Annotated in this window: 115 protein-coding genes, 2 tRNA genes, 1 pseudogene and 1 riboswitch (1 of these 119 cut by a window edge); of the genes and pseudogenes, 54 read left to right on the top strand and 64 right to left on the bottom strand. The window is 70.1% G+C overall.

What is annotated here, in order from left to right; all coding sequences use genetic code 11:
• Positions 1-70: 70 nt before the first annotated feature.
• The 4 genes from FPT20_RS11170 to FPT20_RS11185 form a co-directional block, all read right to left on the bottom strand.
• On the bottom strand, positions 71-790 hold the full coding sequence (locus FPT20_RS11170; RefSeq protein ID WP_158865273.1) for an NADPH-dependent F420 reductase: 720 nt from the start codon (positions 788-790) through the stop codon (positions 71-73).
• A 35-nt stretch (positions 791-825) separates the two neighbouring features.
• Positions 826-1,323, bottom strand: coding sequence for an HNH endonuclease (locus FPT20_RS11175; protein ID WP_158865275.1), 498 nt, complete (start codon positions 1,321-1,323; stop codon positions 826-828).
• Positions 1,324-1,882: 559 nt separating this feature from the next.
• Positions 1,883-2,725 carry a C40 family peptidase gene (locus FPT20_RS11180; protein ID WP_158865277.1) on the bottom strand — a complete coding sequence of 281 codons (843 nt, stop codon included), beginning with the start codon at positions 2,723-2,725 and terminating at the stop codon, positions 1,883-1,885.
• A 225-nt stretch (positions 2,726-2,950) separates the two neighbouring features.
• Positions 2,951-3,643, bottom strand: coding sequence for a metal-dependent transcriptional regulator (locus tag FPT20_RS11185; RefSeq protein ID WP_158865279.1), 693 nt, complete (start codon positions 3,641-3,643; stop codon positions 2,951-2,953).
• 132 nt (positions 3,644-3,775) lie between these two features.
• On the opposite strand from FPT20_RS11185, the gene serC reads away from it, so the two are divergent.
• Together serC and FPT20_RS18000 are read left to right on the top strand one after the other, a co-directional pair.
• Complete coding sequence (gene serC / locus FPT20_RS11190; RefSeq protein WP_158865281.1) at positions 3,776-4,891, top strand: phosphoserine transaminase; 1,116 nt, start codon at positions 3,776-3,778, stop codon at positions 4,889-4,891.
• 57 nt (positions 4,892-4,948) lie between these two features.
• Positions 4,949-5,188, top strand: coding sequence for a DUF2530 domain-containing protein (locus tag FPT20_RS18000; protein WP_233265486.1), 240 nt, complete (start codon positions 4,949-4,951; stop codon positions 5,186-5,188).
• A 354-nt stretch (positions 5,189-5,542) separates the two neighbouring features.
• Here the strand turns inward: FPT20_RS18000 and FPT20_RS18005 are convergent.
• Together FPT20_RS18005 and FPT20_RS11200 are read right to left on the bottom strand one after the other, a co-directional pair.
• Positions 5,543-5,860: pseudogene (locus tag FPT20_RS18005) on the bottom strand (DUF3027 domain-containing protein); the annotation flags it as partial.
• Positions 5,853-6,233, bottom strand: a complete 381-nt coding sequence (locus tag FPT20_RS11200; RefSeq protein ID WP_158865286.1) for a cold-shock protein — start codon at positions 6,231-6,233, stop codon at positions 5,853-5,855. The gene FPT20_RS11200 and the pseudogene FPT20_RS18005, both read right to left, overlap by 8 nt.
• Before the next feature lie 55 nt (positions 6,234-6,288).
• On the opposite strand from FPT20_RS11200, the gene FPT20_RS11205 reads away from it, so the two are divergent.
• The 3 genes from FPT20_RS11205 to FPT20_RS11215 all read left to right on the top strand — a co-directional run bounded on the left by FPT20_RS11205 (position 6,289) and on the right by FPT20_RS11215 (position 10,357).
• Positions 6,289-6,627, top strand: a complete 339-nt coding sequence (locus FPT20_RS11205) for a hypothetical protein (RefSeq protein ID WP_233265487.1) — start codon at positions 6,289-6,291, stop codon at positions 6,625-6,627.
• A gap of 19 nt (positions 6,628-6,646) precedes the next feature.
• Positions 6,647-8,557: a helicase-associated domain-containing protein gene (locus FPT20_RS11210; protein WP_158865288.1), complete on the top strand. Its 1,911-nt coding sequence runs from the start codon at positions 6,647-6,649 to the stop codon at positions 8,555-8,557.
• Positions 8,558-8,716: 159 nt separating this feature from the next.
• A complete protein-coding gene (locus FPT20_RS11215; protein ID WP_158865290.1) occupies positions 8,717-10,357 on the top strand; it encodes a DNA repair helicase XPB in 1,641 nt (546 codons plus the stop codon).
• A 273-nt stretch (positions 10,358-10,630) separates the two neighbouring features.
• On the opposite strand, the gene FPT20_RS11220 is transcribed toward FPT20_RS11215, so the two are convergent.
• Genes FPT20_RS11220 through FPT20_RS11230 form a run of 3 tightly spaced genes read right to left on the bottom strand, consistent with a single transcriptional unit; the run spans position 10,631 to position 13,503 of the window.
• Positions 10,631-11,392: a pyrimidine reductase family protein gene (locus FPT20_RS11220; protein ID WP_158865292.1), complete on the bottom strand. Its 762-nt coding sequence runs from the start codon at positions 11,390-11,392 to the stop codon at positions 10,631-10,633.
• On the bottom strand, positions 11,385-12,296 hold the full coding sequence (gene folP, locus FPT20_RS11225; RefSeq protein ID WP_158865294.1) for a dihydropteroate synthase: 912 nt from the start codon (positions 12,294-12,296) through the stop codon (positions 11,385-11,387). Before folP ends, FPT20_RS11220 begins: the two co-directional genes overlap by 8 nt.
• Complete coding sequence (locus FPT20_RS11230) at positions 12,283-13,503, bottom strand: NAD(P)/FAD-dependent oxidoreductase (RefSeq protein WP_158865297.1); 1,221 nt, start codon at positions 13,501-13,503, stop codon at positions 12,283-12,285. Before FPT20_RS11230 ends, folP begins: the two co-directional genes overlap by 14 nt.
• A 104-nt stretch (positions 13,504-13,607) precedes the next feature.
• Here FPT20_RS11230 and FPT20_RS11235 point away from each other — a divergent pair, with 104 nt between their 5' ends.
• Positions 13,608-14,300, top strand: a complete 693-nt coding sequence (locus FPT20_RS11235) for a response regulator transcription factor (RefSeq protein ID WP_158865299.1) — start codon at positions 13,608-13,610, stop codon at positions 14,298-14,300.
• A gap of 51 nt (positions 14,301-14,351) precedes the next feature.
• Entirely contained in the window at positions 14,352-16,073 is a 1,722-nt protein-coding gene (locus tag FPT20_RS11240) for a sensor histidine kinase (protein ID WP_158865301.1), read from the top strand.
• A 31-nt stretch (positions 16,074-16,104) separates the two neighbouring features.
• Here the strand turns inward: FPT20_RS11240 and FPT20_RS18115 are convergent, their stop codons facing one another.
• The 5 genes from FPT20_RS18115 to FPT20_RS11265 form a co-directional block, all read right to left on the bottom strand.
• Positions 16,105-17,280, bottom strand: a complete 1,176-nt coding sequence (locus FPT20_RS18115; protein ID WP_158865303.1) for a hypothetical protein — start codon at positions 17,278-17,280, stop codon at positions 16,105-16,107.
• A 193-nt stretch (positions 17,281-17,473) separates the two neighbouring features.
• The gene (gene groL, locus FPT20_RS11250) at positions 17,474-19,093 is read right to left on the bottom strand and encodes a chaperonin GroEL (protein ID WP_158865305.1); all 1,620 of its coding nucleotides are present in this window, start codon (positions 19,091-19,093) and stop codon (positions 17,474-17,476) included.
• 182 nt (positions 19,094-19,275) lie between these two features.
• The gene (locus FPT20_RS11255; protein ID WP_158865307.1) at positions 19,276-19,479 is read right to left on the bottom strand and encodes a cold-shock protein; all 204 of its coding nucleotides are present in this window, start codon (positions 19,477-19,479) and stop codon (positions 19,276-19,278) included.
• 158 nt (positions 19,480-19,637) lie between these two features.
• Complete coding sequence (locus tag FPT20_RS11260) at positions 19,638-20,195, bottom strand: LytR C-terminal domain-containing protein (protein ID WP_158865309.1); 558 nt, start codon at positions 20,193-20,195, stop codon at positions 19,638-19,640.
• 23 nt (positions 20,196-20,218) lie between these two features.
• Positions 20,219-20,518: a DUF3263 domain-containing protein gene (locus FPT20_RS11265; protein WP_158865311.1), complete on the bottom strand. Its 300-nt coding sequence runs from the start codon at positions 20,516-20,518 to the stop codon at positions 20,219-20,221.
• 182 nt (positions 20,519-20,700) lie between these two features.
• On the opposite strand from FPT20_RS11265, the gene msrB reads away from it, so the two are divergent.
• Together msrB and FPT20_RS11275 are read left to right on the top strand one after the other, a co-directional pair.
• Positions 20,701-21,102, top strand: coding sequence for a peptide-methionine (R)-S-oxide reductase MsrB (gene msrB / locus FPT20_RS11270; RefSeq protein ID WP_158868090.1), 402 nt, complete (start codon positions 20,701-20,703; stop codon positions 21,100-21,102).
• A complete protein-coding gene (locus FPT20_RS11275) occupies positions 21,099-21,650 on the top strand; it encodes a nitroreductase family protein (protein WP_158865313.1) in 552 nt (183 codons plus the stop codon). Before msrB ends, FPT20_RS11275 begins: the two co-directional genes overlap by 4 nt.
• On the opposite strand, the gene FPT20_RS11280 is transcribed toward FPT20_RS11275, so the two are convergent.
• Genes FPT20_RS11280 through FPT20_RS11295 form a run of 5 tightly spaced genes read right to left on the bottom strand, consistent with a single transcriptional unit; the run spans position 21,634 to position 26,277 of the window.
• Positions 21,634-22,590, bottom strand: coding sequence for a DMT family transporter (locus FPT20_RS11280; RefSeq protein WP_158865315.1), 957 nt, complete (start codon positions 22,588-22,590; stop codon positions 21,634-21,636). The genes FPT20_RS11275 and FPT20_RS11280 overlap by 17 nt on opposite strands.
• Before the next feature lie 37 nt (positions 22,591-22,627).
• Entirely contained in the window at positions 22,628-22,750 is a 123-nt protein-coding gene (locus FPT20_RS18120; RefSeq protein ID WP_267902721.1) for a hypothetical protein, read from the bottom strand.
• 46 nt (positions 22,751-22,796) lie between these two features.
• Positions 22,797-24,167 (bottom strand): dihydrolipoamide acetyltransferase family protein, encoded by a 1,371-nt coding sequence (locus FPT20_RS11285; RefSeq protein ID WP_158865317.1) that lies wholly within the window; start codon positions 24,165-24,167, stop codon positions 22,797-22,799.
• Positions 24,164-25,189, bottom strand: coding sequence for an alpha-ketoacid dehydrogenase subunit beta (locus tag FPT20_RS11290; RefSeq protein ID WP_158865319.1), 1,026 nt, complete (start codon positions 25,187-25,189; stop codon positions 24,164-24,166). Before FPT20_RS11290 ends, FPT20_RS11285 begins: the two co-directional genes overlap by 4 nt.
• Positions 25,186-26,277 carry a thiamine pyrophosphate-dependent dehydrogenase E1 component subunit alpha gene (locus FPT20_RS11295; RefSeq protein ID WP_158865321.1) on the bottom strand — a complete coding sequence of 364 codons (1,092 nt, stop codon included), beginning with the start codon at positions 26,275-26,277 and terminating at the stop codon, positions 25,186-25,188. The genes FPT20_RS11290 and FPT20_RS11295 overlap by 4 nt, the downstream gene beginning before the upstream one ends.
• A 128-nt stretch (positions 26,278-26,405) precedes the next feature.
• On the opposite strand from FPT20_RS11295, the gene FPT20_RS11300 reads away from it, so the two are divergent.
• The 4 genes from FPT20_RS11300 (at position 26,406) to FPT20_RS11315 (ending at position 29,891) form a co-directional block, all read left to right on the top strand.
• Positions 26,406-26,834, top strand: coding sequence for an Lrp/AsnC family transcriptional regulator (locus FPT20_RS11300; protein ID WP_158865323.1), 429 nt, complete (start codon positions 26,406-26,408; stop codon positions 26,832-26,834).
• Positions 26,835-27,040: 206 nt separating this feature from the next.
• Complete coding sequence (locus FPT20_RS11305; protein WP_158865325.1) at positions 27,041-28,234, top strand: thiolase family protein; 1,194 nt, start codon at positions 27,041-27,043, stop codon at positions 28,232-28,234.
• Positions 28,231-28,974, top strand: coding sequence for an enoyl-CoA hydratase/isomerase family protein (locus FPT20_RS11310; RefSeq protein ID WP_158865327.1), 744 nt, complete (start codon positions 28,231-28,233; stop codon positions 28,972-28,974). Before FPT20_RS11305 ends, FPT20_RS11310 begins: the two co-directional genes overlap by 4 nt.
• A complete protein-coding gene (locus tag FPT20_RS11315) occupies positions 28,971-29,891 on the top strand; it encodes a 3-hydroxyacyl-CoA dehydrogenase family protein (RefSeq protein WP_158865329.1) in 921 nt (306 codons plus the stop codon). Before FPT20_RS11310 ends, FPT20_RS11315 begins: the two co-directional genes overlap by 4 nt.
• On the opposite strand, the gene FPT20_RS11320 is transcribed toward FPT20_RS11315, so the two are convergent.
• Positions 29,869-30,285, bottom strand: a complete 417-nt coding sequence (locus tag FPT20_RS11320) for a PaaI family thioesterase (RefSeq protein WP_158865331.1) — start codon at positions 30,283-30,285, stop codon at positions 29,869-29,871. The genes FPT20_RS11315 and FPT20_RS11320 overlap by 23 nt on opposite strands.
• Before the next feature lie 27 nt (positions 30,286-30,312).
• Here FPT20_RS11320 and paaZ point away from each other — a divergent pair, with 27 nt between their 5' ends.
• A complete protein-coding gene (gene paaZ, locus FPT20_RS11325; protein ID WP_158865333.1) occupies positions 30,313-32,361 on the top strand; it encodes a phenylacetic acid degradation bifunctional protein PaaZ in 2,049 nt (682 codons plus the stop codon).
• A 97-nt stretch (positions 32,362-32,458) separates the two neighbouring features.
• Here the strand turns inward: paaZ and FPT20_RS11330 are convergent, their stop codons facing one another.
• Positions 32,459-33,037 (bottom strand): TetR/AcrR family transcriptional regulator, encoded by a 579-nt coding sequence (locus FPT20_RS11330; protein ID WP_158865335.1) that lies wholly within the window; start codon positions 33,035-33,037, stop codon positions 32,459-32,461.
• Between the two features lie 74 nt (positions 33,038-33,111).
• On the opposite strand from FPT20_RS11330, the gene paaA reads away from it, so the two are divergent.
• Genes paaA through FPT20_RS11360 form a run of 6 tightly spaced genes read left to right on the top strand, consistent with a single transcriptional unit; the run spans position 33,112 to position 37,779 of the window.
• Positions 33,112-34,191, top strand: coding sequence for a 1,2-phenylacetyl-CoA epoxidase subunit PaaA (gene paaA, locus FPT20_RS11335; protein ID WP_158865337.1), 1,080 nt, complete (start codon positions 33,112-33,114; stop codon positions 34,189-34,191).
• Positions 34,188-34,529 (top strand): 1,2-phenylacetyl-CoA epoxidase subunit PaaB, encoded by a 342-nt coding sequence (gene paaB, locus FPT20_RS11340; protein WP_158865339.1) that lies wholly within the window; start codon positions 34,188-34,190, stop codon positions 34,527-34,529. The genes paaA and paaB overlap by 4 nt, the downstream gene beginning before the upstream one ends.
• On the top strand, positions 34,526-35,386 hold the full coding sequence (gene paaC / locus FPT20_RS11345; protein WP_158865341.1) for a 1,2-phenylacetyl-CoA epoxidase subunit PaaC: 861 nt from the start codon (positions 34,526-34,528) through the stop codon (positions 35,384-35,386). Before paaB ends, paaC begins: the two co-directional genes overlap by 4 nt.
• A complete protein-coding gene (paaD, locus tag FPT20_RS11350; protein WP_158865343.1) occupies positions 35,380-35,874 on the top strand; it encodes a 1,2-phenylacetyl-CoA epoxidase subunit PaaD in 495 nt (164 codons plus the stop codon). The genes paaC and paaD overlap by 7 nt, the downstream gene beginning before the upstream one ends.
• Before the next feature lie 11 nt (positions 35,875-35,885).
• A complete protein-coding gene (paaE, locus tag FPT20_RS11355) occupies positions 35,886-36,992 on the top strand; it encodes a 1,2-phenylacetyl-CoA epoxidase subunit PaaE (protein WP_158865345.1) in 1,107 nt (368 codons plus the stop codon).
• Between the two features lie 16 nt (positions 36,993-37,008).
• Positions 37,009-37,779 carry an enoyl-CoA hydratase/isomerase family protein gene (locus FPT20_RS11360; RefSeq protein ID WP_158865347.1) on the top strand — a complete coding sequence of 257 codons (771 nt, stop codon included), beginning with the start codon at positions 37,009-37,011 and terminating at the stop codon, positions 37,777-37,779.
• Between the two features lie 137 nt (positions 37,780-37,916).
• On the opposite strand, the gene FPT20_RS11365 is transcribed toward FPT20_RS11360, so the two are convergent.
• From FPT20_RS11365 to FPT20_RS18015, 3 genes are all read right to left on the bottom strand, one after another.
• Entirely contained in the window at positions 37,917-39,251 is a 1,335-nt protein-coding gene (locus FPT20_RS11365; RefSeq protein ID WP_158865349.1) for a maltokinase N-terminal cap-like domain-containing protein, read from the bottom strand.
• Positions 39,252-39,361: 110 nt separating this feature from the next.
• Entirely contained in the window at positions 39,362-40,345 is a 984-nt protein-coding gene (locus FPT20_RS11370) for a M23 family metallopeptidase (RefSeq protein WP_233265488.1), read from the bottom strand.
• A 55-nt stretch (positions 40,346-40,400) separates the two neighbouring features.
• Positions 40,401-40,697: a hypothetical protein gene (locus FPT20_RS18015; RefSeq protein ID WP_158865351.1), complete on the bottom strand. Its 297-nt coding sequence runs from the start codon at positions 40,695-40,697 to the stop codon at positions 40,401-40,403.
• Positions 40,698-40,969: 272 nt separating this feature from the next.
• Between FPT20_RS18015 and lepB the strand changes: the two genes are divergently transcribed.
• Positions 40,970-41,704: a signal peptidase I gene (gene lepB, locus FPT20_RS11380; RefSeq protein ID WP_158865353.1), complete on the top strand. Its 735-nt coding sequence runs from the start codon at positions 40,970-40,972 to the stop codon at positions 41,702-41,704.
• A 9-nt stretch (positions 41,705-41,713) separates the two neighbouring features.
• Entirely contained in the window at positions 41,714-43,252 is a 1,539-nt protein-coding gene (locus tag FPT20_RS11385; protein ID WP_158865355.1) for a carboxylesterase/lipase family protein, read from the top strand.
• A 25-nt stretch (positions 43,253-43,277) separates the two neighbouring features.
• Here the strand turns inward: FPT20_RS11385 and FPT20_RS11390 are convergent, their stop codons facing one another.
• The 3 genes from FPT20_RS11390 to FPT20_RS11400 all read right to left on the bottom strand — a co-directional run bounded on the left by FPT20_RS11390 (position 43,278) and on the right by FPT20_RS11400 (position 45,422).
• The gene (locus FPT20_RS11390) at positions 43,278-44,327 is read right to left on the bottom strand and encodes a YdcF family protein (RefSeq protein ID WP_158865357.1); all 1,050 of its coding nucleotides are present in this window, start codon (positions 44,325-44,327) and stop codon (positions 43,278-43,280) included.
• Between the two features lie 41 nt (positions 44,328-44,368).
• Positions 44,369-44,441: transfer RNA gene (locus tag FPT20_RS11395), tRNA-Thr, on the bottom strand.
• A gap of 72 nt (positions 44,442-44,513) precedes the next feature.
• Positions 44,514-45,422 (bottom strand): DsbA family protein, encoded by a 909-nt coding sequence (locus tag FPT20_RS11400; protein ID WP_158865359.1) that lies wholly within the window; start codon positions 45,420-45,422, stop codon positions 44,514-44,516.
• Between the two features lie 296 nt (positions 45,423-45,718).
• Between FPT20_RS11400 and FPT20_RS11405 the strand changes: the two genes are divergently transcribed.
• Both FPT20_RS11405 and FPT20_RS11410 read left to right on the top strand, forming a co-directional pair.
• Complete coding sequence (locus FPT20_RS11405) at positions 45,719-46,813, top strand: ABC transporter ATP-binding protein (protein ID WP_158865361.1); 1,095 nt, start codon at positions 45,719-45,721, stop codon at positions 46,811-46,813.
• Between the two features lie 118 nt (positions 46,814-46,931).
• The gene (locus FPT20_RS11410) at positions 46,932-48,224 is read left to right on the top strand and encodes a DUF4032 domain-containing protein (protein ID WP_158865363.1); all 1,293 of its coding nucleotides are present in this window, start codon (positions 46,932-46,934) and stop codon (positions 48,222-48,224) included.
• A 24-nt stretch (positions 48,225-48,248) separates the two neighbouring features.
• Here FPT20_RS11410 and FPT20_RS11415 read toward each other — a convergent pair whose 3' ends face one another.
• From FPT20_RS11415 to FPT20_RS11445, 7 genes are all read right to left on the bottom strand, one after another.
• Positions 48,249-48,602, bottom strand: a complete 354-nt coding sequence (locus FPT20_RS11415; RefSeq protein ID WP_158865365.1) for a hypothetical protein — start codon at positions 48,600-48,602, stop codon at positions 48,249-48,251.
• A complete protein-coding gene (locus FPT20_RS11420; protein WP_158865367.1) occupies positions 48,599-48,937 on the bottom strand; it encodes a hypothetical protein in 339 nt (112 codons plus the stop codon). The genes FPT20_RS11415 and FPT20_RS11420 overlap by 4 nt, the downstream gene beginning before the upstream one ends.
• Positions 48,937-50,181: a hypothetical protein gene (locus tag FPT20_RS11425; protein WP_158865369.1), complete on the bottom strand. Its 1,245-nt coding sequence runs from the start codon at positions 50,179-50,181 to the stop codon at positions 48,937-48,939. The genes FPT20_RS11420 and FPT20_RS11425 overlap by 1 nt, the downstream gene beginning before the upstream one ends.
• Positions 50,182-50,912: 731 nt before the next feature.
• A complete protein-coding gene (gene rlmB, locus FPT20_RS11430; RefSeq protein WP_158865371.1) occupies positions 50,913-51,926 on the bottom strand; it encodes a 23S rRNA (guanosine(2251)-2'-O)-methyltransferase RlmB in 1,014 nt (337 codons plus the stop codon).
• Positions 51,923-53,356, bottom strand: coding sequence for a cysteine--tRNA ligase (gene cysS, locus FPT20_RS11435; protein WP_158865373.1), 1,434 nt, complete (start codon positions 53,354-53,356; stop codon positions 51,923-51,925). Before cysS ends, rlmB begins: the two co-directional genes overlap by 4 nt.
• Before the next feature lie 43 nt (positions 53,357-53,399).
• On the bottom strand, positions 53,400-54,554 hold the full coding sequence (gene ispD / locus FPT20_RS11440; protein ID WP_158865375.1) for a 2-C-methyl-D-erythritol 4-phosphate cytidylyltransferase: 1,155 nt from the start codon (positions 54,552-54,554) through the stop codon (positions 53,400-53,402).
• 85 nt (positions 54,555-54,639) lie between these two features.
• Positions 54,640-55,122: a CarD family transcriptional regulator gene (locus tag FPT20_RS11445; RefSeq protein WP_055914438.1), complete on the bottom strand. Its 483-nt coding sequence runs from the start codon at positions 55,120-55,122 to the stop codon at positions 54,640-54,642.
• A gap of 177 nt (positions 55,123-55,299) precedes the next feature.
• Between FPT20_RS11445 and FPT20_RS11450 the strand changes: the two genes are divergently transcribed.
• Entirely contained in the window at positions 55,300-55,806 is a 507-nt protein-coding gene (locus FPT20_RS11450) for a hypothetical protein (protein WP_158865377.1), read from the top strand.
• A 313-nt stretch (positions 55,807-56,119) separates the two neighbouring features.
• Here the strand turns inward: FPT20_RS11450 and FPT20_RS11455 are convergent, their stop codons facing one another.
• Together FPT20_RS11455 and FPT20_RS11460 are read right to left on the bottom strand one after the other, a co-directional pair.
• Positions 56,120-56,803, bottom strand: a complete 684-nt coding sequence (locus tag FPT20_RS11455) for a response regulator transcription factor (protein ID WP_158865379.1) — start codon at positions 56,801-56,803, stop codon at positions 56,120-56,122.
• Positions 56,800-57,951: a sensor histidine kinase gene (locus FPT20_RS11460; protein WP_158865381.1), complete on the bottom strand. Its 1,152-nt coding sequence runs from the start codon at positions 57,949-57,951 to the stop codon at positions 56,800-56,802. The genes FPT20_RS11455 and FPT20_RS11460 overlap by 4 nt, the downstream gene beginning before the upstream one ends.
• A gap of 197 nt (positions 57,952-58,148) precedes the next feature.
• Here FPT20_RS11460 and phoU point away from each other — a divergent pair, with 197 nt between their 5' ends.
• Positions 58,149-58,808 (top strand): phosphate signaling complex protein PhoU, encoded by a 660-nt coding sequence (gene phoU, locus FPT20_RS11465; RefSeq protein WP_158865383.1) that lies wholly within the window; start codon positions 58,149-58,151, stop codon positions 58,806-58,808.
• A gap of 7 nt (positions 58,809-58,815) precedes the next feature.
• Here the strand turns inward: phoU and FPT20_RS11470 are convergent, their stop codons facing one another.
• Positions 58,816-59,256 (bottom strand): 2'-5' RNA ligase family protein, encoded by a 441-nt coding sequence (locus tag FPT20_RS11470; protein ID WP_158868094.1) that lies wholly within the window; start codon positions 59,254-59,256, stop codon positions 58,816-58,818.
• A gap of 20 nt (positions 59,257-59,276) precedes the next feature.
• A complete protein-coding gene (locus tag FPT20_RS11475; RefSeq protein ID WP_158865385.1) occupies positions 59,277-60,026 on the bottom strand; it encodes a phosphoglyceromutase in 750 nt (249 codons plus the stop codon).
• A gap of 56 nt (positions 60,027-60,082) precedes the next feature.
• Here FPT20_RS11475 and FPT20_RS11480 point away from each other — a divergent pair, with 56 nt between their 5' ends.
• On the top strand, positions 60,083-60,904 hold the full coding sequence (locus FPT20_RS11480; protein ID WP_158865388.1) for a class I SAM-dependent methyltransferase: 822 nt from the start codon (positions 60,083-60,085) through the stop codon (positions 60,902-60,904).
• 22 nt (positions 60,905-60,926) lie between these two features.
• Here the strand turns inward: FPT20_RS11480 and ygfZ are convergent, their stop codons facing one another.
• The 3 genes from ygfZ to FPT20_RS11495 all read right to left on the bottom strand — a co-directional run bounded on the left by ygfZ (position 60,927) and on the right by FPT20_RS11495 (position 63,158).
• Entirely contained in the window at positions 60,927-62,036 is a 1,110-nt protein-coding gene (ygfZ, locus tag FPT20_RS11485; protein WP_158868096.1) for a CAF17-like 4Fe-4S cluster assembly/insertion protein YgfZ, read from the bottom strand.
• A gap of 13 nt (positions 62,037-62,049) precedes the next feature.
• On the bottom strand, positions 62,050-62,646 hold the full coding sequence (locus FPT20_RS11490) for an FABP family protein (RefSeq protein WP_158865390.1): 597 nt from the start codon (positions 62,644-62,646) through the stop codon (positions 62,050-62,052).
• A 155-nt stretch (positions 62,647-62,801) separates the two neighbouring features.
• A complete protein-coding gene (locus FPT20_RS11495; protein ID WP_158865392.1) occupies positions 62,802-63,158 on the bottom strand; it encodes a hypothetical protein in 357 nt (118 codons plus the stop codon).
• A 90-nt stretch (positions 63,159-63,248) separates the two neighbouring features.
• Between FPT20_RS11495 and FPT20_RS11500 the strand changes: the two genes are divergently transcribed.
• The 7 genes from FPT20_RS11500 to pstB all read left to right on the top strand — a co-directional run bounded on the left by FPT20_RS11500 (position 63,249) and on the right by pstB (position 71,360).
• Positions 63,249-63,941, top strand: a complete 693-nt coding sequence (locus FPT20_RS11500) for a response regulator transcription factor (RefSeq protein ID WP_158865394.1) — start codon at positions 63,249-63,251, stop codon at positions 63,939-63,941.
• A gap of 63 nt (positions 63,942-64,004) precedes the next feature.
• On the top strand, positions 64,005-66,215 hold the full coding sequence (locus FPT20_RS11505) for an RNA degradosome polyphosphate kinase (protein WP_158865395.1): 2,211 nt from the start codon (positions 64,005-64,007) through the stop codon (positions 66,213-66,215).
• A complete protein-coding gene (locus FPT20_RS11510; protein ID WP_158865397.1) occupies positions 66,212-67,150 on the top strand; it encodes an NUDIX hydrolase in 939 nt (312 codons plus the stop codon). The genes FPT20_RS11505 and FPT20_RS11510 overlap by 4 nt, the downstream gene beginning before the upstream one ends.
• A gap of 152 nt (positions 67,151-67,302) precedes the next feature.
• Positions 67,303-68,397, top strand: coding sequence for a phosphate ABC transporter substrate-binding protein PstS (gene pstS / locus FPT20_RS11515; protein WP_158865399.1), 1,095 nt, complete (start codon positions 67,303-67,305; stop codon positions 68,395-68,397).
• A gap of 98 nt (positions 68,398-68,495) precedes the next feature.
• Entirely contained in the window at positions 68,496-69,443 is a 948-nt protein-coding gene (gene pstC, locus FPT20_RS11520) for a phosphate ABC transporter permease subunit PstC (protein ID WP_158865401.1), read from the top strand.
• Positions 69,443-70,534, top strand: coding sequence for a phosphate ABC transporter permease PstA (gene pstA, locus FPT20_RS11525; protein ID WP_158865403.1), 1,092 nt, complete (start codon positions 69,443-69,445; stop codon positions 70,532-70,534). The genes pstC and pstA overlap by 1 nt, the downstream gene beginning before the upstream one ends.
• Before the next feature lie 46 nt (positions 70,535-70,580).
• Positions 70,581-71,360 (top strand): phosphate ABC transporter ATP-binding protein PstB, encoded by a 780-nt coding sequence (gene pstB / locus FPT20_RS11530; RefSeq protein WP_158865405.1) that lies wholly within the window; start codon positions 70,581-70,583, stop codon positions 71,358-71,360.
• Positions 71,361-71,554: 194 nt separating this feature from the next.
• Here pstB and FPT20_RS11535 read toward each other — a convergent pair whose 3' ends face one another.
• From FPT20_RS11535 to FPT20_RS11545, 3 genes are all read right to left on the bottom strand, one after another.
• Positions 71,555-72,340 (bottom strand): anti-sigma factor, encoded by a 786-nt coding sequence (locus FPT20_RS11535; protein ID WP_158865407.1) that lies wholly within the window; start codon positions 72,338-72,340, stop codon positions 71,555-71,557.
• Positions 72,337-72,897 carry an ECF RNA polymerase sigma factor SigK gene (gene sigK / locus FPT20_RS11540; protein ID WP_158865409.1) on the bottom strand — a complete coding sequence of 187 codons (561 nt, stop codon included), beginning with the start codon at positions 72,895-72,897 and terminating at the stop codon, positions 72,337-72,339. The genes FPT20_RS11535 and sigK overlap by 4 nt, the downstream gene beginning before the upstream one ends.
• Positions 72,898-73,157: 260 nt before the next feature.
• On the bottom strand, positions 73,158-73,790 hold the full coding sequence (locus tag FPT20_RS11545) for a DNA-directed RNA polymerase subunit beta (RefSeq protein ID WP_158865411.1): 633 nt from the start codon (positions 73,788-73,790) through the stop codon (positions 73,158-73,160).
• A 172-nt stretch (positions 73,791-73,962) separates the two neighbouring features.
• On the opposite strand from FPT20_RS11545, the gene FPT20_RS11550 reads away from it, so the two are divergent.
• Positions 73,963-74,035, top strand: a tRNA-Lys gene (locus FPT20_RS11550).
• A 9-nt stretch (positions 74,036-74,044) separates the two neighbouring features.
• Here FPT20_RS11550 and FPT20_RS11555 read toward each other — a convergent pair.
• A complete protein-coding gene (locus FPT20_RS11555; RefSeq protein ID WP_158865413.1) occupies positions 74,045-75,205 on the bottom strand; it encodes a tyrosine-type recombinase/integrase in 1,161 nt (386 codons plus the stop codon).
• 228 nt (positions 75,206-75,433) lie between these two features.
• Between FPT20_RS11555 and FPT20_RS11560 the strand changes: the two genes are divergently transcribed.
• Complete coding sequence (locus FPT20_RS11560) at positions 75,434-76,084, top strand: hypothetical protein (protein WP_158865415.1); 651 nt, start codon at positions 75,434-75,436, stop codon at positions 76,082-76,084.
• Between the two features lie 485 nt (positions 76,085-76,569).
• Here FPT20_RS11560 and FPT20_RS11565 read toward each other — a convergent pair whose 3' ends face one another.
• Positions 76,570-76,845: a hypothetical protein gene (locus FPT20_RS11565; protein ID WP_158865417.1), complete on the bottom strand. Its 276-nt coding sequence runs from the start codon at positions 76,843-76,845 to the stop codon at positions 76,570-76,572.
• A gap of 1,269 nt (positions 76,846-78,114) precedes the next feature.
• On the opposite strand from FPT20_RS11565, the gene FPT20_RS11570 reads away from it, so the two are divergent.
• The 4 genes from FPT20_RS11570 (at position 78,115) to FPT20_RS11585 (ending at position 79,807) form a co-directional block, all read left to right on the top strand.
• On the top strand, positions 78,115-78,540 hold the full coding sequence (locus tag FPT20_RS11570; RefSeq protein WP_158865419.1) for a DUF2510 domain-containing protein: 426 nt from the start codon (positions 78,115-78,117) through the stop codon (positions 78,538-78,540).
• A gap of 279 nt (positions 78,541-78,819) precedes the next feature.
• Positions 78,820-79,068 carry a type II toxin-antitoxin system Phd/YefM family antitoxin gene (locus FPT20_RS11575; RefSeq protein ID WP_158865421.1) on the top strand — a complete coding sequence of 83 codons (249 nt, stop codon included), beginning with the start codon at positions 78,820-78,822 and terminating at the stop codon, positions 79,066-79,068.
• On the top strand, positions 79,061-79,327 hold the full coding sequence (locus FPT20_RS11580; protein ID WP_158865423.1) for a Txe/YoeB family addiction module toxin: 267 nt from the start codon (positions 79,061-79,063) through the stop codon (positions 79,325-79,327). The genes FPT20_RS11575 and FPT20_RS11580 overlap by 8 nt, the downstream gene beginning before the upstream one ends.
• Before the next feature lie 36 nt (positions 79,328-79,363).
• A complete protein-coding gene (locus FPT20_RS11585) occupies positions 79,364-79,807 on the top strand; it encodes a hypothetical protein (RefSeq protein WP_158865425.1) in 444 nt (147 codons plus the stop codon).
• Between the two features lie 164 nt (positions 79,808-79,971).
• Here FPT20_RS11585 and FPT20_RS11590 read toward each other — a convergent pair whose 3' ends face one another.
• Positions 79,972-80,322 carry a hypothetical protein gene (locus FPT20_RS11590; RefSeq protein ID WP_158865427.1) on the bottom strand — a complete coding sequence of 117 codons (351 nt, stop codon included), beginning with the start codon at positions 80,320-80,322 and terminating at the stop codon, positions 79,972-79,974.
• 86 nt (positions 80,323-80,408) lie between these two features.
• On the opposite strand from FPT20_RS11590, the gene FPT20_RS11595 reads away from it, so the two are divergent.
• The 3 genes from FPT20_RS11595 to FPT20_RS11605 all read left to right on the top strand — a co-directional run bounded on the left by FPT20_RS11595 (position 80,409) and on the right by FPT20_RS11605 (position 82,933).
• A complete protein-coding gene (locus tag FPT20_RS11595) occupies positions 80,409-80,834 on the top strand; it encodes a hypothetical protein (RefSeq protein ID WP_158865429.1) in 426 nt (141 codons plus the stop codon).
• A 32-nt stretch (positions 80,835-80,866) separates the two neighbouring features.
• Entirely contained in the window at positions 80,867-81,820 is a 954-nt protein-coding gene (locus FPT20_RS11600) for an IS481 family transposase (protein ID WP_158865431.1), read from the top strand.
• A gap of 783 nt (positions 81,821-82,603) precedes the next feature.
• Complete coding sequence (locus FPT20_RS11605) at positions 82,604-82,933, top strand: type II toxin-antitoxin system Phd/YefM family antitoxin (protein ID WP_233265491.1); 330 nt, start codon at positions 82,604-82,606, stop codon at positions 82,931-82,933.
• A gap of 11 nt (positions 82,934-82,944) precedes the next feature.
• Here FPT20_RS11605 and FPT20_RS11610 read toward each other — a convergent pair whose 3' ends face one another.
• Positions 82,945-83,706 (bottom strand): DUF2071 domain-containing protein, encoded by a 762-nt coding sequence (locus FPT20_RS11610; RefSeq protein WP_158865433.1) that lies wholly within the window; start codon positions 83,704-83,706, stop codon positions 82,945-82,947.
• A complete protein-coding gene (locus tag FPT20_RS11615) occupies positions 83,703-84,044 on the bottom strand; it encodes a metalloregulator ArsR/SmtB family transcription factor (protein WP_158865435.1) in 342 nt (113 codons plus the stop codon). The genes FPT20_RS11610 and FPT20_RS11615 overlap by 4 nt, the downstream gene beginning before the upstream one ends.
• An 83-nt stretch (positions 84,045-84,127) precedes the next feature.
• Here FPT20_RS11615 and FPT20_RS11620 point away from each other — a divergent pair, with 83 nt between their 5' ends.
• A complete protein-coding gene (locus FPT20_RS11620; protein WP_158865437.1) occupies positions 84,128-85,054 on the top strand; it encodes an NAD(P)H-binding protein in 927 nt (308 codons plus the stop codon).
• Here the strand turns inward: FPT20_RS11620 and FPT20_RS11625 are convergent.
• The 5 genes from FPT20_RS11625 to FPT20_RS11645 form a co-directional block, all read right to left on the bottom strand.
• Entirely contained in the window at positions 85,044-85,412 is a 369-nt protein-coding gene (locus tag FPT20_RS11625) for a hypothetical protein (RefSeq protein WP_158865439.1), read from the bottom strand. The genes FPT20_RS11620 and FPT20_RS11625 overlap by 11 nt on opposite strands.
• A gap of 255 nt (positions 85,413-85,667) precedes the next feature.
• The gene (locus tag FPT20_RS11630; RefSeq protein WP_158865441.1) at positions 85,668-85,934 is read right to left on the bottom strand and encodes a hypothetical protein; all 267 of its coding nucleotides are present in this window, start codon (positions 85,932-85,934) and stop codon (positions 85,668-85,670) included.
• A 136-nt stretch (positions 85,935-86,070) separates the two neighbouring features.
• Entirely contained in the window at positions 86,071-87,399 is a 1,329-nt protein-coding gene (locus FPT20_RS11635; protein WP_158865443.1) for a S1C family serine protease, read from the bottom strand.
• A gap of 160 nt (positions 87,400-87,559) precedes the next feature.
• Positions 87,560-88,837 carry a chloride channel protein gene (locus tag FPT20_RS11640; protein WP_233265492.1) on the bottom strand — a complete coding sequence of 426 codons (1,278 nt, stop codon included), beginning with the start codon at positions 88,835-88,837 and terminating at the stop codon, positions 87,560-87,562.
• A 44-nt stretch (positions 88,838-88,881) separates the two neighbouring features.
• A complete protein-coding gene (locus FPT20_RS11645) occupies positions 88,882-89,526 on the bottom strand; it encodes a DUF4232 domain-containing protein (protein ID WP_158865445.1) in 645 nt (214 codons plus the stop codon).
• A 100-nt stretch (positions 89,527-89,626) separates the two neighbouring features.
• On the opposite strand from FPT20_RS11645, the gene FPT20_RS11650 reads away from it, so the two are divergent.
• Positions 89,627-90,721, top strand: coding sequence for a calcium:proton antiporter (locus tag FPT20_RS11650; protein ID WP_158865447.1), 1,095 nt, complete (start codon positions 89,627-89,629; stop codon positions 90,719-90,721).
• 6 nt (positions 90,722-90,727) lie between these two features.
• Here the strand turns inward: FPT20_RS11650 and FPT20_RS11655 are convergent, their stop codons facing one another.
• Both FPT20_RS11655 and FPT20_RS11660 read right to left on the bottom strand, forming a co-directional pair.
• Positions 90,728-91,666 carry an aldose 1-epimerase family protein gene (locus FPT20_RS11655; protein ID WP_158865449.1) on the bottom strand — a complete coding sequence of 313 codons (939 nt, stop codon included), beginning with the start codon at positions 91,664-91,666 and terminating at the stop codon, positions 90,728-90,730.
• Between the two features lie 16 nt (positions 91,667-91,682).
• Complete coding sequence (locus FPT20_RS11660) at positions 91,683-92,468, bottom strand: DeoR/GlpR family DNA-binding transcription regulator (protein ID WP_158865451.1); 786 nt, start codon at positions 92,466-92,468, stop codon at positions 91,683-91,685.
• Between the two features lie 81 nt (positions 92,469-92,549).
• Between FPT20_RS11660 and galT the strand changes: the two genes are divergently transcribed.
• The 4 genes from galT to FPT20_RS11680 all read left to right on the top strand — a co-directional run bounded on the left by galT (position 92,550) and on the right by FPT20_RS11680 (position 96,301).
• Positions 92,550-93,755 (top strand): galactose-1-phosphate uridylyltransferase, encoded by a 1,206-nt coding sequence (gene galT / locus FPT20_RS11665; protein ID WP_158865453.1) that lies wholly within the window; start codon positions 92,550-92,552, stop codon positions 93,753-93,755.
• Positions 93,752-94,912: a galactokinase gene (gene galK, locus FPT20_RS11670; protein ID WP_158865455.1), complete on the top strand. Its 1,161-nt coding sequence runs from the start codon at positions 93,752-93,754 to the stop codon at positions 94,910-94,912. The genes galT and galK overlap by 4 nt, the downstream gene beginning before the upstream one ends.
• A 68-nt stretch (positions 94,913-94,980) precedes the next feature.
• Positions 94,981-95,772: an MBL fold metallo-hydrolase gene (locus FPT20_RS11675; RefSeq protein WP_158865457.1), complete on the top strand. Its 792-nt coding sequence runs from the start codon at positions 94,981-94,983 to the stop codon at positions 95,770-95,772.
• Between the two features lie 10 nt (positions 95,773-95,782).
• Complete coding sequence (locus tag FPT20_RS11680) at positions 95,783-96,301, top strand: gamma carbonic anhydrase family protein (RefSeq protein WP_158865459.1); 519 nt, start codon at positions 95,783-95,785, stop codon at positions 96,299-96,301.
• A gap of 765 nt (positions 96,302-97,066) precedes the next feature.
• Here the strand turns inward: FPT20_RS11680 and FPT20_RS11685 are convergent.
• The 3 genes from FPT20_RS11685 to glyA are packed head-to-tail and all read right to left on the bottom strand — an operon-like array spanning position 97,067 to position 99,784.
• Complete coding sequence (locus FPT20_RS11685; RefSeq protein ID WP_442786489.1) at positions 97,067-97,579, bottom strand: YbaK/EbsC family protein; 513 nt, start codon at positions 97,577-97,579, stop codon at positions 97,067-97,069.
• The gene (locus FPT20_RS11690) at positions 97,576-98,457 is read right to left on the bottom strand and encodes a bifunctional methylenetetrahydrofolate dehydrogenase/methenyltetrahydrofolate cyclohydrolase (protein ID WP_158865461.1); all 882 of its coding nucleotides are present in this window, start codon (positions 98,455-98,457) and stop codon (positions 97,576-97,578) included. Before FPT20_RS11690 ends, FPT20_RS11685 begins: the two co-directional genes overlap by 4 nt.
• Before the next feature lies 1 nt (position 98,458).
• Positions 98,459-99,784 (bottom strand): serine hydroxymethyltransferase, encoded by a 1,326-nt coding sequence (gene glyA, locus FPT20_RS11695; RefSeq protein WP_158865463.1) that lies wholly within the window; start codon positions 99,782-99,784, stop codon positions 98,459-98,461.
• Positions 99,785-99,816: 32 nt separating this feature from the next.
• Positions 99,817-99,916: riboswitch (ZMP/ZTP riboswitch) on the bottom strand.
• A gap of 137 nt (positions 99,917-100,053) precedes the next feature.
• Here glyA and FPT20_RS11700 point away from each other — a divergent pair.
• Positions 100,054-101,568 (top strand): beta-N-acetylhexosaminidase, encoded by a 1,515-nt coding sequence (locus FPT20_RS11700; protein WP_158865465.1) that lies wholly within the window; start codon positions 100,054-100,056, stop codon positions 101,566-101,568.
• A 16-nt stretch (positions 101,569-101,584) separates the two neighbouring features.
• On the opposite strand, the gene FPT20_RS11705 is transcribed toward FPT20_RS11700, so the two are convergent.
• Positions 101,585-102,826 (bottom strand): hypothetical protein, encoded by a 1,242-nt coding sequence (locus FPT20_RS11705; RefSeq protein ID WP_233265493.1) that lies wholly within the window; start codon positions 102,824-102,826, stop codon positions 101,585-101,587.
• Positions 102,827-103,008: 182 nt separating this feature from the next.
• On the opposite strand from FPT20_RS11705, the gene FPT20_RS11710 reads away from it, so the two are divergent.
• Positions 103,009-103,875, top strand: a complete 867-nt coding sequence (locus FPT20_RS11710) for a class II fructose-bisphosphate aldolase (protein ID WP_158865467.1) — start codon at positions 103,009-103,011, stop codon at positions 103,873-103,875.
• Positions 103,876-104,055: 180 nt separating this feature from the next.
• Here FPT20_RS11710 and FPT20_RS11715 read toward each other — a convergent pair whose 3' ends face one another.
• The 3 genes from FPT20_RS11715 to FPT20_RS11725 all read right to left on the bottom strand — a co-directional run bounded on the left by FPT20_RS11715 (position 104,056) and on the right by FPT20_RS11725 (position 107,521).
• Entirely contained in the window at positions 104,056-105,378 is a 1,323-nt protein-coding gene (locus tag FPT20_RS11715) for an MFS transporter (protein WP_158865469.1), read from the bottom strand.
• Positions 105,379-105,509: 131 nt separating this feature from the next.
• Positions 105,510-106,058: a cysteine hydrolase family protein gene (locus FPT20_RS11720; RefSeq protein ID WP_158865471.1), complete on the bottom strand. Its 549-nt coding sequence runs from the start codon at positions 106,056-106,058 to the stop codon at positions 105,510-105,512.
• Entirely contained in the window at positions 106,055-107,521 is a 1,467-nt protein-coding gene (locus FPT20_RS11725) for a purine-cytosine permease family protein (protein ID WP_158865473.1), read from the bottom strand. Before FPT20_RS11725 ends, FPT20_RS11720 begins: the two co-directional genes overlap by 4 nt.
• A gap of 68 nt (positions 107,522-107,589) precedes the next feature.
• Here FPT20_RS11725 and purU point away from each other — a divergent pair, with 68 nt between their 5' ends.
• From purU to nagA, 3 genes are read left to right on the top strand one after another with little or no spacing between them, the layout of a single operon-like run.
• Positions 107,590-108,447, top strand: a complete 858-nt coding sequence (gene purU, locus FPT20_RS11730) for a formyltetrahydrofolate deformylase (RefSeq protein ID WP_442786490.1) — start codon at positions 107,590-107,592, stop codon at positions 108,445-108,447.
• A 21-nt stretch (positions 108,448-108,468) separates the two neighbouring features.
• Positions 108,469-108,831 carry a YrdB family protein gene (locus FPT20_RS11735; RefSeq protein WP_158865476.1) on the top strand — a complete coding sequence of 121 codons (363 nt, stop codon included), beginning with the start codon at positions 108,469-108,471 and terminating at the stop codon, positions 108,829-108,831.
• Positions 108,828-109,982, top strand: a complete 1,155-nt coding sequence (nagA, locus tag FPT20_RS11740) for an N-acetylglucosamine-6-phosphate deacetylase (RefSeq protein ID WP_158865478.1) — start codon at positions 108,828-108,830, stop codon at positions 109,980-109,982. Before FPT20_RS11735 ends, nagA begins: the two co-directional genes overlap by 4 nt.
• 56 nt (positions 109,983-110,038) lie before the next feature.
• Here nagA and nagB read toward each other — a convergent pair whose 3' ends face one another.
• On the bottom strand, positions 110,039-110,768 hold the 3' portion of the coding sequence (gene nagB, locus FPT20_RS11745) for a glucosamine-6-phosphate deaminase (RefSeq protein ID WP_158865480.1). 56 nt of this gene lie beyond the right edge of the window; the window shows 730 of its 786 coding nt (coding positions 57-786); its start codon lies off the right edge, out of view; the stop codon is at positions 110,039-110,041.

Genomic DNA, 110,768 nt, shown 5'->3' on the forward strand with positions numbered 1-110,768 from the left:
CGCTAGGGCAGTGGAGGTACCTTGGCCTCCGCGTGCAACGACGCCGCATGCAACTACGCCGCGCGACAACTCACCCCTGGAACAGAGCCCACCTCAAGTGCGGGTCCGCCCCTCCTGCCCGGACCATGCGCACCCATAGGAGCGCGAGGTGCTCGAGGTCGACCGCCGCCGCGAGCGGCCCGACATCCAGCGGCTCCCACCCAGCACGGTCCAGGAGCTCCCGCACCGTCTCTTTCGCGGCGACGTCATCGCCCGCATACGGCATCAATGGCCGCTGCCGCTCCTCCCCTTCAGCCACATGCGCCGCTGGGGCAGACGCTCCCGCGGTCGCAGCAGACGGCGCCGCCCCCGCAGCAACCCCCGGCGCCAGGTTCTCCCACCCATAAATGTTCAGCGACTTCACCACCCGGACCTCCGGCGCAGCAGCCGCAAGCACCGTCGAGGCCGACTCGTTCATCCCCAGACCGTGAGTCAGCCCCGGCCCGACCGGGTTGGTCGCGTCGATCACCGCACCGCTGAAGTGCGCCGCCACCAGCGCCCGCGCGACTGCGGGAATCGCCCCGAACGGGACAGCGATCACGACGACATCAGCGTCCGCGAGGGCATCCTCAGCAGGCGCGACCCGGATCGCCGCGAGCTCGGGCGCTGTCTCAGCCTCGGCGTCAAGCGCTTCGCGAGCCGCGCCCGGATGATGGTCGCTGTCGACGACCACCACCTCCTCGCCCGCTCCCGCGAACGAACGCACCAGAGCCTTGCCGACCTTGCCGTACCCGAAGACAGCAACTCGCATGACCACAACTCCTCATCAAGCAAACCGCCGCAGCCCTACGCCGCCGGCGCCAGGAAGTCCTCCCACTCCGTGTGCTCCCCCTCCGCGCCGCGCACGATCCACGAGTTGTCGTGCGGCGGCCGCGGCGAGAAGGCGAGCGTCCAGCCCATCTCCGCCGGCGTCTTGTCACCCTTGATGTTGTTGCAGCGCAGGCAGCAGGCGACGAGGTTCTCCCAGCTGTCCCTCCCGCCGCGCGACCGCGGCAGCACGTGGTCGATGGTCGTCGCCGATTTGCCGCAGTAGGCGCAGCGGTGCGCATCGCGGCGAAGCACCCCGCGCCGGCTCACCGGGACGGACCGACCCCGCGGGAGGCGCACATAGCGCGTCAACAGGATGACACTCGGTCGTTCGTAGCTGCTCGAGATGCTCCAGACGGGGTGATCTCGATCGCTCGCGAGCACGGTCGCCTTCTGATTCATGACGAGCACCAGGGCTCGTTTGAACGAGACGACCGCGAGCGGTTCGTAACCGGCGTTGAGGACCAGTGTCTTCATCTGCGACCTTCCAGGCTGGTGAGGCGACGCGATGTCGGAGGGGTTGGTGTGATGGAGGCGCGGCGCGAGCGGACGCTTGGCGGGCGAACACTGAGCCGACGTGGAGGGACCGCCCGAGTCGAAGGCGGCCGGCAGGCAGAGAAGACGGACTCCATACCGCCCGGGCAAACAAAAAGGGCACTGTCCGTGCGGACAGCGCCCAGGAGGGAGGCGGCATGGTGGCGGCACACCACATGGTGGCGGTGGCAGGCCTCGACGTGATGGCGGCAGGCGAGGAAGTCGTGGTGCCGGGCCATCGGCAGGGCCAGCGCGATGCCGGGCGGAGTGATCGGGCTCGGGAGGCCGCACTCGGCCCACCCGGTCGCCTTGAGCGACCCGGCGGCTGGCGGCGTACCGGCCATCGGAACCCTCCGATCAGAACCTGATCATCACGCGTGCACTGCGGAGGACTGCGTTACCACAGTGTCAGGGCATCAGCGTAACCCAGAAACGGCGCGCCACCTATTCGTGGCACGCCGCTCCTGCGTGGTGATGCGAAGTGTTAACCCGCTGTTCGGGTTCAGCCGTTGATGCGGACGACGTAGTAGTCGCTGGTCCAGATCGGACGGATCGAGATCGTGCGACCCGAGTCGGGCGCATCCATGATGTTGTTGTTGCCGGCATAGAAGCCGATGTGGCCCGGCATGACGATGAGGTCGCCCGGCTGCGCCTGGTCGATCGAGATCCGGGTGCCGGCGGCGGCCTCACCCGACACCGAGTGCGGGAGCGAGATGCCGAACTGGGCGAACACGTACATGACGTAGCCCGAGCAGTCGAAGCCGGCGGGAGTCGAGCCTCCGTACACATACGGCGTGCCGATGTACTGCTTGGCGACCGAGAAGACCGACGCGAGGCTGTAGCTCGTGTAGACGGGGTTCGAGACGAACTGCTGGCTCGTCGGGCCGGTGTAGCTCTTCGCGTAGTTCGCGAGCTGGACCGCGGCCTGCTGGCGGGCGAGCTCCGCGGCGGCAGCAGCGGCGGCCGCCGCCTTCTGCGAAGCGAGCTGCTCCTCGGTGGTGGCCGAAGCCGCGTCACGGCTGACGGTCGCGGAGGCGACACCGCCCACCTCGACGGTCTGAGACTGCGCCTTCTTCATGCTGTCTGCGGCGCTGGGGCCGAAGGCGGCCGAGTCGGCGCCGTTCGGGTTGAAGGCGAAGGCCGGGAGGGACATCGTCGCGATGATCCCGGTGGCGATCGTGATGACGCCCGCGTTGAGGATCCAACCGCCCTTGCGTTTGGGCTTCGGCTTCTGCGCCGAGGTCGAGCCCGTCGCGACGGCCTGCGCCTGCGCGCGCGTGGTGATGCGGGTCTTCGTCGGGTCGGTGCGATCCCGGGCAGGATCGGGCAGGCTCGAGTGTGCCAACTGCAACCTCCAACGCTCCGGCAGCCTAGGGAACTGCCCCCGTCCCGATGCGTTCGGCTTCGGTGTCTCGAACCGGGAGACGGGATTCAAGCGGGGGGTGTGGAGCGTCCCGGTTCAGGTCCTGTCGGGCCGGCTTCTGGCCCGTTCGGACTCGTAAGAGATTACGGGAACCAATGCCATTTGTCACACGTTATTCGAGACTTTTTAACGAATTGGTAACGGGAATCACGCGTCGACGAAGATGTGCGCGGCCAGCTCGTTGGGCAGTTCGAGCCCGTTCTCGTACCCGTCGATCTGCACGGCCACGTACGACCCCTCGGCAGTGAAAGTCCCGGTGGAACCGGGAATCACACCCGCCTGCTTGAGCTGCAGCAGGAGCTCGGGATCGACCTGGGCGGGCTCCCCCAGGCGGCGGATCCTGGCAGTCACCTCCGAATCGGAACCGCGCACCGCCTCCACCAGGCTGCGGAGGTTCTCGGTAGCCGCGGCCAGCGACTGCGCGTCGAGCTCGCCGAGGCCGGGGATGGGGTTCCCGTACGGCGATTCCGTCGGGTGGCCGAGCATCGCGATGATCTTCCGCTCCACCTGCTCGCTCATGACGTGCTCCCAGCGGCACGCCTCCTCGTGGATGAACTCCCATTCGAGCTCGATGACGTCGCTCAGGAGGCGCTCGGCCAGGCGGTGCTTGCGCATGACGTGGACGGCCTTGCGGCGGCCGTCCTCCGTGAGCTCGAGGTGGCGGTCCCCCGTGACGACGACGAGGCCGTCGCGCTCCATGCGGCCGACGGTCTGGGAGACGGTGGGACCGGAGTGCCCGAGGCGCTCCGAGATGCGTGCGCGCAGCGGGACGACGTTGTCCTCCTCCAGCTCGAGGATGGTGCGAAGGTACATCTCCGTCGTATCGATGAGATCGGTCATGAGCCCCTCCACAGACGCGCGCGAATTTCCGGATTAGAGCCTACTTGCTGCGGCTGACGGGCGTGCGCAGCGCTCGGGGCGACGGCGCTCCGGCAGCCGTCACACGGATGCAACAGCCAATACACTTCCCTTATGCCGGATGTCGCGATTCCCTCTGACCTGCTGCCCGCCGACGGACGCTTCGGCTGCGGCCCCTCCAAGGTGCGGCCGGAGCAGGTCGAGTACCTGGCCGGCGCCGGCGCGGCGCTGCTCGGCACGTCCCACCGCCAGGCGCCGGTGAAGAGCCTCGTGCGCCGGGTCCGGGAGGGGGTCGGCGAGCTGTTCCGGATCCCCGACGGCTACGAGGTGGTGCTCGGCAACGGAGGCTCGACCGCCTTCTGGGACGCCGCCGCGTTCGGCCTCATCGAGAACCGCAGCCAGAACCTCGTCTTCGGCGAGTTCGGCGGCAAGTTCGCCAAGGCAGCCAAGACGCCCTGGTTGCAGGCGCCCGATGTCCGGGAGGCGCAGGCCGGCTCGCGCAGTGAGGCCGAGGCCGTCGCCGGAGTCGACGTGTACGCGTGGCCGCACAACGAGACCTCGACGGGCGTCATGGCGCCGGTGCGCCGGGTCACGGGCGACGACGGCGCGCTGACCGTCATCGACGCGACGAGCGCGGCGGGAGGCGCGGACTTCGACGCCTCCGAGGCCGACGTCTACTACTTCGCACCCCAGAAGAACTTCGCCTCCGACGGCGGCCTGTGGCTCGCGCTGTTCTCCCCCGCGGCGATCGAGCGCGTCGAGCGCATCGCCGCAAGCGACCGGTACATCCCCGAGTTCCTCAGCCTGAAGAACGCGATCGACAACTCGCGCCTCGACCAGACGCTGAACACGCCCGCGATCGCGACCCTGCTCCTCCTCGAGAACCAGGTGCAGTGGATCAACGGCAACGGCGGCCTGTCGTGGGCGAGCGACCGCACCAAGGAGTCGTCCGACGCGCTGTACACCTGGGCCGAGGGCGTCGACTACGCGACCCCGTTCGTCGCCGACCCGGCGCACCGCTCGCAGGTCGTCGTCACGATCGACTTCGCCGACGGCATCGACGCCTCCGCGATCGCGAAGACGCTCCGGGCCAACGGCGTCGTCGACACCGAGCCGTACCGCAAGCTCGGCCGCAACCAGCTCCGCGTCGCGACTTTCACCGCGATCGAGCCGGACGACGTCCGCGCACTCATCGACTGCATCGAGTATGTCGTCGAGCGGCTGGGCTGACGCCGGGCGAGCAGCGACCGGCGACCGGCAGGAAGCGACGGACGGACAGGAGGCGGCATGCGCCTGTGGCTGCGTGACGGCGAGCGCCGGCCCGACCCGGTGCCGGTGAAGACCGACGACCGGAAGGCCGTGCTCGTCGGGTTACTGCTCTGGGCGGTCGCCCTCGTCGTCACGCTCGTCGTCGGCGCGCCCCTCCTCCACGCGGGAGGCGGCACCTGGCTCCGGACTCTCCTCGTCGGCATCGTCCTCGGCCTCCTCGGACTCGCCTACCTCGCCATCAAGCGTCTCCGCGGCTGACGGGTCGAGGGCGGCCGCCTCCTCCGAGGCGAGGTCGAGCTCCGGGTCGACGTCGGTCTCCTCGTCGTAGGCGGCGTCGACGCCCTCGAGGTCCACGCTGTCGATGTCGACCCCGTCGAGGTCGTCGTCGCCGTGGAGGTCGTGGATGTCGTCGTCGTCGTCTTCGTCGTCGTCGTCGAGGTCGTCGTCCTCGTCGAGGTCGTCCTCGTCGAGCTCGTCCTCGTCCTCGTCCTCGTCGAGCTCGTCGACGCCCTCCTCGTCGGAGTCGTCGTCGTCCTCGACGTCCTCCTCGGATTCGGCATCCTCCTCGGCCGCCTCGCCCTCACCGGAGGCGGCCGCCTCCGCGGCGAGCGCCTCCTGCGCGGCCTGGTACTCGGCGAGCCGCTCCGACCACGGCACCCAGTCGGGCGCGAGCAGGGCGGTGTCGCCGGGCATCAGCTCGGCCTCGAGCACGGTCGGCTCGGCGTCGTCGTCGGCGCGGCCGATGGTCACCGTCCAGCGCCAGCCCGGGTAGCCGGGGAGTCGGCTCTCGAACAGCAGCGAGACGACGCCGTCGGCCTCGACGACGTGGCCGGCGGGCTCGCCGATCGTCGCCTCCGGGGTGATCTCGGCGAGGGCCTCGCGCGCGAGCGCGACCGAGGCGATCAGCTCCTCCAGGCCGGCGTCAGGCATCCAGGTCGTCCGCAACGCGGCGCAGCACGGCCGCGATCTTCGCTCCGTGGGCCTTGTCGGGGTACTTGCCGCGGCGCAGGTTGGCGCCGATGCCGTCGAGCAGCTTGACGAGGTCCTCCACGATGATCGCCATGTCGTCGGCGGGTTTGCGCTTCAGCTTGACGAGGCTCGGCGGAGCCTCGAGGACGCGCACCGAAAGGGCCTGGGCCCCGCGCTTGCCGTCGGCGATGCCGAACTCCAGGCGGGTCCCCGACTTGACGACGGCACCGGCCGGAAGCGCCGAGGCGTGCAGGAAGACCTCCTGACCGTCGTCGGCGCTGATGAAGCCGAAGCCCTTCTCCTCGTCGTAGAACTTGACCTTGCCGGTTGGCATGGGAACCTCACCTCTCATGGGGATCGAATGACCAACCTCAATTATCCTTGATTTCGTGACCCAGCAGACCCCGCCGCAGGCGACTCGTCCCCAGCGCATCCTGTCGTACATCGTCGCCGCGCTCGTGATCGTGTCGCTGATCTGCATCGCCGCCATCCTCATCGGCACCGCGGCGGGAGGTTTCGCGGCGCAGGGCTCCGGCCAGGGCATCTGGCCGTCGGTGTTCCTGTTCCCGCTGATCGCCCTCCCGGTTGCGTTCATCCTGATCATCGTGCTGCTCATCGTGACGGGCCGTCAGCGCAGCCGCGCCGCCAAGGAGGCCGCGGCCGGCAAGCCCTCGAACGGTCCGACCGGCAGGGCATCCGGCCCGGCCGGCGGCAAGCCGCGGCGCTGAGGCCACGGGACCCGGCTCGATGACGACCACGCTCGCCCTGGCGACCAGACTGCGAGCACTCCCCGACGCAGAACTCGTCGCGTCCCTCCACGACCGCACCTACCGGCGCGCGGGCATCGCCGACCTCTTCGACCTCGCCGACGCCCTCCTCGACACCGATTCGGTGCAGCGAGCGCTGGTCGCCCTCGACCGGCCGCGGCTCGCCGTGCTCGTCGTCCTCTCACGAGCGTCGAGGCCGCTCACCGCTGCCGAGGTCGCGACGCAACTGGCTGAGCAGCCCGCGACGACGGCTGTGACAGAGGAGGCGGTGGGTCGCGCGCTCGACAACGTCTCGCATCTGCTGCTGGCCCACCCCGAGGGCGCGGGAGGCTTCACCGTTTATGACGGTGTCGCCGCCGAGCTCCAGCGCTGGCCCGAGCTGAGCCTCCCCTCGCCCGACGAGCTCCTCGCGGAGGCGCCCCCGGCGCTGCTGGTGCCCGTCCCGGACGCCGAGCGCACCGCCTCCGACCGGCTCTCGGCCGAGCGGGCGTTCGACGCCGTCTCGTCCGTGTCCGAGCTGATCGCCGAGCTCACCCGCGAGGGTGCGCGCGAGCTGCAGAAGGGAGGACTCGCGCTTCCCGCCTCCCGCCGCCTCGCCGAGGCCCTCTCGGTCGAGCCCGAACTCGTTCCGCTCGCGCTGTCGGCCGCCGAGCGCGCCGGGCTCGCCGGCCTGGACGACGGCGTATGGCTGCCGGGCGAGCGCGCCACCTCCTGGCAGGGCTCCCCCACGTCCGACCGCTGGCGCGAGCTGGCGGCCGCCTGGCTGGAGGCGCTCCCCGACGACGTGCGCGAGCTGCTCGCCTCCCGCAGCCGCGCGCTCTGGGGGTCGAGCCTGCAGGAGCACCTCGCCTGGCTCTACCCGGGCGCCGTCGAGGAGGCGCAGCGCCGGTTCGCCGACCACACCCGGCTCGCCGAGTGGCTGGGCATCACCGTGTCGCAGGGCGCGGCCGGGCAGGCGCCGAGCAGCGCCGGGGCGGCCCTCGTCGAGGACGGGGCTCCGGCCGCCGCCGAGGCGCTGGCCGGTCTGTTCCCGGCCGAGGTCGACCGCGTCTACCTGCAGAACGACCTCACCATCGTGTCGCCGGGGCCGCTCGCCCCCGCCGTCGAGTCGCGGTTGCGCGGCATGGCCGACCTCGAGAGCCGGGCTCTCGCCTCCACCTTCCGGCTGTCGTCGGCGTCGCTCGACCGCGCGATCACCGCGGGCGAGACGGAGGACACCATCCGCGCCTTCCTCACCGAGATCTCGCTGACCGGGGTGCCCCAGCCGATCGACTACCTCGTGGGCGATGCCGCCGAGCGCCACGGGCGCGTGCGCGTCCGGGAGGCGGGGGTCACCGCCTCCCGAGGCGTCGACTACCAGCTTCGTCCCGGCGCCCGGTCGGAGGTGCACTCGTCCGATGCGACGCTGCTCCGGACGATCGAGGTCGACCAGGCCCTCGCATCGCTGCGCCTCGCCCGGGCGGGGGCGGAGGTGCTGCTGAGCCGGTTCCCGCGCGATGTCGTCTTCTGGGCGCTGTCGGACGCGCGGTACCCGGTGCTCGCCGAGGACGAGAACGGAGTGCCGATCACGCTGCGGCGCGACCGGGTCGCCCGCCCGCGGACGGACCGGCAGGCCGACGCCGACGCCGAGCTCGTCGCCCGACTGCGCGAGACGGAGAGCACTGCCGCGGACGACCCCGCAGATCAGTGGCTCGCGCGCCAGCTCGACCTCGCGGTGCGGTCGCGGCAGCCCGTCATCGTCGAGGTCGCCATGCCCGACGGGACCGTCGTCGACTACCTGCTCGAGCCGACCGGCCTCGGCGGGGGGCGGTTCCGCGGGAGGGACCGGGCGGCCGACATCGAGCGGACGCTGCCGCTGTCGAGCGTGCGCGGGGTGCGCGCGCCGGAGTGAGAGGTGCGCTGCGGGCGCCTCCGTGCCGCCATGCTTCCGCCTCCTCCCTCGAGGTGCTCGCAGATGCGCCCGACACGCCGTCACGCCCCGCACCTACGAGCACCTCGACGAGAACGCGACGGACCGACCGCTCAGGCCGCCCGCGTAGACTGACCGGTTATGTCCGATGGCCCCCTGATCGTCCAGAGCGACCGCACCGTCCTGCTCGAAGTCGCCCACCCGGACGCGGAGGACGCACGCCACGACCTCGCGATCTTCGCCGAGCTCGAGCGCGCTCCTGAGCACATCCACACGTACCGCATCACGCGGCTCGGCCTGTGGAACGCTCGTGCCGCCGGACACACTGCGGAGGACATGCTCGGAACGCTCGAGCGCTACTCCAAGTTCCCGATCCCGCAGACGGTGTCTGTGGACATGACCGAGACCGTCGCCCGGTATGGGCGCCTCCTGATCGAACGCGACGATGAGGGCACGCTCCTCCTGCGCTCCAGCGACCTGCCGGTCCTGACCGAGGTCGCGAACGCGAAACGCATCGCGCCCCTCCTGCTCGAGCGCCGCGACGACGCGACCTTCGTCGTGGAGGCGTGGGCACGCGGGCAACTGAAGCAGGAGCTCGTCAAGCTCGGCTGGCCCGCGGAGGACCTAGCCGGTTACACCCCCGGCACCCCGCACGAGATCGGTCTGGAGGAGAACGGCTGGTCACTGCGCGATTACCAGCGCAAGGCGGTCAGCAACTTCTTCGAGGGAGGCTCGGGCGTGGTCGTCCTGCCGTGCGGCGCGGGCAAGACGCTCGTCGGGGCCGGCGCGATGGCGACGGCCAAGACCACGACGCTCATCCTGGTCACGAACACGGTGTCGGCCCGGCAGTGGAGGGACGAACTCCTCAAGCGCACGACACTCACCGCCGAGGAGATCGGCGAGTACTCGGGCCAAATGAAGGAGGTCAAGCCGGTCACGATCGCGACCTACCAGATCCTCACCGCGAAGCGGAAGGGCGAATACGCGCACCTGGCCCTCCTCGACGCCATGGACTGGGGGCTCGTGGTCTACGACGAGGTGCACCTCCTGCCGGCCCCCGTCTTCAAGCTGACCGCCGAGCTGCAGGCGCGACGCAGGCTCGGACTGACCGCGACGCTCGTCCGCGAGGACGGCCGCGAGGGCGACGTCTTCAGCCTCATCGGGCCCAAGCGCTTCGACGCGCCGTGGAAGGCGATCGAGGCGCAGGGATTCATCTCGCCCGCGTCCTGCTACGAGGTGCGCATCGACCTGCCCGCGTCCGACCGTCTCAGCTACGCCGCCGCGCCCGACGACGAGCGGTACCGCCTCGCGGCGACAGCGCCGGCGAAGCTCGACATCGTCCGCCAGCTCGTGGAGCGGCATCAGGGCGAGCGCATCCTCGTGATCGGTCAGTACCTCGACCAGATCGACGAGCTCTCGGAGGCGCTGGGCGCGCCGCAGCTGACCGGAGCCACGCCTGTGGACGAGCGCGAGCGGCTGTACCAGGAGTTCCGCGATGGCACCACGCCCGTGCTCGTCGTGAGCAAGGTCGCCAACTTCTCGGTGGACCTCCCGGAGGCGACAGTCGCCATCCAGGTCTCCGGCTCGTACGGGTCGCGCCAGGAGGAGGCCCAGCGTCTGGGTCGCCTCCTGCGTCCCAAGGAGTCCGGCCTCTCCGCGAACTTCTACACCCTCGTGGCGCGCGACACGGTCGACCAGGACTTCGCGCAGAACCGGCAGCGATTCCTCGCGGAGCAGGGGTACTCGTACACGATCCTCGACGCGCACGCGCTGGCGGCGTAAGGGACGCGGCTCTACTGCCGCGAGGTGTCGGTACCTCGGGGATCCGCACCTCGCTGCGCTGCGCCGCTGCTCCGCTGCTCCGCTGCTCCGCTGCGCCGCCTCGGCAGCACTCGTGCCGAATGTCGCGTAATCACCGCCTCCCACCCTCATTCGTGCCGAATGTCGGGCGGCGCGCTTGCGAGATTCGTGCCGAATATGGGCTAGCGAGGCCCTCAGAGGCACATTCGGCACGAATGAAGGCACCAACGCGAAGCGGAGGCGCACAGCGCGCCTCTACCCCCGCACGTACCGCAGCAGCAGCGTGTCGCCCCCGGCGAGCACGTGCCCGAGCCGCATCCGGGGAGGCACGATCGGGGCGGCGCCGGTGGCGATGCGGGAGGCGCTTCCCGCTTCGAGCCGCGGGTTGATCGTCAGGCACAGCTCGTCGACGGCCCGGGCGGCGATGAGGTCGGCGAACAGGTGGGGTCCGCCTTCGCAGTGGATGCGGTTGAGGCCGCGTTCGCGGAGCGCGGCGAGGCCGGCTTCCGCCTGGACCCGTTCGCGGCCGCAGACGACGACGTCGGCCACCTCCGACAGCGCCTCGCGCGACTCGGCGCGCGCCAGCTCCGTCGTCAGGACGACCGGCCGCTCGGGGGCTTCTGCGAAGATCGGGCCGCGCGGGTCGAGGTCGAGGCTCGCGGACACGATCGCGAAGACAGGGTGCGCGGTCATGCCGTCGTCGCTGCGCGCCTCCTGCGAGCGGCGGTCGACCCGCATCGGGCCGTAGCCCTCGGCGCGGACCGTGCCGGCGCCGACGAGCACCACGTCGCAGAGCCTGCGGAGCAGGTCGAAGACGCGGTGGTCGGCCGGGTCCGCCAGGCCGCCGGAGAGGCCGTTGTGCGTGGCGGCGCCGTCCAGGCTGCTGATGAAGTTGACGCGAAGCCACTGGTCGCCCACGCCCTCGGAGTACAGGGCGACGATCTCGTCGTCGCTCAGCCCCTCCTGCGACGGGATCGGCGCCAGCCGGTGGATCGCCGGGCCGCCGGCCTCACTCATTCACGTCCCCCATGTTGTGCTTCAGATATGCCGGCTCGCGCAGCCCGAGGATCGCCTCCGTCATCCGCGTCGCCGCGACCGACGCGCGCACGTCGTGCATGCGGATGATGCGCGCCCCGTTGACGATGCTCACCACCGCGGCGGCGATCGACCCCTCCAGGCGCTCGGATCGCGGGGCATCGAGGGTCTCGCCGATGAAGTCCTTGTTCGAGACGGCGGCGAGCACCGGGAAGCCGAGGGCGGCCAGTTCGGGGAGCCTCCGCGTGAGCTCGAGCGAGTGGAGCGTATTCTTGTTCAGGTCGTGGCCCGGGTCGATGATGATCCGCTCCTCCGGGATGCCCGCCGCGAGGGCGCGGTCGACGCGCTCGACGAGGAACCGGGCGACGTCCTTCACCACGTCGTCGTACTGCGGCCTCGGGAAGACGGTGCGGGGCGCGGCGAGGCTGTGCGTGATCACGAGCGTCGCCTCGCTGTCGGCGACGACCGGGGCGAGCAGCGGGTCGCTGAGGCCCGTCGTGTCATTGATGACGGTCGCTCCGGCCTCGATCGCGCGGCGCGCCACCTCCGACTGGAAGGTGTCGACGGAGATGACGACGTCGGACCCCTCCCGCAGCGCTCGCACCACGGGGACCACGCGCTCGAGCTCCTCCTCGACCGGGATGGGGTCCCCGGGCGCGAAGGGCGCGCCTCCGATGTCGACCCAGTCCGCGCCCAGCGAGACGGCCTCGAAGCACGCATCGACGGCCTTGTCGAACGCATAGGTGCGTCCCTGATCGAAGAAGGAGTCGGGCGTCCGGTTGACGACGGCCATCACCGCGACGCGCCGCGAGAAGTCGAAGGTTCGCGCGCCGATGCGTCGCACCGGCACGCGCAGCGGCGGCAGGTACGGCTCAAAGCGCGGCAAGGTCGACGCTCTCGTCTCGGAGGCGGTCGGCGTCGATCCGCTCGCCGGAGCGGATCAGGCGCTGGATGTCGTCCTGCAGGTCCCAAACGTTGACGTTCATGCCCGCGACGACGCGGCCGCCGCGTGTCCAGAAGGCGATGAACTCCCGCTTCTCGACGTCGCCGCGGAACACGACCTCAGCCCCTGCCGCCAGCGGCGCGTAGCCCGAATACTCCATGCCGAGATCGTATTGGTCGGAGTAGAAGTACGGGATGTCGTCGTAGCTCGCCCGCTCGCGGAGGATCGCCCGCGCGGCGACCGTCCCGCCCGCGATGGCGTTGGCCCAGTGCTCGTTGCGCAGGTGCCTCCCGATGGCGGGGAGGAACGGGTTGGCGACATCGCCGACGGCGTAGACATCCTCGATGCTCGTCCGCATGCTCTTGTCCGTCAGCACGCCGTTGGAGATGCGGGCACCCGACCGCTCGGCCACCTGGGTGTTCGGCGCGGCACCGACGCCCGCGACGACCACGTCCGCCGGGAGGCGTTCCCCCGACGCGAGGACGACCGCCTGCTCCTCGCCGCCGTCGACGGCTACCGCGTGCGTGCCGTTGTGGAACGCCACGCCGTTGTCGCGGTGCAGCTTCTCGAACACGTCGCCCAGCTCGCGGCCGAGCACGTTCCCGAGCGGAATCGACGAGCGCCCGACGACCGTGACGTCGTTGCCGTACCCGCGGGCGGCCGCAGCCGTCTCCATGCCGATCCAGCCGCTGCCGACGACGACCACGCGCCTCCCGCCGACTTCGAGCGCCGTGCGCAGCCAGCGACTGTCCTCGACGGTCCGGAGTGCGAAGACGGCGCCGTGCCCGCTGCCCGGGACACCCAGCGGGCGCGCGCTGGCACCCGTGGCGAGCACGAGGCTGTCGTACGTGATGCGCGCGCCGCTGTGGAGGAACAACTCGTGCGCCCCGGGGTCGAAGGAGCCGGCCTCTTCCCCCGGGAGGAACTCGACCGAGTTCTCGGTGTACCAGTCGGCGGGCTTGACGTAGGCATCCTCGAACTCGGCCTTGCCGGTGAGGTACTCCTTCGAGAGCGGCGGTCGGATGTACGGGTGGTGCTCTTCGGCTCCGAGCAGGAGGATGCGGCCCTCGTAACCGCGCTCCCGCAGCTCGATCGCCGTCGTCGCTCCGGCCAGGCCGGCACCGGCGATCACCACAGTCGGGTTGCTCATGCTTTCAGCATCCACTGTTCACACTGTCTGCGCCAGACCCGCACACCCGCCGCGCACCGAGGGCTCACAGGTAGAACCCAGCAGACGCGCAGATAATATTTCGCATGAACGCAGGACCCCGCATTCTCATCGTCGACGACGAGCCGAACATCCGCGATCTGCTCACCACCAGCCTCCGTTTCGCCGGCTTCGCCGTGCGCGCGGTGGGCAACGGCGCCCAGGCCATCTCCGCGGTCCTCGAAGAGGAGCCCGACCTCATCATCCTCGACGTCATGCTGCCGGACATGAACGGCTTCGGCGTCACCAAGCGGCTTCGCGGGGCGGGCTACACCGCTCCCATCCTGTTCCTCACGGCTAAGGACGACACGGAGGACAAGATCACCGGCCTCACCGTCGGCGGCGACGACTACGTGACCAAGCCGTTCAGCCTCGACGAGATCGTCGCCCGCATCAAGGCGATCCTGCGCCGAACCATGCAGGCCGACGAGGACGCCGTCATCCGCGCCGGCGAGCTCACGATGGACCAGGACACCCACGAGGTGTTCGTCGGCGAGACGCCCATCGAGCTAAGCCCGACCGAGTTCAAGCTGCTGCGCTACCTCATGCTCAACCCCAACCGCGTGCTGTCTAAGGCCCAGATCCTCGACCACGTGTGGGAGTACGACTTCAACGGCGACGCGGGCATCGTCGAGTCCTACATCTCCTACCTGCGCCGCAAGGTCGACGCGCACTCGAGCGAGCCGCTCATCCAGACGAAGCGCGGATTCGGCTACATGCTCAAAGCAGCCAAGGTCTGAGAGCGGGCGCACATGCCCGCCACAGCCTCCCCTGCTTAGACTGACGGCCTGATGCACTCACGACTGCTCGACCGCTGGAACGCGATCTCCCTGCGCACCAAGATCACCGGGGTCACCGTTCTCATGCTGACGCTCGGGCTGCTCGTGACGGGCATCGGCACGATGTCGATGCTTAAGCCGGTGCTGATCGACCAGCTGGACGCGCAGCTGTCGGCGGCGTCGAGCGCCTCCTATCTGAACACCTACCTGTTCGGGACGAGCATCGACAAGGAGCACATCGCCGCCGACTCGAGCCCCTCGGACTACTTCGCCGCGCTCTACGACTCGAGCGGCAACCTGGTGAAGACGAACTGGACCAACATCCCGAAGTCGCACCGGCCGGCAATCCCCACCCATCTGTCGCTCGCGGAGGCGAAGGCGATGCCGCTCGGCGGGTTCTCCCTCCCGAGCAACGACGGCCGGACCACGTACCGCGCCCTCCAGACGACACAGACCTTCGAGGGCACGGGCGAGCTCGCCACCGCGATCGTCGCGACGACCACATCGCAGATCGACACGATCCTGGCGAGCTTCCTCGCGATCTTCCTCGGCTTCGGCGTGATCGTCATCATCGTCGGCGCGGGCCTGACACGGATGCTCGTCACCACGACGTTCGCACCGCTGCGCGAAGTGGAGGCGACGGCCGCCGCGATCGCGGACGGCGACTTCAGCCAGCGACTCGGAGGCGCGACCCCGAACACCGAGGTCGGCCGCCTCAACCGCTCGCTCAACACGATGCTCAACCGGATCGATCGCGCCTTCAACGACCGCGCCCGGACCATCGATCAGATGCGCCGGTTCGTGGGCGACGCCTCCCACGAGCTGCGGACCCCGCTCGTCTCGCTGCGCGGGTACGCCGAGCTGTACCGCATGGGCGCGCTGCAGACGCCCGAAGACGTCGCCCAGGCGATGGACCGCATCGAGAAGGAGGCGATCCGCATGGGCATCCTCGTGGAGGACCTCCTCGAGCTCGCCCGCCTCGACGAGACGAAGCCCCTCGACCTGCACCGGGTCGACCTCGTGCGCATCGCGCAGGACGCGGCGATGGACGCCATGGCGGGTGCCCCCAACCGGACGGTGACCGTCATCCCGCCCACGCCGTCCACGGCCGGCGCGTCCGAGGCCGAGCCGGAGACGGACGAGTTCGGCGTCGACACCGTGCCGATGTCCGTCCCGGACGTTGCTGGGGCACGCGCGAGCAACGTGACCGGCCCGATCGCGTTCGCGGGATCGGCGCTGGCGCGCCTCCGTCGAGGACGCTCGCGGCGCACGCCCACCGACACCCTGGCGATCACGACGCAGGAGAAGGTGCAGCTCGCCACGCAGGTCGTGCCCGCCGAGCCCGCGATCGTGCTCGCCGAGGAGAACAAGCTCCGCCAGGTCGTCACCAACCTCATGGGCAACGCCCTCCGCTACACGCCGGACGGGAGCCCGATCGAGATCGCCGTCCAGGTCGACCACCGCGCGCAGCGCGCGATCATCGAAGTGCGCGACCACGGCGAGGGCATCCCGCCGCAGATCCGCGAGAAGATCTTCCAGCGCTTCTGGCGGGCCGACACCTCCCGCGCTCGCGAGACGGGCGGCAGCGGCCTCGGACTGGCGATCGTCTCCTCCATCGTCGCGGCCCACAACGGCACCGTCGACGTGGTCGAGACGGCGGGAGGCGGCGCCACGTTCCGCGTGTCCCTCCCGCTGGCGGAGTCGCCGGCGGCGCCGAAGCCCATGGGGCAGTAAGCGGGTCGGTCCGAGCCGTCGGTGCGGCCGGTCAGAGCCGTCCGGCGACCCACTGGACGTAGGAGGCGACGGAATCGTCGTCGGCGGCCGGCGCGGTGAACTCGATCCACGCCCCGTGGACAACGGCGTCGACGGCGGTCGCGTCCGGAATCCCGGGAGCGGTGATGGTCCGCGCCAGCGTGGGGATCTGCTGCCCGCCGACCGTGATCGAGCCGGCATGCGCCTCCGTGTCCAGCGACACGACCTCGGCGCGGTACTGCTCGTAGGCCTGGGCGCCGTCGGCGATCACCGAGAGGGTGCCCACATGCCGCCCGGAACCATCGGTCCCGGCTCTGTAGTTGCAGAGCGTCATGCCGCGGGCGGTGAGTAGGGCATCCGTCTGGCGAAAGGACTCCTCGGCGCCCTCGCTCGAGACGGCGTCGAGCCCGAGCGCGTCCCGCACGCTGTCGAGCCAGGGCTGATCGGCGCAGGGCAGCGTTGGGGCCGTGGCCGCGACTTTCGCCGTCTTGTCGAACTGCGTGATCTGCGGGATCAGGGACTGGACGAACTCGTGGAAGCTCTTCTCGACGACGAGCCGGTCGCTCGCGTAGGCAGTGACGGCGACCCAGGACCCTCCGACGAGAACGTTGGTGTGGCACTCGTTGCCGGCGGCCGCGGTGCTCGGGCCGCTGCAGTCGCCTCCGAGGGAGACCCCGCCGTCGTAGTCGGCGCCGGCGGTCGCCGCGTCGGGGTGAGCGGCGGCGAGGCGCTTCCAGGCGTCGGCGGCCCCGGGGATCACGGCGACGGCGACACCACGAGGGGCCAGGGCGGCTTTGGAGGAGGCGGTGGCCCCAGGCGTGGCCGTGGGGGGTGCCGCGGGTGCTCCGGCCGTTGGTGAGGCGCTGCTCGCGGAGGCGGAGGGGCTCGCCGGGTCGGGGCCCCAGCCGCACCAACCGCCCCCGGACGCGATCACGGCGAAGGGCCCGCGCGCCGCGGCCGCGCTGAGGGCGGACCAGGGCTGCGCTTCGGGGTCGGCGGGGCCGCCGAGGAGCGTGGTCACGGCCTGCTCGGTGGTGAGCGAGGCGCAGTCGATCGCGGGTTTGGCGGGAGGGACCGAGCTCGTGGGCAAGGGCGACGAGCTGGGGGCGCCGAAGCCGAGAGCCGCGCAGCCCGACAGCAGGAGCGCGAGGGCGGCTCCGAATGCGGCGGCCACCGGCTTGCGTGTCATGCGTCCCTCCCAGCTTGGGACCGAGACTACGACATCGGGCCCTCCCTCCCGTCGAGGTGCTCGTACATGTCGCCGACACGCCGGGGCGGACCGCACCTGCGAGCACCTCGACGCAAGGAGCACGCGCGAGGGCGAACGCCGAGAGGGCGCCTCCCGAACGGGAGGCGCCCTCTGCAGTGCTACGGAGCGGGACTCAGAAGTCCATGCCGCCGGTGGGGTCGGCCGGGGCCGGAGCGTTCTTCTCCGGCTTGTCGGCGACGACGGCCTCGGTGGTGAGGAAGAGGCCGGCGATCGACGCGGCGTTCTGCAGCGCCGAACGGGTCACCTTCACCGGGTCGTTGATGCCGGAGGCCAGCATGTCGACGTACTCGCCGGTCGCGGCGTTGAGGCCATGACCCACGGGGAGCTCGCGGACCTTCGCGACCACGACGCCCGCCTCGAGACCGGCGTTGATCGCGATCTGCTTCAGCGGCGCCTCGATGGCGACCTTGACGATGTTGGCGCCGGTGGCCTCGTCGCCCGTGAGCGACAGCTTCTCGAACGCCGTCTTGCCGGCCTGGATGAGGGCCACGCCACCACCGGCGACGATGCCCTCCTCGACGGCGGCCTTCGCGTTGCGGACGGCGTCCTCGATGCGGTGCTTGCGCTCCTTGAGCTCGACCTCGGTGGCCGCGCCCGCCTTGATGACGGCCACGCCGCCGGCGAGCTTCGCGAGACGCTCCTGGAGCTTCTCACGGTCGTAGTCGCTGTCGGTCGCCTCGATCTCGTTGCGGATCTGCTGCACGCGGCCGGCGATCTGCTCGGGGTCGCCCGCGCCCTCGACGATCGTGGTCTCGTCCTTGGTGATGACGACCTTGCGGGCCTGGCCGAGCAGGTCGAGAGTGACGTTCTCGAGCTTGAGGCCGACCTCCTCGGAGATGACCTGGCCACCGGTGAGGATGGCGATGTCCTGCAGCATGGCCTTGCGGCGGTCGCCGAAGCCCGGAGCCTTGACGGCGACGGACTTGAAGATGCCGCGGATCTTGTTGACGATCAGCGTGGCCAGGGCCTCGCCGTCGACGTCCTCGGCGATGATCAGCAGCTGCTTGTTCGCCTGGATCACCTTGTCGACGATCGGGAGGAGGTCCTTGATCGAGGAGATCTTCTGGTTGGCGATGAGGATGTACGGGTCCTCGAACACCGCCTCCTGGCGGTCCTGGTCGGTGACGAAGTACTGCGACAGGAAGCCCTTGTCGAAGCGCATGCCCTCGGTCAGCTCGAGCTCGGTGCCGAAGGTGTTCGACTCCTCGACGGTGACGACGCCCTCCTTGCCGACCTTGTCGATCGCCTCGGCGATGATCTCGCCGATGGTGGTGTCGCCGGCGGAGATGGAGGCGGTGGCCGCGATCTCCTCCTTGGTCTCGACCTCCTTGGCGCTCGCGATGAGCTCCTCGGTGACGGCCTGGACGGCCTTCTCGATGCCGCGCTTCAGGGTGATCGGGTCGGCCCCGGCAGCCACGTTGCGCAGGCCCTCCTTGACGAGCGCCTGAGCGAGGACGGTCGCGGTGGTGGTGCCGTCGCCCGCGACGTCGTCGGTCTTCTTGGCGACCTCCTTGACGAGCTCCGCGCCGATCTTCTCGTACGGGTCGTCGAGCTCGATCTCCTTCGCGATGGAGACGCCGTCGTTGGTGATGGTCGGGGCGCCCCACTTCTTCTCGAGGACGACGTTGCGACCGCGCGGGCCCAGGGTGACCTTGACCGTGTCGGCCAGGGTGTTGAGGCCGCGCTCGAGGCCGCGGCGGGCGTCCTCGTTGAAAGCGATGATCTTTGCCATGTGTTTCTCGTCCCTCCCGGACGTCTGCGAAAGATTCCGATGATTAGCACTCGATCAGATGGAGTGCTAAAGCGATTCTGGCACTCGTGGCCGGAGAGTGCAAGACGAGGGGAGGCGGGACCGAACGGAGAAGAGCGCCGCCCCCTGGTGGGGCGACGCTCTTCTCGCGTGTCGTGCTGAAGCTAGGCCAGCCGAACCGACTCGGCCTGCGGGCCCTTCTGCCCGGTGCCGACCTCGAATACGACCTGCTGGCCCTCTTCGAGAACCTTGTAACCTGCCATGTCAATCGCGGAGTAATGAACGAAAACGTCCTGTCCCCCACCTTCGACGGTGATGAAGCCGTAGCCCTTCTCAGCGTTGAACCACTTCACGGTTCCGTTCGCCATGCATTACTCCTATTGCTGTGTCGCTCGCACGGTCCAGCGCCGCGCGTTGACTCCCGATACTAATGCTTGCAATACGTGGTTACGCCAGTGTTTTTCCCAATGCGTCGCCAATTCCGGCGGAACTTAAACACGCGCGTAACAAAACAAGAGGAACGGGGTCAGCCGCTGAAGTCGCTCCCGACCACGACGGTCAGATCGGCTCCGGTGTTCGCGAAGGCCTGGCTCTCCTCCACGGTCGCGCCCGGGAAGCTCTGAGCGGCCCCGAGCGCCGCGGCCTGCTTGGCGGGATCCGAGTAGTACACGGTCGTCTTCGCGATGTTGGTCTGATCGGCGTTCGCGAGCGCCCCGACCTTCCAGCCGGCCGCCTTCAGCTTCGCGGAGGCGGACGCCGCGAGCCCCTCGGTGGTCGTGCCGTTGAGGACGTTGACGGTGAGGCTCGGGTCGACGGTCGGCACGATCGTCGGGGTCGGCGTCGGAGTCGGCCCGATGGCCGTGGAGCCGGGTGCCGACGGGCCCGCCGCCCCGTGGAAGTTCACGCTGCCGTTCACGAGCGAGAGGCCGAAGATGCCGGCGGCGATGAGCACCGCTGCGGCGAGGGCCGCCCAGCCGACGACGATCCAGCCCCGGCCCCGGGGGCGCGGAGCCCGGTGGGCTCCGACGCGCTGCAGGTCGCCGGGGATGTCGTCGAACCGGTCGCGGGGGAACTTCTCTGCCATCGTGGGGGTGGTCCTTGTGGGTGTCAGTCGCCGGACGGGAGCGTCCGCGAGCGGCGTGCGGCCAGTCGGGTGTCTCGGAGGCGGAGCAGCCGCTTCACGAGCATGGGGTCGTGCCGTAGCGCGGCGGGACGGTCGATCAGGGCTCCGAGGAGCTGATAGTACCGCGCTGCCGACAGGCCGAACTCCTCGCGGATGGCCTGCTCCTTCGCCCCGGCGTGACGCCACCACTGGCGTTCGAACGCGAGGATGGCGGCGTCCCGTTCGCTCAGGCCGTCGTCTCCGGCGGAGGCTCCGCGATCGTGTGCTGCTTGAGCCACGAGCACCGCCTTCCGTCGCCGTCTCCGTCGGCCCGGTCGCTGCTGGGCAGCCGCTCCCGCGCTCGCGCCTCATCCTAGGATGCGCCTGCTGGATGTTCGCCGCTTGGCGGCGGCACGTCGCCGGACGGCGGTGGGAACAGTCCGCCCAGGAGGGCCGTTTAGGGTTGACGATGGACGAGAGGAATCGCATGGACTACAAGGTCTCGAAGACCGACGAGGAGTGGCGCACGGAGCTCAGCCCGGAGCGCTACGCGGTGCTCCGCGAGGCCGCGACCGAGCGCCCGTGGACCGGTGAACTGCTCGACGAGAGCCGTGCCGGCCTGTACACGTGCGCCGCGTGCGGTGCGGAACTGTTCAAGTCGGGCACGAAATTCGACAGCGGCTGCGGTTGGCCGAGCTTCTACGAGTCGGTGCGGCCGGAGGCGGTCGAGCTCATCGAGGACACCAGCCTCGGCATGGTCCGGACCGAGGTCCGCTGCGCGAACTGCGGTTCGCACCTGGGGCACGTCTTCCCCGACGGATTCGGGACGCCGACGGGCGACCGCTACTGCATGAACTCGATCGCGCTCGACTTCACACCCGAGTCGTGAGCGATCTCGCCGACCGCGTGGCCGCGAGGCGCTCGTACTCGCGCGTCACCGCGGACGCCCCGAGCCACGAGGAGCTTCTGCCCCTCGTCGCCGCGGCCGGGCGCGTGGCCGACCACAGCGCGCTGCACCCGTGGAGGCTCATCGAGTTGCGCGGCGAAGCGCGAATGCGGCTAGGTGCGGCGTTCGTCAAGGCCGCCGGCGTCTCCGGGGAGGAGGCCGACAAGCTGGCGGCGAAGCCTCTCCGTTCGTCCCTGCTGATCGCGATCGTGTCGGTGCGGACGAAGTCCGACAAGGTTCCCGGATGGGAGCAGGACGCGGTCGCCTCCGGGGTCGCCCACGTACTGAGCCTGCTCCTCCATGACGCAGGCTGGGGCGTGATGTGGCGGAGCGGGCACCAGACCCGGTCGAAGGCGGTGCATCGGATGCACGGGCTGGCCGACAACGAGCGGCTGCTCGGCTGGCTCTACGTCGGCGGTGTGCCCGAGGACAGCCGGGAGGGCCACCGCAAGACGGTGGACGCTGCGCGGTTCCTCAGCGTGCTCGACTGACGCTCCGCCCGCCCCACCGCATGCTCGCCGTTGCGACGGCGACGAGCGCGAGAGCCGTTCCCCCGACGGTCGAGAAGGCCACCTCGCTTCCGGAGGTCGGGAGGAGCAGATCGAGGAGGAGCGCGGCGACGAGCTGCCCGGCGACGGTAGCCAGGCCGAGCAGCAGGACGCCGGTGACCCGGACGAGGACGGCGGCCGCCGCGATGAACACGCAACCGATCGCCCCGCCGAGATACAGGTAGAGCTCGGTGGGCAGCGGCTTCGGGAGGCCGGCGAACGCCCAGTGCACGAGCATCAGCACGACGAGCACGACGGTCCCGACGGCGAAGTTGATGACCGTCGCGGTCAGAGCGCTCTCGGCGCGCGCCCGCACCTGCCCGTTGACGGCCTGCTGCCAGCCGAGGCCGAGACCGGCGAGGAGCGGGAGGATCATCATCCACACCGGGACGCTGCCCCCGAACTGCGCGGAGACCGCCCAGACGACGGCGGCCAGCGCGATGATCGCACCGATCACCCGGGCCGGTGTGAGCGGCCGCCGGCCGCCCGGGCCGATGCCGATGCGGTCGAGCACCAGGCCGCTCACCGTCTGGCCGGCGACGACCGAGACGGTGAAGAGCGCGACGCCGAGCGCCGCGGCGACGAGGCCCTGCGACAGCACGAGGAACGCGCCCGCTGCTCCGCCGCAGACGTACCACCAGCGCAGGTCGCGCGTGACGAGCGCCATGCGCACGCGGGACAGCCCGCGCCTCCCGGCGGGTGAGACCGCCAGGGCGACGGTGAGGATCACGAGCCCGGACCCGAACGAGATCGCTGCCGCGGTGAAGCCGTCGCCGAGCCTCCGGCCGAGCTCGCCGTTGATCCGTGACTGCAGGGCGATCCCGGCCCCGCAGAAGACGGCGACGATGAGGGCCAGCCAGACGGGGAAGGGACGAGCGCTCACTCGTTCAAGCCTAGGCGAGGGCGCATGCCGGTCCGGTTCAGGGGGCCGGCGCCTCCCCGTCGGTCGGCTCGGGCTGGGGCAGCCAGTCGATGTTCTCCTCGGGCGCGACCTCTTTTTCCACGGTGAGGTCGTGGTCGTCGTCGTTCTTCTTGTCGCTCATGCCAGACACCCTACTCACGGCCCCGGACACCGCCAGTGAGTGCGGCTCAGGCCGGCTTCGCGTCGGCGAGGACCGCCAGCGGGGACTCCACGGCGTCGGCCACCTCCCGGAGGAACCCGGCCGCGACGCCCCCGTCGGTCACCCGGTGATCGAACACGAGCGAGAGCTGCGCGATGCGGCGCGGAACGATGCCCCCGTCGACGACCCACGGCCGTTCGATCATGCGCCCGATGCCGAGGATCGCGACCTCCGGATGGTTGATGATCGCGGCGCTGCCGTCGACCCCGAGGCTGCCGTAGTTGTTGATCGTGAACGTCGAGCCGGTGAGGTCGGAGGGAGGCAGGGAACCGGAGCGGACCGCCTCCGTGAGGCGCGACAGCTCGGCGTCGAGCTCGCGGATCGAGAGGCGGTCGGCCCGGCGGACCACCGGGACCATCAGCCCGCGCTCGGTGTCGGCGGCGAAGCCCAGGTTGACGCCCTCGAACGTCTCGAGGCCGAGTCCGTCCGGGGTGACGCGGCCGGCGAGTTCCGGGTGGCGGGCGAGCGCGGCGAGGGCGAACCTCCCGATGAACGCCAGCAGGGAGGGGGCGCGCCCGGCACCTGACGCGAGGCGGCGGCGCGACTCCCACAGCTCGGTCGCGTCGACGTCGACCCAGACCGTCGCCTCGGGGATCTCCGACCGGCTGCGCGTCATCGTCTCGGCCACCGTCCGCCGGAGCCGGTTGAACGGCGTCGTCGCGGCAATCCGCAGGCCGGTGCGGGAGTCGGTGGTGGAGGCGCTGGCGGGCGCAGGCTCCGGAGTCGAGGTGACGGCGCGAGCGGGCTCGCGAGTGAGGGCAGTGGAGGTGGAGGCGAAGACGGCCTCCACGTCGCGCCGGGTGATCACGCCCCCGGGACCGGTGGGGCGGACGGACGCGAGGTCCACTCCGTGCGACCTTGCCAGCGAACGTACGACCGGGGATATGACGGGGAGGACGCGGGCGGTGTTCGGCGCGGCCGGCGCTTGCCCGCTGGCCTGAGGCGCCGACTGCGGCACGGTCGCCCGCGGCCCGGCGGCGGCCACGGCGGCCCCGCGAGCGCGCCGGCGTCCGGCCAGCTCGGTCGTCCCGTAACCGACGAGCACCTGTCCCGAGGCGGACTTCTCCGAGGCGGATTCCGCGGGCACGCTCTCGCGCGCCTCCTCCATGACCTCGATGAGCGGCGCACCCACCATGATCGTCTCGCCCTCGGCACCGTGCAGCGCGGCGACCGTCCCGGCGAACGGCGACGGCACCTCCACGATCGATTTTGCGGTCTCGACCTCGGCGACGGGCTGGTCGATCCGCACCTCGTCGCCGACCGCGACGAGCCAGCGGACCAGCTCGGCGTCGGTCAGCCCCTCCCCCAGGTCGGGCAGGGCGAACACGCGCGGGCTCATGCGTCCTCCCACTGGAGGGAGTCGACGGCGTCGAGCACGCGGTCGACGTCCGGAAGGTAGTACTTCTCGAGCTTCGGCGGGGCGAAGGGGGTGTCGAACCCGGTCACGCGGCGGACCGGCGCCTCCAGGTAATGGAAGCAGCGCTCCGACACGCGCGCCACGATCTCGGAGGCCATGCTCGCGAACCCGGGCGCCTCGGCGACGACCACGGCGCGGCCCGTGGAACGGACGACCGCGCACACGGTCTCGTCGTCGAAGGGGACGAGGCTGCGGAGGTCGATGACGCCCAGGCTCCGTCCCTCCTGTTCGGCCGCCTCGGCCGCGGCGAGCGCCACCGGGACCGACGGGCCGTACGCGATGAGCGTCGCGTCGGTGCCCTCGCGGGCGATGCGCGCCTTGCCGATCTCGGGCAGCGGTGCGCGGAGGTCGACCTCGCCGGTGGACCAGTACAGCTTCTTCGGCTCGAGGAAGACGACCGGGTCGGGGTGGGCGATGGCGGCATGGAGGAGGCCGTAGGCATCCTGCGGGGTCGCGGGCGACACGACGGTGAGCCCCGGCGTGTGCACGTAGTACGCCTCGGACGAGTCGGAGTGGTGCTCGACCCCTCCGATGCCGCCCGCGTACGGGATGCGGATCACCAGGGGGAGGCGCACGGCCCCGCGAGTGCGGTTGCCCATCTTGGCCACGTGGTCGACGATCTGCTCGAACGCCGGGTACGCGAAGGCGTCGAACTGCATCTCAACGACGGGGCGCATCCCGTTCATGGCCATGCCGACGGCGGTGCCGACGATGCCGGCCTCCGCGAGCGGGGTGTCGAAGCAGCGGCTCTCGCCGAAGCGCTCGGCCAGCTTGTCGGTGATGCGGAACACGCCGCCGAGGGTTCCGACGTCCTCCCCGAAGATGAGGACCGACGGATCGGCGGCGAGCGAGTCGGCGAGAGCCCGGTTGAGGGCCTGGGCCATCGTCATGGTAACGGGGGCGTCCGCCGCGCGGTCGGCGGGCGCGTCGTGGGTGAGCGTCATCGTGCGGCCTCCTCGGCGGCGAGCTGCTGCGCCTGCTCGCGCAACTGCGGCGTGGGCGTCGCGTACACGTACTCGAACAGCTGCGCCGGGTCCGCGTCCGTCTCGGCGCTGATCGCCTCGCGCAGGCCGGAGGCGACGCGCTCGGCCTGGGCGTGGAATTCGACGTCATCGCCGTCCGACAGCGCCCCCTCGGCGGTGAGCCACGCGCGGAGGCGCACCAGCGGGTCGCGCGGGACCCACGCCTCCACCTCCTCCTGCTTCCGATAGCGGGAGGCGTCGTCCGCGTTCGTGTGCGACTTCATGCGGTAGGTGCGGGCCTCGACGAGCGTGGGGCCGCCGCCCTCGCGCGCCTCCTTGACGGCCTCGCCGAGGACCGCGAGCAGAGCCGCCAGGTCGTTGCCGTCGACGAGCCGCCCGCGCATGCCGTAGCCGACGCCCTTGTGCGCGAGGCTGGGTGCTGCGGTCTGGCGGCTGAGCGGCACGGAGATGGCATAGCCGTTGTTCTGGACGAGGAAGACCACCGGCAGGTGGAACACGGCGGCGAAGTTGAGGGCCTCGTGGAAATCGCCCTCGCTAGTGGCGCCGTCGCCGCACATCGCGAGCACGACGGTCTCCTCGCCGCGGAGACGCGCTGCGTGAGCGAAGCCGACGGCGTGCAGCAGCTGCGTGGCGAGCGGGGTGGCTTGGGGCGCGACGTTGTGCTCGCGCGGGTCGTACCCGGAGTGCCAGTCGCCGCGCAAGAGCACGAACGCCTCGTAGGGGTCGACGCCACGTGCGATGACGGACACCGTGTCGCGGTAGGTCGGGAAGAGCCAGTCGTCGTCGCCGAGCACCATGGCCGCGGCGACCTCGCACGCCTCCTGCCCGTGCGACGACGGGTAGACGGCGAGCCGCCCCTGGCGTACCAGCGCATCGGCCTGGTCGTTGAGTCGCCGGCCGAGCACGAGGAGGCGGTAGCCCTCGCGCAGCATCCCCGCGGACGGGAACCGGTCGGACGGGAAGACGGCGGCCGCGCCGGGGTCGGGCGCGCCCGTCTCGTCGATGAGCCGCAGCGGGGTGTCGCCCGGCAGCAGGTCGTCGGCGTTCATCTCTTCTCCTTTGAAAGACGTCGCTGCCTCCCAGGATGACTTCGGTGGACCTCCGGCGCTATGGGTCCGTGGTTTTTGAGACGGAATGCATCTTCCATGCCCAATTGGGTGTCAGACTGTCTAGCACCATGGACGAGATCGATGCCCGCATTCTGGACGCTCTGCGCGCCGATGGGCGCGCCTCCATCACGGCCGTCGCGGAGGCGGCGCACGTGTCGCGCGCGAACGCCTACGCACGGGTCGCCCGGCTCGTCGACGACGGCGTCATCACGGGGTTCACGGCCAAGGTCGACCCGCGGCTGTCCGGGCGCGGATCGTCGGCGTATGTCACGATGCGCGTCGAGCAGGCGGCCTGGCACGAGCTGCGGGACCGGCTGCGCGAGATCCCGGAGGTCGAGCACTTCGCTCTCGTCGGAGGCGACTTCGACGTGATCCTCCTCGTGCGGGCCCGCGACAACGAGGACCTGCGGCGGGTCGTGCTCGAAGAGCTGACGAGCATCCCGTCCGTGCGCGACACGAAGACGTCGCTCGTGTTCGAGGACCACGACCAGCGGTGAGGCGGCCTGCGGGCGCTGCCGCCGCATGCCCGCGCCGAGGTGCTCGTAGATGCGCCGCGGCCCGGCGTGTCGGCGACATGTGCGAGCACCTCGATGGGAGGGAGGGAGGGGCCGGCCGCCCCGGCTTGCCCCGGGCGGGCGGGTCTGCGACGATGGTTTCCTGACCGTTCGTTCGGTAATTCGGCGCGATTCGAGGGAGAACTGCGATGCCGGAGGCTTTCCTCGTCGGAGGCGCTCGCACGCCCACCGGCCGCTACGGCGGCGCGCTCGCGGGCGTGCGCCCCGACGACCTGGCCGCGCTCGTCGTGGGCGAGGCCGTTCGCCGCGCCGGTCTGGAGGGGCACGGTCACGAGATCGACGAGGTCATCCTCGGCGCGGCGAACCAGGCGGGCGAGGACAACCGCAACGTGGCGCGCATGGCGGTGCTACTGTCCGGCCTCCCCGACGAGGTGCCCGCGATCACGGTGAACCGGCTGTGCGCCTCCGGGCTCAGCGCCGTGACGATGGCGGCGCAGGCGATCCGCGCGGGCGATGCGGACATCATCGTCGCGGGCGGTGTCGAGTCGATGACGCGCGCTCCGTGGGTGCAGGCGAAGCCTGAGCGACCGTGGGCGAAGCCGGGCCCGCAGTTCGACACCTCCATCGGCTGGCGCTTCACCAACCCGAGGCTGCTCGCGCGCGACAAGGCGACCTTCTCGATGCCCGAGACCGCGGAGGAGGTCGCGCGGCTCGACGGAATCACCCGCGAGGAGGCCGACGCCTTCGCCCTCGACAGCCATCGCCGGGCCGCCGCCGCGGCGGACGCCGGCCGATTCGCGGATGAGCTCCTGCCCGTCGCCACGCCGAAGGGCGCCGTGACCTCCGACGAGGGCATCCGCCGAGACAGCAGCATGGAGGCGCTCGCCGCCCTTCGCCCCGTGGTCGCGGGAGGCGAGGTGGTCACCGCAGGCAACGCCTCCCCGCTCAACGACGGCGCTTCCGCGATCGTCGTTGCCAGCGAGGCCGCCATCGACCGGCTGGGACTGACGCCGCGAGCGCGAGTCGTCGCCGGCGCGAGCGCGGGCGTCGCGCCGGAGATCATGGGACTGGGACCAGTCCCGGCGACGAACAAGGTTCTCGAGCGTTCCGGCCTCAGCGTCGACGACCTGGGGTCGATCGAGCTCAACGAGGCCTTCGCCAGCCAGGCGCTCGCGTGCATCCGGCGCCTCGGACTCGACCCCGCGCGAGTCAACGCCGACGGCGGCGCGATCGCGCTCGGCCACGCCCTCGGGTCCAGCGGCGCGCGGATCCTCGTCACGCTCCTGGGGCGGATGGAGCGCGAGAACAGCCGGTACGGCCTCGCGACCATGTGCGTCGGCGTCGGCCAGGGCGCGGCGCTCATCGTGGAGGGGGTCCGATGACCGCGCACGCCACCCTCCTCATCGACGAATCCGCCGACCGCGTCGTCGTCACCCTCAACCGGCCCGAGAAGCGCAACGCGATCGACGCCCGCATGGTGGAGGAGCTGCACGCCGTCTGCGAGACCCTCGAGGCCGAGCCGCGGATCCTGATCATCACCGGAGCCGATGGTGTCTTCGCGTCCGGCGCCGACATCGCCGAACTGCTCGAGCGCACCGCCGCCGACGCCCGCCGGGGCATCAACGCGACGGTCTTCTCGCGCATCAACAGCCTCCCGATGCCCGTGATCGCGGCGGTCGACGGCTGGGCCCTCGGTGGAGGCGCCGAGCTGGCGTACGCGGCCGACCTGCGCGTCGGCACGCCGCGGGTCCGCATCGGCAATCCCGAGACGGGCCTCGGGATCATCGCCGCGGCGGGTGCCCTGTGGCGGCTGCCCGAGCTCGTCGGCGAGCCGCTCGCGATGGAGCTCGCCCTGACGGGGCGCGTGCTCACCGGCGAGGAGGCGCTGGCTGTTCGCCTCCTGTCGCAGCTGTTCGAACCGGACGACCTGCTCGCCGGCGCGCACGCGCTCGCCGATCGCATCGCCGCGAACGACCCGCTCGCCACCCGCATGACCAAGGAGGTGCTGCGTGCACCCCGCGCGGACCACCCGCGGGTCGAACGGGAGGCGCAGGCCGTGCTGTTCGAGTCGCCCGAGAAGCGGCGGCGGATGACGGAGTTCCTCGAGAGGAGGCGGCGATGAGCGAGTCGGTGAGAGCCGGCGCACCCGAGAAGGGCCGGCCCGCGCGCATCGGAGTGATCGGCGGCGGACGGATGGGCTCCGGCATCGCCCACGCCTTCCTCATGGCCGGGGCGGACGTCGCTGTCGTCGAGCGGGACGCGACGGCCGCGCAGGCCGCCCGCGACCGCATCCTCGACGCCGTCGCGGCGAGCGTCGAACGCGGCGCGGCCGCCCCCGACCCCGACCGCCTGGTGGTCACCGTCACCTGGGAGGCGCTAGCCGGCGGGGAGCTCGTGGTCGAGGCGGTGCCCGAGGTGGTCCTGCTCAAGCGGGAGGCGCTCCGCCGCGCCGAGGACCTCATCGGACCCGACGCCGTGCTCGCGACCAACACCTCCTCGCTGTCGATCGACGTGCTGGCGGAGGGGCTGGAGCGCCCCGGGGCCTTCCTCGGCATGCACTTCTTCAACCCGGTGCCCGCGTCGGCGCTCGTGGAGGTCGTGACCGGCTCCCGTACCGCGCCGACCGCCGCCGAACAGGCGACCGAGTGGGTGCAGCGCCTCGGCAAGACCGCCGTCGTCGTCCGCGACTCGCCCGGGTTCGCCTCCTCGCGGCTCGGCGTGCTGCTCGGCCTGGAGGCGATCCGCATGGTCGAGGAGGGTGTCGCCACGCCCGACGACATCGACCTGGCGATGACCCTCGGGTACAAGCACCCGGTCGGGCCGCTCCGACTCACCGACATCGTCGGGCTGGACGTGAGGCTCGACATCGCCGAATACCTGGCGCGCGAGCTCGGGCCGCGGTACGAGCCTCCGGAGCTCCTCCGCACGATGGTCGCGGAGGGGATGCTCGGCCGGAAGAGCGGCCGCGGGTTCTACGAGTGGCCGGGCGCTGCGCCGTCCGGCGACTCCGAGCCTCCTAGCGACCCGGAGCGTCGATGATCAGGTTAGTGATGCGCGCCGTGCAGAGGCGGTTGCCGTCCTCGTCGCTCACGACGACCTCGTGCGACGTGATCGTGCGGCCGAGCCGGATAGCCGTCGCCACCCCGGTGATGAGGCCGGAACGCGCCGACCGGTGGTGCGTCGCGTTGATGTCGACGCCCACCGCGCTCCGCCCGGGGCCCGCGTGGATGACCGCCGCCCACGAGCCGAGCGCTTCCGCGAACGCCACCGACGCGCCTCCATGGAGCAGACCGAACGACTGGCGGTTGCCCTCGACCGGCATGGTCGCAACGACGCGCTCGGCCGACTGCTCCAGGATGCGCACGCCCATCTTCTCGTCGAGCTCGCCGAGCTCGATCGTCCACCCGTCACCCGTCACGTCGTCGCCGGCCATTCGGCCAGCCTACCGAGGAGGTCACCGATGACCCTGCCCAGCTACATCCGCGACGAATGGTGGTCGCCCGACGAATCGGTGAACGGCGCGGAGGTGCGCGACGCCTCCACCGGCGAGGTCATCGCGCTGATCGGAGCCGACGGGCTCGACCTGGGCGGTGCCCTCGAGTACGCCCGCGAGACCGGGCAGGCGTCGCTCGGCGAGCTGACCTTCCACCAGCGGGCGCTCCTCCTGAAGCAGCTCGCGCAGGCGCTGACCGAACGCAAGCAGGAGCTGTACGGCCTGTCCCTGCGGGCGGGCGCCACCCGCGCCGATGCCTGGATCGACGTCGACGGCGGCATCGGTGCGCTCTTCACGTACGGGTCGAAGGGGAGGCGCGAGCTGCCGAACGCGCGCGTCGTCGTCGACGGGCCGGCCGAGCAGCTCTCGAAGGACGGCAGCTTCCTCGGGAGGCACGTGTTCACGCGCCTCCCCGGTGTCGCCGTGCAGATCAACGCCTTCAACTTCCCCGTGTGGGGCATGCTCGAGAAGCTCGGGCCGTCCTTCCTCGCCGGCATGCCGACGCTCGTGAAGCCGGCGACGCCGACCGCCTACATCGCCGAGCACGCCGTCCGGATCATGGTCGAGTCGGGCCTCCTGCCGGCGGGGACGCTGCAGCTCGTGTGCGGGTCGGTGCCGGGGCTGTTCGACCACCTCCGGCTCGGCGACCTCGTCGCGTTCACCGGCTCGGCGTCGACGGCCGAGCGCCTCCGCTCGCACGACTCCGTCCAGACGGGAGGCGTCCGCTTCACGAGCGAGACCGACTCGATCAACGCCTCCGTGCTCGGGCCGGACGCGGTGCCGGGCACGCCCGAGTTCGACGCGTACGTCAAGCAGCTCGTCGTCGAGCTGACCGCCAAGTCGGGGCAGAAGTGCACCGCGATCCGTCGTGCGATCGTGCCGGCGCCGCTCGTCGATGATGTCGCCGCGGCGGTCCGCACCCGGATCGCGGAGCGGGTCGTCGTCGGCGACCCTCGCGCCGAGGGCGTCACCATGGGACCGCTCGCGTCGCAGGAGCAGCGCCAGGAGGTGCTGCGCCAGGTGGGAGCACTGGTGGCGGCGGGCGGCGAGCTCGTCATCGGCGGCCTCGACCAGCCGAGCGTGACCCGGGCGGACGGGACCGTCGGCGCCGCCGTCGAGGGCGCCTTCGTGGCCCCGATCCTGCTGCGCTTCGCCGACGCGTGGACGCCCGCGGCGCACACGGTGGAGGCGTTCGGGCCCGTTGCAAGCCTCCTCCCCTACGACACCACCGCCGAGGCCGTCGCCCTCGTGGCCCGCGGTGGCGGATCTCTCGTCACCAGCGTCGCGACCCACGACCCCGATGTGGCCCGCGAGCTGGTGCTCGGCTCGGCCGCCTACAACGGGCGCGTGCTGGTGCTCGATCGGGACGATGCGCGCACCTCCACCGGGCACGGGTCCCCGATGCCGCACCTCGTGCACGGCGGTCCCGGACGCGCCGGCGGCGGGGAGGAGCTGGGCGGCATCCGCGCGGTGCTGCACCACATGCAGCGGACCGCCCTGCAGGGCTCCCCCGACATGCTGACCGCGCTGACCGGCGTCTGGCACGCGGGCGCCTCCGCCGACAGCTCCGGTCCGCACCCGTTCCGCAAGTCGCTGTCGACGCTGCGGATCGGCGACCAGGTGCAGTCGGGCGAGCGGGAGATCACCCTCGACGACATCGAGACGTTCGCAGCGTTCACCGGCGACACCTTCTATGCGCACATGGACGAGGAGGCGGCGGCGGCCAACCCGTTCTTCCCCGGCCGGGTGGCGCACGGGTACCTGCTCGTTTCGTGGGCGGCGGGGCTGTTCGTCGACCCGGCTCCGGGTCCCGTGCTCGCGAACTACGGGCTCGAGGACCTGCGGTTCCTGACGCCCGTCGTGCCGGGCGACAGCATCCGCGTCGCGCTGACCGCGAAGCAGATCACGCCCCGCGAGACCGACGAGTACGGGGAGGTGCGCTGGGACGCCCGCATCCTGAACCAGCGCGACGAGGTGGTCGCGACGTACGACGTGCTGACGCTGGTGGCGAAGTAGCGGCTGCCCTCCGCCGAGTCCCCCAAGAGTGCGCGCGACACGCCGGCCCGACGCGCAGTCTTAGGGGACTCGATCTCGGGGGGGGCGCCGCGCCCGCTCAGCGCAGCGCCAGCGCGATCACGGTGTCGGCGAGCTCGTCGGGGGTGACCGGGCCGTCGGGGTGGTACCACTCCGTGAGCGAGTTGATCATGCCGAAGAGGAGGCGCGCGACCACCGCGGGTTCTCCCTCCACCCGGAGCGACCCCTCCGACCGGGCGGCGTCGACGAGCTCGGCGACAGCGTGGTCGAAGGCGCGCCGGCGAGCGAGAGCGGCCCGCTCCACCTCCGTGTTGCCGCGGACGCGCAGCAGCAGCGTGACGTACGGCAGCTTGTCGGCGAGGACCAGCACCGCGCCGCGGAGCGCGAACGCCAGCCGATCGGTCGCGCTCCCGGTGACGGCGGCGGCCGAGCGGAGCACTCCCTCCAGCCCGTCGAGCGCCTCGTCGAGGGCCAGCCGGAGCAGTTCCTCCTTGGAGGCGACGTGATGGTAGATCGCCGATTTCGACAGTCCCAGCCGCCCGGCGAGCATGCCGATGGAGGTCGCGTCATAGCCGTGCTCGTTGAAGGCGGCCACCGCGACGGCGAGGATGCCGCGCTGGTCGTACCCGGGGCGGCCTCGGCGCAGCGTGTCGGTCACGCGCCCAGTGTGGCACGATCCCCGAGCCGAGGATATACTTACCGAACGATCATTCAGGAATTCGGGGAGCGTCGATGAAGACCCTCACGAGCCGCCACCAGGGCGAGCAGAGCACCGGCGAGAGCGCCGGCCACGCCGGGTCCGCCGGCCACAGGCAGGCCACCAGCCACGGCGCCCCCACGGCCCGTAGCCACGACCCGGCCGACGACGAGGCGGGGCGCGCCGCGTTCGACGCGCTGATCGCGGCCGACTCCCGCGTCGAGCCGACCGACTGGATGCCCGACGACTACCGCCGGACGCTCATCCGCCAGATGTCCCAGCACGCGCACTCCGAGATCATCGGCATGCAGCCCGAGGCGAACTGGATCACCCGGGCGCCGAGCCTCAAGCGCAAGGCCATCCTCATGGCGAAGGTCCAGGACGAGGCGGGCCACGGCCTCTACCTCTACTCCGCGACCGAGACGCTCGGCGTGACCCGCGACGAGCTCACCGAACAGCTCATCTCCGGCAAGGCGAAATACTCGTCGATCTTCAACTACCCGACCCTGAGCTGGGCGGACATCGGCGCGATCGGCTGGCTCGTCGACGGCGCCGCCATCTGCAACCAGGTGCCGCTCTGCCGCTGCTCGTACGCGCCGTATGGCCGCGCGATGGTCCGCATCTGCAAGGAGGAGTCGTTCCACCAGCGCCAAGGTTTCGAGATCCTCCTCACCCTGATGCGCGGCACGGAGGCGCAGCGGCGCATGGCTCAGGAGGCGGTCGACCGCTGGTACTGGCCGTCGCTGATGATGTTCGGGCCGCCCGACGGCGACTCGCCGAATTCGGCCCGGTCGATGGCCTGGAAGATCAAGCGGTTCTCGAACGACGAGCTGCGGCAGCGCTTCGTCGGCATGCTCGTGCCGCAGGCGGAGGCGCTCGGCGTGACCCTCCCCGACCCCGAGCTGCGTTGGAACGAAGAGCGCCAGGCCTACGACATGGGCCCGATCGACTGGTCGGAGCTGCAGGAGGTGATCGCGGGCCGCGGCCCGTGCAACGCCCAACGCATGCAGCGGCGGCGCGAGGCTCACGAGGACGGCGCCTGGGTCCGCGAGGCGGCGGCCGAGTACGCCCGCAAGCAGGCTGAGCGCACTCCCCACGAGGAGGCCGTCGCGTGACCGGCACTGAAGAGGGAGGCACGAAACCGTCGACCGCGCGTTCGGAGACCAGGAACGCCGCCGGCTGGCCGCTGTGGGAGGTGTTCGTCCGCGCCTCCCGGGGCCTCAGCCATGTGCACGTCGGCTCCCTGCACGCGCCCGACGAGCAGCTCGCGGTGCGGAATGCGCGAGACCTGTACACGCGGAGGAACGAGGGCGTCTCCATCTGGGTCGTCCGGTCGGACGCGATCACGACGAGCGACCCGGACGCCAAGGACGCGTTCTTCGAGTCGCCGTCGGGCAAGAACTACCGCCACGCCACGTATTACACGGAGAGCGAAGGGGTGAAGCACCTGTGAGCGACGAGCCCGGCACCCACGAGCCCGGCACCCACGAGCGCGGCGCCCCCGACCACGGCCACGTCGAGCTCAGCGCCGTCACCCTCTCGGCCGAGTTCGTCTCGACCGACGCGCCCGCGACCCCCGATGTCGCCGAGTACGCCCTGTGGCTCGGCGACGACGCGCTCATCCTGTCGCAGCGGCTCGGCGCCTGGATCTCCCGGGCTCCGGAGCTCGAGGAGGACGTCGCGCTCGCCAACATCGCGCTCGACCTCATCGGGCACGCGCGCTCCCTCCTCCGCTACGCCGGCACGGCGACCGGGCGCACCGAGGACGACCTGGCGTACTGGAGGGACGAGACCGCGTTCCGGTCCGCCCACCTGTTCGAGCAGCCCAACGGCGACTTCGCGCACACCATCGTTCGCCAGTTCGCAGCGGCCCACTACTTCTTCGAGCTGTACGACCGCCTCCGCCTCTCGACCGATCCGGTGCTCGCCGGAGTCGCCGCGAAGGCCGTGAAGGAGGTCGACTACCACCGCGACCACGCCGACCAGTGGATGCTGCGCCTCGCTCTCGGCACCGACGAGTCGCGCCGCCGGACGCTCACCGCCCTCGCGGATGTGTGGCCGAGCGTGGCGGAGCTATTCCGGGACGAGCCGCTGATCGACCGGCTCGAGGGCATCGCGGTCCGTCCCTCCACGCTGTTGGAGCCGTTCGACGCCTCCCTCCGCCCGGTGCTCGAGGAGACCGGGATCGAGCCGCCCACGACGTTCGCCTCCTCGGGCGGGGGCCGCCGCGGGCGCCACTCCGAGTACCTGGGGCCGCTCCTCGCGGAGCTCCAGGTGCTCGCGCGACAGCACCCGGGAGCGACATGGTGAACCACTTCGCGGAGGCGGAACGGGCCTGGGAGGCGGCGGCCGCGGTCATCGACCCGGAGGTCCCGGTGCTGACGATCGACGACCTCGGCATCCTGCGCGAGGTGACCGTGACCGATGACGGGGTCGAGGTCGTCATGACCCCGACGTACTCGGGCTGCCCCGCGATGGACACGATCCGCGAAGACGTCGTCCGCGCTCTGGCCGCGGAGGGCTTCGAGCGGGTGAGCGTGCGGCTCGCCCTCTCGCCCGCGTGGACGACCGACTGGATCAGCACAGACGGCAAGCGCGCCCTCGAGGAGTTCGGGATCGCGCCTCCCACCGGCGTCGCCGCGGCCGGTGGACCGGTCCGGCTGACTCTCGCCGTGAAGTGCCCGCACTGCGGGTCGCTGAAGACCCGGCAGCTCTCACGGTTCGGGTCGACCTCCTGCAAGGCGCTGTTCGTGTGCGAGGAGTGCTCGGAGCCCTTCGACCACTTCAAGGCGCTGTGAGGGCGCGGTCGATGGCCCGGGCGCGATTCCACACGCTCGCCGTGGCCGATGTGCGTCCGCTGACGGCGGCCAGCGTGGAGGTGACGTTCGCGGTCCCCGACGAGCTGGCGGGCGAGTACGACTATCTTCCGGGACAGCACGTTGCCCTGCGCGCGACGGTCGAGGGGCGCGAGCTGCGACGCAGCTATTCGATCTGCAGACCGCCGCAGCCGGCCCGGGAGGGACGCCCCGGCCGCATCTCGGTGGCGATCAAGCGCGACCTGGGCGGCGCCTTCTCGACCTGGGCGACGACCCAGCTGAAGCCCGGCGACCGGATCGATGTCATGAGCCCCCAGGGCACGTTCACGGTCGACCTGGAGGCGCTCGACGGCACGCACGTGGCGGGCATCGCGGCGGGGTCAGGCATCACGCCGCTGATGGCGCTCGCATCCAGCGTGCTGACCGCCTCCCCCACCTCGCGCTTCACGCTCGTATACACCAACCGCACAGCGATCGACGTGATGTTCCTGGAGGAGCTGGCCGACCTCAAGGACCGCTACCCCTCGCGCCTGGCGCTGCACCACGTTCTCTCGCGCGAACAGCGCTCCGCCCCGCTGCTGTCTGGGCGCATCGACGAGGATCGCCTCCGCCGGATGCTCGACGCGCTGCTGCCGCCGGAGACCGTCGACGAGTGGTTCCTCTGCGGGCCGTTCGAGCTCGTGCAGCTGTGCCGCGACGTGCTCGAGACGTACGACGTGCCGCGCGACCGCGTGCACTTCGAGCTGTTCACGACCGGGGAGCCGGGCGAGCCGCGCGGCGATGTCGGCCACCCGGTCGTCGTCCACGAGGGCGAGAAGACGGCGACGGTCGAGTTCACGCTCGACGGGACGACGTCGACAGTGACCACGCCGGTCGACGCGAACGAGTCGGTGCTCAACGCCGCGCTCAGGGTGCGCGCCGACGTACCGTTCGCGTGCACGGGCGGGGTGTGCGGGACGTGCCGGGCGCGCCTCCTCTCGGGCGACGTCCGGATGACGGAGAACTACGCGCTCGAGCCGGAGGAGCTGGAGGCGGGCTACGTGCTCACCTGCCAGTCGCACCCGCTGACCGACCGCGTCGTGGTCGACTACGACGTGTGAGCCTCCTGGAGGAACAGTGATCGATCTCGCCATCGCCGACGGCATCGCCCGGATCACGCTGAACGCGCCGCAGCGACTCAACGCCCTCGGACCTGAGGGCCTCAGGGAGCTCGACGCCGCGTACGCATCCGCCGAGGAGGCGCGCGTCCGTGCCCTGGTGCTGCGCGGCGCGGGGAGGTCGTTCTGCGCCGGACGCGACATCGCCGGGGTCGACCCGGCAACCGACGACGTCTCGGGGTATCTCGACCGGCTGGTCGCGCCGCTCATGCGCCGGATGGCGGCCTTCCCCGCCCCGACCTTCGCGGCCGCTCAGGGAGCCGCCCTGGGTGTCGGGCTCGGCCTCCTGCTCGCCACCGATGTCGTGTTCGTGGCCGAGGACGCCAAGGTCGGCTCACCGTTCGCCGCGCTCGGCGCCGCGCTCGACTCCGGCGGCCACTGGCTGCTCGTCTCGCGCCTGGGGCCGCACCGCGCGCTCGACCTCATCTACTCGGGGAGGCTCATCTCGGGTGAGGAGGCGGTGGCCGGCGGCCTGTTCTCGCGAGCTCTCCCCGCCTCCCAGCTGGACGAACAGGTGGAGGCGGCGGCGAGCGCGGCAGCGAGCGGTGCGACCCAGGCGCTTCTGGCGAGCAAGCGCATCGTGGCCGGCCTGCGCGACGGCTCGCTCGACCTGTGGGGGTCGGTGGCCGCCGAGAACGCGGCCCAGGCCGCCCTCCGCGACACGGCCGACTACCGCGAGGGCTTCCGCGCCTTCCAGGAGAAGCGCCCCCCGCACTTCCGCGGCCGCTGACCGCCTCCCCCGCCCCCACCCACCCGCGAGTCCCCCAAGAATGCGGCGTCCAGCCCCGAAATCGCGAACTCTGGGGAGACTCGATAGCGGGCGCGGCGAGCGCCAGGCACGGAGGCGCGCGGAGCGCGGGGCGCGCGTCAGACGCGGGCGGCGAGGAGGCGGCGCACGGCTCCGAGCGGGATCGGCACCCAGCTGGGCCGGTGCCGGGCCTCGTACGTGACCTCGTACACCGCCTTGTCGAGCTCGAACGCGTCGACGAGGCTCTGGTGGTCCTGCAACTCGCTGCCGGCGATCGACGCGTACCCCTCGAGGTATGCCTCCCGGGCGCGCGCGGCCCACGCCGAGGCGTCGATGGGAGGCTCGCGCTGGGCCAGCGAGCCCGCCACGTAGTCGAACGAGCGCAGCATCCCGGCGACGTCGCGCATGGTCGCGTCCGGCTCGGACCGCTCCGACAGCGGGCGCAGCGGCTCCCCCTCGAAGTCGATGAACTGCCAGCCGCGATCCGGCGAGAACAGCACCTGCCCGAGGTGCAGATCGCCGTGGATCCGCTGGAGGATCGGCACCGGGGACGCGGCGGCCGCCTCGTACACCGCGGCGATCCCCTCCCGCAGCTCGGACACCTCCGGCACCTCGGTCGTCGTGATCGTGAGGCGTCGGAACATGGCGTCCAGCGCTCGACCGATGTCCTCACGCGTGGCTTCGCGCGTCGGCAGCACCCGCGCCATCAGCTTGTGCAGCTCTGCGGTGCCGGAGCCGAGGGCGAACGCACGATCGGCGAAGTCCTCCCCCGCTTCGGCGGCGGTGACTGCGAGTTCCCAGCCGTCCTCCGCTCCGGGCACGAAGTCCTGGATGAGCCCCAGCTCGCCGTGGGCGGCGCGGCCGTCCGGGAGGGGCCAGTCGCCCGTCACCCAGCCGAGGAGCGCGGGGGTGCGGCGCGAGCCTCCCTCGGTCAGCGCCGCGAGCGTGGAGACGTCGGGGTTCTCGCCGTCCTGCACCACGCGGAACACCTTCACGAGCGCCAGCCGGCCGTCGTCGAGCTCGGCCACGATCGACGTGTTCGACTGCTCGCCGGTGAGCCGACGGGAGGAGCGGACCGCGATGCGCGGGGCCAGCGCGTGCCCCGCGGCGGACGCCTCCCGCCCTTCGGTCCGCCCGCCGCCGGTCATCAGGTCGACCAGTGCGGAGACGTACACCTCCTCGGCGGGCCCGTCGTAGAGGAGGCGGCCGCCCGCCTCCCCGATGAAGGCCGACGGGTCGCCCTCGCCGCTGGATCGCGCGACGACGGGCACCTGGTACACGCGCGGGGTCCGGGGTGCGTCATCGCAGAAGAAGTACGTGACGATCCGTGCGTCGGGGTCGGCCGGCTCGATGTCGAACGACCCGAGCAGCCGCAACCGCGGTTCCACGCTCTTGGTCGAATACCAGCGCTGGCGCCGCATCCACGACCCCACGAGCTCCGTGAGTTCGGTCATGCCTGAACCGTACGCCCGGGATGCGGGTTGGGCGATAACGGCAGGCGAACATGCAGGGAAGGCGGGCGAACGTGCATGGCCCGCGGTCGGATTCGCGCGACGGAGCGCGACTACCGGGTCCCGAGCGCGATGCCGCGCGCGGCCATGAACGGCAGCGGGTCGATCTGGACGCCGTTCACGCGCACTTCGAAGTGGAGGTGGCACCCGGTGGAGGCGCCGGTCGTCCCGACCTGTGCGATCGCCTGCCCCGCGGCGATCTGCTCGCCGACGGTCACGCCGATCCCCCCGTCGCGGATGTGCCCGTATGCGGTCCGGACAGCACCGCCGTGGTCGATCAGGATGAAGTTGCCGTACGACCCGTTCGGCCCGGCCGCGACGACGGTGCCGGCCGCCGCGGCGAAGATGGTGGTCCCGCAGGCCGCGCCGATGTCATCACCCGGATGGAACGGCGCGGTTCCCGCCGGCCGGGAGGGACGCGGCCCGAACCCGTCGGTCAGCGAGCCGTGGACGGGGAGCGCCCAGCCGTCCGGGATGAGCGACGGGTCGACCGTGAGGGAGGACCAGCCCTGCCCCGCCGTGATCACCGTCGGCAGGGAGGCGAGGGCCGCCGCCGCCGAGTCCACGCGACCCTGCGCTGCGGCGACCTGTTCCGCGGGCGTGGTCGTGTCGACCGATCCGACCGCGGCGTCGGCCTGTCGCGCTGTCGTGTCGAGCCGGTCCGCCGCCTTCCGATCGCTCACCGCCGCCGCGATCGCCGCGTTGCGGTCGGCCGCGAGGGCATTCAGCCGGTTCACCGCGCCGAGCTTGGTCAGCAGGTCGCCCGGTGTGGTCAGCGCCGCCGAGAGCGGGTCGGGGTGGAGGCCCGCCGCCCCGGTCGTCCGGAGGAGAGCGGTGGCGTAGGCGGCGGAGGCGAGCGCCTTCTTGCGGGCGGCGTCCGCCTGCGTGGTGAGCGCCTCCGCAGCGGCCTGGGCCTGGGCCCGCGCGTGCTCGGCGGCGCGGGCGGCGTCGGAGGCGTCCGCGAGCTCCTGCTGCGCCGAGGCGAGGTCGGTGGCGAGCTGCGCGGCCTGCTGCACGTCGACGGGGTTCGCGGTCACCCCGGGATCGATCTGCGGGAGGTCCAGCGGCACGTTGTCGGTCGGCGGGGGCCCCTCAGGCGTCGGGGACGGCGTCGCGCCGGGCGAACCGGGCGTGCTGGGGGTCGGCGTCGGAGTGGGGGTCGGCGTCGGGGCGGGCGTGCGCGTCGGAGTGGGCGTCGGGGCGGGCGTGCGCGTCGGAGTAGGCGTCGGGGTGGGCGTCGGCGTCGGCGTCGGGGTGGGCGTCGGCGTCGGCGTCGGGGTGGGCGTCGGCTTCGGCGTCGGCGTCACCGTCGACGGCGACGGCGACGGCGTGACCGTCGGAACCGGTGTCGTCCGGATGGCATCGCTCCCCGGCGTCGGTGTCACGCACGATGTCGCGGCGCACCCCTCCGCCGCCGCTGCCTGCGGCGCGAGCACGACACCCGCGGCCAGCGCCACCGCCAGCCAGGCGGGAGCCCAGCGGCGCGGTCCCCCGCGTCGTCGCCTGCCCTGCCCCGTCGACGACCGTCCCATGGTTGCGCGGCCCACGGGCGAACGCCGCCAGGCCGTAGTGAGATACTCTCACCGGGCGCGGAGGCGCGACAAGGACCCCGAAAGGGGTCGGATGCTGTTCCCAGCCTCGGCACGTTACGGTGAAGGATTGTGACGGACACCTCTGCCCCTACGCGCCCGCGCTCCTCCCGCCGGAGATCGGGGTGGAAGACCCTCCTCCGCGACGTCGTGATCATCTTCGTCGTCGCGGTGCTGGTGTCCTTCCTCATCAAGACGTTCGTCGCGCGGTCGTTCTACATCCCGTCCGGGTCGATGGAGAACACCCTCCAGATCAACGACCGCATCATCGTCAACGAGCTTCAGCCGAAGGTGTTCGGCCTCCAGCGCGGCGACGTGATCGTGTTCAAGGATCCGGGCGGCTGGCTGCCTCCCGCCGCGCCCCAGACGGGCAACGCCCTCCAGCAGACGGTCGGCGGCGTCCTCGACTTCGTCGGCCTCGGCGCCTCCGACTCCGACCAGCACCTCGTGAAGCGCCTCATCGGCCTGCCGGGCGACCACATCACGTGCTGCAACGCCCTCGGGCAGATGAGCGTGAACGGCGTGCCGCTGAAGGAGCCCTACGTGCTCCTCCCCGCCGGCGTGCAGGCCGTGTCCGGCAAGCAGTTCGACGTCACCGTGCCGAAGGGCAGCGTCTGGGTGATGGGCGACAACCGCTACAACTCCGCCGACTCGCGGTATCACATGGACGACCCGGGCAAGGGTTTCGTGCCGCTGAGCGACGTCGTGGGCAAAGCCTTCGTCATCAGCTGGCCGGCCAGCCACTGGACCTGGCTCGACGACTACCCCGACGTGTTCCGCGGGGTGGAGCGCGAAGACCAGAACTAGCCTGGGCTCGTGGACGCGGATCGTGGCAACGGTCGGCCCGTCGTAGAAACGCACGCCGGGCGGGTCCGCGGCGTGGATGACGGACGCGTCGCGGTCTGGCGGGGCATCCGCTACGGCCGGCCTCCGATCGGCGCGGGCCGCTGGCGCGCGCCCGAGCCGCCGGAACCGTGGGAGGGGGTCGCGGACGCCTCCCGGTTCGGCCCCGCGTCGCCGCAGAGCCGCACACCCGGCGTCCCGCTCAGCCCGGACACGGTGTTCGACGAGGACTGCCTGTTCCTGAACGTCTGGCGACCGTCGGGAGGCGCGGACCGCAAGCCCGTGATGGTCTGGCTGCACGGCGGCGCGTACGCCTTCGGCTCCACGGCCCAGCCCATCTACGACGCGTCCGCGTTGGTCACGACGGGGGACGTGATCGTCGTAACCGTCGCCTACCGCCTGGGCGCGCTCGGCTTCCTCGATCTGCGCTCGGTCGCGTCCGCCGGCGAGGACTTCGACACCAACCTGGCGCTCCGTGATGTGCTGCTGGCGCTCGCCTGGGTGCGGGACGAGATCGCGGCGTTCGGGGGCGACCCGGGCACCGTCACAGTGTTCGGTCAGTCCGCCGGAGCCGGTCTCGTCACGGCCCTGCTCGCCAGCCCCGCTGCAGCGGGTCTCTTCCATCGCGCCATCTCAGAGAGCTCCCCGGCGGGTTCGATGTACGGAGCGGAGCGGTCGGCTGCTGTCGCCGCACGCTTCCTCGCGGCCGCCGGCGTCCGCGCCGACGACTCGGTCACGCTCCGGCGCCTCCCCGTCGAGAAGATCGTCGAGGCCGCCGCGACGGTCTATCGGGAGGTGCCGGTCGCGTCTCCCGGCACCCTCGCCTTCGCGCCGGTGGTGGGCGACGACATCCTTCCGGAGCATCCGATCACCGTGCTGAGCGAGGGCCGGGGCCTCCCCGTCCCGCTGATCATCGGCAGTAACCGGGACGAGGCGACGCTGTTCCGCCTGATGCGGTCGCCGCTCCTCCCGATCTCGACCCCGGCGCTCGAGCGGATGTTCGAGGCGATGCGGCAGGAGCGTCCCGATGCCCCCGTGCCCGAGCGGGATCAGGTGCTGGCCGCCTACGAGTCGGTCCGGAGGCGCGCCCTCGGTGTCGGCATCGCCACCGACATCGCCTTCCGGATGCCGACGGTCTGGGTGGCGTCCGGGCACGCGAGCGTCGCCTCCACCCATCTGTACCGCTTCGACTTCGCGACGCCGCTTCTCCGCCTCACCGGGGTGGGCGCCTCCCACGCCACCGAGCTCCCCTACGTCTGGGGCAACCTCGGCACGTTGCCGCGTGACCCCACCTACCGCCTCGGCGGCCGGCGCGCCGGCGAGGTGCTGTCGCAGCGGATGCGCACCCGCTGGACGGGGTTCGCGCGCACCGGGAACCCGGGCGACGACTGGCGTCCGTACACCGCGACAGACCGCGCGACGCTCGTCATCGACCGGGAGGACCGGCTCGTCGACGACCTGGACGGCCCCCTCCGCGCCGGCTGGGGCGACGTCGTCCTGTCGTTCCGCTGAGCCCCGTCAGCCGAGCCCGATCGCCTCAGCGCGCGGTCGCCCAGCCGACAGCCACCGCCTCCAGCCCGCAGACCGCGATGGCGGCCAGCTGGACCCGGGGGTGGAGGAGCGCGATCGCGACGAACTCCCGGAGCGTCGCCGAGGGGACGAAATAAGCGGCCACGCGGGCGCCCGTCGCCTCGGCGTCGATCCCCAGCCTCCGCGCCAGCATCGCGGCCCGCAGCACGTGGTAGCCGCTCGTCGCGATGACGACAGGCCCCGGGCGCACCGCACCGGCCCGCGTGCCGTCGGCGATGATCTCCTGCGAGAAGCGCAGGTTCTCCTCGGTGTTCGTCGACCGCGTCTCGGGGAGGACGCGAGCGGGAGGGATTCCCGACTCGAGCAGCAGGAAGTCCCGCATCGCAGCGCCCTCGGCGACGAGCTCGTCAGCGCCCTTGCCCCCCGAAGGCACGATGACCGGCGCGAGACCCGCCTCCTCGCTCCGCCGGAAGACCTCGGCGCCGCGATCGAGCCGGGCGGCGAGCAGAGGGGGCACCCGTGCTCCGAAGAGCCCGGAGCCCAGCACGATGATCGCCGTGGCGGTCGCGCCGCGCGTCGAGCGCCGGTAGACCCAGCCGTAGAGCAGCACGACCACGAAGAAGACGCCGGCGTAAGCCGAGAGGGAGGCGGCGAGCGCCGAGAACCCCACCAGGAGCCCGCGGATCATCGGCGGGGTCTCCGGCTGCGTGGCGACCCGCAGGAACCATCCGACCAGCGGGGGCACCACCAGCAGGATCACCCCGGCGATCAATGACAGCCCGTGCGACAGGCCGGCTCTCTCGCGCCGCAGGACGACGACGCCGTTCGCGATGAGAAATCCGGCGAGCACGAGGACCAGCAGCGGCAGGGCGCCGACGACCACAGCCAGACCGAACGCGAGCACCGGAGATGCGGCGACCGGCAGGGCGGCGATCCCGACGAGAGCGCACCAGACGCCCAGGAATCCGAGGACCCCGACGCTCAGACGCCGGCGGTCCCGTCGCCACAGGATCCCGGCGGCGAGCGCGAGGAGGAGGGCGGCGATCAGGGCGGGCATCGCTTCGCATTACATCACGCGAGGAACGACTGCTCCGACGGAGCCGGCTGCGGGACTCGAACCCGCGACCGCTCGCTTACAAGGCGAGTGCTCTACCAACTGAGCTAAGCCGGCCTGACGGTCGCCCGTCGCCCACCATCCTAGGGGACCGCGCGCGGCTGTCGCGGCGACGGCCTCCGCGCCGGATCAGGGGGTCGCGGACGGCGCCGGTGTCGGGGTGGCGGTGGAGGAGTACTGGTCGCCCTGGGCCTGGAGCACGAACGCTTTGAAGGCGTCCGCGTCGGTGAGCGAGCCCGTGTAGGGCTTGCCGTTGACCAGAACGAGCAGGGCGGTCGTCATCTTCTTGACGTCGGAGTCGGGGATCGGGCCGCTCAGGGCCCGGTCGCTGGCGGAGCCGATCCAGCTGACGAAGCGGCCGTCGTCGACGCACGAGTCGATGTCGGTGATGCGGGAGACGCCCGAGGCCGCCGCGCGCTGCTTCAGCTGCTCGTCGGTCAGACCGGGGCCGCCCTCCTTGGGCTGGTTCTCGAACAGCGCCGCGTTGAAGCTCCAGAACGCGCTGGGCGAGTAGTTGGCGACGCAGGCGGCCGCGTTCGCCGCACGGAGGGAGTACTTCGTGCCGGCCGAGTGGCCCGTGTAGATGGCGACCGGGTGCACCTCCACCGTCACCGCGCCGTTCTTCACGAGCGGCTCGAGCGGCTTGAGGTTGGTGCGCTGGAAGTCGCCGCACAGCTTGCACAGGTAATCGGCGTAGATCCGGATGTGGACGGTGCTGCCCTTCGGGTCGGGCTTCGTCGCGACGGGCTGCGCGTCGGCGGGCAGGGCGGCGGTCTCCTTGACCTTGAGACCGGAGCCGATCATCACGCCGTCGCTCGCCATGTTCTTCGGGCCGGGCACCGTCGGGCGGATGGCACCGACGATGACCACGGCGACGATGGCGGCGATCGCGATGATGCCGAGCACGATCCCGCCGCCGAGGAGGGCGCGGTTCCGGCGGTCGCGGCGCTGCTGGGTCGTTCGGAGCTGACGGGCCTTCTCCCGGGCCGCGGCGCGGACATCGCTCCGGCTGACGTCGGGGTCGGAGGTGGGGCTCATGTGGGGTAATCGGCTCTCGGGGTCGTTCGGCGCTGCGCGGGGCGACGCAGCGTGACGCGTGCACCGCAGCGCACGCAACCGTTCGAGCGTAGGACGCGAGTCTGGGAATGAACCAGACGGTCGCTGGACGCGCGGAGCACACGAGGGGCCGGGCCGAACCGGGGCGGTCGTCGGCGACCTCGCGGATGCCATACTATGTGTTCGTGGCATCGAAGCCCATGGACGTCGACGCCACGTTCATTCCATTCACAACGGATCGTCCGGCACGTACCTGCCGGTGAAGGAGAAGTAAGACAATGGCGACTGTCACCTACGATAAGGCGACCCGGCTCTACCCGGGCTCCAACCGCCCCGCCGTGGACGCCCTCGACCTCGATATCGCCGACGGCGAGTTCCTCGTCCTCGTCGGCCCCTCGGGTTGCGGCAAGTCCACGTCCCTCCGCATGCTCGCGGGTCTCGAAGAGGTCAACGACGGCAACATCTTCATCGGTGAGCGCAACGTCACCGACGTGCCGCCGAAGGACCGCGACATCGCGATGGTGTTCCAGAACTACGCGCTGTACCCGCACATGACCGTCGCCGAGAACATGGGCTTCGCCCTGAAGATCGCCGGTGTCGGCAAGGAGGAGCGCGCACAGCGCGTCCTCGAGGCGGCGAAGCTGCTCGACCTCGAGCCGTACCTCGGCCGCAAGCCGAAGGCCCTCTCCGGCGGTCAGCGTCAGCGCGTCGCCATGGGCCGCGCGATCGTCCGCTCCCCCCAGGTGTTCCTCATGGACGAGCCGCTGTCGAACCTCGACGCCAAGCTCCGCGTCCAGACCCGCACCCAGATCGCGTCGCTGACCCGCCGCCTCGGCGTCACCACCGTCTACGTCACGCACGACCAGACCGAGGCGCTGACCATGGGCGACCGCATCGCGGTCCTGAAGGACGGCGTCCTCCAGCAGGTCGGCACCCCGCGCGACCTGTACGCCCAGCCGAACAACGTGTTCGTCGCCGGCTTCATCGGCAGCCCGGCCATGAACCTGTTCCAGGCCGACGTCACCGACGGCGGCGTCAAGTTCGGCTCCGCCGTGGTCCCGGTCGACCGCGACACGCTGGCCCCGGCCGGCAAGTCGGTCACGATCGGCGTGCGCCCGGAGGACGTGGTGGTCTCCACCGCCGAGGGCACCGGCCTCAAGGTCGTCGTCGACCTCGTCGAGGAGCTCGGCGCCGACGGCTACCTCTACGGCCACTCGGAGGTCGAGGGCAAGCGCACCGACATCGTCGGCCGCGTCGACGGCCGCCTGCACCCGAACGCGGGCGACACCGTGTACATCACCCCGAAGCCGGGCCACGTGCACGTCTTCAACTCCGAGACGGGCGAGCGCCTGGGCGGTGCCGTCGTCGACTGAGCCGTCGGCTAAAGTCTCAGGAGCGAATCCCCACTCTGCCGCAGTCCGGATCCGGGCTGCGGCAGAGTGCCTTTTCGGGGCGGGTCCGCTCCCGCCCGTTCACCGACCGGAGGAACCCGTGGCCGGATCCGTCAACATCACCGCAGCGACCGTCGACCCCGCGCTGCTCGACCTCCCGTGGAACATCCCCCTCGAGGACTGGTCGAACGAGCACATCGCGCTGCTGCCGAAGGGCATCAGCCGGCACCTCGTCCGGTTCGCCAACCTCTCGGGCTACGTCATCGCCATCAAGGAGACGACGGCCGAGATGGCTCAGCGCGAGTACGACATGCTCCGGACCCTGCAACGTCTCGACGTGCCGTGCGTCGACCCGGTGGCCGTCATCAAGAACCGGTCGGATGACGACGGCACGCCGCTGAACGCCGCGCTGGTCACCCGGCACCTCAAGTTCTCGCTGCCGTACCGCGCGCTCTTCTCGCAGACGCTCCGCCCCGACACCGCCACGCGGCTCGTCGACGCGCTCGCCGTGCTGCTCGTGCGCCTCCACATCGTGGGCTTCTTCTGGGGCGACGTCTCCCTCTCCAACACCCTCTTCCGCCGCGACGCCGGCGCCTTCGCCGCCTACCTCGTCGACGCCGAGACGGGCCAGCTGTACGAGGGCGGCCTGTCGAACGGCCAGCGGGAGAACGATCTCGAGATCGCACGCGTCAACATCGCCGGCGAGCTCATGGATCTGGAAGCCGGCGGCCGGGTCGACGAAGAGCTCGACCCGATCAGCCTCTCCAACGGCATCGTGCAGGCGTACCGCTCGCTCTGGAAGGAGCTGACCGGCAGCGAATCATTCTCGTCATCGGAGCGCTGGCGCATCAACGACCGCGTCGAGCGGCTGAACGAGCTCGGCTTCGACATCGAGGAGCTCGCGATCAAGACGTCGGACGAGGGCACCAAGGTGCGCATCCAGCCGAAGGTCGTCGATGCGGGCCACCACCAGCGGCGGCTCCTCCGGCTCACCGGGCTCGACACGGGCGAGAACCAGGCCCGCCGCCTCCTCAACGACCTGGACTCGTACTCGGCCACACTCGGCAAGCAGGGTCTCGACGAGGAGGCGATGGCCCACGAGTGGCTGCTGCGCGTCTTCGAGCCGGTCATCCGGTCGATCCCATCCGACCTCAAGGGCAAGCTGGAACCGGCCGAAGTGTTCCACCAGCTGCTCGAGCACCGCTGGTTCATGTCGCAGAAGGAGGGGCGCGATGTCCCGCTTGCGGAGGCGCTGACCTCCTACATCAACGACATCCTGCGGCACCGGCGCGACGAGGCGACCGTGATCGCCCCGCCGACCGAGACGATCAGCATCCCCGTCGTCGGAGGCGCTGCCGCCGACGACGAGGACGACTGGCGCTCGAAGGTCTGACCGACGGCCGTGTTCGAAGGAGCACTAGTCCCGCGACATGTTCCTTCTGAGCTCGTCTTCGATGGTCTCGAGCTCGATGGCTTGACGCCGTCGCGCTTCGTGAGCTTCCTCTTCGAGGTCGGCGACCGCGGCCACCGCTGCGTGGACGTTCTCGTCGACCTCATCTGAGATCTTCTCGAGCACCCACCGGAATTTGGGATCGTCGGCTACTCCTTCCCTGGTGGCGAGCCCGTAGAAGTCTTCACGCATCGATGTCATCCGCGCGCGGTAGTAGTCGATGAACTCTTCTGCCTGCTCGATGCGGCGTCTCGCGTTCTCGTTCTCTTCGCGGTGCGCCTCTTCTCGTTCGCTCAGCGAGCGATAGTCGTTCGGAGTCATGGTCTGATGCTCTTCACGCCGCGACCGTACTCGTTGTCGGAGGCGATCCGCTCAAGGCCTTCCGTCACTTTCTTTTCGACCGCACCTGAGAGCGCCATGCCGACGTTCGCTGCTGCGACCGTCGTGGTCACAGCGACGGTCGCTCCCTCCATGGCCAGCCAGCTCGCGCTCTTGATGGCCAGGTATTGGCTTTCGACGATCGGAGGGAGGAGAGCGTCGAGCATCCTTCTTGCGGCACCACGGACGGCTTCGTCGATCGCCGCGATCGTCTCGTCGACGCTGTCGGAGGCCGCTCTCGCGGCGCTGTCGATCAGCTGCGGCAACCAGAATGACACTATCTCTCTCCTATCGGGCCGAGTTCGTATGCGCGAGCCCATTGCTTGTCTTGCTCGACGGCGTTTCTGACGACGTTGTTCACTCTGTCTGAGATCTTCACGACCGTGGCGACGTGATCGTCGACGAGACGGTCCACGGCCGCAACCGCGCCTTCGTCGATGCGGAGCTCGACGTGAAGGTCGTGCTTCCATATGCAGTCTTCGATGTCCGATTCCGTTATCCACGGGTAGAGCTGGGCCGCCGCCCTCTTCGCGTTGGCGAGAGCTGCGGTCATCGACGGAATCAGGTTGCCGTTGACCTCTTTGATCGTGTGGAGGTGCGTCGTCAAGCCGCCGATCGATGCCGCGAGCGCGCCGGCGCCCACGGTGTCGACCGTGACGATCAGCCCCGACAGCACGGTGCCCAGAGTGGAGGCTTTCATGCTCTTGACCGTCGACGTCAGTCCGTCGACGATCCGCAGGGCCTGCGCGTGGCCCGGGTCCACGACGTCCAACGCGGCCGCGATCTCTTCCACCGTGGGCAGTCTCCCGCCCGAATTGCGCAGGACTCCGCCGTCGAAGACGAATCCCGTGGCCAGGTTGTGGTAGTCGAGCAGCCCCTTCCCGGGCGCGTCCTTGACGAGAACGCCGGCGCCCGTCTTGTGTCCGAAAGAGTTCCCGATCAGGTCGAATTGGTTCACCCAGTTGGTCATGGGACGATTGCCCAGCTCGCGCTGCTCGCGGATCCAGTCCTTCGCCTGTGGGGAGAGCGCCTCCCACGGATCCGGACCGTTGAAGGTCGTCGACGGTAAGTGTCTCTCCCCCGCAACCCACATCGCCAGGAACCCGCCCAAGGAATGCCCGACCGTCTCCATCCGGGCTCCGGCGTGCCCGTCCTGCTTCAGCCGCGTCTCAAGGTGATCCATGAACTTGTCGGCCACGTGGGTCTGGGTGCCCGGCCCGGTCCGCTTGCTGGTTGCCGTAACTAAATCGGCCACGAGGTCGGCACGGTCAGCGGGGTTCGTCCCCGCGAACGCCACATAGACGTGCGAGAAATCGGGCTCGCCGTCCACGATCGGCACCGCCGCCATCCCCTGAAAACCGGACACCGGATCGGTCGCCGTGTCGTAGACGAAGAACTCTTGCTCAGAAGCACCATCGTCCCTTGAGAAGACTTCCCCAGCACGCAACTGCTCTCGCGGTTCGAGTGGGTCGACAGTGTAAGACATGTCTGCGATGAGCTTGTAGTCCTCAGGGGCAATCACTCAATCACCTCGGACGAACCGTCACTGAAGATCACGCTCACTGCGGGCCGGGGTGACTGTGGAGGCAGGGTGGGGAGAGGTTCCCCTGCCGTGAAATGCGTGCCGAGTAGCATTCGATACTCCCTGCCTTGAATGGTGACGACAGCCCTTGCCGACCAGGACGCTCCTAAGCCCGGCTTGCTTCCTTCTTCCGTGAAGCGGATTTCCTCTACGCCCGCTCGTTTCTGCGCGAAGCGCTCAGCCACCGCCCGCTGATTCGCGAGATTCTCTTGCTGCCTACTCACTGCATCCCCTCCTAGCGCGCATGCGCTCAACCCCACGGCCAGGGCGACGACGATTCCGATGACAATCACGACCCGCTTACGCATGCGCTTCCGGCCCGCAGCACACAGCGTCAAACTCGCACCCACTGGCTATCCCGGAGCCTCGGACCGGGACCCGGGACCCGGGACCCGGGATGACCGTGCTGCGGCCCGCGAAAATCGGGCGTTTGCAGCGGATAGGAGCCCCACATCAGGGGCTCGCGGAACACGCGCGGCAAGCGGCATCCGCTGTCCTCGGCACCTCATCCGATCTCCCCCGCAAGGCCGACATGTAGGCTCTCGCTGGGCTCCGAGATCGGTGTCCACCCACTCGCCCCACGAGAGATACGTGAAGCCTAGCACTCACATGTGATATTTGTCATGTGAGTGTGAGGCGCGACAATACCCCTGGGCGGGCGGGAAAGTACGCTACTGACGCGCCTGCGCGCGCAGCTTCGCGATCTCGTAGAGCGTGACGCTGGCTGCGATGCCGGCGTTGAGCGACTCCGTCGACGCCGAGATCGGGATGGACACCACGGCGTCGCACGTCTCGGTGACGAGGCGCGAGAGCCCCTTGCCCTCGCTGCCCACGACGATGACGACCGGGCGGTCGGCGAACGACAGGCCCGGAAGCGACACGTCTCCCCCGCCGTCGAGCCCGAGCACGAAGACGCCGGCCTTCTTGAAGTCCTTGAGCGTCTGCGTGAGGTTCGCGGCCATGGCGATCGGCGTCCGGGCCGCGGCGCCGGCCGAGGTCTTCCAGGCGGATGCCGTCATGCCGACGGAGCGCCGCTGCGGGACGATGACGCCCTGACCGCCGAACGCAGCCGTCGACCGAATGATCGCGCCGAGGTTGCGCGGGTCGGTGATGCCGTCGAGCGCGACGAACAGCGGGGTCTCGCCCTTGCGGAGGGTGAGGTCGAGCAGTTCGCCCGGGTGCGCGTACTCGTATGGCGGCACCTTCAGCGCGACGCCCTGGTGCACGGCGTCGCGGCCCGCAAGGCGGTCGAGCTCCGGCCGCATGATCTCGAGCACCGGGAGGGACCGGCCCGTCGCGATCGTGAGGATCTCCTTAGTCCGGTCGTCCATCTCGATCCGCGACGCGATGTACAGCGTGGAGGCGGGGATCCCGGCCCGCAGCGCCTCCAGGACCGAGTTGCGGCCGGTGACGATCTCGCTCTCGTCCCCGGTCTTGGCCCGGCGGGAGGCGCCCGATGCGCCGCGCGGGGCCCCGTCGCGTCCGCCCCGCTGGGCGGCCTTCGCCGCGGCGCGCTCGCGCAGCTGCTTGGCCTTGTACGCGGGGTGATACTCGCGGTCCTCGGCCTTCGGCGTGGGGCCCTTGCCCTCGAGCGCCTTGCGGCCGTGTCCGCCGGTACCGACCTGCGGGCCCTTGCCGGACTTCCTCACGGCTCCCGCGCGGGGCTTTCCACCCGAGTTCTTCATTCGTCGATGCTCCAATGCGACCCCGTCGGGGTGTCTTCGATGGTGATGCCCGCGGCGGTGAGCTCGTCGCGGATGCGGTCTGCGGCCGCGAAGTCTTTCGCCTGGCGCGCCGCCTGGCGGTCGCCGAGCAGCCGCCCGACGAGTTCGCCGAGAGCGGCCTCAGCGGCGGACGACCCGCCCGAGCGCCACTGCGGCGAGAGCGGGTTGATGCCCAGCACCTCCGTCATGGCGAGGACGTGACCGCGTGCGGCCGCGGCGGCCTCCAAGTCTTCCGCATCGAGCGCCGCGTTTCCTGAACGCACCGTGTCGTGCAGCACGGCGAGCGCCTGCGGCACGCCGAGATCGTCGTCCATCGCTTCGGCGAAGGCGTCGGGTACGATCTCGACGCCCGAGCCGGCGAACCGGGTGCCGTCGAGCCGGCGGTCGACCCGGTCGAAGAACCCGGCGATGCGGTCGAGCGCCGCCTCCGCCTCGCTCAGCGACCCGTCGTGGAAGTCGATCGTCGACCGGTAGTGCGCCGACCCCAGGTAGTAGCGGACAACGAGCGGCCGGGCGGCGCCGAGCAGATCGGAGGCGTAGACCGAGTTGCCGAGCGACTTGCTCATCTTCTGGCCGTTGACGTGCACGAGCCCGTTGTGGACCCAGTAGTTGGCGAACGCGTCGCCCGCGGCGGTGGACTGCGCCAGCTCGTTCTCGTGGTGCGGGAAGCGCAGGTCGAGGCCGCCGCCGTGGATGTCGAACTGCGGGCCGAGGTAGCGGCGCGACATGGCGGAGCACTCGATGTGCCAGCCGGGTCGCCCCTCCCCCCACGGCGACGGGAAGGAGGCCGACTCCGGCTCCTCGGGCTTGCGACCCTTCCAGAGCGCGAAGTCGCGCGGGTCGCGCTTGTCGCGAGGGTCGGCGTCGGCGGCCGCCTCCATGTTGTCGATGCTCTGACGGGTGAGCTCGCCGTAGGAGGGCCAGCTGCGCACCTCGAAGTAGACGTCGCCGGAGCCGTCGGCCGCCGCGTAGGCGTGGCCGCGATCGATGAGCCGCTGGATGATCGCCTGCATCTGGGGGATGCTCGCCGTGGCGCGCGGTTCGTAGGTCGGAGGCTGGATGCCGAGAGCGCGGTAGCTGTCCGAGAACTCGAGCTCGAACCGGTAGGCGAGCCCCCACCACTCCTCGGAGCTGCCCTCGGCCTGCTGGGCCGCCGCGTTCACGAGGATCTTGTCGTCGATGTCGGTGACGTTGCGCACCAGCGTGACGTCGAACCCGCGGTACGAGAGCCAGCGGCGCAGTTGGTCGTAGACGAGCGCCGAACGGAGGTGCCCGATGTGCGGCGACGACTGCACGGTCGGCCCGCAGACGTACATGCCGACCGCGCCCGGGCGCAGCGGGATGAAGTCGCGGAGGGCGCCGGCCTTCGTATCGAACAGTCGCACAGTCACGCCACAAGCCTAGAGGGCCCGGCCCCCGGAAGCGGCGTGCGCGTCAGCGGAGGAGGAGCGCCGTCGCGTAGGCCGAGATGCCCTCGCCCCGTCCGGTGAAGCCCAGGCCGTCGGCCGTCGTCGCGCTCACCGACACGGGCGCGCCGAGGATCCCGCCGAGGAGCGCCTCCGCCTCGGACCGTCGCGGTGCGAACTTCGGGCGGTTCCCGACCAGTTGGACCGAGACGTTCCCGATGCGGTACCCCTCCGCCTCCACGAGCCGCCGGGTCTCGGTGAGGAACACCTCCCCGTGGGCGCCCGAGAAGCGGGGGTCGCCCGTTCCGAAGACCTCGCCGATGTCGCCGAGCCCCGCGGCTGACAGCAGGGCGTCCACGATGGCGTGGGCCACGGTGTCGCCGTCGCTGTGACCCGCCAGCCCGGTCTCCCCGGGCCAGTGCAGTCCCGCGAGCCAGAGCTCGGCGGAGGGGTCGAAGGAGTGCGTGTCCGTCCCGAACCCGACGCGCGGCATCAGGGAGGCGGAGAGCAACTCCTCGGCCCGGCGCAGGTCCCACGGGGTGGTGATCTTGAAGGCGTGCGCGTCCCCGGGGACGACCGTCACGCGGTGCCCGATCGCGGCGACGAGTGCTGCGTCATCCGTCTCGTCGGTCGAGGCCGCGCGGTAGGCGGCGAGCAGTACCTCCGCCGGGAATCCCTGCGGCGTCTGAACCGCGGCGAGTTGGGAGCGGTCCACCGTCTCGCGCACCGTGCTGTCCTCGTCGATGCGTTTGATGGTGTCGCTCACGGGGAGGCCGGGCACCACTCCGTCGCCGGTTGCCACGACCTCGTCCACGACGGCGTCGAACAGCGTGGAGGGAGTGAGCGCGCGAGCCGCGTCGTGCACGAGGATGACGTCGGCGCTCTCGACTGCGGCGAGCCCTGCGGCGACCGACTGCTGCCGGGTCTCGCCGCCGGCCACCACCTGCACCGAACCGCTGAGAACAGCGGCGGCGAGGCCGCGCGCCTCATCCAGACGCGTCTCCGGCGCCACGATCACGGTCTGCCCGCGATGCCGCATGCCGCGAACGGAATGGAGGGAGCGCTCCAGCAGGGTCTGGCCGGCCAGTTGCACGAACGCCTTGGGGAGGTCCGCCCCGAGCCGTGTGCCCGAGCCCGCCGCCACGATCACGACCGCGACGCGCGGCTCACCGTTGATGTCCACGACACGAGACTACCGCCGGGGCGGCGCCCGACGACGACGGCCCCGCTGCCGGAGCAGCGGGGCCGTGAGTCGAGCGGGTGAAGCCCTAGGAGGCGAGCACCTCGTCGAGGAGGCTCGAAGCCTGCTCGTCGTCGGTCTTCTCGGCCAGGGCGAGCTCGGAGATCAGGATCTGACGAGCCTTCGCGAGCATGCGCTTCTCGCCGGCGGAGAGCCCGCGGTCCTGGTCGCGGCGCCACAGGTCGCGGACGACCTCCGACACCTTGATGACGTCGCCCGAGGCCAGCTTCTCGAGGTTGGCCTTGTAGCGACGGGACCAGTTGGTGGGCTCCTCGGTGAACGGAGCGCGCAGCACCTCGAAGACGCGGTCGAGGCCCTCCTTGCCGATCACGTCGCGCACACCCACCAGGTCGACGTTCTCGGCGGGGACCTCGATGGTCAGGTCGCCCTGCGTCACGTTGAGCTTGAGGTACAGCTTCTCTTCACCCTTGATGATTCTCTTCTTGACTTCGGTGATCGTTGCGGCACCGTGGTGCGGATAGACGACGGTCTCGCCAACCTCGAAAAGCATAGATATGTTGTCCCTTCAGCAAAGAATAGGATACCACACGAGGCACATGCTAAGGTTCGCCCTCACGCCCACCGGACCCCGGGATCGCGCCGTCCCCATACGTTAGAGTGGAGGGGAAAAATCCGCCTCGCACACGGCCGCACGCGCCATCGAGCGGAACGATCTGGAGGGACATCAGTGAAAGCTCGAGTCGCGGCGTCGGTCGTCCTCGCCCTGGCGGTCGCGCTGGGTGCAAGCGCCTGCACGCTCGTCGCACCGCAGGCCACCACCAAGCACTACGACGCCAGCGACGGCATCAGCGGCAGCGTCGGCCAGGTCGATGTGCGGAACGCCATGATCATCGCCGACGCCAAGGGCGGCACCGTCGGCAACCTCGTGGTGACCCTGGTCAACACCGACTCGAAGAGCCACCGCGTGCGCATCACCGCCGGGCAGCAGGGGTCCACCCCCGCGTACGTCACGGTCGAGCCCGGGCAGGTCAAGCAGCTGGGCCGCAACCCGCAGTCGGCGAACGGCAGCACCGTGCTGATCCCGGGATTCGACGCGAAGCCGGGTGCACTCTTCCCCGTCTACTTCCAGTACGGCGACGCCACGGGTCTCGACCTCACCGTCCCGGTCCTCGACGGCGGCCTCCCCGAGTACAGCAGCCTCGTTCCTCCCACCAGCGCCCCGGCCCAGCAGTAGGTTCTCCGGTCTCGGAGTTCGAAGCCGCCCTTCCGACCGGAGGGGCGGCTTCTTTCGTTCGCCTGCGCGGTGTCGACACCGCTGCCACACCTCCCCTTATTCGTGCCGAACGCGCCATTCGGGCGCGGCGAACGCAACATTCGGCCCGAATGTACTCAGCGGCATGCGCCGAGGTTCGTGCCGAATGCGGGGGTCGAGAGGGGCGAAGGAGGGATTCGTCACGAATGTCTTCGGGACCATCGAGGGAGGGGCGGCCGGCGCGGCACGCGCGGAGGCGGCACGCGCGGAGGCGGGAGGCGCGGAGGCCAGCGACTCAGGCGTTGAAGCGGTACCCCAACCCGCGCACGGTCACGAGCATGCGCGGCTCGGACGGGCTCTCCTCGATCCGCGACCGGATCCGCTTGATGTGCACGTCGAGCGTCTTGGTGTCGCCGAAGTAGTCGCTCCCCCAGACCCGGTCGATCAGCTGACCCCGGGTGAGCACCCGGCCGGCGTTGCGGAGGAGCAGCTCGAGCAGCTCGAATTCCTTCAGCGGCATGGAGATCTCGGCCCCGTTGACCGAGACCGTGTGCCGGTCGACGTCCATGCGGACGGTCCCCGCCTCCAGAACACCGTCGTCGAGGTCCTCCTCCGCCTCCACCCGGCGTCGGAGCACCGCGCGGATGCGGGCGAGCAGTTCGCGCGAGGAGTACGGCTTGGTGACGTAGTCGTCGGCGCCGAGCTCCAGCCCGACCACGATGTCGACCTCGGAGTCCTTCGCGGTCAGCATGATGATGGGCACGTTCGACCGGGTGCGGATCTCGCGGCAGACCTCGGTGCCCGGGATGCCCGGCAGCATGAGGTCGAGGAGCACGAGGTCGGCCCCGTCCCGGTCGAAGTCGGCGAGCGCGCTCGGCCCGTCCTCGGCCACCGTCACCTCGTATCCTTCGCGCTTGAGCAGGTACGCGAGCGGCTCGCTGAGCGCGGCCTCATCCTCGACGAGCAGGATGGATGTCACAGGTTCTCTCCTATCGGGGGGCGGACGGTGGATGCCTCGGGCAGCCGGATGGTGAAAGTGGAGCCGCGGCCCGGCTGCGACCAGACGCGGACCTCGCCGCCGTGGTTCTGCACGGCGTGCTTGACGATCGACAGGCCGAGCCCCGTCCCTCCCGTGTTGCGGGAGCGGGCCTGGTCGACGCGGAAGAAGCGCTCGAAGACGCGGTCCAGGTCCTCCTCGGGGATCCCCTCCCCCTGATCGGTGACCGCGATCTCGACGACCCCGTCGACCGCGCGCACGCCGATCCCGATGCGGGAGCCGTCCGGCGAGTACTGGATGGCATTCGAGATGAGGTTGTGCACCGCGGTGACGAGGAGCGGCTCGTTGCCGACGACGGTCGCGTCCTTCTCGCCGCGCAGGGCGATCTCGATGCCGCGCGCCTCCGCGACCACCCGGTTCTGATCGACGGCGGCCCGCACGACCTTCTTGGCCGAGAGCTCCTCGGAGTCCTGGAGGACGTCGGCGGCCTGCAGCCGGCTCAGCTCGATGATGTCCTGCGTGATGCGGGCCAGGCGCGACGCCTCCTCGCTGAGCCGGAGGGCGAACCGCCGGACCTGGTCGGGATCGTCCGAGGCGTCGTCGAGCGCCTCCGCGAGGAGGCCTACCGCTCCGATCGGCGTCTTCAGCTCGTGGCTGATGTTCGCGACGAAGTCACGGCGCACCGCGTCGAGGCGGAACGACTCCGTGCGGTCCTCGGCGAGCAGCAGGATGTACCGCGATCCGAGGCGGGCGACCCGCACGCTGAGGTGGATGTTCGCGTCGCCGAAGGGCCCCCGCGCGATCTCGCACTCCTCGGTGACCGGCTCCCCGGTGCGGCGCACGCGGTTCACCAGCTCGACGAGGTGCGGATGCACGAGGGCGCCGTTCCACACGAGACCGATGGCGTGCGCGCCCGGCGAGGCCTTGATGACGTTGTTGGAGGGGTCGAGCACCACCCCGGCGGACTCCAGGGCGTCGAGCACCTGGTCGACCCCGTCCGGGACCGTCGGGCTCACCACCTGGGCGGCGTGGTTGCCCCGGCGCTCGGCGAGATGGAGCATCCACACGAATCCGGCGCCGACGACGAGCCCCAGGCCCAGCGAGAGCAGCACCAACCAGGTGGAGTCCATGGGGCTAAGCGTAGGTGATCCGCGACGGCGGTCCTCGCCGGATGGGCGTACAGCCCGCGTGTTTTCGCGGGTACGTTAGACATTGTTCAGGCTGACGGCACCGACCGTTAACCTGCCGCAGGAAACATGCTGGTCGGGGTCACAAGACCCCCGCATCCCGCGTGCCCGCCGCACGCCCAGGAAGGACCGAACCCCTCATGCGCGCAGTCTTTCAGCAGGAGCTCGCCGAAGTCCAAGAGCGGCTCGTCGAGATCTCCGAGCTCGTCGTCGGCTCGATCCAGAAGGCCACGCAGGCGTTCAACGAGTCCGACGTGACCCTCGCCGAGGAGGTCATCGCCGACGACCACAAGATCGACGAGCTGACCGTCCTGCTCGACGAGCTGTCGATCCAGATCCTCGCGCGTCAGCAGCCGGTCGCCCGCGACCTCCGGATCGTGGTCACCGCGCTCCGGGTGAGCGCCTCCCTCGAGCGCATGGGCGACATGGCCGAGCACATCGCGCAGCTCGCGCGCTACCGCTTCCCCGACAAGGTCGTCCCGAAGAGCCTCCGCGGCACCTTCGCCGAGATGGGCCGCCTCGACGTGCAGATCGCCACGAAGCTCACCGAGCTGCTGCGCACGCAGGATGTGCGTCTCGCCGACGAGATCCGCAACGACGACGACGACGTCGACGAGCTGCACGCCAGCGTCTTCGACAAGGTGCTCGGCGAGACGTGGAAGGGCCAGGCGGTCGACACGGTCGACGCGACGCTCGCCTCCCGCTACCACGAGCGCTTCGCGGACCACGCCGTCTCGATCGCGAAGAAGGTCCAGTACCTCGCCACCGGCGACTGGGCTCCGGAGCTCGCCAGCTCCTGAGGCCTTGCTAGGGCGCCAGCGTCACTCGTGCCGCCACACGGCGACGCGAGTGCGGCGCGCGGGCGACGACGCTGAGCTCCGTGAGCACGGCGCGCTCTCCCGGGTGGAGGCGTCCGCCGTGCTGATCCGTCGCGTGCGCGCGGAACGCGCCGAGGATGTGGCGCTGGTCCTTCATGACCGCCCCCGCCCCCTCCAGGGCCTGCACGATCGCGGTGTGGAGTCCGGTGAGCGCGGGCGAGGGGCGGAGCACGGTCACCGGGACGGTCCGGCGTGATCCGAACCTCTCGCGCCCGGCCCCCACGACCGGGATGCGCGCGGCCGCCGGGATCAGCGCCGCGACGGCCGAGGCATCGAGCTCGATCTCGAACGGCGGCACCACGGTGACGTGGAGCGGCCAGTCAGCAGCGTCGAATTCCTCGGGCGCCTCGCGCCCGAGGAATGCGACGATGACGAACGTGCTCGGCGTGGTTACTTCTTGCCCTGCGCGGCGACCGCGGCGGCGCCGGCGGCGGCGGCCTCCGGGTCGAGGTAGTACGACGGCTCGAGGGGCGCGAAGTCCTCCCCGAGCTTGTAGACGAGCGGGATGCCGGTCGGGATGTTGAGACCCGCGATCTCGTCGTCCGAGATGCCGTCGAGGTGCTTCACGAGCGCGCGCAGCGAGTTGCCGTGCGCCGTGACGAGCACGGTCTTGCCCGCCGCGAGGTCGGGCGTGATGTCCGACTCCCAGTACGGCAGCATGCGCGCGATGACGTCCTTCAGGCATTCGGTGCGCGGGAGGTCGGCGCCGAGGCCGGCGTAGCGCGGGTCGGAGACCTGCGAGAACGGGCTGTCGTCGGGCAGCGGCGGCGGAGGGACGTCGAACGAGCGGCGCCACAGCTGGAACTGCTCGGGACCGTACTTCTCGAGGGTGTCGGCCTTGTCGAGTCCCTGAAGCGCTCCGTAGTGGCGCTCGTTGAGCCTCCACGAGCGCTGCACCGGGATCCAGAGACGGTCGGCGACGTCGAGCGCGTAGTTCGCCGTCTGGATGGCGCGAGTGAGGACGGAGGTGTGGAGCACGTCCGGCGTGAGGCCGGAGTCGCGGAGCAGCTCACCCGCCCGCTTCGCCTCGGCGACGCCGGTCTCGCTGAGACGCACGTCCACCCAGCCGGTGAACAGGTTCTTCTCGTTCCACTCGCTGCTGCCGTGGCGCAGGAGGATCAGGGTGTAGGGAGCGGCCATACCCCCTAATCTATCGTCTCCGGCCCCTGCCGACCGGCGGCTGGCAGACTGGGGACATGGCTTCAGGCGCGGTCGGCACGGTCACCCGTGGCACGACGAACACCAACCGGCTGCGCCGTGTCGACCGGTGGATCGCGGCGCTTCCGGAGCTGCGCCGCGCCTCCGACCCGCTCGTCGTCGACCTCGGCTACGGCGCCAGCGGGGTGACGGCCTTCGAGCTGCATCACCGGTTGGCGCGGGTGCGGCCCGACGTCGAGGTGCTCGGACTCGAGATCGAGCCGGCGCGCGTGCGCCGGGCCGAGGAGCAGCTGGCGGAGGTGCGTGCGGGGGCGACCCCGTTCGCCGCCGATGCGCGCATCTCGTTCGGGCTCGGGGGTTTCGAGGTGCCGCTTCCGGCCGGGCGTCTCGCCACGGTGATCCGCGCCTTCAACGTGCTGCGCCAGTACGACGAGTCCGACGTGGCGACCGCCTGGCAGCGCATGCGGGCCCGGTTGCAGCCCGGCGGCGTGCTGGTCGAGGGCACGTGCGACGAGCTCGGCCGCATCTCGAGCTGGGTCGCCCTCGATCCGCAGGGGCCGCGGACGCTCACGGTCTCGCTGCGCCTCCACGATCTCGAGGCGCCGTCGGTCGTGGCGGAGCGCCTCCCCAAGGCGCTGATCCACCGGAACGTGCCCGGCGAGCGCGTCCACGCCTTCCTCACCGAGCTGGATCGGCTCTGGCGGGTGCACTCCCCGCTCGGCGCCTACGGTCCGACGCAGCGGTGGATCGCTGTGGCCGAGAGTCTGCGCGCGGCGGGCTGGCCCGTCATCGGCGGCCGAGCGCGCTGGCGGCTCGGTGAGCTGTCCGTCGCCTGGGAGGCGGTCGCCCCCGCCTCCTGACACGCGCGGGGACACGTACCCGTCAGGCGCGAGGTCTGCGCGTGACCGCGCCCAGGCGCGGGAGGTGCGGCACGTGGGCCTCCCCGCCCGCCTCGGGAGGCACGACCACCTCCTGAGCCGCCGCAACGGAAACGCCATCGGCATCGACCGTGAGGGTCGCTGAGGCGTCCGCGCTGCGCTTGACGATCGCGAGTGCGATCGGCCCGAGCTCGTAGTGGAGCGCGGACGACGTCACGGTGCCGACCTCCTTGCCGTCGAGCGAGACCAGCGCGCCGCGGCCGGGATGCACGCCCTCCGATCCGTCGAGGTGCAGCATGACCAGCCGGCGCGGCGGGTGGCCCAGGTTGTGCACCTTCGCGACCGTCTCCTGCCCGCGGTAGCAGCCCTTGCTGAGGTGCACGGCGGTGCGGAGCCAATCGAGCTCGTGCGGGATGGTGCGCTCGTCGACCTCGGTCGAGAAACGGGGACGCCATGCGGCGATGCGGAGCGCGTCGGCGGCCAGCGTGCCGGCGGCGGCGAACTCGCCCGACCGCACGCGGGTGACGATCGACGCGAGCGCGTCGCGCGGCACGAGTCGCTCGCTCCAGCTCCACCCCGCGCCCGGGTGCTCGCCCCGGGCGTACTGGTGCCCGCCGGGGGTCACCGCGTGCCACGGGTCGTGCCAGATCAACGGCACGCCGGCGGGCGCCGCGATCGGGAGGGGCGGGTCGCCGAGCGTGCCGATCGTCGCGAACTCGGCGGTGCGGTCGGCGACCTCGACACGCAGCATGAACCGCATCGAGTCGAGCCACGTCCGGAGGCCCTCGGCCTCCGGATGGTCGACGAGCAGCCAGGTCGTCTCGCCGTCGTCTACGAGCCGGGCGGCGTGCTCGACGCGCCCGGTGACATCGAGCAGGAGGGTCTCGGAGGACTCCCCGGGCTGGAGGCCGGTCAGCGCCTGGCTGGTGAGCGAATTGAGCCAGCTCAGCCGGTCGGGGCCCGTGACCGAGAGAACGGCGCGGTCCGAGAGGTCGACGATGGCCCGGCCCTCGGCGAGCGCGCGCTGCTCGCCGAGCGGGTTGCCGTAGTGCGCCGGGACACCCGAGCCGTCGGTGTCGACGGCGCCGGGGAGGGACAGGAAGGGCGAGGGCATGGCGGTCACCGGGTCAGTCGACCTTGGCAAGCCGCGCCGACGCGTGGGTGCGCAACTCGTGCCCGAGCGCGGCGATGTCCCAGGCCCAGAGCAGGTGGTTCTCGACCAGGCCGTAGAGCCGGGTGGCAGCGGTGTACTCCTTCGCGCCGGCGGTGCGCAGCACGGCGTCGGTGGCGAGGTCGATGCGGGGGCCCGCGACCTGGCCGACGTAGATCTCGGTCACGCCGTCGGGGTGGATGATCGCGACGTCGATGTCGAAGGCGCCGTTGGAAGCGCGGAGCGCCTCCACCGACTGGGCGGTCGTGAACGGCCGCGGCCCGACGCCGGGGAGCATCGCGGGGCCGGCGTCGCCCTCGATGAGCTTGCGGCTGAGCCTCCAGTACCCGGTCTCGGCGGCGAGCGGCGTGCTCTGCTCGTCGAGGACCCAGGAGGTGGCGTTGTAGTTGAGATACGACTGACCGTCGTGGCTGAAGCTGATCCGCTGCCCGAACTCGAGCTGCGTGTGGTCGTCGTCGACGGCGTAGTCGAGGACGCCGGTGCCCTCCCAGACGCCGAGCAGCCAGGACAGCGGGACGAGCTCCGCGGGGAGGTCGGTCGGGATCTCGATCATGGGACCGGCTCAGCCTTGTCGGCGACGCGCGTCAGCGCTGGCCGCGGAAGAGGTTGTAGACGACCAGTCCGGAGACACCGAGGATGGCGAGGGTCGCCAGGCCGAGCAGGCCGACGAAGAAGAGTTCGAGAGCGACGAGCATGCTGCCAGTCTACTCAGGCGGACGCGGCGATCAGGGCGAGCACGGCTCCGAAGACGCCGAGGATGACGAACGAGCCGGTAAGGCTCGCTGCGAGCCGGTTGACGAAGCCGTCCTTCTGCTGGGTCGCCAGCTGCGCGACGAACGAGGCGAGCACGCACACGCCCAGCGCGAGCGACAGCCAGGAGGCGTACCCGGCCGGATGCGACAGGCCGGCGATCAGCGCTCCGAGGACCAGCGCGATGAGCCACACCGAGCCGATGCTCGCCACGAGCACCGGCCTGCTGACCGGAGGCACGTACGGCCCGGCCGCGGCCGCCGGCCCGAGCGGGTGCGGCCCCTCCGACGGCGGTGGCTGCAGGTTGTCCGTCATGCCTCTTATTGTGCCCGTCTCCGGGCCCCGGCGGGGGCTCTCCGCGTTTCCGGTAGCATTTCCCTGACGGTGCGGGTGAGGAGGAACCGAGTGGCGCAGCTGCTGATCCTCACCTCTGCCCCCGACGCCGAGGTGCTCCCGGCGCTCGCCCTCCTCAGCCATCGCACGCGGCAGATCCCCGCCGAGCCCGCCTCGCTCGTGAACGCACCGAGCTGCGACCTCATCTTCGTCGACGCGCGCCGCGACCTCGCCAGCGCGAAGTCGCTCTGCAAGATCCTGACGACGACCGGGATCACGGTCCCGCTCCTCCTCGTGCTCACGGAGGGCGGCCTCACCGCGGTCAGCGCCGACTGGGGAGTGAACGACGTCGTGCTCGAGTCCGCGGGACCGGCCGAGGTCGATGCCCGCATCCGCCTGGCGATCGGCCGTCAGACGCAGGAGCACTCGCAGACCAAGATCCAGGCCTCCGGGATCACGATCGACGAGGCCAGCTACTCGGCGAAAGCCCACGGGCGGCAGCTCGACCTCACCTTCAAGGAGTTCGAGCTCCTGCGCTTCTTCGCCACCCACCCTTCCCGGGTGTTCACGCGCGAGCAGCTCCTCAGCGAGGTGTGGGGCTACGACTACTTCGGAGGCACGCGCACCGTCGATGTGCACGTGCGGCGCCTGCGGGCGAAGCTCGGCGACCTCGAGTCGCTGATCGGGACGGTGCGCAACGTCGGGTACCGGTTCAACGTCTACGAGGACGACAACGACCGGTTGCCCACATCGGTCCGCCCCTGACCCTGTCTCCACAGAGCGTTGCTCCTCGTGACGGTCGCCCGCGAGCGGTGCGATGATGGGGGGATGGACGGCGAGCGCACCCTCGAGAGCAGTCTGCTTGACAACGGCCTGGGCGGAAGCCTCGGCAGTGACTTCGACGACGACTTCGCTCCCTTCATCTACGAGCCCGACCCCACGCTGCCGGAGGACCGCTACCTCGACCGCGAGCTGAGCTGGCTCGCGTTCAACCAGCGCGTGCTCGAACTCGCCGAGGACCCGCTGGTGCCCGTGCTCGAGCGGGCGAACTTCCTCGCCATCTTCGCCAGCAACCTCGACGAGTTCTTCATGGTGCGCGTGGCCGGCCTCAAGCGCCGCATCGCGACCGGGCTCGCGGTCCCGACCAACGTCGGGCGCGCTCCGCAGGAGGTCCTCGCGGACATCTCGGCCAAGGCGCACGAGCTGCAGCTGAGGCACGCGAACGCGTACCGCCGGCTCGTCCTCCCGGCCCTCGAGGAGGTCGGGATCTCCGTCGCCGCGTGGGACCAGCTCGACGAGGCCGACCGCGCCCAGATGCGCGAGGTGTTCTCGCAGCAGATCTTCCCGGTCCTGATGCCGCTGGCCGTCGACCCCGCCCACCCGTTCCCCTACATCTCGGGACTCTCGCTCAACCTCTCGGTGCGCGTGCGCAACTCCCGGACCGGCAAGGAGCAGTTCGCCCGCCTCAAGGTGCCGCAGATGCTCCCGCGGTTCGTCCGCATCGACCAGCGGGAGGGACTCGGTCAGGTGCGCTTCCTGCCCCTGGAGGAGCTCATCGCCAACCATCTGGGCGACCTCTTCCCCGGCATGGAGATCCTCGACCATCACGTCTTCCGGGTGACACGCAACGAAGACGTCGAGATCGACGAGGACGAGACCGAGAACCTCATCCAGGCGCTCGAGCGCGAGCTGCTGCGCCGGCGGTTCGGGCCGCCCATCCGGCTCGAGGTCACCGAGGACATGGACGACGTGACGCTCGGGCTCCTCGTGCGCGAGCTCGACGTCACCGAGCAGGAGGTCTACCGCCTCCCCGGGCCGCTCGACCTGGGCGGCCTGTTCGATCTGGCGAGGATCGACCGGCCCGAGCTCCACTACCCCAACCACGTGCCCACCACGCCGGTCCAGCTCATGCCGAGCGAGCCGAACGCCAAGCCCGACCTGTTCGCGGCGATCGCCCGGCAGGACGTCCTCGTGCACCACCCGTACGAGTCGTTCGCGACGAGCGTTCAGGCCTTCCTCGAGCAGGCGGCCGCCGACCCGCATGTCCTCGCCATCAAGCAGACGCTGTACCGCACCTCCGGCGACAGTCCGATCGTCGAGGCGCTGATCGACGCGGCCGAGGCGGGCAAGCAGGTGCTCGCGCTCGTCGAGATCAAGGCGCGCTTCGACGAGCAGAACAACATCTCGTGGGCGCGCAAGCTCGAGAAGGCGGGCGTGCACGTCGTCTACGGGCTCGTCGGGCTCAAGACCCACTGCAAGCTGGCGCTCGTCATCCGCGAGGAGAAGGGCGTCCTCCGCCACTACAGCCACATCGGCACCGGCAACTACAACCCGAAGACCTCGCGCATCTACGAAGACCTCGGGCTGCTGACCGCCGACGACCAGGTCGGCAAAGACCTGACGCGCCTGTTCAACGAGCTCTCCGGCTACGCCATCGAGAAGAAGTTCAAGCGCCTCCTCGTCGCGCCGCTGCACCTGCGCAAGGGCCTCCTCAAGCGGATCGACACGGAGCGCGCCAACGCGGCCGCCGGCCGGCCCTCGGGCATCCGGATCAAGCTCAACTCCATCGTCGACGAGGCGATCATCGATGCGCTCTACCGGGCGAGCCAGGCCGGGGTGCCCGTCGACCTCTGGGTGCGCGGCATCTGCGGCGTGGTCCCCGGCCGGGAGGGGCTGTCGGAGAACATCCGCGTGCGCTCCGTCCTCGGGCGCTACCTCGAGCACTCGCGCGTGTTCTCCTTCGTCAACGACGGCGACCCGCAGGTCTACATCGGCAGCGCCGACATGATGCACCGCAACCTCGACCGCCGGGTGGAGGCGCTGGTCCGGCTCACCGAGCCCGAGCACATCGCCGAGCTGGGCGCCCTGTTGGACCTCGCGTTCGACGCCCGGACGGCGGCCTGGGCGCTCGACGAGGAGGGCGTCTGGACCCGGCACCACCTCGACGAGAACGGCAAGCCGCTCGCCGACCTGCAGAATAAGCTCATGCAGCAGTACAGCCACCGGCCCCGCAGCACCCGCACCGGTACGAGGCGGTGAGCCCGGCCATCTACGCCGCGGGCGCCCTGTGCTGGCGCGTCGTGGACGACAGGATCGTCGTGCTGGTGGTGCATCGCACCAAGTACGGTGACGTCACGATCCCCAAGGGCAAGGTCGACCCCGGCGAGACGCTGCCGGAGACCGCGGTCCGCGAGATCGCGGAGGAGACCGGACTTCGCATCGCGCTCGGCGTACCGCTCGGAATCTCCACATACCCCCTGAGCAGCGGCCGCGACAAGATCGTCCACTACTGGGCGGCGGAGGTCAGCGACAAGGCGATCGAGCGATCGACGTTCGTCCCCAACGCCGAGATCGCCGCGATCGAGTGGGTGACCCTCAAGAAGGCCCGCGGCTACCTCACCTACGAGCGCGACGTCGAGATTCTCGATGGGTTCGAGGCCCTCGTACGCCAGGGGATCACGTCGACGTTCGCGCTGATCGCCCTGCGGCACGGCAAGGCGGTGCCGCGCGACCTGTGGGAGGGGAGCGACGCCTCCCGGCCCCTCACCGAGCGCGGCGTCAAGCAGGCGGCGAGCGACGTCGGCACCATCCGCGCCTGGAATCCGAAGCGGATCCTGACGAGCGACGCGGTCCGCTGCGTCACCACGGTCGCCCCGCTCGCCGCCGCGACCGGCATCAAGCCGCGGCGCGAGGCGGGCATCAGCCAGGACGCCTACGAGGAGGGCCGCGGCGAGGTCCGCGCCATCGTCGGCAAGCGCATCCGGTCGCGCAAGACCGCCGTGCTGTGCAGTCACGGCCCGGTCCTCCCGGAGATCCTCCGCGAGATCGCGCTCGCGACAGGGACGATGCCGGGCGGCTACCTCAACGATGCAGCGGGGCTCGAGACGGGCGGCTTCTCGGTCGTGCACCTCTCGGCGACGAACCCGGCCTCCGGCATCGTCTCGATCGAGACGTACGCCCCCGTCGCCGGCTGACCGCGGATTCACAGGGCTGGGAAGCGAAGACAACACCCGTCGTTAACCTTCCGTTTACCGCTGCGGGGGACTCTGGACAGACACCAGGCATAGCGTCCTACGCGGGTCGCACCGACCCCGTCCTGTTGTTACTGATCCCCGAAGGGACAACTGTGAATCTCAAGCGTCTTGGCGCTCCTGTCGCGATCCTCGCGGCCGCGGCCATCGCTCTCACCGCCTGCGCGTCGAACGAGGGCAGCACCCCCTCGACCACGACCGCGAAGGCGTCGAACCTGTCCGGCACGCTGAACGGCATCGGCTCGTCCGCCCAGGCCGCCGCCCAGACCGTGTGGGCCGCCGGCTTCCAGCAGGCCAACCCGAAGACCACCGTCAACTACGACCCGCAGGGCTCGGGCGCGGGCCGCAAGAGCTTCATCTCGGGCGCCGCCGACTTCGCCGGCTCGGACGCCTACATGAAGCCCGAGGAGCTCGCCTCGACGTTCGCCGGCTGTGCTGCGGGCAGCAAGGGCATCGACCTCCCCGTCTACATCTCCCCGATCGCCATCGCGTACAACGTCGACGGCGTGAAGGACCTCAAGCTCGACGCCGAGACCATCGCCGGCATCTTCTCGGGCAAGATCACCACGTGGGACGACCCCAAGATCAAGAGCCAGAACTCGGGCGCCTCGCTCCCGTCGGCGCCGATCACCGTCGTGCACCGCTCCGACGACTCGGGCACCACGCAGAACTTCACCGAGTACCTCGCCGCGAATGCGCCCGACGTGTGGACCGCTCCTGCCTCGCAGACCTTCCCGTTCCAGGTCGGTGACGCCGCCAAGGGCACCTCGGGCGTCGGCGACGCCACCAAGAACGCGAAGAACTCGATCACCTACATCGACGAGTCCGGCTCAGCGGGCCTCAGCATCGCCCAGCTGAAGGTCGGCAGCGACTACGAGAAGATCAGCGCCGACGGCGCCGCCAAGGTGGTCGCCGCCTCCCCGATCGCCTCGGGCCGCGAGGCCAACGACCTGGCGATCCAGATCAACCGCAAGGACACCTCCAAGGGTGCCTGGCCGCTGGTCCTCGTCTCGTACGTCATCGCGTGCCAGCAGTACAAGGACGCCGCCAAGGCGGACCTCGTGAAGGGTTACGTCGACCACATCATCTCCAGCGACGCTCAGAAGGCCGCCTCGGAGCAGGCCGGTTCGGCTCCGCTCTCGAGCGAGCTGACCGACAAGATCAGCAAGGCCGTCGCCAGCATCAAGTAACACCCCGGCCGTCCGGTCCGGTCCGCTCAGCGGTCCGGGCCGGACGGCGCCCCCGTTCTCAGAGGCCTCCGGGCCGACCCGATGAGAGAAAGCAAGGAATGACTGCCGGAACCGTCGAAGCGATCAGGCCGAAGGCGAAGATCCGCCTCGGCGACCGCGTCTTCTCGAGCACCACCATCGTCGCCGGGTCGCTCATCCTGGCCACTCTCGCGGCCGTGGCGCTCTTCCTGATCCTGCAGAGCATCCCGGCCCTCTTCGCCGGCAAGGGCGAGCTGCCCAACAACGCGACCGACTTCTGGTCGTGGGTCTGGCCGCTCGTCTTCGGCACCATCTGGGCAGCGCTCCTCGCCCTCCTCATCGCGACCCCGCTCTCGATCGGCATCGCGCTGTTCATCTCGCACTACGCACCGCGCCGGGTCGCCCAGACGCTCGGGTACATCATCGATCTGCTCGCGGCCGTTCCCTCGGTCGTGTTCGGCCTCTGGGGCATCGCGACCCTCGCGCCGTTCGTCCAGCCGTTCTACGCCTGGCTCGGCCAGTACCTCGGCTGGTTCCCGCTCTTCGCGCCTCCCGTCTCCGGAACCGGCCGCACCGTCCTGACCGCGTCCCTCGTGCTCGCCGTGATGGTGATCCCGATCATGACCGCGATCTGCCGCGAGATCTTCCTCCAGACCCCGCGCCTCCACGAGGAGGCGGCGCTCGCGCTCGGCGCGACCCGCTGGGAGATGGTCAGCATGGCCGTCCTCCCCTTCGCCCGCAGCGGCATCGTCTCGGCGATCATGCTGGGCCTCGGCCGCGCCCTCGGCGAGACGCTCGCGATCGCGATGGTGCTGTCGCCGGCGCTGATCGTCAAGGTCGCCGTCCTCCAGGCGCAAAGCCCCAACACGATCGCGGCGAACATCGCGCTGCAGTTCCCCGAGGCCACCGGGCTCGGCGTGAACGCGCTCGTCGCGTCCGGCCTGGTCCTCTTCGTGGTGACGCTGCTCATCAACGTGCTCGCCCGCTACATCGTCAGCCGCCGCAAGGCCTTCTCTGGAGCGAACTGATGGCCACCACCGCCGCCGCCGCACCCCGGCCGATCGCCAACACGTACACCGCGGGCAAGCTGCCCGGGTGGGCGCCCTGGACGATGCTCGTCGCCTCGTGGGCCGTGCTCGTCGCCGTCTTCGCCATCCTCGCCGCGAGCGGCGCCACCAAGGGCTTCAACGTCGTCGGCGCGATCTTCTTCGGGACCGTGCTCTTCGACGTCGCGATCTACACCACCTCCCTCCTCATCGAAGGAGCGCGGAAGGCGAAGGACCGCCTGGTCACCTCGCTGGTCGGCACAGCGTTCGTCGTGGCGCTCCTCCCCCTCATCTCGCTCGGCTGGACGGTGATCGCGCAGGGGCTCGCCCGCTTCGACGTGCCGTTCTTCAGCGAGTCGATGCGCAACGTCATCGGCGCCGGCGGCGGCGCGCTGCACGCGATCGTCGGCACACTGCTGATCACCCTGATGGCCTCGATCATCTCCGTGCCGATCGGCCTCCTCACCTCGATCTACCTGGTCGAGTACGGGCGCGGCATGCTCGCGCGCGGCATCACCTTCTTCGTCGACGTCATGACGGGCATCCCGTCGATCGTCGCGGGCCTCTTCGCCTACGCGCTGTTCGCGCTGTTCTTCGGTCCGGCGATCCGCAACGGGTTCATGGGCGCTGTGGCGCTCTCGGTGCTGATGATCCCGGTCGTCGTGCGCTCCAGCGAGGAGATCCTGCGGATCGTCCCGAACGAGCTGCGGGAGGCGTCGCTCGCGCTGGGCGTTCCCAAGTGGCTGACGGTGCTGAAGGTCGTGCTTCCGACCTCGCTCGCCGGCCTCGTCACCGGCGTCATGCTCGCCATCGCGCGCGTCATCGGCGAGACCGCCCCGCTGCTGATCGTCGCCGGCTTCACGACGAGCATGAACTACGACCTGTTCAACGACCGGATGATGACCCTCCCGGTGTTCGTCTACACGCAGTACACGCAGGCCGCGGGCCTCCACGCCCAGGACTCGATCGACCGGGCTTGGACCGGCGCTCTCGCGCTGATCATCATCGTGATGCTCCTCAACCTCATCGGCCGCATCGTGGCCCGCGCCTTCGCCCCCAAGTACGGCCGCTGACCCCCGGCCCCGACAGCTTCTCCCCCGAACGCAGACAAGGAAAAACGTGTCCAAGCGAATCGAAGTCAACGACCTCAACGTGTACTACGGCAAGTTCCTCGCCGTCGAGGGCGTGTCGCTCACCATCGAGCCCCGGACGGTCACCGCGTTCATCGGACCGTCCGGCTGCGGCAAGTCGACCTTCCTGCGCACGCTCAACCGCATGCACGAGGTCATCCCCGGTGCGTACGTCGACGGCGAGGTGCTCATCGACGGCAACAACCTCTACGGCGCGGGCGTCGACCCCGTTCTCGTGCGGCGCCAGGTGGGCATGGTCTTCCAGCGCCCGAACCCGTTCCCGACGATGAGCATCCGCGACAACGTGCTCGCGGGCGTGAAGCTGAACAACCGGCGCATGTCGAAGAGCGACGCCGACGACCTGGTCGAGAAGTCCCTCCAGGGCGCCAACCTCTGGAACGAGGTGAAGGACCGCCTGAACCTCCCCGGCTCGGGCCTCTCCGGCGGCCAGCAGCAGCGTCTCTGCATCGCTCGGGCGATCGCCGTGTCGCCCGACGTCCTCCTCATGGACGAGCCGTGCTCGGCGCTCGACCCGATCTCGACGCTCGCGATCGAGGACCTCATCGAGGAGCTCAAGAACGACTACACGATCGTGATCGTGACCCACAACATGCAGCAGGCGTCGCGCGTCTCCGACCGCACCGCGTTCTTCAACATCGCGGGCACCGGCAAGCCGGGCAAGCTCATCGAGTACAACGACACGAACATGATCTTCTCGAACCCGAGCGTGCAGGCAACCGAGGACTACGTCTCCGGCCGCTTCGGCTGAGCCGCGCCCGGCGCCGCCGCTCCTCGCTTCCGCCCCACCATCGAGTCCCCCAAGAATCCCTCGACACGCCTGGCGTCGCCGAACTCTTGGGGGACTCGAGCGTTCGGGGTGGTCTGCCCAGCAACGAGTCCCCCGAGAGTTCTCCGACACGCCAAGCGGGCCGGGACTCTTGGGGGACTCGATTGTGGGCGCGGTCAGGAGGCGATGGCCACGATCGGCTTCGTGGTCGGCTTGTCCGAGCCTCCCCGCGGCTCGACAGTCACGCCGACCGTATCTCCGGCGGCCATCCGGCCCGTCAGCACCCGCCACGTGGATCCGGTGCCGGCCGGCTGCATCGTTCCTGCCGGTGTGGCTGCGCCGTCCCGGATGTACCAGAGCTCGTAGGTCTTGCCCTGGGGCAGCGGCGGGAGATCGTCGGCGATCAGCGCAGACGTGCCCAGCTTGCCCGACCAGACGAGGGTGGCCGTGCCTCCACCGGACACCGGAGCGGTCGCCCGCTGCACGTCCGGCGCGGCGTTGATCTGCGCCAGAGCAGTCGCCTGCTGTCGCTGATACGAGTCGGTTCCGGCCAGAGAGCTTCCGAGGAAGGCTCCGCCGATGAAGAGGAGGATCGCGGCCGCGGCCGACGCCAGGATCAGGCCGGGGCGCTGGAACCAGCGACGGCGAGCACGCTCTTCGGCAGACGTGCTCGGCGAGAGCGGCGTGACAAGGCCGACCGCATCGTCTGCGGCGGCGGCCGGGCGCGCAACGGGGGGAGCGGCCTGCTCGGCTGGGAGCTGCGGCGTCGCGGCGATCTTCGCCATGATGGCCGCCTTCAGCTCGGGGCGCGGCTCCACCGGTTCCGCCGCCAGTCCCAGCTGCGCGGCGAGGTCTTCGAACTCGCGCGCCTCCTGCTCGTCGGCGGCACCCAGCTCGAAGCCGAGCCCGTCCGGGTGACGCCCGTCGGTTCCGGCGGGGTTTCTGCGCTCTTGCTCGCTCATCGGGTCACCCCCAGTTCTTCTCGCAGCCGTATCATCGCATCCCGCAACCGTGTCTTCGCTGTGCCGAGGGGGATGCCGAGCTCGGTGGCGACCTCGGATTGACTGAGGCCGCCGTAGTAGGCGAGCGTGAGAGCCTGCCTCTGCGGGCCGCTGAGTCTGGCCATCGCCGCCTCCACCCTCTCGTGCTCGACCCGGACCTCCACGGTTTCGGACACCTGGTCGTACGCCGTCGGCAGGTCGCGGATGCCGATGGCGGTGTCCCGGTCGTGCGCCGCCTGCGACGCCCGGATCCGGTCGATGGCCCGCCGGTGGGCCATCGTCATGATCCACGTCAGCGCACGACCTCTATTCGGATCGAACCGCGTCGCGGATTGCCAGACTTCGAGGAAAACCTCCTGCGCCACTTCTTCCGCCTGTGCCGCGTCGATGAGGAGGCGGCGGATCAGGCCGAGCACGCGCGCTGCGGTGTGGTCGTAGAGTTCGGAGAACGCGCGCTGGTCTCCCTGGGCGACGCGCTGAAGGAGGACGTCGAACTCAGGCGCAGGGGCGTCGTCCACGTCGTCTCCACTCTGTGCCCGTCCGGTCACCGCCCCCCGTGGCCCCGTGGGCGGGCCACCGGCCGACGGCCAGGTGTGCAAGTGCCGGGCCGCAGAACGCCTCTCGGCGCGAGGCCGCTCGAAGCGGCTAGTTTTGGAGCCCGGGGTTACTGCGGCCCGGCGACAACAAGTCTACAGGAGGCTCCGGGGCGCCTCCCGGCGTGGCGTTCGCGACGGGAGAAACGCGGAGGGCCCACCCGGATGCAGCGATGCTCGCTGAGTCAGTCGAGAGAGTCCGAACGCCACAGGCGGGCGCAGCTGGTCAGCTCCTCCGCCGTGCGCGTGAACCGGAGGGCCCGGGTGGTGAGTTCGCTCGCCCGGTCCGGATCCACGGCGTCCCGGTCGTCGGCGACGGAGGCGGCTCCCGCTGCGGCGACCCGGCAGAACGCGGCGGCGCGGTCCAGCGCGACCGCGAAGTCGCCCTCGAACAGGCCGCGCAGGATGCGATCGGCGAGGTCGGTGATCTCGGCCGGCCCGGCCGGCGTCGGCGCCCCCGCGACGACGGCATCGATGGAGGCGAGAACCTCGGTCCCGCGCTGGTACAGGTAGGCGGTCCCCTCCGCGTCCTGTCGGATGAGGAGGCGCAGCAGGTAGATGCGCCACAGCGCGCCTGGAAGCGTCTTGGGGTTCGATCGCGCCCACAGCTCGGCGATCGCATCGATGCCGTGCTCATCCGTGAAGGCCACCAGCCGCTCGATCACCTCGGGCTCCGGGTTCGCCCGGACCCGCGCCAGGAGCGCCCGTGCGGTCTCGTGAGCCACGCGGTTGATCTGCGCGGGGTCCTCGCCTCCCATGAAGGCCTCGAACATGCCGCCGGGGAAGAAGGCCGGCTTGTGGTGCGGTCGGTCGGACATCACTCCATTGTGCTCCTCCGGTGCTGTGGTGCTGGCCTTCGCGCGGCCTCGGCCGGTTTGTGCGCCCGCCCGGGACGACTGCGGCCGCTCGCGCAGGCGCAAACGTACCTACAGGCCGCAGACACAGCCGATGGGCGGACAGGGGTTGACGGCACGGTAGATTAGTCCGCGAGGGCCTCTAGCTCAGTCGGTAGAGCATCGGACTTTTAATCCGCGGGTCGTGGGTTCGAGCCCCACGGGGCCCACCCAGTAAATCAAAGGGATCCAAGCCCATCGGCAGCAGATTCGGAAGCCGCGATTTCGGGATTTGCCCACACTTTGCCCACCACTTCCGGAGCACCAAGACGGCTCAATGCGTCTCCAACGGCATCCAGGTCATCGTCGAAGAGGTCGGCGTAGACGTCGAGGGTCATCGCTGCTGAGGCGTGGCCAAGCATGCGTTGCACGGCCTTGACGTTGGCGCCGGCCGAGATGGCGAGGCTGGCGGCGGTGTGGCGGAGGTCGTGGACCGTCGGACGGAGCAGGTCGGGATGGTTGTCAGCCAGAGTGTCGGCGGCCTTGTCGAAGGCTTTGCGCTTCCAGTTGTTCACGCGGAGCGGGCGACCGTAGGGCGACGTGAAGAGCAAGTCGCGTGACTTCTTCGACGCGACGAGCGCTTGGAGTTGGTCGGTCAGGAAGGACGGGAACGGCACGCTCCGCTGCTGATGGTTCTTCGGCAAGCCGTAGACCAACCGCCCGTCGGTGAGCTCGAGCACGGCTCGGTCGACCTGAACGCGTCGGCGGTCGAAGTCGATGTTCCGACATTCCAATGCCGCGAGCTCGCCCCAGCGCAGGCCGGTGTAACCCAGGAACAGCACCACAAGGCCCTCTGAGCCGCACAGAGCGGCAAGTTCGTGCAATTGGGCATGGGTGAGGTACGGATGCTTCTTAGGCCGAATCCGGGGCAGCCTGATGCCGTCAGCAGGATTGCGGCCGAGGCGTCCGTCCCGAACGGCGTACTTCAGGATCATCGAGAAGACGCGATGGTACGAGCGGACCGTCCGCGCGCCGACACGGCTGTTCTCGTCCGAGATCCACGACTGGATGTCTGAGTGTGTGATCGCGTTGAGCGGAGTCGAGCCCCACCGCGGTTGAAGACGGCCGCGAGTGATCGAGATGTAGCCCTGCAGTGTGCTCGGCTTTACCTGCACCAGCGAGTCGATCCACTTCTCGCTCCACGCCTCGAAGTTCACACCGGCGCGAGCAGCCGGCACATAGTCGCCGCGGGCCTTCGCGAGCTCCAGCGATGCGAGGTACAGCTCAGCGTCGCGTTTGGTGCGGAAGCCGCGCTTGTCGGTCTGCTGGTGCCCCGGCGTTCGGTAGCGGACTCGGTAGCGGCGTCCAGCGACGGTCTCGTATGCGCTGATGCTCCCCATCGGCCTCACCCCAGACTCGAGTCTCCAACCATGCACCGACAATGCGCGGTTCGTGGAAGGAGCCGCTCTGCAAACGCGCCCCTCACATACACGTTGTGCTTTCGCGTTGGGATGGGCGCGCAACCGTGACCTTTGGGAGAAACCGCACAGGTTCACACGGTCGACACGATGGACCTAGCTGGCAGTACGACCGCGACTCGCGCGATTCGGCCGCTAGCTTTGGTCCAAATGGTGCAGCAGCGCTGCAACCGGGAGGAAACCAGATTGCGCAAGTATTGGCCACCCGTCGTGATCTCAGCGTCCGTCCTCCTCATGGCCTGGGTACTGGGTCGATCACTATGGAATGCCGCCCAGCTCGGCGGGTTGGACGCGGTCGTGCTCACTATCGCCGGCTGCGTCGCCGCCGTTGCCTTGGCCTTCTGGTTCGTCTCAATGAAGCAGCGTGGCGTCCCTGCGGCGATGCATGCGCTCATGGGCCGATTCCCCACCGCCACGGTAAGACGGGTATACGGCGAGCGCGCTTTCACCGTTGCGATTTCGCGCCTCGCCAGCCGACCGTGGCGGCCGAAGCTCTTTGCGTTCCTCGTCCTCGTCATCCACTCCGAGGGTCTAGAGTTCTGGACGGCCAAGGACACGACGGCATTAGTTCGAATTCCGGCCGCATCCATCATCCAAGCCACTTGCCGTATGGCTCCGAACTCTCAGGGCGCCAGCTGGCCGACCCTGTTCCTCGAGGTCTCTCTGGGAACCGACGAAGAGCAGACGCTGACTATCCCCGTCGTGCTTATGCGCGAGAACGGCTTGCGTTTCCTCGCGGCCAGCCTCGATGAGACCGAGCGCGCACTCGAGTCGATCCAGGCCATTCGGGCGGCTCGCTGAGTTGCCATCTCACGCTGGCTTCGGCCTGCGGAGCCACGCCGGCGCAGCGTCTTGTCCGACTCAAACATGCAGCGCATGGCAGCCGAATACTGACCGATCACTCCATCCCAAGCGGAATCCCGAATCCTATTGGTCCGCCCCGACGCCCGATGCTGGCGCGTTGAGAGACCGTGTCAAGGGCGCTGCGCGTCGCTCCGCGATGCAGCGGAGCTGCACCCTTGACTCGGTCGCTCAGCGCGCGAGGATGCCTTGGGCGGGGCGGACGAGTCTCCGTTAGCGCGTAATGCCCACCAGGATTGCTCCGAAGCCGAGGGCGATCGCGCAGAAACCCACACCTGCCAGGTAGGTTCTCGAGAACATCCATCGAGCACCCTCCGCCCCGGGTCGCCGCAAGTAATACGCGGAAAGGCGAGCACTGAAAAGCACCGTTGCGATTCCGATCGCGACAAACAGAATGCCGGAAGCAATTGCCAGCACCCCGAACACTATGCACCGCTCGTGTGCTGCAACAGCGCGACGACGCCGTAGGTAATCGTTGTGAAGCCGAGAAGAACGATGGCCACACCTGTCGCGCCCATCCAAAACGTTGTTTGCAGGACGCCGAGCGCGTTTCCCCGCCGTTCCCCGAACCGCACCTTCTCGGATGAGACCACCCAGTCCCGCAATTGGCGACGGAACACAACAATGAAGACGCCGCCGATCGCCACGATCGGACCCACGATCAGATTGGGGATGATGGTTCCGGGATCCAGTGAGTGCATGACCACCTCTGTCTAGTTCGAGTCATTGCTGGCGCCGTGACGACCTCTCGCTGCGCTCCCAGAACCAAGCATCTCTCGCAGTGCACGAACCTCGTCCGCAAGCGCTGCGGCGGGATAAGCCTTCGACTTCCGCGGAAGGTAATCGCGCACGAGTGACTCCGTCGCGACGAGCTCGGTTGCGAACCAGGCTCGGACCTCGCTGGGATCTTCGAGGCCCTCCGGAAGGCGATGCCACACGATGAAACGCCGCTGCGTCCGACCTACCGGTCCCGCCGAAGCTCCCAACGGGAATTCGTCGGGGCCATAGTTCCGCCCGGTTATGAACGCGATGTCGACGACGTAGTCGTAATCGCCTTCGGGAGGCGCGAATCGCGAGATCTCCCGCGAAACAATCTTGTGCGCTTCGAGAGCGGCCCCATGCTCAGAGAAGATCCCTCCGCTCACGATCGCCATACGGGCAAGCTCCCCGGCGCAAAAGCGTTCACGTCGCGAACCTAGCGCACTCACAAGGCGTCCTTTCGGAGAACACGATCCGAGACAGAACGAATGAACCAACGATCAAGGAGATAGAGCAGACGACTAACCCAAGGGGAAAGACCATACGAGTCAAGACGATGAGATGAATGCTCAAGGCAAGACGAAAGTGACAGAGGGCAATGCACGCAGGCACTTTAAGTGGAGCCATTCGGCCGCCCAGTCAATGACAGGAGTCGCGTGTAAACCAGGTTCCATGGCAAATCGGGGCAATCCGAGCAAGACCAGCCGGCGCGAAGCGTCCTACGCACGACAGCGCCAAGCACACGACGCCGCCGCTGCACGACATGCTCAAGAGCGCGAGCAGGAGGCCGCGCAGCGGCACGCCGCCGATGCGATGTTGGAGGTGGAAGCTAAGTGGGGCCACGCGCGTCGACGCCCTCAAACGGCTTCGGGACGTGTCACTAACCATCGAACGACTCCGCAGCGAACAGGATGCGGCATTGATCGAGCGCGACACTTTGATCGCGCAACTGCGGAGGGCCGGTGAAAGCTGGAACTCGCTCGCGTCCCGCACTGGGCTCACCCGCCAAGCCCTTAGCAAACGCTCGCCCTGACGTACCGGAGACTGTAAGTGGCCAACTAGCCGTCGGGCGAAGTACGACCTTCGACACACTTCACTGCGCCTGTCCGACGTCGTACTCAGGCAGCATTGCGCGCATATGATCCGTATGCACTGACGAGCGAAGGGGCAAGGTCTGGAATGGTGTTCCGTCGATCGCACGGGGTCCGCGAGTGACCGCCTCCGCTGGCTGGTATCCGGACGCGCATGGTGTGCTCCGTTGGTGGGACGGGTACCGCTGGACCGATGCCGTGTCGACGCCACCAGTTCCGGCACCGGCCCCCCGCGTGGCGAGCGGTACTCCGACAAACACGGTGTGGATCTGGCTCGTAGTGGTTTCGCAGGCAGCGATTTTCGCATTCGCGGCCGTCGCCATGATCGAGGTTCAGCCGCAGATGCAGGCCTTCCTCTCCGCGTTCAAATCCGCATCTAATGGCAGCACGTCGGTCGTGCTCCAACGCGAGTCGGCACTGTTCGGCAACCCGTGGTACGTCGGCAACATCATCTTCCCGTTCGTGGCATGCGGGTCAGCGGTATGGTTCGCGTACCTGGACCGCAAAGCGCTCCAGCATCGCGGTTATGTTCGGCCGTTCCACTAGGCGTGGGCAATCCTCGGGATATTTTCGTACGCCTGCTCGTTGGTCTATACGATCGGCCGGACTGTCGTCGTCCGTCGGCGAGGAGGCCACGGGGCCGCGCCTATGGTCGTTTCGATCGTCATTCAGGCGACGGGACTCGCCGGGGTGGCGTTCGGGGACTTTTGGATATTGGGGGCTCTCGCCACGCATTGGTGAGGAGAAACCCCCTCGCACGTCACAGGATCGGTCATCAAACCCGAGCGCCAATGGTACGATATCTTGTACCACTTGGAGGAAAACATGGCCATCACAGCAAGCGAGGCTCGCAGCGACCTGTTCGGCCTCATCGAACGCGTCAACCTCGACCAGACCGAAGTCGAGATCACGTCGAAGCGTGGCTCGGCCGTGCTGATGTCGAAGGACGAGTACGACTCACTGCTCGAGACAACCTACCTCCTGCGCTCCCCCAAGAACGCGCGCCGCCTCATCGACGCCATCGAGAGCGCACGTTCAGGAGACGTCACCGAGCACGACCTGTCCGGTGAGTGAGCGCAAGCTCGCCTGGACCGCCGGCGGGTGGGAGGACTACCTCTACTGGCAGGGCCAGGACCGGCGAACGCTCAAGCGGATCAACCTGCTTATCGAAGACATCCTGCGGGACGACCCGTTCGAGGGCATCGGGAAACCGGAACCGCTGAAGCACGCGCTGGCCGGTGCGTGGTCACGACGCATCGACGAAGCGAATCGTCTTGTGTACTTGGTGGACGATTCCTACGTGATCATCCTGCAGGCTCGCTATCACTACTGAGCTAGCGCTCGCCTGCGATCGCGAGCGAGCCGCCAGATGCCTCGAGAAGCGACCCCAATTCCAATTGCGACTCCGAGCGAGCTCGCCAAGGCGACGCCGATCGGAATCGCGAGGATCACCACGCCGCTCGCCGCTGCGATGTCTCCATCGTCAGCCGGTCCGGATGGCGCGAAGATCATGACGCCCGCGTACACCGCGAGGACCGCAACGCTCGCCCCAAAAGATCCGAACAACCAGCACAAGAGCCGTGCGATCGACGACTCCGGCATCCAACCGATTGCGCTCCCGCAGACCAGTGTGCCCCCGATAAATACGCCAAGGGGAAGCAGGAAGGGCTCGATTCCTGCGCCGGCCCTGACCGGATTCGCAGCCAACGAGACCATCGTCGCGACGGCCCAGACGAAGACGCCTGCCACCCATACGCCCAAGACGATCGCCGACCACTTCGTGGGCAATGTTGACTTCGCCGATTCCGTTTGATTGCTTGTGATGGTCAACAGGGCTCCGCATCGCTAGTTGAGCGAAAGCGTAGTGATGGCCCGCGCTCTCCGCGTCAATCTCGCGAGGTAGTTGCCATCGCGCTCCCGACGTAGAAGGCCGTTGGTCCCACCTGCTGAGGAGGCGACCGACCGAGCTTGGGTCCCTCAGTGCAAATCGTGCTGCAAGAGTTCAAGATCCTCGCGCAGCATCCTCGTGGCTTCCGGAGGCATGCGATCGATGTCGGACAGGGAAGAGAGCCAGGCTGCCGCCTCCCGCAACATCGTCAGCGCCTCGTCCCCGCGAATAACCCGGTCGTGTAGCTGTTGGACCGCGAGCTCGAACGCGTTTGGATCGATCGGGACGCCTAGCCCCAGCGACAACTCGAGAGAACGGCCACCGACCCCGAGAACCGGGTGTTCGGCCGGCGGGGAGGCCGCCGAGGCTGCGGCTTCGTGACGCGCCTCCAAGCGCTTTCTGCGGCGCTCCAGGGCCTGGGCCGCACTCACCCACGACATGTCGAACAGTATGCATGACCGCCGATGACTACGTCATCCTGCGGGCGCGCTACCACTACTGATCCGACATAGTTGAGCCTGTGAGCGTGAGGATCTATATCCCGGACGACGTTGTCGCTGACCACGAGATTCCGGAACCGCTGCCAGGTGTCAATATCCCGATGGGGGTTCGGCTGGGCTGGATGTGGACAGCCGATGGGCGCGACCAGTCGTTCGATGGGGTTGTCGAGTGGTCCAGAGCCGACGAGCTCAATCAGCTGTTCGAGACTGTATTCGCAACCTCGACGTTCAAGGCTCTGACTCAGGAGGATGCAGAGGGTCGTCTTCCTGAAGTAGGCGACCGGATGACCCTGCGCGGAAGCTTGTCCTGTGTGCGTTCATACGAGTTCGAAGCCTTCGATCTTCCGGACATTCGGCAGCCGTGGCGGGTTACCGCGCTCCTGTCGCAGGATTCGCATGGGTACCTGATCGAGGCGGAGCCGACCCCGTATAAAACTGACGGAGGTTGTTGACAGTCGGGTCTTCCACTTGGGAGGAAGACTGCATGACCAGATCACTCTCCGCCTCAGCCCAGCGGGCCATTGAACGGCGGGCGAATCACAAGCTCGCGGTGCTGCGGCATGTCGAGGAAGTCAGCGGCAACATCGCCGCGAGCTGCCGCTACTACGGGGTGAGCCGGCAAGCGTATTACGCGTGGTTGAAGCGCTGTGAGGCGGAAGGGTTCGAGGGGCTCAAGGACCGCTCCAGCGCCCCGCACCACTCGCCGACCGCGACGGATGCGGAGGTGATTGAGAAGATCCTCTGGCTACGTCAGCAGTATCACTTCGGGCCGGAGAAGATCACCATGTACCTGAAGCGCTATCACGACATCACGATCAGCGCCTCCGGGGTCTGGCGGATCCTGAAGAAGGTCGGCCTGAACCGCCTCCCCGCCTCGCAGCGTTACAAGCGACGCGAGATCCGGTGGAAACGCTACGAGAAGCAACGCCTCGGCCACGCCCTGCAGGTGGATGTGAAGTTCATCGAACCGCTGGGCCAGACCGGCAAGAAGAAGCGCTACTACCAATACACCGCCATCGATGACTGCACCCGCCTGCGCGTGCTGAAGGCCTACCCGGCCCATGATCAGAAGACCGCGATCCGCTTCATCGACCACGTCCTCGCCAAGCTGCCGTTCCAGGTCGAGAAGGTCCAAACCGACAACGGCAGCGAGTTCGGCCAGTCCTTCCACTGGCACCTGCTGGACAAAGGCATCGACCACATCCGCATCAGACCGGCCACGCCCCGCTTGAATGGGAAGGTGGAGCGCTCGCACCGGATCGATGCGGAGGAGTTCTATCGGCTGCTCGAAGGACAGGTCATCGACGACGTCAACCTCTTCAACGACCGCCTCCAACAATGGGAGGACTACTACAACTACGATCGACCACACGGAGCCCTCGCAGGCCAAACACCCTACGAGCGACTCAAGCAGAAAACACAAGACCCGCTGTCATAGGCCTCCGTCAGTTGCACAGCGGAGCCGACCCCGCGCTAAGGGCCGCGTGCCCGCATTTTGCCCACACCCATATGAGATCACATGAGGTCGTAGTCATATCAATGCGCTCCAAAAGCGCGTAATTCCGCGGATTGTCAGGACCAATTGTCCCCCGGCACGAGTCCCGAGCGGACTCTTAATCCGCGGGTCGTGGGTTCGAGCCCCACGGGGCCCACCCAGTGAATCAAAGGGATCCAAGCCCGCGGTCGACCAACCACCGCACTGGCGCCAAGCACTGTGTGCGCCACGCCCGAGTCTTAGAGGGCGACGGGGGCGGCCCGGCGCCTGGACCGGCGCTACGGCGCGTGGTGAGCCTTTTCGGTCTTGACTGCTGTCGGCGTACCCCAGTAAGTCGTGTGTTTCTGGTCGTTGCTCACGTACCATGCGTCCACACCCCACACTCCGAGGTTGCTGGCGTAGTACTCCCCAGAGCAAACTGTCCGACCGCTCGGATTGGGAGTGTGTTCGGCATGGCAGACCTCGCTCGAGGTCAAGCCCCCCAGGGGTGGGGCTTTCAGCGTGTACCCGTCGGGAAAGATCAGTTTGTACCCCGTAAGGTCACACGTCTGGTGGCTCAAATCCTCCACATGGACGGCCGGATCTGGACTTGACGCACACGGCGGCAGCGTACCTTTGGGCAGAGCGATGCCTCCGTCGCTGCAGCCGCTCAGATTGAAAGCCGTAGCAAGAGCAACGACCGCGACGAAAGCACGCCGAACCATATCCAACTCCCCCGGCTCTTGCATGCGTCCATCCGGACTCCCAGAGCACTCGCTAACAATAAGGCGGCTGCCGGTACGGTATCGTGCACCGCTTGGAGGGATTTATGGCCATCACCGCAGGCGAGGCGCGCAAGGAGCTGTTCGGACTTGTCAACGCGTCAACCTCGACCAGACCGAGGTCGAGATAACGTCCAAGCGCGCTTCGGCCGTTCTGATATCGAAGAACGAGTACGACTCGCTGCTCGAGACCGACCACCTCCTGCGCTCCCCCAAGAACGCGCGCCGCCTCATCGACGCCATCGAGAGCGTCCACTCGGACGACATCACCGAGCACGACCTGACCGGTGAGTGACCGCAAGCTCGCTAGCCAGAGCGCGATCCTTCGGTCAATCGAACCGTCTCGGAATGGCTCGCGACTCGCTCCGGGACCCTCGATGGCGTATCCCAGAAGAACGGAAGATCCCGCATCACGACCACGCTGTCTAGAACGGCTGCCCCTTCAGGGAGACCGTCAAAGAACGACGATTGAACGCTGACTAACCGTCCTGGTTCCACCATCCAGTCGCTCGATGTCAACTCGAGCGCCTCCACACCTGTGCCGTCGCGGCGGGGCGACCACCCCACCGCGCCGTGTTCGTGGAAGGCGGATGCAGCCTCGACGGTCGGAAACAGTGAGCTGGTCCAAGGACCACCCAGTTCCACGTCGACCGCGACTCGAGTCCCCGGGGCCGACATCGCCACCCGGAACCGTGACGCCGTTTCGTCGAGCTTGAAATGCGCGCATTTCTGGACTCCGGGGAACAGTCGGCCACCGGCCAGGACGGGCAGCAGCGATGAGCTGTGACGTTCTGCGATGTACACGCCGCTCTGCGTGACGCCGGCTTCGTCCCATTCGACGGCGATCCGATGGGCTACGTTCTCGGTTCGGAACCCCAGTCGAGGGCGAAGCCAACCGGGTCGAACGGACTGGAGCCCGATCATGCACACGCCCGCGACAGCACTGCCGTCCACGATCTGCGGACGGAACGGCTCGGGGATCAGAGTCTGAGCCACAGCCGGGGTCACCCGGTAGCTGATGAGAAGACGCCGGCGTACCTGCGCTCGAAGCGTCCTGAAGCCGCTCATGCGGTCGCGCCATTTGTGTTGCGTGCCGAAGGGCTCGTTCTCTTTCGCACCTCGCGCATCACGATCTGCTCGGGGCACACCGTTGAAAGAAAATCTCCGACCGACAGCGCCAGCCGGTCGCCGACCAGGGAGTACAGGATCCGATTCCCATCACGACGTTCGGTAACGAGGCCGGCATTCCGAAGCACCCCGAGGTGGCGAGAAATGGTGGGTCCGGAGGCGCTGAACTTCGCGGCGATCTCGCCGGCAGCGAGCTCACCTGCCTTCAGGTCCTGGAGGATCTGCCGGCGAGTGGGGTGCGCGAGTGCCTCGAAGATGTCGCTGACGCTGTCTTGCATGGAACGCAATCTAGCACCATTGCTAAATAGCTACAAAGCCCATAGTTTGACTCGGAGAGTTGTTTCGTGAGGAGACATCAAGCATGAAAATCGCCATAACCGGTGGCACCGGCTTCGTCGGACGACACCTGGCCGAGCGCTACGACCCGAAGGACGTCGTCCTGATATCCCGACGAACGGGCATCGCGATCGACAATGTCGATTCCCTCACCACAGCCTTTGCCGGTTGCGATGTCGTCGCTCATTGCGCCGGCATCAACCGCCAGATCGGCGCGCAGACCTATCAGAAGGTTCACATCGACGGCACGCGGGCCGTCGTCGAAGCCGCTCGACGAGCCGGCGTGAAACGCATCCTCATGCTGAGCTTCTTACGGGCACGTCCGGATTGCGGATCTCCGTACCACGAGTCGAAGTGGGCGGCGGAAGAGCTCATCCGCCAATCAGGCCTCGACTACACCGTCCTCAAGGCGGGCATGATCTATGGCCACGGCGACCACCTCGTCGATCACGTCAGTCGCTCAGTTCAGACGGTGCCCCTGTTCGCGACCGTCGGGCTGCATGAGAAGTCCATCCGCCCCATTCCCGTCGCTGAAATGGTCGACGTCCTGGTCGCGGCCGCGGATGGCCGACTCCCTCATTCCACGGTCTCAGTCGTCGGCGGCGAAGAGCTCATGCTGAGTCAGGTCGTTCACCGAATCGCGGGCATCGTCGACCGGCGCGTCCTCGTCATACCCGCGCCGGTCTGGGCGATCCGCATCCTCGCGCAGTTCACAGAATGGACGATGAAGGTTCCGCTGATCGCAAAAGCCCAAGCGCGGATGTTGGCCGAGGGGGTCTCTGAACCTGCACCGCCAACCGACGACCTCCCCGAATCGCTCCGCCCACGCCTGCCATTCTCAGCGGCGCAGATCGAAGCAGCCCTCCCCGAACGAGGAGGGTTCAGGTTCCAAGACCTACGGGCGAACGCTACTCCCCTCTGCCACCCGCGGTCGGGGACGACTATTCGATGAAACTGCCGAGTCGATTCACCCAGTTCTGAATCGACTTCTGCGATAGGTCATTGATTTCGGGCGTGGACAGCTCGAAGAGGAGTTCAGCCAGGTCGTCGGGGGCATCGCCGTCCAGCTGGAGGTCCTCACGCCCCTCGAGCGCGTCAGCCCACGAAGAGAGCCGAGCCAGTCCGAATTCGCCGGCAAGGTATCGCTGCAGCACCCGCCTCACGTCATCGGCGGTCAGTCTCTCCACGTCGAACCGGCCGTTCCAGCCGAGTTCACGGCTCGCTGTCGCAGCCTCGTCGAAATCCGGGCCGAGCGCGATCATCTCTCGCAGGAGCCGTTGGTGCTCCGTCACGCTCACCTTCAGCGTCATGCTCAGATGCTAGCGACGGCATCGACCTCAAGCGCATGGCTGTCCGGCGGATCCAGCGCCATTGTGACGGACAGATCGCCCACGAGGGCACGCGTCGGTCTCGGCAGCGCCCGGAAGAACGACGAGGCGATGGCTCGACTTGGCGCTCTGGGAGTACCGCAGGACAGCGGATGCGACAAAGTTCAGTCTGTGAGCGTGAGGATGTTCATCCCGGACGATTCGCTCAGCTCGCCATCGCGATCGAAGTGCGTCCCGTCATCGATCTTCGCGGGTGAGCGCCCAGATCTGACGCGCCATCGAGTCATATCGCTCCAGCGATCCCGCCATCTCGGGACTGAACATCCATCCGAAGATGTCGTGAATAGCTCGCTGAAGCTCCTGAGCCGACTCGAGCGCCGGGAGCTCGGCCATGATCTCCTTGGCCTCCTGCAGGTACTCACCGACATTGTCCGGACCGCCGATTCCTATCGGGTCGTCCAAGCCGATGATCGCTTCGATCTCCGCGGTCAGGTCACGAGCCATGTCCCGAAGATAGTCGGCAATGTGCCGGTCGCGCACTCCGCCGGATCGGCAGTGAACGGCCGAGCCAGCGCCGGCCACAGCGAACCGGCCCGCCCGGGAGCTGCGACTCCCGAACCGGCCGGCCCGCACCGAACCCCTACGCGACCGGCCCGCGCCCCAGCGTCACGTCGGCCGTGTGCGATGCGCCGGAGGCGTCGGTCCAGCTCACGCTGACCGTCTGCCCCGGGGTCAAGCCGCCGAGGACCTTCGTGAGGTCCGACGGGGAGCCCACCGCGGAGCCGTTCACCGTCGTGATCGTGTCTCCCGCCTGGAGGCCAGCCGCTGCGGCGGGGCCGCCGTCGACCACGCCGGAGATCGTCGCACCGGACGTCGCGGCGTCACCCGCTGAGCCGTAGCCGTACGAACCGCTGCCGAAGGACGCGCCGTTGCCGGCTGCGCCGCTCGCGTCGCTCGCCGACGCCACCTCCACGCCCAGGAACGCCGGATACCCGATGCTCACGGTCGAGGAGGCGCTGCCGGAGGTGATCTGCCCGGCGATCGCGAGCGCGTTCTGGATCGGGATGGCGTAGCCGGCCGTCGTCGAGCCGCCCTCCTGAGCTGCCGTGTCGATGCCGATGACCTGATCGGCCGAGTTGAAGAGCGGACCGCCCGAGTCGCCGGCCTGGATGTTCGCGTCGGTCTCGATGAGGCCGTTCAGCGTCTCCGAAACGGCCGTCTGCTCGCCCTGGGTCGTGATGGTCTGGTCCAGGGCGGTGACGTTCCCCGGAGAGGCGGAGGGAGTGCCTCCCGTGCCGCCGGCGTTGCCGACGCCGGTCACCGCATCGCCCACGGCGACGTCGCCCGAGGTGTCCAGGTTCGCGGTGCTCAGGCCCGACGCGTTGTTCAGCTGGAGGACGGCGACGTCATCGGTGGCGTCGGTACCGACCACGGTCGCCGTGTACTGGGCGCCGGTCGCCACGACGGTGACGCTGATGCTGGTCGCGCCCTCGACGACGTGGTTGTTGGTCAGGATCTCGCCGGTTGAGGTGAGCACGAGTCCCGTTCCGGCGCTTTCGGCCTGCGCGTAGGTGAGTTGCGAGTTGATGTCCACGACTCCGACCTCCTCCGCGGCGGTCGCAGTGCCGAGGCCCGTCCCTCCCGAGGAGGCGGATGACGAGGCGTTGCTGCCGCCGGCGCCGTAGCCGTAACCGAACCCGCCTCCGTATGCGGCCCCGCTCGTTCGGCCGAGGGCGTTGTGGATGAGAGCGGACCCGCTGGCCGTCGCGGACGCCCCAGTCGTCTTCAGGGAGGCGCCCGCCAGGGCCGCACCGGCGATCGAGCCGAGCGCGAGGGTCGCCGCCACCGCGGTCGACACCACGATGAGGTGGCGCCGCGGGAGGGCACGGTGACCGCCGGGACCTGCGGCGGCCCGCTCTTCCTCGTGCGCACTGCCCGATTCCCTGGGGAGCCCGTCAATCGTGGTCATGGCTGTGGTCCTCTCACCTCTGGGGCTTGTTGACAACAGCACATCGCGAGCGAATGAGAGGGAGGGATGACGAGCTTTTGCGAGGGCTGGGAGGAACCTTGAGCCCGCTATGAATCGACCGAGCGAAGCATGGGCAGAGCCGCGCCTCCCCCAGCCGAGGTCACGCCACCCCTGTGACGCCCTGACGCTCGAGCAGGTATCCGACGACCACGGCGCCGGCGATGCACAGCATGAGCGGGGCGAGCAGCTGCGGGCCCTGGTTCGTGAACTCGATCACCAGCACGAGTCCCGTCAACGGTGCGCGCATCGAGACCGCGAGGAACGCCGCCGCTCCCAGCAGCGCGAAGCCCGGGAGGGCCGACCCGGGCCACAGCTCGGCCCAGAGCGAGCCCGTGGCCAGTCCGAGCCCTGCGCCGATCGCGAGCGACGGCGTGAGCGTCCCGCCCGCCGCGCCCGCACCGATGGTCGCCACGGTGGCCCCCGTCTTCACGACCGTCGTCACGAGGATGATCAGCACCGGCAGGGACGCCGCCAGCGAGAGCTGGCCGAGCGCACGCCCGTTCCCGAGGATGCCCGGGAGCCACAGGGAGGCGACGCCCACCGCCGTGAAGACGAGCGGCATCACGATGACGATGCCCCACGACGTCGGCCGGCGCGCCTGCGCATACCGGGCCAGCCGCACGAACGCTACGGCGGCGAAGCCGAACAACGGACCGGCGATGACGGAGAAGACCAGGATCGACGGCGTCAGCTTCACCTGCGGCATGACGTAGAGCGGGTTCACGGGCACGACGAGCCGCGCGACCAGAGCCCCGACGGCCGACACGGCGAAGGCGGGGAGCACGGTCGCGAAGCTCAGCTCGGCGAGGAGGATCTCGACGGCGAACACCGCGCCTCCGAGAGGCACCGAGTACACGGCGGCCAGACCGGCGCCGGCTCCGCACGCGACGAGGATGCGTCGCTCGCGCGCCGTGACACCCGCCTTCCGGGTCAGCCAGTCGGCCCACAGCGCGGCGATCTCCCGCGGCGCCACCTCCCGCCCGATGGAGGCGCCGAGGCCCACGATCACGATCTGCAGCGCCGCGTTCGCCAGCGTGGCGACAGCGGGCATGCGCCTCCCGTCGACGGCCTGCTCGACCGACACGACCGCGTTGGCCGGGGAGCGCCTCCCCCAGGCTCTCAGTCCCCACCAGCCGACGCCGCCGATCACGCCGGCGACGGCGAGCGCGATCACGCGGTTCGCCGGAGGCGCCTCGAGGAGGCCCTCGTAGAACGTCCCCTCGGAGTAGCCGAAGGCGAGGTGCTGGAGGGTGTGCAGACCGAGATAGACGACCGCACCGCCGATTCCCGCCCCGACCCCGACGAGCGCGGTGACCACGACGATCCGGAGCAGCCACCGCGGTGTGCCGGGTCGCGGCTCGAGCGGAGGCGTTGGCACGATTACAGGGTAGCGGCGCCGACAGGGCAGCGGCGCCGCTACCCTCAACCCTGAGCCGGGACCAGACCGCCGACGGTGAGCAGCGACACCGAGGTGCTCGCGCAGGCTGTCGCCGGGTACGTCACGAAGATCGACGTGGTCGAGCCGGGAGGGTAGACGCGGAAGCCGTCGGCGGGCTTCGGGTCGCAGGTGTCCTGCGGGTAGTTGAGCGCCTGCGCGATGCGAAGCGGGGCCTGGGCGGCGGCACCGGCCGCGAGCTGCACGGTGGGGTGCGGCTTGCTGCGATCCAGCTCGGCCGGAGAACCCAGCTGCGTGCCGTTGCCTCCGCCGACGAACGACACCCCGGGCCAGCCCTGGAGGTTGCAGCTCGACGAGCCGGTGTTCTTGAGCACCAGAAGGACCTCGACGCTGCCCGCCGCGCCTCCACCGCCCTGCTGGATGCTGCCGCTCAGCTTCGCCGTGTCGCACTGCCCCTCGATGGGCGTCGCCGTCGTCGTCGAGGTCGGGCGTGGCGAGGCGGTGTCGGTGCCCGTCGTCGACGATGCCGAGGACGACGCGGACGACGAATCGGACGGGCTCGTGGAGGTGCGGGCGCACCCGGCCAGACCCGCGATGCCGACCGCAGCGACGGCGACCAGGCACGCGAACGGGACGAACCGGGGACGGCGGGATCTCGGCAGGCTCTGCATGGCACCATCCCAGCACTCTGCGACCGCGAAGCGCGCCGGACCCGCCGCTGGGGAGGAACACGGACGGCGCCGGAGGCTGAGCTTTTGGCAGGATGGGGGCATGGCATCGCTCGGATCCTGGCTCGCTCGGTGGTGGACGGTCGGGGTGCCGATCGTCGGTGTGATCGTGCTCGTGGCCTTCTGGACCGCGAAGCTCGACGGCTGGGCCATCGCGCTCATCGCCGTGGTGCTGGCCGGCACCGTCCTCGCCGCCGTGCAGCACGCGGAGGTCGTCGCCCACCGGGTCGGCGAGCCGTTCGGGTCGCTCGTCCTGGCGGTGGCGGTGACGATCATCGAAGTGGCACTCATCGTGACGCTCATGACCACCGGCAAGGACTCCCCCGAACTGGCCCGTGACACGGTCTTCTCCGCCGTGATGATCACGATGAACGGCATCGTCGGGCTCTCGCTGCTGCTGAGCGCGTCGCGTCGCGAGACGACCTCTTTCAACGCGCAGGGCAGCGGGGCGGCGCTCGCGACCGTCACGGCGCTCGCCACACTGACACTCGTGCTGCCGACCTTCACGCAGACGCCCGGCCCCGTCTTCACGCCCCTCCAGCTGGGCTTCGCGGCCGTCGCCTCCGTCGTGCTCTACCTCATGTTCGTCTTCACGCAGACGATCGCCCACCGCGACTTCTTCCTCCCGGTGAGCGCCAAGGGGCAGCCGCTGCGCGAGGACGACCACGCCGACGCCCCCTCCACGGCGACCGCATGGAGGAGCGTGGCCCTGCTCCTCGTCTCCCTCGTGGCGGTCGTGGGGCTGGCGAAGCTCGAGTCGACCCCGCTCGAGCGCGCGGTGGCGGCGGTCGGCCTTCCGCAGTCGTTCGTCGGCGTCGTCATCGCGCTGCTTGTGCTCCTCCCGGAGGGCATCTCGGCGGCGAAAGCCGCCAACCGCAACCGCATGCAGACGAGCTGGAACCTCGCCCTGGGATCGGCCATCGCCAGCATCGGCCTCACGATCCCCGCGATCGCGGTCGCCTCCATCTGGCTGCCGGGAGAGCTGCATCTCGGCCTCGGTCCGAGTCAGATCGTGCTGCTTGTCCTGACCGTGCTGGTGAGCATCCTGACGATCGTGCAGGGCAAGGCGGTGCGGCTGCAGGGAGGCATCCACCTCATCCTGTTCGCGGCGTTCGTCTTCCTCTCGATCGCGCCGTAGCGCGCTCTATCCCCAGCTCGCCAGGTAGGAGGAGCTCGCGAAGCCTTCGGGCCGGATGCCCCACACCGCGGTCCAGCTCTCGCCCGGCTCCAGCCAGCGGAGCCCGGCGCCCGAGTTGAGGGCGTCGGCCGGGGCCGTCATCGGCTCGACCGCGAGCGCCACCTCGCCGGGCTGCTTCGTGGCGAAGGCGCGGTGCGTGAATACCTGCACGTAGCCGAACGACTCGTCGCCCCACAGCACGAGCCGGCGCCCGTCATCGGCCTGGAGGACGTGGGCTGCGGGCAGATCGAGCTCGCCGAAGCCGTCGTCGAGCTGGAGATCGGAGACACGACGTCCGCTCGAGAGGTCGAGCGGACCCCCGGGCTCGACCGGCGCGGTGCCCACCACGTTCTGCCGGTCGTCCGTCTCGAAGTGGAGGCGCGCCCGGACGGTCAGCGTGAGTTCCTCCGGCGGCACGTCGCCGATGCGGAGGTAGGGGTGCGCGCCGATCGCGACAGGAGCCTTCCGCGACCCCGCGTTGGTGATGGTGTGCGTGACGCGGAGCCCTTCGGTGTCGAGCTCGTGCGTCACCGTCGTGTCGAGCTGGAACGGGTAGCCGAGTTCGGGGTAGATCGCCGCGCTCTGGGTGACCGACGCCTCCGTCCGCTCGACGAGCTCGTAGGGCCGGTACCGGAGGAGTCCGTGGATCGCATTGCCGCTGGCGGGCTCGGTGAGGGCGAGGCGCTGCGTGGCGCCGTCGAGCTGCCACGTGCCGTCCTTCACGCGGTTGGGCCACGGCACCAGCACGATGCCGTCCCCGGAGGGAGTGGGCGCGTCGGCCGGGTAGGGCTCGACCAGGTCGGCGTCGCCGAAACGCAGGGTGCGGATGCCGGCCGCCACCTGCGTGATCGTCGCGGTCAGGTCCCCGAACTCGAGCTCGTACTGGTCTCCGGTGGCTGCGGTCATGCCTCCAGACTAGGACTCAGGCCACGGTGACCGGGAGGCCCGCAGCTCGCAGCGCGGCGAGTTCTCCCTCCGGCGCCGACGACCCGGTGATGAGCTCCGACACCTCGCCGAGGGCGGCGATGCGCCCGAGGTGCTTTCGGCCGAGTTTGGAGCCGTCGGCCACCACGATGGCGCGTGTCGCCGTGCCGACCATCACCCGCTTGAGGTCCGCCTCTGGCAAGTTGACGTTCGTGATTCCCGCCGTCGGGTGCACGCCCGTGCAGCCGATGAACGCGAGGTCGGCGTGCATGCGGCGAAGGAGGGTGGAGGCGAGCGGCTCGACCAGCGAGTGCTGGAGCGGACGCAGCGTGCCGCCGGTGACGACCACCTGGAAGCGCGGGATCGCCCGCTCGAGCTCGAGCGCGATGCTCAGGCCGTTGGTGATGACCGTCACCCCGTCGAGCTCCTCGCGGTCCGCCAGGGCACGGGCGATCGCCGCCGTGGTGGTGCCGACGTCGAGCAGGACGCTGCCGCCGGGCTCGACGAGAGCGGCCGCCGCCAGCCCGATCCGCTGCTTCTCGTCGGCGGAGGAGGCGAGCGCCTCCTCGAAGCTCGGCTCGCGCATCCCGGGACTGCGCAGCACCGCGCCGCCGTGGACGCGCCGGATGCTCTGCTCGCGGTCGAGGGCGTCGAGATCGGACCGGACCGTGACGTCGGACACCTGGAACGCCTCGCTGAGGTCGGCGACCCGGACGAACCCCGTGCGGCCGATCACCTCGAGCATGCGCTCGCGGCGGAGCGCCGCGGGCAGCGATTCGGTCATAGGGCCATGATTCAGCGCTTGCGTTTGCTTGTCAATGTGAAAGCTAGGAGCTATCTTTGCTTTCGGAACCGAAAGGATGCCATGGCTTCGATCACCAAGCGACCGACCCGTCTCTCCGATGGTCGCGACCTCATCTACTACGACGACGCCGACTCGTCGCTGCCGGCCGAGCGGAAGCCCGACCTGCGCGAACCGGCTGCGCGGCCGGCCACGGCCACCATGCGGCTCGACCCGCTCACCGGCGAGTGGGTGTCGATCGCGGCCGCCCGGCAGAACCGCGTCATGCTCCCGCCGGCCGAGCTCGACCCCCTTGCCCCCGCGACAGCGCAGAACCCGTCCGAGATCCCCGACCAGTACGACGTGGCGGTCTTCGAGAACAAGTCGCCGTCGTTCGGTCCGCTGCTCGAGGGCGACGATGCTCCTCGGGGTCTCGACGACCTGGCGCAGCCCGGCATCGGCCGCACGCGCACCTCGGTCGGGCGCTGCGAGGTCGTCTGCTTCAGCCCGGCCACCACCGGCTCCTTCGGCAGCCTCACCCCCTCGCGGGCCCGGACGGTCATCGAGGCCTGGGCCGACCGCACGACCGAGCTCGGAGCCCTCCCCGGCGTGCAGCAGGTCTTCCCGTTCGAGAACCGCGGGGAGGCGATCGGCGTCACCCTCCACCACCCGCACGGGCAGATCTACGCCTACCCGTACATCACTCCGCGCACGAGCGCCCTCATCCGGCAGCTCGACGCCTACGGCCCGACCCTCTTCGCCGACATCCTCGAGCGCGAGCGCGCCTCCGAGCGGGTCGTTCTCGCCGGCGAGCACTGGACCGCCTTCGTGCCGTTCGCAGCGCGCTGGCCGATCGAGATCCACGTGCTGCCCCACCGCCACGTCGCCGACCTCGCCGAGACCTCCGACGCCGAACGCGACGAGCTGGCGACCTTCTACCTGCGCGTCCTCCGCGGGGTGGACGCGCTGTACGACTCCCCGACGCCCTACATCGCGGCCTGGCACCAGGCCCCGGTCGAGGTGAAGCGCGACGAGATCCGGCTCATGCTGCAGATCACGTCGCCGCGCCGGGGCGCCGATAAGCTGAAGTTCCTCGCCGGCTCCGAGGCCGCCATGGGCGCCTGGATCGGCGACATCCCTCCGGAGCAGGCCGCGGCCGCGCTGCGGGAGGCGATCGAGCGGGCCGACCGCGACCTCCCGGTCGGGCGCCTGCCGGAGCCCGTCTCGGGCCTCGTGACCGCCGCACCGGGATCCCCCTCCACCGCATCCGACCGAGAGGCCGCCGAATGACCGACCTGCGAACCGGGGTCCGCGAGGACTTCGCCGAGATCTTCGGCCGCGAGCCCGACGGCGTCTGGTCCGCCCCCGGCCGGGTCAATCTCATCGGCGAGCACACCGACTACAACCTGGGCTTCGTGCTCCCGTTCGCCATCAACCGGCGCACGGTCGCGGCGGTCGGCGTGCGCGACGACCGCATCCTGCGCGTCGGGAGCACCTTCTCCGACGAGCTCGTGGAGGTGCCGCTCGAGGAGCTCGGGCCCGGCACGCTCAGCGGCTGGTCTGCGTACCCGCTGGGCGTGGCCTGGGCGCTCGGCGAGTTCGGCGCCGACCTGGAGGCGGTGCCCGGGGTCGACATCCTGATCGACTCGAACGTCCCCGTCGGCGCCGGCCTCTCGTCGTCGGCGGCGATCGAGAGCGCGGTCGCCCTCGCGCTCGACGAGATCTGGCGCCTCGGCTTCGACCGCCGGACGCTCGCCCGCGTCGGCCAGCGCGCCGAGAACGTCGCCGTGGGCGCGCCGACCGGGATCATGGACCAGTCCGCCTCCCTCCTCGGCGAGCCCGACGCCGCGGTCTTCCTCGACTGCCGGTCGCTCGACTCCGAGATCGTCCCGCTGGGCCTCGAGGAGGCGGGCCTCCAGATCGTCATCATCGATACCGGAGTGACGCATGCGCACTCGACCGGCGGTTACGCCTCCCGGCGGGCATCGTGCGAGGAGGGCGCCCGGGTCCTCGGCGTGGAGGCGCTTCGCGACGTCTCCGTCGCCGACCTCGACCGCGCGCGCGAACTGCTCGACGACGTCACCTTCCGACGCGTCCGTCACGTCGTCACCGAGGACCAGCGCGTGCTCGACACGGTAAGGACGCTCCGTGAGCACGGACCGACGGCGATCGGCGAGCTGCTCGACGCCTCCCACGTGTCGATGCGCGACGACTTCGAGATCTCCGTCCCCGAGCTCGACCTCGCCGTCGAGACCGCACAGGCCAACGGAGCGCTCGGCGCCCGGATGACCGGCGGCGGTTTCGGCGGGGCCGCCATCGCGCTCGCCCCGGCCGACGCGGTGAGCCGCATCATGGTCGCGATCGACGGCGCCTTCGCCGAGCACGGCTTCGGTCAGCCGGACGTGTTCACGGTCACGGCGTCGCAAGGGGCGGTCCGCGAGAGCTGAACCCTGCGGCCGCGGCCCCGCGCCTGGTGTTCACCTCCCCTTTACCGGACGGTCGCACACTGGAGGGGATGACCGACCCCCAGATCACCTGGCTCGACCCGGACACGGTGCAGCTGCGGCAGCCCAAGTCGTCGCACTGGGAGGCGCCCTTCCTGTTCCTCCTGTTCGGCCGGGAGCGCTCCCTCCTGCTCGACTCGGGAGCGACCTCGGACGAGAAGGTCTTCCCGCTGCGCGCCGCGGTCGAGGCGCTGACCGCCGAGTGGCTGCGACGCAACCCGGCCGTCTACACGCGGCCTTACCCCCTCGTGGTCGCCCACACCCACGCGCACGGCGACCACATCGCGGGCGATGCGCTGTTCGCCGGGAGGCGCGCCACGACGATCGTGGGGACGAGCCCCGCCGAGGTGATCGGGTTCTTCGGGTTCCGCCGGTGGCCCGACGAGACGGTCCCGTTCCTCCTCGGGCGCCGCGTCGTCGATGTGATCGGCGGGCCCGGGCACGAGCCGTCCGCCGTCGCGTTCTTCGACCGGCAGACCGGGATCATGTTCACCGGCGACACCGTCCTCCCGGCCCGGCTGTACGTCCGCGACCTGGGGCAGTACCGGGCGACGATCGACCGGCTGATCCGCTTCCGCGATGGCGCCCCGACGCCGGTCCGCGAGCTCCGCGGTGCCCACATCGAGATGTCGACGGTCCCGGGACACGACTACCCGGCCGGCACGGTGGACCAGCCGGACGAGGCGCCCCTCCCCCTCCCCCCGCGGATCCTCGAGAAGGTGCGCGACGCTCTCGCCGGCCTGCGGGGCGAACCCGGCGAGCGCGTCGCCCGCAAACGCTTCATCGTGGTGGTCGATCGTTAGGCTGGGCGGCATGACCTCCCCCGCCTTCATCGCCCTCGCCGACGGATCGGCGCCGGTCGTCGCCCACGGCGCCTTCGTCGCGGCCGGAGCCGTGCTCGCCGGCCGGGTCCGGCTGGCCGCCACGTCGAGCGTCTGGTACAACGCCGTGCTCCGCGCCGAGGCGGAAGACATCGTCGTCGGCGAGCGCAGCAACCTCCAGGACAACGTCTCGTGCCACGTCGACCACGGTTTCCCGCTGACTATCGGCGCCGACGTGTCCGTCGGTCACAACGCCGTGCTCCACGGGTGCACCATCGAGGACGGCACCCTCATCGGCATGAACGCGACCGTGCTCAACGGGGCGGTCGTCGGCGCGGGCTCGCTGCTCGCCGCCGGGACGGTCGTCCTCGAGGGCGCGGTCATCCCTCCCGGGTCGCTCGTCGCCGGGGTGCCCGGCAAGGTGAGGCGCGACCTGACCGAGGAGGAGCGCGCCGGCATCCTCCGGAACGCGCAGGCGTACCTCGCTCACGTGGAGGAGCACCGGGGCTGAGGGGCTGGGCGCGGGCGCGGGGCTGGGCCGCGGCGCTGGGGGTGAGGCCGCGCTGGGCCGGGGTCCCCTGCCTCGCCGGGCTCGCTGTGCCTCGCCGTGCCTCGCCGTGCCTCCCCTGGCCTCGTCGCGCCTTCCGCGCCTCGCGTCGCCCTGCGTCCCCGCGCCTCTCCTCGCGCCGGCCCGGCTAGATTCGTGCCGAATGCTGCTCTCCGTGCACGCGGCGCCAACATTCGTGCCGAATGCCGCGGGGGTGCGCCTCCCTGCCCCTCCCGCGTGCCGTCACATTCGTGCCGAATGTCGATAATGGCGCGCACCTGGGCAACATTCGTGCTGAATGCTGCTGAGGGGGCGCGCCGGGGCGGCCTCCCGCCGGGCCGCATTCGTGACGAATGTGGTCCCGGGAGGGTTCGTAAGCGACATTCGTGCCGAATGTGGCGTGCGTTGCGCCAAGGCGGCCGGGGCCCCGCCACGTTCGTGACGAATGTGGACGTGGACGGGCACGTCTGCAACATTCGTGCCGAATGCGGGCGCGCGCGTGTTTGCTGAGGCCGCCCGGCATAGAGCACATTCGTGACGAATCGGGATTTGGGATGGTGCTTCGGCGACATTCGGCACGAATGTCGACGGGCGGCGCGGCAGCGGCGCGCAGCGGCGGCGCGGCAGCGGCGCGCGGCAGCGGCGCGCAGCAGCGGCGCGCGGCAGCGGCGCGCAGCAGCGGCGCGGCAGCGACGCGGCAGCGACGGCGCGCGCAGCGACGCAAGCGCCTCAGCGCGCGGCGCCGGGCTCCACCGGGGCGACCTCGCCGCCGGTGATCCGCACCAGCTCGGCGAACGTCGTCGGGAAGACGGTGTGGGCGTGGCCCGCGGCCGCCCACACCTCCGGGTAGCCCGCGAGCTGTTCGTCGACGACGGTGCGCAGGGGCGCCGGGTGCCCGACGGGCGCCACGCCGCCGATGGTCTGTCCGGTCGCCGCCTTGACCGTGTCGGGGTCGGCCCGGCGGATGAGTCCGCCGAGCCTCTCGCCGAGGTAGGCGGTGTCGACGCGATGCGCGCCGGACGTCATGACGAGGAGGGGCTCCCCGTCGATCGTGAACACCAGCGAGTTCGCGATGGCGCCCACCTCGACGCCGAGCTCCGCCGCGGCGGACGCGGCCGTCGGCGTCGCGGTGTCGAACCACCGCACCCGCGGTTCCACGCCCGCCGCGATCAGCGCCGCCTCCACCCGCGCGACGGCGGGGTGACCGCGCTCGGCACGCTCGGCGCGCTCGGTGCCGCTCACCGCAGGGAACGCTCCGCGGTCTCCACCACGTTCTGCAGCAGGAGCGCGCGCGTCATCGGCCCGACCCCTCCCGGGTTCGGCGAGATCCAGGAGGCGACCTCCGCGACATCGGCCGCGACGTCGCCGGCGATGACGCTCTTGCCCGTCTCGGGGTCCTCGACGCGGCTGACCCCGACGTCGAGCACGATCGCCCCCGGCTTGACGTTCTCAGCGGTGACGAGCCCCGCGACACCGGCGGCCGCGACGATCACGTCGGCGCGCTTCAGGTGCGCGTCGAGGTCGCGCGTGCCCGTGTGGGTGAGGGTCACCGTGGCGTTGTACTCCCGGCGGGTCAGCAGCGAGCCGATCGGCCGGCCGACCGTGACGCCGCGGCCGACCACCACGACGTGCTTGCCGCGGATGTCGATCCCGTGCCGCAGCATGAGCTCGATGACGCCGCGGGGCGTGCACGGGAGGGGCGTGTCGATCGGGCGGTTCACGTTGAGCACCAGCCGGCCGAGATTGGTCGGGTGGAGGCCGTCGGCGTCCTTCGCGGGGTCGACCAGCTCGAGGATGGCATCGGTGTCGAGGTGGCCCGGGAGGGGCAGCTGGACGATGAAGCCGGTGCAGTCCGGGTCCGCGTTCAGCTCCTCGATCACCGCCTCCAGCTCGGCCTGCGAGATGTCAGCGGGGAGGTCGCGGCGGATGGAGGCGATGCCCACCTCCGCGCAGTCGCGGTGCTTCCCCGCGACGTACCACTGCGAGCCGGGATCGTCCCCGACCAGCACGGTCCCGAGGCCGGGGACGACGCCGCGCTCGCGCAGCGCCGTCACCCGCTCGGTCAGTTCGGCCTTGATCGCGGCAGCGGTCCGCTTGCCGTCGAGGATCTGAGCGGTCACGTCAGATCGAGGAGGGGAGCTCGACCGGGAAACCCTCCTGGCCCGACGGCGTGAGCCCCGGGTAGAGCGGGAATGCCGCCGTCAGCGCGTCGACGCGGGCCCGGAGCGCCTTCGTGTCCGCACCCGGCTTGAGGGCGGAGGCGATGATGTCCGCCACCTCGGTGAACTCCGCGTCGCCGAAGCCGCGGGTCGCGAGCGCCGGCGTGCCGATGCGCAGACCCGAGGTGACCATCGGCGGCCGCGGGTCGAAGGGGACCGCGTTGCGGTTGACGGTGATGCCGACCTCGTGCAGCACGTCCTCCGCCTGCTGGCCGTCGAGCTCCGAAGTGCGCAGGTCGGCGAGCACCAGGTGCACGTCCGTGCCGCCCGTGAGCACGTCGACGCCGGCGGCGCGCGAGTCCTCGGCGGTCAGGCGCTCGGCGAGCAGCCGGGCGCCGCGGATGGTGCGCTCCTGGCGGTCCTTGAACTCGTCCGTCGCCGCGAGCTTGAAGGCGGTCGCCTTGGCCGCGATGACGTGCATCAGCGGGCCGCCCTGCTGACCCGGGAAGACGTTGGAGTTCAGCTTCTTGGCGAGCTCGGTGTCGCGGCTGAGGATGAAGCCGGAGCGGGGGCCGCCGATGGTCTTGTGCACGGTCGAGCTGACGACGTCGGCGTGCGGGACCGGGTTCGGGTGGAGGCCCGCCGCGACGAGCCCCGCGAAGTGGGCCATGTCGACCCACAGCTTCGCGCCGACCTCGTCGGCGATCTCGCGGAACGCCGCGAAGTCGAGCTGGCGCGGGTAGGCCGACCAGCCGGCGATGATGACCTGCGGCTTGTGCTCGAGCGCCTTCTCGCGGACGACGTTCATGTCGACCAGGAAGCTCTCCGGGTCGACGCCGTAGGAGACGGCGTTGTAGAGCTTGCCGGAGAAGTTCAGCTTCATCCCGTGGGTCAGGTGGCCGCCGTGGGCGAGCTCCAGGCCGAGGATGGTGTCGCCGGGGGTCGCGATCGCCGAGAGGACGGCCGCGTTGGCGGACGCGCCCGAGTGCGGCTGGACGTTGGCGTACTCGGCGCCGAAGAGGCTCTTGGCCCGGTCGATCGCGAGCTGCTCGGCCACGTCGACGTACTCGCAGCCGCCGTAGTAGCGGCGGCCCGGGTAGCCCTCGGCGTACTTGTTCGTGAGGACCGAGCCGACGGCCTCCAGCACCGCTCTCGGCACGAAGTTCTCGGAGGCGATCATCTCGAGGTAGTCGCGCTGGCGGCCGAGCTCGAGCTGCAGCACCTCCGCGATCTCGGGATCGACCTCCGCCAGGGGGGCGGTGAAGGTGGAGGGGAGGGTATCGGTCATTGCCGGCTCCTTCGTACAGGGATGGACCACAGCGAAGCGACCCAGGCGCGCGGCCGCATCCATCCGTGTTCGTTCGAGGTTCCGTGTCGCTCCCCGATGGTGACCATCTGAGCGCCAGTCGCGACGCTCGCAAGCATAGCAAAGGCCGGTGACGGCGAAACCCTTGCCCGCCCGTTCGGGCCCCTGCCATACTCGCAGGTGGCCGTCACGCGGGTGGGCGGAGCCGGCCGATCCCGAGCACTCCCCCGACTGCGCGCAAGGAGTCCCCTGTGGTCGTGCCCCGCCCCGTGTCTTCCGTGGCCGCCTCCGGCGCGCCCTTCGTCCTGACCGCGGGTGCGCGGATCAGCATCGCGGGGGCGGGGGCCGACGCGGTCGCCCGGCTGCTCCGCGACGGCCTCTCGGCCGATGGTGCACCGGAGCTCGAGATCGTGCGCGAGCCCCCCGCGTTCGGCGATGTCGCCGTCGTCGTCGCGGACCACGAGGGGCCGGAGGACCACCGGGCCGAGGGCTACGTCCTCGAGGTGACCGCCGAGGGGGTCCGGATCGGCGCCGCGACGGAGGCGGGCGCCTTCTGGGGCGTGCAGACCCTTCGGCAACTCGCCCGCCCGGGCGCCGGCGAGAGCGCAGGCGCCCCCGGCATCGCCCCCGTCCGCATCGTCGACCACCCGCGCTTCGGCTACCGCGGCGCCCTGCTCGATGTCGCGCGCCACTTCTTCACGCCGGCGGAGGTCCGGCGGTTCATCGACGGCATCGCGCTGCTCAAGGTGAACCACCTCCACCTGCACCTCACCGACGATCAGGGCTGGAGGCTCGAGATCCTGAGCCGGCCGCGCCTCACGGAGATCGGCGGTTCGACCGGCTGCGACGGCAGCCGAGGGGGCTTCTTCTCGCAGCAGGAGTTCCGTGACCTCGTCGCCTACGCGGCCGAGCGGCACATCACGATCGTCCCGGAGATCGACCTGCCGGGGCACACCACGGCGGCCCTCGCCTCCTACCCGGAGCTCAACCCGGACGGCGTGCCGCCGGCGGTCTACACCGGTCGCGAGGTCGGGTTCAGCACCCTGCTGACCGGGCATGCGCCGACCGAGCGCTTCCTCCACGACGTCATCACCGAGGTGGCCGCCCTCACGCCCGGCCCGTTCCTTCACATCGGCGGCGACGAGTGCCTGAGCACGTCACCCGAGGACTTCGACGCGTTCGTGGCGGACACGACGCGCATCGTCGCGGCGACCGGCAAGATTCCCGTCGGCTGGCACGAGATCGGCAGGGCGCCCGGGCTCGCACCGGGGACGGTCGGGCAGTACTGGGATTTCCGCGTGCCGCGCGGCCACGCGGCCGACCGCGCCCAGGCCTTCGTCCGCGGCGGCGGGCGCGTCATCATGTCCCCCGCCGACGCGGCCTACCTCGACATCGTCTACGAGGAGGGCGACACGATCGGCCAGGACTGGACCGGCGGCCCGACCGACCTGGGCACGGCCTACCGCTGGGACCCGGCGCGCATCGTGCCGGGCCTCGACGACGCGCACATCCTGGGCGTCGAGGCCGCGCTGTGGACGGAGACGGTCCCGACCATCGAGGACGCGGAGGAGATGACCTACCCGCGTCTCGCCGCGGTCGCCGAGATCGGCTGGTCCGCCGTGCCTCCCGCATCGCGGCCCATCGAGGAGGCGCGTGATCTGAACGAGTTCGCCGCCCGCCTGGCCGCTCTCGCGGAGCACTGGGACGTGCTCGGAACCCGCTACCGTCGCGTCGAGGGCGTGCCGTGGCCGGAGCCCGCGGCCTGAGCCCTGAGCGCCGGCGTCACGGGTAGCCGATGAGCCAGAGCAGGACGAGCGTCACCGGTTGCAGGGCGATGCCGCAGAACAGCACGATCGTGCGGGCGCGCCGATGGCGGGTGAGCCCGCGAGCCCCGAGGAGGGGCGACAGCGGCAGCAGGAGGCGGAAGGTGCTCTGCTGGGGCAGGAACACCGCGAACAGGTAGAGGCCGTAGCTCGCGGCGTACGAGATGACCTCCGTGCCGAGCGCCCGCACGGACGGACGGCCCAGCGTCCACGCGTACGCCGCGATGATGGCCAGCACGATCAGCGCGCCCAGCAGGCTGAGGTACCTCCAGCTGAGGAGGAACCACGGGGTCAGGGGGACGAACGCCACCCGGCCGAGAAACCCGGTCCACCACGACAGCTCGGTGCTCACGTACGCGTTCGGCGTGCCGGTGACGAGCGCGGCGATCACCGGCCACGCCATTCCGGCGACGCCCATGACGACCCCGCTGACGATGATGGCCGTGCGCTCGCGCCGTGACAGCTCGTCCTCTCCGCGCCGGGTGCGGATCAGCCGCACGAGGAAGACGATCGCGAGGGCGAGCGGCAGCGCTAGGGCGCCCGGCCTGGTGAAGGCCGCGAGCACTCCCCAGGGCAGCATCAGCCAGTACCGCCTCCGGAGCATGGCGAACAGCGCGCCGAACATCAGGAAGAAGAACATGCTCTCGGCGTACGCGATCTGCAGCACGAACGAGAGCGGCCCGAAGCAGAAGAACGCGGTCGCCCAGAGTCCGCTCGAGACACCGGCCCGCGCCGCCACCACGCGGAACAGCATCAGGCTCGCGGCGGCACCGAACAACGTCGCGACCACGAAGCCCGCCGGGTAGAAGTCGAGGCCGGTGATGAACATCGCCGCGCGCACCACGACCGGGTACAGCGGGAGGAACGCCCACGGGTTCTGCTGGATGCTGCCGTTGTCGTCGAGCGGCAGGGCGGTGGGGTACCCCTGCTCGACGATCTGGCTGTAGTACGAGCCGTCCCAGCCTCCCGAGAACGTGAAGAAGGTCGGGTTGTAGCGCGGGCCGGCGATGTCCCAGTGGGCGACCTGCGCGGTGATGAAGATCGCCAGCATCAGGGTCGTCGTGAGGAGGCGCGACACGGCGTAGACGACGAGCACGACCGCCCACCAGGGGACCTCGCGCCCGGCGAACCGGAGCCGCCGCGGCAGCGGGATCGCGGCGGACGCGGCCCGGCCTGTGATTCGCGTGGTGCCTGCCGTCATCGTCCCGTCTCGCTCGTCGATCCTCTCATCCCGCATCGGATCGTACCCGGTGCGGCCGACGCCCGGGACCACCCCCGTTCGCCACGCGCCCGGACCCGGATGTCGCCGGGCCCGTCGATCCACGATGATGGGACGAGCGTCCCGGCGCCTCGTCCGGTCCGCCCCGCACCGCCGGAGGTCCCATGCCCCTCGTCTCCACCGCCGATCTTCTCCACTCCGCAGCGTCGCGGCGCACCGGGATCGGCGCTTTCGACGTCGTCCAGCTCGAGATCGGCGAGGCGCTCGTCGCCGCGGCCGAGGAGACGCGACTGCCCGTCGTGCTGCAGATCTCGCAGGAGGGCGTGCGCTCCCACGGCGGCCTCGATGCGATCGGCCAGGCCCTCCTGGCCCTCGCGGCGACCTCGTCCGCGCACGTCGCCGTCCATCTCGACCGCGCCCAGGACGAGGAACTCGTGCGCCGCGCCGTCCACCTCGGCTTCGGCTCGGTGATGTTCGACAGCTCGGCGCGCTCCTCGGACGAGCGGATGGAGGCGACCATGCGCGTCGTCGAGTTCGCGCACGCCGACGACGTGGCCGTGGAGGCCGAACTCGGCGGCCTCCTCGGCGGAGCAACCCCCGGCGCCGGAGTCGACCCTCAGGAGGCTCGGCGCGTCGTGACCGACACCGGCCTGGACTGCCTGGCCGTCGCCGGCGGCACGGTGCTCACTGGCCGTGACCCCGGGGCCACCGCGGAATTCGACCTGGAACTGATCCGTCACCTCCGGGGGGCCGTCGCGGTGCCTCTCTCGCTCGACGGCGTCGCGGGCGCGTCCGACGAGGCCGTCGTCGCCGCGATCGACGCCGGCGTGACCAAGGTGAACCTCTCGGCCGGCCTGAACCGCTCCTTCACCGCGGCGGTGCGGGCGCGCCTGCTCGGCGACCCGGCTCTGGTCGACCCCGAGGCGTACCTGCGGGACGGCCGGGACGCGGTCGCAGCGGAGGCCGCGACGCTCCTGCGCCTTCTGGACGTGTCCGGTGCCGACGCCGATCGGGCCGCGGTGCGACGCTGACGGGCGGTCGCGTCATCCGCTCCGCCGACTCGTCCCGTCAGGGTGCACCGCCGACTCGGCGGCTCTCCCCCGGTCCGGGGCGAGTTATCCACAGTCCAGCCGCCCAACCCGGCGATGAGACGTCACTAATGGCCCGCATCGGACGGCGACACGCCGTCGGGAGGGGCCACTAGCGACCGTTCAATCCCGCGGCGGGGCGGCGGAGGCGGCGGAGGCGGCGGAGGCGGCGGAGGCGGAGGCGGCGGCTGGGGCGGGGGCGGCGGAGGCGGCGGGGGCGGGCGGCGGGGCCAGGCGGCGCAGGATGAGGACGAGCACCAGCGACACCGCGAGCAGTGCGATGTAGCACCACGGGAGCAGGAGCAGGCCGCCGAGGCCGAACACGAGGGAGCCGAGAAGCGCGCCTCCACCGATGCCCACGTTGAACGACGTCGTGTAGAGCGCGCTCGCGGTGTCGCGGAACGCGGCGGACGACTCGTGCAGCAGCCGGGTCTGCAGGAGGGGCGGAAGAGCTCCGAAGGCCAGCCCCCAGAGGATGAAGGCGGCGAGCCCCGCCACCGGCACCGCGGCGAGGACGGCGAGCGCCGCCACCGCAGCGCCCGTCACGACGAGCGCGAGCACGAGGCCGAGCTGCGGCCGGGGTCCGAACACGGAGCCGGCCAGCACGAGCCCGACGGCGCCCGCGATGCCGTAGACGAAGAGCAGCGCACCGACCTCCCCCGCCGGGACGCCCATCGGCCCGGTCAGGAACGGCACCACGAACGTGTAGAACGCGTAATGCCCGATCATCGTCACCGCCGCGATGAGGCAGACCACGACGACGAGGGGGACGGTCCGGTCGCGGGCGCGCGGGGGCGCCGGCTCGTCGGCGGCCCGCTCCCGGCGGGGCCGCCGGGGCCCGTCGGCCTCGCGCTGGACGGCCGGGAGGAACCTCCACACGACCAGCGCGCCGACCACCATGAGGACGGCGAGGATCCCGAACGACAGGCGCCAGCCGAAGAGGTGCCCGGCGAATGTGCCGAGCGGCACGCCGAAGACGAAAGCGAGGGTGCCCCCGCCGAGGGTGATCGAGACGGCGCGGCCGATCTGCTCCTTCGGCACGAGGTGACCGGCGTATGCGCCGACGATCGACCAGAACATCCCGTGCGCCATGCCTCCGAGGACGCGGGAGCCGACGACGAAGGCGTAGTCCGGCGCGATGGCGGTGAGCGCGTTGGAGACACCGAGCACCACGAGGATCCCCACGATCATGCCGTGGCGCGGCCAGCGCCGGGTGAGCGCCGTGAGCGGCGTGCTCGTGATGACGACGGTGAAGGCGAAGACGGTGACGAGGAGGCCGATCTGCGCCTCGCTGACGCCGAGCGACGCGCTCATGTCCGGGAGGAGGCCGGTCGGGATCATCTCGCTGGTGACCGAGAGGAACACCGCGGAGGCGAGGGCGATCAGCCCCACCCACGGGAACCGGGGGGCGGTCTTCAGCGACGACGACGATGAGGTGACGGTCATGTCGGTGCTGTCCAAATGGATGGCGTTCCCCGCCCGTCCGCCGCATCTCGCGGCCGTCAGGGTCAGGCGGGTCGACTACGCGCCCGTGTGCGCGCCCAGGGCCGTGCGGGATCCGCCGACCGCTGACGATTCTACCCGAGGGCCGCCACAGCGGCAGCGCTGTCGGTGATCTGGATCAGTGGCGCGTAGAGCGCCATGGCGTCGAGGGCGCGCTGGTGGTCGGCGTCGGTCAGGCCCGCGCAGGCGTCGGCCGCGACCCGCACGCGGACGCCCGCGTCGGCCGCGGCGAGCGCCGTGGAGAGCACGCAGCAGTCCGTCGAGACTCCCGCCAGGACGATCTCGTCAGCGCCGCCGAGCGCCTCCTGCAGCTCCGGCCCCCACTTGCCGAAGCGCGGCTCGGTGACGACGGGATGCCCGGTGTCACGGAAGGCGAGGACGAGGTCGTAGATGGGGTCGTCGGCGGGCACGAGCGCGAAGGGCCACTGCTCGTAATACGGCACCCACGCGCCAACCGGGCGCTCCGGAGCGACGAAGCGGGTGAAGACCACTCGCTTGCCGAAGGCCGGCACCATGCTCGCGATGACCGCCTCCGCCTCCGAGAACCGCGGCGTGAACCACTCGCTCGCGGGATTGCCGAAGACCTGCTGCATGTCGATGACGACGAGGACGGGCTCGCTCACCGCTCCTCCTGGCCGCGCACGGCCGCGCGCGCGAAGAGCAGCGTGCCGAGGAACCCGATGACCAGGGCCACGAGCACGCCGAGGTTCGCGAAGGCCCAGTCGCCCTGCTTGCCGCCGATCGGCCCGAGGAGGTAGCCCTGCCAGCTCAGCCACGGCGCGCTCGCGTTGGTCACGAGGCCCCAGCCGATCACGGTCCCGATCACGATCAGGGCGATCGGGAGCCAGCGCACGGCGCCGTAGCGGCCCGCGCGGTCGTACAGCTCCGGCTCGGCGTAGTCGCGGCGGCGGAGGGCGATGTCGGCCACGAAGATGCCGCACCAGGCGGCGATCGGCACGCCGAGCGTGATGAGGAACCCCTGGAACGGACCGACGAAGTCCGGGGCGAAGAACACGACGTAGATCGCTCCGGCCGTCATGATCACGCCGTCGACCAGGGCAGCGGCGTAGCGCGGCAGCCGGACCCCGACGCTCAGCAGGGCCAGCCCCGACGAGTAGATGTCGAGCACGGCTCCCCCGACGAGCCCGAGCACCGCGACGATGACGAAGGGCACGAGGAACCAGGTCGGGAGGAGGGAGGCGAGCGCGCCGATCGGATCGGCTCCGATCGCCTGGCTCAGCTTCTGCGACGACCCTGCGAGCAGGATGCCGAAGACGAGGAGGATCACCGGCGCGAGCGACGAGCCGAACGTCGTCCAGCCGACGACCCCGGCGCTTCGGGTGGAGCGCGGGAGGTAGCGGGAGTAGTCGGCGGCGGCGTTGACCCAGCCGAGCCCGAAGCCGGTCAGCATGAAGACGAAGCCGCCGACGATATGCGGGACGTCGCCCGCCGGAAGCGCGGCGACGGCACCGAGATCGATGTGGCCGAGCACGAGCAGGATGTAGACGACGGTCAGGATGCCCGTCACCCATGTGATCACGACCTGCATCCTCATGATCAGGTCGAAGCCGATGACGCCTCCCGCGATGACCAGCGCGACGACGACGATGAGGGCGACGAGACGCGTGACGACGCCGCCCTGCCAGCCGAGCTCCTGGAACACGGTCGCCGTGGCGAGCGCGGCGAGCGAGACGAGCACCGTCTCCCAGCCGACGGTGAGCAGCCAGGACAGGGCCGAGGGAACGCGGTTGCCGTCGACGCCGAACGCGGCGCGGCTGAGGACCATCGTGGGCGCGGAGCCGCGCTTGCCGGCGAGCGCGATGATGCCGCAGAGGAGGAACGACGCCACGATCCCGATGATGCCGACGATCGTCGCCTGCCAGAACGAGATGCCGAACCCGAGGAGGAAGGAGCCGTAGCTCAGCCCGAACACGGACACGTTCGCGGCGAACCACGGCCAGAACAGGTCGCGGGCGCGCCCCTTGCGCTCGGACTCGTGGATCGTGTTCAGCCCGTTGAGCTCGACGTTGAAGGCGGACGCCGCGCCCGTGGGCCGATCGGGTGCGTCCTCGCCGGTGGAGGTCATGGACCGATCCAAGTGCACCGTCCCTCCCCTCGTCAATCGCCACGCCCCGCAACGGCTACCCTGATCTGGTGACCGCCTCCGCCAACCACTGGGTCCTGACGTTCAGCTGCGCCGACCGCCCGGGCATCGTGCACGCGGTGAGCGGCGCGATCGTGGCCGCGCGCGGCAACATCACCGAGAGCCAGCAGTTCGCCAGCACGGACACCGGCCGGTTCTTCATGCGGCTCCAGGTCGAGTCGGAGGCGGACCGCCACGAGTTCGAACGGGCGCTCGCCCCGGTCGTCGAGCGCTTCGGGATGACGCACCGGGTCGACAACGTCGGCCGCCCCCTGCGCACGCTGGTGCTCGTCTCCAAGGCGGCTCACTGCCTCAACGACCTGCTCTTCCGTCAGCGGGCCGGCCAGCTGCCGGTCGAGATCCCGCTCGTGCTGTCGAACCACGACTCGCTCGCCGACCTCGCGGGCTTCTACGGGGTGCCGTTCGAGTCGCGCGCGGTCACCGACGCCGAGTCGAAGGCCGCGTTCGAGGCTCGCATCCTGGAGGCGGTGGAGGAGCACGACATCGAGCTCGTCGTCCTCGCCCGCTACATGCAGATCCTGTCCCCCGGCCTCTGCGAGCGGCTGGAGGGACGTGCCATCAACATCCACCACTCCTTCCTCCCCGGGTTCAAGGGCGCGAACCCGTACCGGCAGGCGCACGCCCGCGGCGTGAAACTGATCGGCGCGACCGCGCACTTCGTCACGAGCGACCTCGACGAGGGGCCGATCATCGAGCAGAACGTGGTCCGGGTCGACCACACGCGGTCGGTGCCGGAGCTCGTCGCCATCGGGCAGGACGAGGAGAGCCGCACCCTCACCCAGGCGGTCAAGTGGTTCGCCGAGGACCGCGTGCTGCTCGACGGCGCACGCACCATCATCTTCCGCTGACCCCGCCGCTACACTGATCGGGTGACTCCCGCATCCGACCAGCGCGCACCGATCTCGGTGCGGCCGAACGACATCCTCCGGTTCGTACTCGAGCTGTTCGCGGTCGTCTCGCTGGCGATCTGGGGATTCGTCGCGTGGCCCCTGCCGTGGAACATCGTGGTCGGCCTCGTCGCCCCCTCGCTCGCGATCCTCCTCTGGGCGCTGTTCCGCTCGCCGCGGGCCGTGCTCCACGTCGACCCGTTCGTCAAGGCGATCGTCGAGGTCCTCGTCATGGGCGCCGCGGCGTTCGCCTGGTGGAGCCTCGGCCAGCCGATCGTCGCCGTGGTCTTCGCGGTCGTGGCGACCGTCAGCGGCGTCATCAACGGGCGGCGCGAGTTCGCATGAGCCGGCTGGTCGTCCACGGCGCCCGCAAGATCGACGCGGCCGGGCTGGTCGATGAGTTCTGGTTCACCGCGGAGGGCGCGCACATCACCGCGACCGGCTCGGGCACGGGCTGGCACGCCGCCGCCCGTGAACCGGGCGCCGAGGTCGTCGACGCGGGCGGCCACTGGCTGACCCCCGGGTTCATCGACCTGCACTGCCACGGCGGAGGCGGCCACCCCTACGACGACGGCCGGGAGGAGATGCTGGCCGCCCTCGCCACGCACCGGGCGCACGGCACCACCCGCTCCCTGATCTCGCACGTGGCGAACCCGCTCGCCTCCCTGCGGGAGAGCCTCCGCCTCGTCGCCGAGCTCACCGTCGCCGACCCGCTCGTGCTCGGCTCCCACCTCGAGGGGCCGTTCCTCAACCGCGAGCGCCGCGGAGCGCACGACGAGGCCTTCCTCCGCGACCCCGGGCCCGAGATGGTCGAGGAGCTCATCGGCGCGGCGCGCGGAACGCTCCGCACCGCCACGATCGCCCCGGAGCTGCCGAACGCGCTCGAGTCGATCGGCGTGCTCATCGAGGCCGGCGTCGTCGTCGGGGTGGGTCACACCACTGCCGACTACGCGCAGGCCGCTCGGGCGTTCGACGTGGGAGCGCGCCTCCTGACCCATGCCTTCAACGCGATGAACGGCATCCACCACCGCGCACCCGGTCCGGTGGTCGCCGCCATCGACAACCCCGAGGTCACGCTCGAGCTGATCCTCGACGGCCTGCACGTCGACCCGTCGGTGGCGCGCCTTCTGTTCACCGCGGCGCCGGGGCGCGTCGCGCTCGTCACCGACGCGATGGCGGCGGCCGGGGCGAGCGATGGCGACTACCGTCTCGGAGGCCTGAACGTGACGGTGAAGGAGGGGCTCGCCGTCCTGTCGGGCACCTCCACCATCGCGGGCTCGACGCTCACGCAGGATGTCGCGCTGCGGAACGCCGTCACCCGGGTCGGTCTCGACCCGGTCGCCGCCGTCGCAGCCCTCACCCACGCCCCGGCGAAGGTGCTCGGCGAGGATCACCGCCTCGGCCGCCTCCACGAGGGGTATCTGGCGGACGCGGTCATCCTCGATCACGAGTGGCGGGTGCAGCGGGTGATCGCCGACGGCGCCTCCCTCGTCTGACGGCGCCTCCGCGCCTCCCCGGCCCGACCGGGTAGCGCGCCGACCGGCGTAGCGGGTTACAGCGTCTGCCAGGCGGGTTTGTGGGCGTAGGCGTAGCGGTAGTAGTCGATGTTGCGCAGCCCGGAGGCGGCGGCTTCGTCGACGAGGACGGTGACGTGCGGGTGCAGCTGGATCGCCGAGCCCGGGTTGGAGGCGCTGACCGGCCCCTCCACCGCGCCCGCGAGCGCCTCGGCCTTCCGCTCCCCGAACGCCAGCAGCATCAGATGCCGCGCCCGGAGGATGGTCGACAGGCCCTGCGTGATGCAGTGCATCGGCACCTCGTCCTCGGAGGCGAAGAAACGGGCGTTGTCCTTCCGGGTCTGCTCGGTGAGGGTCTTGACGCGGGTGACCGACGCGAACGAGGAACCGGGCTCGTTGAACCCGATGTGCCCGTCGGTGCCGATCCCCAGCAGCTGCACGTCCACGCCGCCGGACTCGGCGATGGCCTTCTCGTAGTCCGCGCCGGCGTGCTCGATGGTCTCCATCGCGCCGTTGGGGACGTGGATGAGGGCCGGGGTGAGCCCGAGCGGTTCGACGACCTCCCGGGTGATCACCGAGCGGTAGGACTCGGGGTGCCCCGCAGGCAGCCCCACGTACTCGTCCAGGGCGTAGCCGCGCACGTGCGAGACGTCGACGTTCTGCTCGGCGACCGCGCGCGCCAACGCCCGGTATACCGGCAACGGGGTCGACCCGGTCGCCAGCCCGAGGACGGCGTCCGGCTTCGACCGGATCAGCGCCAGGATGCTC

The organism is Leifsonia sp. AG29 (assembly GCF_009765225.1).
In the GTDB taxonomy this organism is placed as follows: domain Bacteria; phylum Actinomycetota; class Actinomycetes; order Actinomycetales; family Microbacteriaceae; genus Leifsonia.

Bases quoted from the DNA above. Each gene is read 5' to 3' on its own strand.
- FPT20_RS11290 (WP_158865319.1), bottom strand. From the start codon at position 25,189: ATGACGCTCACCCACGACGCGCCCGCCGACCGCGCGGCGGACGCCCCC.
- FPT20_RS11680 (WP_158865459.1), top strand. From the start codon at position 95,783: ATGACCTCCCCCGCCTTCATCGCCCTCGCCGACGGATCGGCGCCGGTC.
- FPT20_RS11590 (WP_158865427.1), bottom strand. From the start codon at position 80,322: ATGTCGTGGGTGAGTGCGGCCCAGGCCCTGGAGCGCCGCAGAAAGCGC.
- FPT20_RS18000 (WP_233265486.1), top strand. From the start codon at position 4,949: ATGCGCCTGTGGCTGCGTGACGGCGAGCGCCGGCCCGACCCGGTGCCG.
- paaE (WP_158865345.1), top strand. From the start codon at position 35,886: ATGGCCCGGGCGCGATTCCACACGCTCGCCGTGGCCGATGTGCGTCCG.
- FPT20_RS11170 (WP_158865273.1), bottom strand. From the start codon at position 790: ATGCGAGTTGCTGTCTTCGGGTACGGCAAGGTCGGCAAGGCTCTGGTG.
- FPT20_RS11655 (WP_158865449.1), bottom strand. From the start codon at position 91,666: ATGACCGCAGCCACCGGAGACCAGTACGAGCTCGAGTTCGGGGACCTG.
- glyA (WP_158865463.1), bottom strand. From the start codon at position 99,784: ATGACCGATACCCTCCCCTCCACCTTCACCGCCCCCCTGGCGGAGGTC.
- FPT20_RS11705 (WP_233265493.1), bottom strand. From the start codon at position 102,826: ATGACGGCAGGCACCACGCGAATCACAGGCCGGGCCGCGTCCGCCGCG.
- FPT20_RS11675 (WP_158865457.1), top strand. From the start codon at position 94,981: ATGACCGACCCCCAGATCACCTGGCTCGACCCGGACACGGTGCAGCTG.
- FPT20_RS11605 (WP_233265491.1), top strand. From the start codon at position 82,604: ATGCGTCCATCCGGACTCCCAGAGCACTCGCTAACAATAAGGCGGCTG.
- paaD (WP_158865343.1), top strand. From the start codon at position 35,380: ATGGTGAACCACTTCGCGGAGGCGGAACGGGCCTGGGAGGCGGCGGCC.
- rlmB (WP_158865371.1), bottom strand. From the start codon at position 51,926: ATGAAGAACTCGGGTGGAAAGCCCCGCGCGGGAGCCGTGAGGAAGTCC.
- FPT20_RS11460 (WP_158865381.1), bottom strand. From the start codon at position 57,951: ATGGACTCCACCTGGTTGGTGCTGCTCTCGCTGGGCCTGGGGCTCGTC.
- FPT20_RS11565 (WP_158865417.1), bottom strand. From the start codon at position 76,845: ATGCACTCACTGGATCCCGGAACCATCATCCCCAATCTGATCGTGGGT.
- FPT20_RS11555 (WP_158865413.1), bottom strand. From the start codon at position 75,205: ATGGGGAGCATCAGCGCATACGAGACCGTCGCTGGACGCCGCTACCGA.
- FPT20_RS11295 (WP_158865321.1), bottom strand. From the start codon at position 26,277: ATGAACGCCGACGACCTGCTGCCGGGCGACACCCCGCTGCGGCTCATC.
- FPT20_RS11475 (WP_158865385.1), bottom strand. From the start codon at position 60,026: ATGGCCGCTCCCTACACCCTGATCCTCCTGCGCCACGGCAGCAGCGAG.
- galT (WP_158865453.1), top strand. From the start codon at position 92,550: ATGGCTTCGATCACCAAGCGACCGACCCGTCTCTCCGATGGTCGCGAC.
- FPT20_RS11220 (WP_158865292.1), bottom strand. From the start codon at position 11,392: ATGAGTGAGGCCGGCGGCCCGGCGATCCACCGGCTGGCGCCGATCCCG.
- FPT20_RS11255 (WP_158865307.1), bottom strand. From the start codon at position 19,479: ATGGCGAACGGAACCGTGAAGTGGTTCAACGCTGAGAAGGGCTACGGC.
- FPT20_RS11365 (WP_158865349.1), bottom strand. From the start codon at position 39,251: ATGACCGAACTCACGGAGCTCGTGGGGTCGTGGATGCGGCGCCAGCGC.
- FPT20_RS11320 (WP_158865331.1), bottom strand. From the start codon at position 30,285: ATGGCCGGCGACGACGTGACGGGTGACGGGTGGACGATCGAGCTCGGC.
- FPT20_RS11310 (WP_158865327.1), top strand. From the start codon at position 28,231: ATGACCGCGCACGCCACCCTCCTCATCGACGAATCCGCCGACCGCGTC.
- FPT20_RS11575 (WP_158865421.1), top strand. From the start codon at position 78,820: ATGGCCATCACAGCAAGCGAGGCTCGCAGCGACCTGTTCGGCCTCATC.
- FPT20_RS18120 (WP_267902721.1), bottom strand. From the start codon at position 22,750: ATGAGCGACAAGAAGAACGACGACGACCACGACCTCACCGTGGAAAAA.
- msrB (WP_158868090.1), top strand. From the start codon at position 20,701: ATGGACTACAAGGTCTCGAAGACCGACGAGGAGTGGCGCACGGAGCTC.
- FPT20_RS11405 (WP_158865361.1), top strand. From the start codon at position 45,719: ATGGCGACTGTCACCTACGATAAGGCGACCCGGCTCTACCCGGGCTCC.
- FPT20_RS11210 (WP_158865288.1), top strand. From the start codon at position 6,647: ATGACGACCACGCTCGCCCTGGCGACCAGACTGCGAGCACTCCCCGAC.
- ygfZ (WP_158868096.1), bottom strand. From the start codon at position 62,036: ATGCCCTCGCCCTTCCTGTCCCTCCCCGGCGCCGTCGACACCGACGGC.
- FPT20_RS11215 (WP_158865290.1), top strand. From the start codon at position 8,717: ATGTCCGATGGCCCCCTGATCGTCCAGAGCGACCGCACCGTCCTGCTC.
- FPT20_RS11300 (WP_158865323.1), top strand. From the start codon at position 26,406: ATGGACGAGATCGATGCCCGCATTCTGGACGCTCTGCGCGCCGATGGG.
- FPT20_RS11600 (WP_158865431.1), top strand. From the start codon at position 80,867: ATGACCAGATCACTCTCCGCCTCAGCCCAGCGGGCCATTGAACGGCGG.
- serC (WP_158865281.1), top strand. From the start codon at position 3,776: ATGCCGGATGTCGCGATTCCCTCTGACCTGCTGCCCGCCGACGGACGC.
- FPT20_RS11230 (WP_158865297.1), bottom strand. From the start codon at position 13,503: ATGAGCAACCCGACTGTGGTGATCGCCGGTGCCGGCCTGGCCGGAGCG.
- FPT20_RS11175 (WP_158865275.1), bottom strand. From the start codon at position 1,323: ATGAAGACACTGGTCCTCAACGCCGGTTACGAACCGCTCGCGGTCGTC.
- FPT20_RS11610 (WP_158865433.1), bottom strand. From the start codon at position 83,706: ATGAGCGGCTTCAGGACGCTTCGAGCGCAGGTACGCCGGCGTCTTCTC.
- FPT20_RS11650 (WP_158865447.1), top strand. From the start codon at position 89,627: ATGGCATCGCTCGGATCCTGGCTCGCTCGGTGGTGGACGGTCGGGGTG.
- phoU (WP_158865383.1), top strand. From the start codon at position 58,149: ATGCGCGCAGTCTTTCAGCAGGAGCTCGCCGAAGTCCAAGAGCGGCTC.
- FPT20_RS11585 (WP_158865425.1), top strand. From the start codon at position 79,364: ATGCCTCGAGAAGCGACCCCAATTCCAATTGCGACTCCGAGCGAGCTC.
- FPT20_RS11625 (WP_158865439.1), bottom strand. From the start codon at position 85,412: ATGACGCTGAAGGTGAGCGTGACGGAGCACCAACGGCTCCTGCGAGAG.
- FPT20_RS11305 (WP_158865325.1), top strand. From the start codon at position 27,041: ATGCCGGAGGCTTTCCTCGTCGGAGGCGCTCGCACGCCCACCGGCCGC.
- FPT20_RS11415 (WP_158865365.1), bottom strand. From the start codon at position 48,602: ATGACTCCGAACGACTATCGCTCGCTGAGCGAACGAGAAGAGGCGCAC.
- FPT20_RS11630 (WP_158865441.1), bottom strand. From the start codon at position 85,934: ATGGCTCGTGACCTGACCGCGGAGATCGAAGCGATCATCGGCTTGGAC.
- FPT20_RS11185 (WP_158865279.1), bottom strand. From the start codon at position 3,643: ATGACCGATCTCATCGATACGACGGAGATGTACCTTCGCACCATCCTC.
- FPT20_RS11235 (WP_158865299.1), top strand. From the start codon at position 13,608: ATGAACGCAGGACCCCGCATTCTCATCGTCGACGACGAGCCGAACATC.
- FPT20_RS11620 (WP_158865437.1), top strand. From the start codon at position 84,128: ATGAAAATCGCCATAACCGGTGGCACCGGCTTCGTCGGACGACACCTG.
- FPT20_RS11390 (WP_158865357.1), bottom strand. From the start codon at position 44,327: ATGCCCGCCCTGATCGCCGCCCTCCTCCTCGCGCTCGCCGCCGGGATC.
- groL (WP_158865305.1), bottom strand. From the start codon at position 19,093: ATGGCAAAGATCATCGCTTTCAACGAGGACGCCCGCCGCGGCCTCGAG.
- pstC (WP_158865401.1), top strand. From the start codon at position 68,496: ATGACTGCCGGAACCGTCGAAGCGATCAGGCCGAAGGCGAAGATCCGC.
- FPT20_RS11285 (WP_158865317.1), bottom strand. From the start codon at position 24,167: ATGAGCCCGCGCGTGTTCGCCCTGCCCGACCTGGGGGAGGGGCTGACC.
- FPT20_RS11615 (WP_158865435.1), bottom strand. From the start codon at position 84,044: ATGCAAGACAGCGTCAGCGACATCTTCGAGGCACTCGCGCACCCCACT.
- FPT20_RS11710 (WP_158865467.1), top strand. From the start codon at position 103,009: ATGCCCCTCGTCTCCACCGCCGATCTTCTCCACTCCGCAGCGTCGCGG.
- FPT20_RS11645 (WP_158865445.1), bottom strand. From the start codon at position 89,526: ATGCAGAGCCTGCCGAGATCCCGCCGTCCCCGGTTCGTCCCGTTCGCG.
- pstA (WP_158865403.1), top strand. From the start codon at position 69,443: ATGGCCACCACCGCCGCCGCCGCACCCCGGCCGATCGCCAACACGTAC.
- FPT20_RS11200 (WP_158865286.1), bottom strand. From the start codon at position 6,233: ATGCCAACCGGCAAGGTCAAGTTCTACGACGAGGAGAAGGGCTTCGGC.
- FPT20_RS11545 (WP_158865411.1), bottom strand. From the start codon at position 73,790: ATGTCCGACCGACCGCACCACAAGCCGGCCTTCTTCCCCGGCGGCATG.
- FPT20_RS11400 (WP_158865359.1), bottom strand. From the start codon at position 45,422: ATGAGCCCCACCTCCGACCCCGACGTCAGCCGGAGCGATGTCCGCGCC.
- galK (WP_158865455.1), top strand. From the start codon at position 93,752: ATGACCGACCTGCGAACCGGGGTCCGCGAGGACTTCGCCGAGATCTTC.
- paaZ (WP_158865333.1), top strand. From the start codon at position 30,313: ATGACCCTGCCCAGCTACATCCGCGACGAATGGTGGTCGCCCGACGAA.
- FPT20_RS11495 (WP_158865392.1), bottom strand. From the start codon at position 63,158: ATGACGGACAACCTGCAGCCACCGCCGTCGGAGGGGCCGCACCCGCTC.
- FPT20_RS11480 (WP_158865388.1), top strand. From the start codon at position 60,083: ATGGCTTCAGGCGCGGTCGGCACGGTCACCCGTGGCACGACGAACACC.
- FPT20_RS11660 (WP_158865451.1), bottom strand. From the start codon at position 92,468: ATGACCGAATCGCTGCCCGCGGCGCTCCGCCGCGAGCGCATGCTCGAG.
- FPT20_RS11260 (WP_158865309.1), bottom strand. From the start codon at position 20,195: ATGGCAGAGAAGTTCCCCCGCGACCGGTTCGACGACATCCCCGGCGAC.
- FPT20_RS11445 (WP_055914438.1), bottom strand. From the start codon at position 55,122: ATGCTTTTCGAGGTTGGCGAGACCGTCGTCTATCCGCACCACGGTGCC.
- FPT20_RS11505 (WP_158865395.1), top strand. From the start codon at position 64,005: ATGGACGGCGAGCGCACCCTCGAGAGCAGTCTGCTTGACAACGGCCTG.
- FPT20_RS11635 (WP_158865443.1), bottom strand. From the start codon at position 87,399: ATGACCACGATTGACGGGCTCCCCAGGGAATCGGGCAGTGCGCACGAG.
- FPT20_RS18115 (WP_158865303.1), bottom strand. From the start codon at position 17,280: ATGACACGCAAGCCGGTGGCCGCCGCATTCGGAGCCGCCCTCGCGCTC.
- FPT20_RS11240 (WP_158865301.1), top strand. From the start codon at position 14,352: ATGCACTCACGACTGCTCGACCGCTGGAACGCGATCTCCCTGCGCACC.
- FPT20_RS11715 (WP_158865469.1), bottom strand. From the start codon at position 105,378: ATGACCGTCACCTCATCGTCGTCGTCGCTGAAGACCGCCCCCCGGTTC.
- FPT20_RS11535 (WP_158865407.1), bottom strand. From the start codon at position 72,340: ATGAGCGAGCAAGAGCGCAGAAACCCCGCCGGAACCGACGGGCGTCAC.
- FPT20_RS11315 (WP_158865329.1), top strand. From the start codon at position 28,971: ATGAGCGAGTCGGTGAGAGCCGGCGCACCCGAGAAGGGCCGGCCCGCG.
- FPT20_RS11725 (WP_158865473.1), bottom strand. From the start codon at position 107,521: ATGACCTCCACCGGCGAGGACGCACCCGATCGGCCCACGGGCGCGGCG.
- paaA (WP_158865337.1), top strand. From the start codon at position 33,112: ATGAAGACCCTCACGAGCCGCCACCAGGGCGAGCAGAGCACCGGCGAG.
- FPT20_RS11560 (WP_158865415.1), top strand. From the start codon at position 75,434: ATGGTGCAGCAGCGCTGCAACCGGGAGGAAACCAGATTGCGCAAGTAT.
- nagA (WP_158865478.1), top strand. From the start codon at position 108,828: ATGAGCCGGCTGGTCGTCCACGGCGCCCGCAAGATCGACGCGGCCGGG.
- FPT20_RS11490 (WP_158865390.1), bottom strand. From the start codon at position 62,646: ATGATCGAGATCCCGACCGACCTCCCCGCGGAGCTCGTCCCGCTGTCC.